The sequence below is a fragment of the Caldimicrobium sp. SLHALR3 genome, assembly GCF_058692735.1.
In genome coordinates this window covers 170532-283816 of the sequence record NZ_CP182484.1, presented here as the reverse complement: position 1 = coordinate 283816, position 113285 = coordinate 170532, and the positions used below count along the sequence as shown (strand labels likewise).

Annotated in this window: 111 protein-coding genes, 3 tRNA genes, 2 pseudogenes and 1 CRISPR repeat array (2 of these 117 cut by a window edge); of the genes and pseudogenes, 65 read left to right on the top strand and 51 right to left on the bottom strand. The window is 33.2% G+C overall.

Features of this window, described 5'->3' with window-relative positions:
- Positions 1 to 279 carry the 3' portion of an IS3 family transposase gene (locus ACLGLP_RS01510; protein ID WP_492113177.1) on the top strand. 180 nt of this gene lie to the left of the window's left edge, so 279 of the gene's 459 nt are visible here — the last part of the coding sequence; its start codon lies off the left edge, out of view; the stop codon is at positions 277 to 279.
- Positions 251 to 484 carry an integrase core domain-containing protein gene (locus tag ACLGLP_RS01505; protein WP_492113176.1) on the top strand — a complete coding sequence of 78 codons (234 nt, stop codon included), beginning with the start codon at positions 251 to 253 and terminating at the stop codon, positions 482 to 484. The genes ACLGLP_RS01510 and ACLGLP_RS01505 overlap by 29 nt, the downstream gene beginning before the upstream one ends.
- 3 nt (positions 485 to 487) lie before the next feature.
- Here the strand turns inward: ACLGLP_RS01505 and ACLGLP_RS01500 are convergent, their stop codons facing one another.
- Entirely contained in the window at positions 488 to 865 is a 378-nt protein-coding gene (locus ACLGLP_RS01500) for a DDE-type integrase/transposase/recombinase (protein WP_492113175.1), read from the bottom strand.
- 642 nt (positions 866 to 1507) lie between these two features.
- Here ACLGLP_RS01500 and ACLGLP_RS01495 point away from each other — a divergent pair.
- Both ACLGLP_RS01495 and ACLGLP_RS01490 read left to right on the top strand, forming a co-directional pair.
- Positions 1508 to 1819, top strand: a complete 312-nt coding sequence (locus tag ACLGLP_RS01495) for a hypothetical protein (RefSeq protein ID WP_492113174.1) — start codon at positions 1508 to 1510, stop codon at positions 1817 to 1819.
- Between the two features lie 20 nt (positions 1820 to 1839).
- On the top strand, positions 1840 to 2880 hold the full coding sequence (locus ACLGLP_RS01490) for a hypothetical protein (protein WP_492113173.1): 1041 nt from the start codon (positions 1840 to 1842) through the stop codon (positions 2878 to 2880).
- 224 nt (positions 2881 to 3104) lie between these two features.
- On the opposite strand, the gene ACLGLP_RS01485 is transcribed toward ACLGLP_RS01490, so the two are convergent.
- The 3 genes from ACLGLP_RS01485 to ACLGLP_RS01475 form a co-directional block, all read right to left on the bottom strand.
- Positions 3105 to 3266 (bottom strand): hypothetical protein, encoded by a 162-nt coding sequence (locus ACLGLP_RS01485; protein ID WP_492113172.1) that lies wholly within the window; start codon positions 3264 to 3266, stop codon positions 3105 to 3107.
- A gap of 215 nt (positions 3267 to 3481) precedes the next feature.
- Complete coding sequence (locus ACLGLP_RS01480) at positions 3482 to 4729, bottom strand: DNA methyltransferase (protein WP_492113171.1); 1248 nt, start codon at positions 4727 to 4729, stop codon at positions 3482 to 3484.
- 117 nt (positions 4730 to 4846) lie between these two features.
- Positions 4847 to 5452 carry an MvaI/BcnI family restriction endonuclease gene (locus ACLGLP_RS01475; RefSeq protein ID WP_492113170.1) on the bottom strand — a complete coding sequence of 202 codons (606 nt, stop codon included), beginning with the start codon at positions 5450 to 5452 and terminating at the stop codon, positions 4847 to 4849.
- Between the two features lie 504 nt (positions 5453 to 5956).
- Here ACLGLP_RS01475 and ACLGLP_RS01470 point away from each other — a divergent pair.
- A pseudogene (locus ACLGLP_RS01470) lies at positions 5957 to 7067 on the top strand (IS3 family transposase).
- A gap of 382 nt (positions 7068 to 7449) precedes the next feature.
- Here the strand turns inward: ACLGLP_RS01470 and ACLGLP_RS01465 are convergent.
- The 5 genes and pseudogenes from ACLGLP_RS01465 to ACLGLP_RS01445 all read right to left on the bottom strand — a co-directional run bounded on the left by ACLGLP_RS01465 (position 7450) and on the right by ACLGLP_RS01445 (position 11041).
- Positions 7450 to 8979 (bottom strand): hypothetical protein, encoded by a 1530-nt coding sequence (locus ACLGLP_RS01465; RefSeq protein WP_492113169.1) that lies wholly within the window; start codon positions 8977 to 8979, stop codon positions 7450 to 7452.
- 92 nt (positions 8980 to 9071) lie between these two features.
- Positions 9072 to 9659, bottom strand: a complete 588-nt coding sequence (locus ACLGLP_RS01460) for a helix-turn-helix domain-containing protein (RefSeq protein ID WP_492113168.1) — start codon at positions 9657 to 9659, stop codon at positions 9072 to 9074.
- Between the two features lie 125 nt (positions 9660 to 9784).
- Positions 9785 to 10588 carry an IS256 family transposase gene (locus tag ACLGLP_RS01455; protein ID WP_492113718.1) on the bottom strand — a complete coding sequence of 268 codons (804 nt, stop codon included), beginning with the start codon at positions 10586 to 10588 and terminating at the stop codon, positions 9785 to 9787.
- Between the two features lie 89 nt (positions 10589 to 10677).
- Positions 10678 to 10860 (bottom strand): annotated as a pseudogene (locus ACLGLP_RS01450) (hypothetical protein); the annotation flags it as partial.
- A 31-nt stretch (positions 10861 to 10891) separates the two neighbouring features.
- On the bottom strand, positions 10892 to 11041 hold the full coding sequence (locus tag ACLGLP_RS01445) for a hypothetical protein (RefSeq protein ID WP_492113167.1): 150 nt from the start codon (positions 11039 to 11041) through the stop codon (positions 10892 to 10894).
- Positions 11042 to 11458: 417 nt separating this feature from the next.
- Between ACLGLP_RS01445 and mtgA the strand changes: the two genes are divergently transcribed.
- Together mtgA and ACLGLP_RS01435 are read left to right on the top strand one after the other, a co-directional pair.
- Positions 11459 to 12307, top strand: a complete 849-nt coding sequence (gene mtgA, locus ACLGLP_RS01440; RefSeq protein ID WP_492113166.1) for a monofunctional biosynthetic peptidoglycan transglycosylase — start codon at positions 11459 to 11461, stop codon at positions 12305 to 12307.
- Positions 12308 to 12362: 55 nt separating this feature from the next.
- Positions 12363 to 12977: a DedA family protein gene (locus ACLGLP_RS01435; protein WP_492113165.1), complete on the top strand. Its 615-nt coding sequence runs from the start codon at positions 12363 to 12365 to the stop codon at positions 12975 to 12977.
- Positions 12978 to 12979: 2 nt separating this feature from the next.
- On the opposite strand, the gene lolA is transcribed toward ACLGLP_RS01435, so the two are convergent.
- Both lolA and ACLGLP_RS01425 read right to left on the bottom strand, forming a co-directional pair.
- A complete protein-coding gene (gene lolA, locus ACLGLP_RS01430) occupies positions 12980 to 13642 on the bottom strand; it encodes an outer membrane lipoprotein periplasmic chaperone LolA (RefSeq protein WP_492113164.1) in 663 nt (220 codons plus the stop codon).
- The gene (locus ACLGLP_RS01425; RefSeq protein ID WP_492113163.1) at positions 13581 to 15611 is read right to left on the bottom strand and encodes a DNA translocase FtsK; all 2031 of its coding nucleotides are present in this window, start codon (positions 15609 to 15611) and stop codon (positions 13581 to 13583) included. Before ACLGLP_RS01425 ends, lolA begins: the two co-directional genes overlap by 62 nt.
- 104 nt (positions 15612 to 15715) lie before the next feature.
- On the opposite strand from ACLGLP_RS01425, the gene gatA reads away from it, so the two are divergent.
- From gatA to ACLGLP_RS01395, 6 genes are all read left to right on the top strand, one after another.
- Positions 15716 to 17185 (top strand): Asp-tRNA(Asn)/Glu-tRNA(Gln) amidotransferase subunit GatA, encoded by a 1470-nt coding sequence (gene gatA / locus ACLGLP_RS01420; RefSeq protein WP_492113162.1) that lies wholly within the window; start codon positions 15716 to 15718, stop codon positions 17183 to 17185.
- Between the two features lies 1 nt (position 17186).
- Positions 17187 to 18041, top strand: a complete 855-nt coding sequence (locus tag ACLGLP_RS01415; RefSeq protein ID WP_492113161.1) for a ParB/RepB/Spo0J family partition protein — start codon at positions 17187 to 17189, stop codon at positions 18039 to 18041.
- 3 nt (positions 18042 to 18044) lie between these two features.
- A complete protein-coding gene (locus ACLGLP_RS01410; protein WP_492113160.1) occupies positions 18045 to 18431 on the top strand; it encodes a HEPN domain-containing protein in 387 nt (128 codons plus the stop codon).
- Positions 18385 to 18738, top strand: a complete 354-nt coding sequence (locus tag ACLGLP_RS01405; RefSeq protein ID WP_492113159.1) for a nucleotidyltransferase domain-containing protein — start codon at positions 18385 to 18387, stop codon at positions 18736 to 18738. Before ACLGLP_RS01410 ends, ACLGLP_RS01405 begins: the two co-directional genes overlap by 47 nt.
- A 97-nt stretch (positions 18739 to 18835) precedes the next feature.
- A complete protein-coding gene (locus tag ACLGLP_RS01400) occupies positions 18836 to 19882 on the top strand; it encodes a glycosyltransferase family 4 protein (RefSeq protein ID WP_492113158.1) in 1047 nt (348 codons plus the stop codon).
- Between the two features lie 2 nt (positions 19883 to 19884).
- Positions 19885 to 21996: an amylo-alpha-1,6-glucosidase gene (locus ACLGLP_RS01395; RefSeq protein ID WP_492113157.1), complete on the top strand. Its 2112-nt coding sequence runs from the start codon at positions 19885 to 19887 to the stop codon at positions 21994 to 21996.
- Positions 21997 to 21998: 2 nt separating this feature from the next.
- Here the strand turns inward: ACLGLP_RS01395 and ACLGLP_RS01390 are convergent, their stop codons facing one another.
- The 10 genes from ACLGLP_RS01390 to ACLGLP_RS01345 form a co-directional block, all read right to left on the bottom strand.
- Positions 21999 to 22343 (bottom strand): DsrE family protein, encoded by a 345-nt coding sequence (locus ACLGLP_RS01390; protein ID WP_492113156.1) that lies wholly within the window; start codon positions 22341 to 22343, stop codon positions 21999 to 22001.
- Between the two features lie 15 nt (positions 22344 to 22358).
- Positions 22359 to 23357, bottom strand: coding sequence for an NAD(P)H-dependent glycerol-3-phosphate dehydrogenase (locus ACLGLP_RS01385; protein WP_492113155.1), 999 nt, complete (start codon positions 23355 to 23357; stop codon positions 22359 to 22361).
- 156 nt (positions 23358 to 23513) lie between these two features.
- Entirely contained in the window at positions 23514 to 25136 is a 1623-nt protein-coding gene (locus ACLGLP_RS01380; protein ID WP_492113154.1) for a peptide-binding protein, read from the bottom strand.
- Positions 25136 to 25627, bottom strand: coding sequence for a phosphate-starvation-inducible PsiE family protein (locus ACLGLP_RS01375; RefSeq protein ID WP_492113153.1), 492 nt, complete (start codon positions 25625 to 25627; stop codon positions 25136 to 25138). Before ACLGLP_RS01375 ends, ACLGLP_RS01380 begins: the two co-directional genes overlap by 1 nt.
- On the bottom strand, positions 25620 to 26204 hold the full coding sequence (gene thpR / locus ACLGLP_RS01370; RefSeq protein ID WP_492113152.1) for an RNA 2',3'-cyclic phosphodiesterase: 585 nt from the start codon (positions 26202 to 26204) through the stop codon (positions 25620 to 25622). The genes ACLGLP_RS01375 and thpR overlap by 8 nt, the downstream gene beginning before the upstream one ends.
- Positions 26146 to 27414, bottom strand: a complete 1269-nt coding sequence (locus ACLGLP_RS01365) for a CinA family nicotinamide mononucleotide deamidase-related protein (RefSeq protein ID WP_492113151.1) — start codon at positions 27412 to 27414, stop codon at positions 26146 to 26148. The genes thpR and ACLGLP_RS01365 overlap by 59 nt, the downstream gene beginning before the upstream one ends.
- Before the next feature lie 20 nt (positions 27415 to 27434).
- The gene (locus tag ACLGLP_RS01360; RefSeq protein WP_492113150.1) at positions 27435 to 27938 is read right to left on the bottom strand and encodes a phosphatidylglycerophosphatase A family protein; all 504 of its coding nucleotides are present in this window, start codon (positions 27936 to 27938) and stop codon (positions 27435 to 27437) included.
- Positions 27901 to 28458 carry a BAR domain-containing protein gene (locus ACLGLP_RS01355; RefSeq protein ID WP_492113149.1) on the bottom strand — a complete coding sequence of 186 codons (558 nt, stop codon included), beginning with the start codon at positions 28456 to 28458 and terminating at the stop codon, positions 27901 to 27903. The genes ACLGLP_RS01360 and ACLGLP_RS01355 overlap by 38 nt, the downstream gene beginning before the upstream one ends.
- The gene (locus tag ACLGLP_RS01350) at positions 28445 to 29338 is read right to left on the bottom strand and encodes a TIGR01777 family oxidoreductase (protein WP_492113717.1); all 894 of its coding nucleotides are present in this window, start codon (positions 29336 to 29338) and stop codon (positions 28445 to 28447) included. Before ACLGLP_RS01350 ends, ACLGLP_RS01355 begins: the two co-directional genes overlap by 14 nt.
- 22 nt (positions 29339 to 29360) lie before the next feature.
- On the bottom strand, positions 29361 to 30374 hold the full coding sequence (locus ACLGLP_RS01345; RefSeq protein WP_492113148.1) for a potassium channel family protein: 1014 nt from the start codon (positions 30372 to 30374) through the stop codon (positions 29361 to 29363).
- 123 nt (positions 30375 to 30497) lie between these two features.
- Between ACLGLP_RS01345 and ACLGLP_RS01340 the strand changes: the two genes are divergently transcribed.
- From ACLGLP_RS01340 to ACLGLP_RS01330, 3 genes are read left to right on the top strand one after another with little or no spacing between them, the layout of a single operon-like run.
- Positions 30498 to 31361 carry a glycosyltransferase family 2 protein gene (locus tag ACLGLP_RS01340; protein WP_492113147.1) on the top strand — a complete coding sequence of 288 codons (864 nt, stop codon included), beginning with the start codon at positions 30498 to 30500 and terminating at the stop codon, positions 31359 to 31361.
- Positions 31355 to 33829 carry an ATP-dependent DNA helicase RecG gene (gene recG / locus ACLGLP_RS01335; RefSeq protein WP_492113146.1) on the top strand — a complete coding sequence of 825 codons (2475 nt, stop codon included), beginning with the start codon at positions 31355 to 31357 and terminating at the stop codon, positions 33827 to 33829. Before ACLGLP_RS01340 ends, recG begins: the two co-directional genes overlap by 7 nt.
- 19 nt (positions 33830 to 33848) lie before the next feature.
- Positions 33849 to 34673 carry a prephenate dehydrogenase/arogenate dehydrogenase family protein gene (locus ACLGLP_RS01330; RefSeq protein WP_492113145.1) on the top strand — a complete coding sequence of 275 codons (825 nt, stop codon included), beginning with the start codon at positions 33849 to 33851 and terminating at the stop codon, positions 34671 to 34673.
- On the opposite strand, the gene lgt is transcribed toward ACLGLP_RS01330, so the two are convergent.
- Genes lgt through alaS form a run of 4 tightly spaced genes read right to left on the bottom strand, consistent with a single transcriptional unit; the run spans position 34632 to position 39377 of the window.
- Positions 34632 to 35429, bottom strand: coding sequence for a prolipoprotein diacylglyceryl transferase (gene lgt, locus ACLGLP_RS01325; RefSeq protein ID WP_492113144.1), 798 nt, complete (start codon positions 35427 to 35429; stop codon positions 34632 to 34634). The genes ACLGLP_RS01330 and lgt overlap by 42 nt on opposite strands.
- Positions 35413 to 36090 carry an endonuclease III gene (gene nth, locus ACLGLP_RS01320; RefSeq protein WP_492113143.1) on the bottom strand — a complete coding sequence of 226 codons (678 nt, stop codon included), beginning with the start codon at positions 36088 to 36090 and terminating at the stop codon, positions 35413 to 35415. The genes lgt and nth overlap by 17 nt, the downstream gene beginning before the upstream one ends.
- Before the next feature lie 16 nt (positions 36091 to 36106).
- Complete coding sequence (locus ACLGLP_RS01315) at positions 36107 to 36769, bottom strand: hypothetical protein (protein ID WP_492113142.1); 663 nt, start codon at positions 36767 to 36769, stop codon at positions 36107 to 36109.
- Position 36770: 1 nt separating this feature from the next.
- The gene (alaS, locus tag ACLGLP_RS01310) at positions 36771 to 39377 is read right to left on the bottom strand and encodes an alanine--tRNA ligase (protein ID WP_492113141.1); all 2607 of its coding nucleotides are present in this window, start codon (positions 39375 to 39377) and stop codon (positions 36771 to 36773) included.
- A 147-nt stretch (positions 39378 to 39524) separates the two neighbouring features.
- On the opposite strand from alaS, the gene metK reads away from it, so the two are divergent.
- Genes metK through ACLGLP_RS01285 form a run of 5 tightly spaced genes read left to right on the top strand, consistent with a single transcriptional unit; the run spans position 39525 to position 44683 of the window.
- On the top strand, positions 39525 to 40688 hold the full coding sequence (gene metK, locus ACLGLP_RS01305; RefSeq protein WP_492113140.1) for a methionine adenosyltransferase: 1164 nt from the start codon (positions 39525 to 39527) through the stop codon (positions 40686 to 40688).
- A 9-nt stretch (positions 40689 to 40697) separates the two neighbouring features.
- Complete coding sequence (ahcY, locus tag ACLGLP_RS01300) at positions 40698 to 41954, top strand: adenosylhomocysteinase (RefSeq protein ID WP_492113139.1); 1257 nt, start codon at positions 40698 to 40700, stop codon at positions 41952 to 41954.
- Between the two features lie 8 nt (positions 41955 to 41962).
- Positions 41963 to 42901 (top strand): DUF1722 domain-containing protein, encoded by a 939-nt coding sequence (locus tag ACLGLP_RS01295; protein ID WP_492113138.1) that lies wholly within the window; start codon positions 41963 to 41965, stop codon positions 42899 to 42901.
- 44 nt (positions 42902 to 42945) lie between these two features.
- Positions 42946 to 43602 (top strand): riboflavin synthase, encoded by a 657-nt coding sequence (locus tag ACLGLP_RS01290; protein WP_492113137.1) that lies wholly within the window; start codon positions 42946 to 42948, stop codon positions 43600 to 43602.
- Entirely contained in the window at positions 43589 to 44683 is a 1095-nt protein-coding gene (locus tag ACLGLP_RS01285; RefSeq protein WP_492113136.1) for a serine hydrolase domain-containing protein, read from the top strand. Before ACLGLP_RS01290 ends, ACLGLP_RS01285 begins: the two co-directional genes overlap by 14 nt.
- Here the strand turns inward: ACLGLP_RS01285 and proC are convergent.
- The 4 genes from proC to ACLGLP_RS01265 are packed head-to-tail and all read right to left on the bottom strand — an operon-like array spanning position 44647 to position 47496.
- Positions 44647 to 45468: a pyrroline-5-carboxylate reductase gene (gene proC / locus ACLGLP_RS01280; protein ID WP_492113135.1), complete on the bottom strand. Its 822-nt coding sequence runs from the start codon at positions 45466 to 45468 to the stop codon at positions 44647 to 44649. The two genes, ACLGLP_RS01285 and proC, sit on opposite strands and share 37 nt — an antisense overlap.
- Positions 45469 to 45501: 33 nt before the next feature.
- Positions 45502 to 46440 (bottom strand): inorganic phosphate transporter, encoded by a 939-nt coding sequence (locus tag ACLGLP_RS01275; RefSeq protein ID WP_492113134.1) that lies wholly within the window; start codon positions 46438 to 46440, stop codon positions 45502 to 45504.
- A 10-nt stretch (positions 46441 to 46450) separates the two neighbouring features.
- On the bottom strand, positions 46451 to 47083 hold the full coding sequence (locus ACLGLP_RS01270; RefSeq protein WP_492113133.1) for a TIGR00153 family protein: 633 nt from the start codon (positions 47081 to 47083) through the stop codon (positions 46451 to 46453).
- Positions 47084 to 47097: 14 nt separating this feature from the next.
- Positions 47098 to 47496 carry a CBS domain-containing protein gene (locus ACLGLP_RS01265; RefSeq protein ID WP_492113132.1) on the bottom strand — a complete coding sequence of 133 codons (399 nt, stop codon included), beginning with the start codon at positions 47494 to 47496 and terminating at the stop codon, positions 47098 to 47100.
- Positions 47497 to 47599: 103 nt separating this feature from the next.
- Between ACLGLP_RS01265 and ACLGLP_RS01260 the strand changes: the two genes are divergently transcribed.
- Together ACLGLP_RS01260 and ACLGLP_RS01255 are read left to right on the top strand one after the other, a co-directional pair.
- Positions 47600 to 48811 (top strand): inositol monophosphatase family protein, encoded by a 1212-nt coding sequence (locus ACLGLP_RS01260; protein ID WP_492113131.1) that lies wholly within the window; start codon positions 47600 to 47602, stop codon positions 48809 to 48811.
- Positions 48798 to 49766 (top strand): diguanylate cyclase, encoded by a 969-nt coding sequence (locus tag ACLGLP_RS01255; protein WP_492113130.1) that lies wholly within the window; start codon positions 48798 to 48800, stop codon positions 49764 to 49766. Before ACLGLP_RS01260 ends, ACLGLP_RS01255 begins: the two co-directional genes overlap by 14 nt.
- Here the strand turns inward: ACLGLP_RS01255 and ACLGLP_RS01250 are convergent.
- The 3 genes from ACLGLP_RS01250 to ACLGLP_RS01240 are packed head-to-tail and all read right to left on the bottom strand — an operon-like array spanning position 49726 to position 53090.
- A complete protein-coding gene (locus tag ACLGLP_RS01250) occupies positions 49726 to 51711 on the bottom strand; it encodes a ribonuclease catalytic domain-containing protein (RefSeq protein WP_492113129.1) in 1986 nt (661 codons plus the stop codon). The genes ACLGLP_RS01255 and ACLGLP_RS01250 overlap by 41 nt on opposite strands.
- The gene (gene hisA / locus ACLGLP_RS01245; RefSeq protein WP_492113128.1) at positions 51701 to 52429 is read right to left on the bottom strand and encodes a 1-(5-phosphoribosyl)-5-[(5-phosphoribosylamino)methylideneamino]imidazole-4-carboxamide isomerase; all 729 of its coding nucleotides are present in this window, start codon (positions 52427 to 52429) and stop codon (positions 51701 to 51703) included. The genes ACLGLP_RS01250 and hisA overlap by 11 nt, the downstream gene beginning before the upstream one ends.
- Positions 52430 to 52433: 4 nt before the next feature.
- Positions 52434 to 53090 carry a hypothetical protein gene (locus ACLGLP_RS01240; RefSeq protein WP_492113127.1) on the bottom strand — a complete coding sequence of 219 codons (657 nt, stop codon included), beginning with the start codon at positions 53088 to 53090 and terminating at the stop codon, positions 52434 to 52436.
- A gap of 92 nt (positions 53091 to 53182) precedes the next feature.
- Here ACLGLP_RS01240 and acs (ACLGLP_RS01235) point away from each other — a divergent pair, with 92 nt between their 5' ends.
- The 6 genes from acs (ACLGLP_RS01235) to ACLGLP_RS01210 all read left to right on the top strand — a co-directional run bounded on the left by acs (ACLGLP_RS01235) (position 53183) and on the right by ACLGLP_RS01210 (position 61541).
- A complete protein-coding gene (gene acs, locus ACLGLP_RS01235; protein WP_492113126.1) occupies positions 53183 to 55282 on the top strand; it encodes an acetate--CoA ligase alpha subunit in 2100 nt (699 codons plus the stop codon).
- Between the two features lie 19 nt (positions 55283 to 55301).
- A complete protein-coding gene (locus ACLGLP_RS01230; protein ID WP_492113125.1) occupies positions 55302 to 56360 on the top strand; it encodes a DRTGG domain-containing protein in 1059 nt (352 codons plus the stop codon).
- 7 nt (positions 56361 to 56367) lie between these two features.
- A complete protein-coding gene (locus ACLGLP_RS01225) occupies positions 56368 to 57672 on the top strand; it encodes an amidohydrolase (protein ID WP_492113124.1) in 1305 nt (434 codons plus the stop codon).
- A 123-nt stretch (positions 57673 to 57795) separates the two neighbouring features.
- The gene (locus tag ACLGLP_RS01220; RefSeq protein WP_492113123.1) at positions 57796 to 58191 is read left to right on the top strand and encodes a CBS domain-containing protein; all 396 of its coding nucleotides are present in this window, start codon (positions 57796 to 57798) and stop codon (positions 58189 to 58191) included.
- Between the two features lie 141 nt (positions 58192 to 58332).
- On the top strand, positions 58333 to 60312 hold the full coding sequence (gene acs / locus ACLGLP_RS01215; protein ID WP_492113122.1) for an acetate--CoA ligase: 1980 nt from the start codon (positions 58333 to 58335) through the stop codon (positions 60310 to 60312).
- Between the two features lie 68 nt (positions 60313 to 60380).
- Entirely contained in the window at positions 60381 to 61541 is a 1161-nt protein-coding gene (locus tag ACLGLP_RS01210; protein WP_492113121.1) for an iron-containing alcohol dehydrogenase, read from the top strand.
- On the opposite strand, the gene ACLGLP_RS01205 is transcribed toward ACLGLP_RS01210, so the two are convergent.
- The 3 genes from ACLGLP_RS01205 to ACLGLP_RS01195 form a co-directional block, all read right to left on the bottom strand.
- Positions 61542 to 62204: a 2,5-diamino-6-(ribosylamino)-4(3H)-pyrimidinone 5'-phosphate reductase gene (locus ACLGLP_RS01205; protein WP_492113716.1), complete on the bottom strand. Its 663-nt coding sequence runs from the start codon at positions 62202 to 62204 to the stop codon at positions 61542 to 61544. It abuts the gene before it with no gap.
- Positions 62197 to 62823, bottom strand: coding sequence for a CDP-alcohol phosphatidyltransferase family protein (locus ACLGLP_RS01200; RefSeq protein ID WP_492113120.1), 627 nt, complete (start codon positions 62821 to 62823; stop codon positions 62197 to 62199). Before ACLGLP_RS01200 ends, ACLGLP_RS01205 begins: the two co-directional genes overlap by 8 nt.
- Positions 62824 to 62921: 98 nt before the next feature.
- Positions 62922 to 63305, bottom strand: a complete 384-nt coding sequence (locus ACLGLP_RS01195) for a hypothetical protein (protein ID WP_492113119.1) — start codon at positions 63303 to 63305, stop codon at positions 62922 to 62924.
- 195 nt (positions 63306 to 63500) lie between these two features.
- Between ACLGLP_RS01195 and ACLGLP_RS01190 the strand changes: the two genes are divergently transcribed.
- The 12 genes from ACLGLP_RS01190 to ACLGLP_RS01135 all read left to right on the top strand — a co-directional run bounded on the left by ACLGLP_RS01190 (position 63501) and on the right by ACLGLP_RS01135 (position 73840).
- A complete protein-coding gene (locus tag ACLGLP_RS01190; protein WP_492113118.1) occupies positions 63501 to 64091 on the top strand; it encodes a TetR/AcrR family transcriptional regulator in 591 nt (196 codons plus the stop codon).
- Positions 64092 to 64101: 10 nt separating this feature from the next.
- Positions 64102 to 65220 (top strand): efflux RND transporter periplasmic adaptor subunit, encoded by a 1119-nt coding sequence (locus ACLGLP_RS01185; protein WP_492113117.1) that lies wholly within the window; start codon positions 64102 to 64104, stop codon positions 65218 to 65220.
- 6 nt (positions 65221 to 65226) lie between these two features.
- Positions 65227 to 66753 carry an efflux RND transporter permease subunit gene (locus tag ACLGLP_RS01180; protein ID WP_492113116.1) on the top strand — a complete coding sequence of 509 codons (1527 nt, stop codon included), beginning with the start codon at positions 65227 to 65229 and terminating at the stop codon, positions 66751 to 66753.
- Positions 66708 to 69734 (top strand): efflux RND transporter permease subunit, encoded by a 3027-nt coding sequence (locus ACLGLP_RS01175; protein WP_492113115.1) that lies wholly within the window; start codon positions 66708 to 66710, stop codon positions 69732 to 69734. Before ACLGLP_RS01180 ends, ACLGLP_RS01175 begins: the two co-directional genes overlap by 46 nt.
- A gap of 435 nt (positions 69735 to 70169) precedes the next feature.
- Positions 70170 to 70244, top strand: a tRNA-Gln gene (locus ACLGLP_RS01170).
- Between the two features lie 18 nt (positions 70245 to 70262).
- Positions 70263 to 70354: transfer RNA gene (locus tag ACLGLP_RS01165), tRNA-Ser, on the top strand.
- A 16-nt stretch (positions 70355 to 70370) separates the two neighbouring features.
- A tRNA-Thr gene (locus ACLGLP_RS01160) sits at positions 70371 to 70443 on the top strand.
- A gap of 142 nt (positions 70444 to 70585) precedes the next feature.
- Complete coding sequence (locus ACLGLP_RS01155; RefSeq protein WP_492113114.1) at positions 70586 to 71050, top strand: tyrosine-type recombinase/integrase; 465 nt, start codon at positions 70586 to 70588, stop codon at positions 71048 to 71050.
- A gap of 57 nt (positions 71051 to 71107) precedes the next feature.
- Positions 71108 to 71656: a tyrosine-type recombinase/integrase gene (locus ACLGLP_RS01150; RefSeq protein ID WP_492113113.1), complete on the top strand. Its 549-nt coding sequence runs from the start codon at positions 71108 to 71110 to the stop codon at positions 71654 to 71656.
- A gap of 422 nt (positions 71657 to 72078) precedes the next feature.
- Positions 72079 to 72714: a SatD family protein gene (locus tag ACLGLP_RS01145; RefSeq protein WP_492113112.1), complete on the top strand. Its 636-nt coding sequence runs from the start codon at positions 72079 to 72081 to the stop codon at positions 72712 to 72714.
- Positions 72707 to 73057, top strand: coding sequence for a hypothetical protein (locus ACLGLP_RS01140; protein WP_492113111.1), 351 nt, complete (start codon positions 72707 to 72709; stop codon positions 73055 to 73057). The genes ACLGLP_RS01145 and ACLGLP_RS01140 overlap by 8 nt, the downstream gene beginning before the upstream one ends.
- Before the next feature lie 480 nt (positions 73058 to 73537).
- Positions 73538 to 73840 carry an IS110 family transposase gene (locus tag ACLGLP_RS01135; RefSeq protein ID WP_492113110.1) on the top strand — a complete coding sequence of 101 codons (303 nt, stop codon included), beginning with the start codon at positions 73538 to 73540 and terminating at the stop codon, positions 73838 to 73840.
- A gap of 52 nt (positions 73841 to 73892) precedes the next feature.
- On the opposite strand, the gene ACLGLP_RS01130 is transcribed toward ACLGLP_RS01135, so the two are convergent.
- On the bottom strand, positions 73893 to 75128 hold the full coding sequence (locus ACLGLP_RS01130) for an ISNCY family transposase (protein ID WP_492113109.1): 1236 nt from the start codon (positions 75126 to 75128) through the stop codon (positions 73893 to 73895).
- A 170-nt stretch (positions 75129 to 75298) separates the two neighbouring features.
- Between ACLGLP_RS01130 and cas6 the strand changes: the two genes are divergently transcribed.
- The 9 genes from cas6 to ACLGLP_RS01085 all read left to right on the top strand — a co-directional run bounded on the left by cas6 (position 75299) and on the right by ACLGLP_RS01085 (position 90883).
- Positions 75299 to 76057 (top strand): CRISPR-associated endoribonuclease Cas6, encoded by a 759-nt coding sequence (cas6, locus tag ACLGLP_RS01125; RefSeq protein WP_492113108.1) that lies wholly within the window; start codon positions 75299 to 75301, stop codon positions 76055 to 76057.
- A 124-nt stretch (positions 76058 to 76181) separates the two neighbouring features.
- Complete coding sequence (gene cmr1 / locus ACLGLP_RS01120; protein ID WP_492113107.1) at positions 76182 to 77312, top strand: type III-B CRISPR module RAMP protein Cmr1; 1131 nt, start codon at positions 76182 to 76184, stop codon at positions 77310 to 77312.
- A complete protein-coding gene (locus tag ACLGLP_RS01115; protein ID WP_492113106.1) occupies positions 77305 to 78423 on the top strand; it encodes an RAMP superfamily CRISPR-associated protein in 1119 nt (372 codons plus the stop codon). The genes cmr1 and ACLGLP_RS01115 overlap by 8 nt, the downstream gene beginning before the upstream one ends.
- A complete protein-coding gene (locus ACLGLP_RS01110) occupies positions 78401 to 81628 on the top strand; it encodes a CRISPR-associated protein Csx11 (RefSeq protein ID WP_492113105.1) in 3228 nt (1075 codons plus the stop codon). The genes ACLGLP_RS01115 and ACLGLP_RS01110 overlap by 23 nt, the downstream gene beginning before the upstream one ends.
- On the top strand, positions 81618 to 82763 hold the full coding sequence (locus ACLGLP_RS01105; protein ID WP_492113104.1) for an RAMP superfamily CRISPR-associated protein: 1146 nt from the start codon (positions 81618 to 81620) through the stop codon (positions 82761 to 82763). The genes ACLGLP_RS01110 and ACLGLP_RS01105 overlap by 11 nt, the downstream gene beginning before the upstream one ends.
- Positions 82744 to 83109, top strand: coding sequence for a hypothetical protein (locus tag ACLGLP_RS01100; RefSeq protein WP_492113103.1), 366 nt, complete (start codon positions 82744 to 82746; stop codon positions 83107 to 83109). The genes ACLGLP_RS01105 and ACLGLP_RS01100 overlap by 20 nt, the downstream gene beginning before the upstream one ends.
- A complete protein-coding gene (locus tag ACLGLP_RS01095; protein ID WP_492113102.1) occupies positions 83096 to 83923 on the top strand; it encodes an RAMP superfamily CRISPR-associated protein in 828 nt (275 codons plus the stop codon). The genes ACLGLP_RS01100 and ACLGLP_RS01095 overlap by 14 nt, the downstream gene beginning before the upstream one ends.
- 216 nt (positions 83924 to 84139) lie before the next feature.
- Positions 84140 to 87570: direct repeats of the CRISPR family, unit length 30 nt; unit sequence GTTGCGAGCCTACCTATAAGGAATTGAAAC.
- Positions 87571 to 87879: 309 nt separating this feature from the next.
- Entirely contained in the window at positions 87880 to 89097 is a 1218-nt protein-coding gene (locus tag ACLGLP_RS01090; RefSeq protein WP_492113101.1) for an ISNCY family transposase, read from the top strand.
- Between the two features lie 148 nt (positions 89098 to 89245).
- Positions 89246 to 90883 (top strand): C40 family peptidase, encoded by a 1638-nt coding sequence (locus ACLGLP_RS01085; RefSeq protein ID WP_492113100.1) that lies wholly within the window; start codon positions 89246 to 89248, stop codon positions 90881 to 90883.
- Between the two features lie 80 nt (positions 90884 to 90963).
- Here the strand turns inward: ACLGLP_RS01085 and ACLGLP_RS01080 are convergent, their stop codons facing one another.
- Entirely contained in the window at positions 90964 to 92088 is a 1125-nt protein-coding gene (locus ACLGLP_RS01080) for a cytochrome-c peroxidase (protein ID WP_492113099.1), read from the bottom strand.
- A 380-nt stretch (positions 92089 to 92468) separates the two neighbouring features.
- Here ACLGLP_RS01080 and ACLGLP_RS01075 point away from each other — a divergent pair, with 380 nt between their 5' ends.
- The 3 genes from ACLGLP_RS01075 to ACLGLP_RS01065 are packed head-to-tail and all read left to right on the top strand — an operon-like array spanning position 92469 to position 94364.
- Positions 92469 to 93065 carry an IS110 family transposase gene (locus ACLGLP_RS01075; RefSeq protein WP_492113098.1) on the top strand — a complete coding sequence of 199 codons (597 nt, stop codon included), beginning with the start codon at positions 92469 to 92471 and terminating at the stop codon, positions 93063 to 93065.
- A 12-nt stretch (positions 93066 to 93077) separates the two neighbouring features.
- Complete coding sequence (locus tag ACLGLP_RS01070; RefSeq protein ID WP_492113097.1) at positions 93078 to 93317, top strand: transposase; 240 nt, start codon at positions 93078 to 93080, stop codon at positions 93315 to 93317.
- Positions 93318 to 93353: 36 nt separating this feature from the next.
- On the top strand, positions 93354 to 94364 hold the full coding sequence (locus ACLGLP_RS01065; RefSeq protein WP_492113096.1) for an ISNCY family transposase: 1011 nt from the start codon (positions 93354 to 93356) through the stop codon (positions 94362 to 94364).
- A gap of 159 nt (positions 94365 to 94523) precedes the next feature.
- On the opposite strand, the gene ACLGLP_RS01060 is transcribed toward ACLGLP_RS01065, so the two are convergent.
- The gene (locus ACLGLP_RS01060; RefSeq protein ID WP_492113715.1) at positions 94524 to 94799 is read right to left on the bottom strand and encodes an IS3 family transposase; all 276 of its coding nucleotides are present in this window, start codon (positions 94797 to 94799) and stop codon (positions 94524 to 94526) included.
- A 244-nt stretch (positions 94800 to 95043) separates the two neighbouring features.
- On the bottom strand, positions 95044 to 95226 hold the full coding sequence (locus ACLGLP_RS01055) for a transposase (RefSeq protein ID WP_492113095.1): 183 nt from the start codon (positions 95224 to 95226) through the stop codon (positions 95044 to 95046).
- Between the two features lie 364 nt (positions 95227 to 95590).
- Between ACLGLP_RS01055 and ACLGLP_RS01050 the strand changes: the two genes are divergently transcribed.
- Together ACLGLP_RS01050 and ACLGLP_RS01045 are read left to right on the top strand one after the other, a co-directional pair.
- Positions 95591 to 95896 (top strand): hypothetical protein, encoded by a 306-nt coding sequence (locus ACLGLP_RS01050; protein WP_492113094.1) that lies wholly within the window; start codon positions 95591 to 95593, stop codon positions 95894 to 95896.
- A gap of 194 nt (positions 95897 to 96090) precedes the next feature.
- Entirely contained in the window at positions 96091 to 96507 is a 417-nt protein-coding gene (locus ACLGLP_RS01045; RefSeq protein ID WP_492113093.1) for a YMGG-like glycine zipper-containing protein, read from the top strand.
- A gap of 2 nt (positions 96508 to 96509) precedes the next feature.
- Here the strand turns inward: ACLGLP_RS01045 and ACLGLP_RS01040 are convergent, their stop codons facing one another.
- From ACLGLP_RS01040 to fbp, 5 genes are read right to left on the bottom strand one after another with little or no spacing between them, the layout of a single operon-like run.
- The gene (locus ACLGLP_RS01040) at positions 96510 to 97709 is read right to left on the bottom strand and encodes a pyridoxal phosphate-dependent aminotransferase (RefSeq protein WP_492113092.1); all 1200 of its coding nucleotides are present in this window, start codon (positions 97707 to 97709) and stop codon (positions 96510 to 96512) included.
- A 17-nt stretch (positions 97710 to 97726) separates the two neighbouring features.
- Positions 97727 to 98464 (bottom strand): TonB C-terminal domain-containing protein, encoded by a 738-nt coding sequence (locus tag ACLGLP_RS01035; protein WP_492113091.1) that lies wholly within the window; start codon positions 98462 to 98464, stop codon positions 97727 to 97729.
- Between the two features lie 4 nt (positions 98465 to 98468).
- Entirely contained in the window at positions 98469 to 98867 is a 399-nt protein-coding gene (locus tag ACLGLP_RS01030) for an ExbD/TolR family protein (protein ID WP_492113090.1), read from the bottom strand.
- 12 nt (positions 98868 to 98879) lie between these two features.
- A complete protein-coding gene (locus ACLGLP_RS01025; RefSeq protein ID WP_492113089.1) occupies positions 98880 to 99611 on the bottom strand; it encodes a YkgJ family cysteine cluster protein in 732 nt (243 codons plus the stop codon).
- Complete coding sequence (fbp, locus tag ACLGLP_RS01020; protein WP_492113088.1) at positions 99608 to 100714, bottom strand: fructose-1,6-bisphosphate aldolase/phosphatase; 1107 nt, start codon at positions 100712 to 100714, stop codon at positions 99608 to 99610. Before fbp ends, ACLGLP_RS01025 begins: the two co-directional genes overlap by 4 nt.
- Positions 100715 to 100822: 108 nt before the next feature.
- On the opposite strand from fbp, the gene ACLGLP_RS01015 reads away from it, so the two are divergent.
- From ACLGLP_RS01015 to ACLGLP_RS00975, 9 genes are all read left to right on the top strand, one after another.
- The gene (locus ACLGLP_RS01015; protein WP_492113087.1) at positions 100823 to 101113 is read left to right on the top strand and encodes an EscU/YscU/HrcU family type III secretion system export apparatus switch protein; all 291 of its coding nucleotides are present in this window, start codon (positions 100823 to 100825) and stop codon (positions 101111 to 101113) included.
- A gap of 61 nt (positions 101114 to 101174) precedes the next feature.
- Positions 101175 to 101609 carry a glycine cleavage system protein H gene (locus ACLGLP_RS01010; RefSeq protein ID WP_492113086.1) on the top strand — a complete coding sequence of 145 codons (435 nt, stop codon included), beginning with the start codon at positions 101175 to 101177 and terminating at the stop codon, positions 101607 to 101609.
- Positions 101606 to 102541 carry an ACP S-malonyltransferase gene (gene fabD / locus ACLGLP_RS01005; RefSeq protein ID WP_492113085.1) on the top strand — a complete coding sequence of 312 codons (936 nt, stop codon included), beginning with the start codon at positions 101606 to 101608 and terminating at the stop codon, positions 102539 to 102541. The genes ACLGLP_RS01010 and fabD overlap by 4 nt, the downstream gene beginning before the upstream one ends.
- 11 nt (positions 102542 to 102552) lie before the next feature.
- Positions 102553 to 102756 carry a 4Fe-4S dicluster domain-containing protein gene (locus tag ACLGLP_RS01000; RefSeq protein WP_492113714.1) on the top strand — a complete coding sequence of 68 codons (204 nt, stop codon included), beginning with the start codon at positions 102553 to 102555 and terminating at the stop codon, positions 102754 to 102756.
- Between the two features lies 1 nt (position 102757).
- Positions 102758 to 103840 (top strand): 3-methyl-2-oxobutanoate dehydrogenase subunit VorB, encoded by a 1083-nt coding sequence (gene vorB, locus ACLGLP_RS00995; RefSeq protein ID WP_492113084.1) that lies wholly within the window; start codon positions 102758 to 102760, stop codon positions 103838 to 103840.
- Entirely contained in the window at positions 103807 to 104571 is a 765-nt protein-coding gene (locus ACLGLP_RS00990) for a thiamine pyrophosphate-dependent enzyme (protein WP_492113083.1), read from the top strand. Before vorB ends, ACLGLP_RS00990 begins: the two co-directional genes overlap by 34 nt.
- Positions 104568 to 105134: a 2-oxoacid:ferredoxin oxidoreductase subunit gamma family protein gene (locus ACLGLP_RS00985; protein ID WP_492113082.1), complete on the top strand. Its 567-nt coding sequence runs from the start codon at positions 104568 to 104570 to the stop codon at positions 105132 to 105134. The genes ACLGLP_RS00990 and ACLGLP_RS00985 overlap by 4 nt, the downstream gene beginning before the upstream one ends.
- Entirely contained in the window at positions 105131 to 105580 is a 450-nt protein-coding gene (gene dtd, locus ACLGLP_RS00980; protein ID WP_492113081.1) for a D-aminoacyl-tRNA deacylase, read from the top strand. The genes ACLGLP_RS00985 and dtd overlap by 4 nt, the downstream gene beginning before the upstream one ends.
- Positions 105581 to 105586: 6 nt before the next feature.
- Positions 105587 to 106558: a hypothetical protein gene (locus ACLGLP_RS00975; protein WP_492113080.1), complete on the top strand. Its 972-nt coding sequence runs from the start codon at positions 105587 to 105589 to the stop codon at positions 106556 to 106558.
- Here ACLGLP_RS00975 and ACLGLP_RS00970 read toward each other — a convergent pair.
- Positions 106474 to 107019 (bottom strand): phosphatase PAP2 family protein, encoded by a 546-nt coding sequence (locus tag ACLGLP_RS00970; protein WP_492113079.1) that lies wholly within the window; start codon positions 107017 to 107019, stop codon positions 106474 to 106476. The genes ACLGLP_RS00975 and ACLGLP_RS00970 overlap by 85 nt on opposite strands.
- A 216-nt stretch (positions 107020 to 107235) precedes the next feature.
- On the opposite strand from ACLGLP_RS00970, the gene ilvC reads away from it, so the two are divergent.
- On the top strand, positions 107236 to 108234 hold the full coding sequence (gene ilvC / locus ACLGLP_RS00965) for a ketol-acid reductoisomerase (protein ID WP_492113078.1): 999 nt from the start codon (positions 107236 to 107238) through the stop codon (positions 108232 to 108234).
- A gap of 35 nt (positions 108235 to 108269) precedes the next feature.
- On the opposite strand, the gene hemL is transcribed toward ilvC, so the two are convergent.
- The 6 genes from hemL to ACLGLP_RS00935 form a co-directional block, all read right to left on the bottom strand.
- Positions 108270 to 109553: a glutamate-1-semialdehyde 2,1-aminomutase gene (gene hemL, locus ACLGLP_RS00960; RefSeq protein ID WP_492113077.1), complete on the bottom strand. Its 1284-nt coding sequence runs from the start codon at positions 109551 to 109553 to the stop codon at positions 108270 to 108272.
- The gene (locus tag ACLGLP_RS00955; protein ID WP_492113076.1) at positions 109550 to 110113 is read right to left on the bottom strand and encodes a class II aldolase/adducin family protein; all 564 of its coding nucleotides are present in this window, start codon (positions 110111 to 110113) and stop codon (positions 109550 to 109552) included. Before ACLGLP_RS00955 ends, hemL begins: the two co-directional genes overlap by 4 nt.
- On the bottom strand, positions 110113 to 111084 hold the full coding sequence (locus ACLGLP_RS00950; protein ID WP_492113075.1) for a GDP-mannose 4,6-dehydratase: 972 nt from the start codon (positions 111082 to 111084) through the stop codon (positions 110113 to 110115). The genes ACLGLP_RS00955 and ACLGLP_RS00950 overlap by 1 nt, the downstream gene beginning before the upstream one ends.
- 3 nt (positions 111085 to 111087) lie before the next feature.
- Positions 111088 to 111609, bottom strand: a complete 522-nt coding sequence (locus ACLGLP_RS00945) for a hypothetical protein (RefSeq protein WP_492113074.1) — start codon at positions 111607 to 111609, stop codon at positions 111088 to 111090.
- On the bottom strand, positions 111602 to 112864 hold the full coding sequence (locus tag ACLGLP_RS00940) for a DUF1015 family protein (RefSeq protein ID WP_492113073.1): 1263 nt from the start codon (positions 112862 to 112864) through the stop codon (positions 111602 to 111604). Before ACLGLP_RS00940 ends, ACLGLP_RS00945 begins: the two co-directional genes overlap by 8 nt.
- 109 nt (positions 112865 to 112973) lie before the next feature.
- Positions 112974 to 113285, bottom strand: the end of a protein-coding gene (locus tag ACLGLP_RS00935) for an MFS transporter (RefSeq protein WP_492113072.1). 1767 nt of this gene lie beyond the right edge of the window; 312 of the gene's 2079 nt are visible here — the last part of the coding sequence; its start codon lies off the right edge, out of view; it ends in the stop codon at positions 112974 to 112976.

Below are 113285 nucleotides of genomic sequence, written 5' to 3'. Positions count from 1 at the left end.
GGATATCGTAGAATTACTGCGATCCTAAAACAAATGGGCTACAAAATAAACCACAAAAGAGTATACAGAATTTATAAAGAACTGAACCTCCAAAAATCTCCTCCCAAAGGCTATAAAAAGAAACAAAAAAGAGCTTCAGCTAAAAACATTCTCCCTTCTAAAGCAAATGAATTGTGGAGCCTTGACATAATTGAAGATACTATCAGCAAAAATGGTTTTATTAAAAAGCTCAGGATTTTTAATTTAATTGATGTTTTTTCAAGATTTGCCTTCTGGTAAGCCTTTTAAGAATGGATATGTGGAAAGTTTTCACAGGAGGATAAGAGAAGAACTTTTAGATGCTGAAGTATTTGAAAGTTTAGAAGAAGCAAGAAAAAAAGTTTTAGACTGGATCAAATGGTATAATACGGAAAGACCTCATTCTGCCTTGGGATACAAACCACCAATTGAAGTGTTTAGGAATGGGGGCTGCTTGACAATGTAAAAATTAAAGTGTAACATTATAATTGTCCAAAATTGGGGGCATATTCACCATCAACTTCCTGTTAAATCCCTCTAAATCATTTCTTAACTCTTCCTCCATAAAATCTATAAAATCATCCTCAAGTGTCCTGTTAAATCTCTCAACATACCCATTTCCCTTCGGATTCCTCGGATAACTAAAATAATGCTCTATACCTTCTTCCCTTAAATACCTCTCAAACTCACCCAAAAACTCACTACCATTGTCTGTTTGTACACCCCTTATCTCAAAAGGTGCTACCATCCTAAATTTCTCCATAAAATCTCTTGCACTCCTGCTTGATAAATTCTTATATCCATAAGCAAATCCAAATCTACTTGCTAAATCAACCCCTACTACCAAATACCTCTTTTATCCCATTCAAAAAATAAACAATACTATCAGAGCTACACTAAATCTCCAGGTCTTAAACCAATTCTTTTACTTTTAATCCGTTTTCTCCTTAGCTTCTTCCTCACCCTCTCATAAAACCTTCCTGTCTTTCCGTAATAACTTAACTTTACACCCCTCTCCCCTCAAAGTAATCCCCTTTCTTTCAAATACTTGATTATCCTCCCTATCGTTGAAACTGATACCTTAGCTAAACCCCTCTCCTCACAAAATTTGTCCACAAATGGTTTAAGTTTCTCTTTCCCTATACCAGGATGCTCCTTTCTAAATCTCAAAATAAAATCAATTACCTCAGGTCTCCAAGTCTTTTGTTTAACCCTTTTTGGTATTCTTGGTTTTGAATTAGAAAATTTGGATTAATTTCTAAGTCTTTTATGAATCTTCCTGCTCGACCAGAACATCATTGTAATGGATTTGGGTTACTGATTTTTAGGAATATTTAAAATTTACTCGATTCTCCTTTAGAATCATTTTATTAAGTCCGGGCTCGGGAGAAGAAAAAGAGGATATTAAAAAGTTTTGAGTATTGACAAAAGTCTTTTGTGGTATATAATTAAATAAGTTTAATTTACTGTAAAATAATGTAATACTATCATGTCTTACGCTGGTACAAAAAGGTTATTAGAAGAAAAACCTGAATGGATTTCTATTCTAAGAGCATGTGTTAAATGTGCTGAAAAATATGGAGAATTTGCTGGTAGTTGGGTCCTTAAAGAAGTGGAAAAAGAGTTAAAAAAGAAAGTATGGGTCCCTGGATTAAGAACTCTTGTAGCTTACGACATTTTAAAGAAGACAGATACAAGCAGAGGAGGTAGAAGGGCTTATTATATAATGCCTGACATAGATGGAACTAAAAAGGCTATTCAAGAATTTGAAAATTATAGAAGAGCTAAACTGGATAAGTGAATTTTATTTGTTGTAACAACATGCATAACGGTCATATTGGAAAAGGAAATAGACCAGTTACCAGAAAAGACTCCAAGTGCTTCCGTCTCGCTTTGGGCTGTCTCATTATTAATGATTATGAAGCTGAACTTATTATACATGCTCAACCCACCAGTTTTTTTTCGTATGGTAAGCAACCAGCAGAAATTTTAAAAAGATTAGGCTTTCAGGAGTATCAAGAAGAATGCAATATATTGGGAGGAAGAGGGTGTTTGTACAGGCCAATTTATAAAATAATGAAAAAAGATTTTTTTGATGCTTCCTTATTAGTCTATAAAAGTATGGAGAGAGAATTCATCATTAATGAATTCAATAAGTTTGCCGATAATATAGACACTATCATAGAACAAATACGAGAAATTGATGAAAAGTTATCAAATTTAGGCTTCGCCTTCCCTTGGATAGCAAATTATGTTGAACCCCCGGTATTAGATCTTTCAGGAGAAGAACCGAGTTGGTTAGATAAATATAAACCTAAAAGATTAATAGAGATTGAAGAACATATAAAGGAGTTAACATTAGAAAAACAGAATCTTAGTGAATACTTATTACTTTTGTATTCAGATGGGGAATTACTAGAAAATGCGGTAAAGAAGACTTTAGAAAGTTTTGGGTTAATTGTAGAAAAGACAGAAAAAGGTTCTCCGGTTGATTTAATTGCTTTTACCAAGGATAAAAGTAAAATTTTTGGAATAGAAGTTACAGGCACTTCACACGGAATTAGAAAAGACAGTCGCAAATTAATTCAAATATTGGAGTTTGACATGAAAAAAGAAAATAAAGAAAAACCAATCTTAATAGCAAACACATATAAAGATTTGGATCCAGAAGAAAGAAGGAACAAAGAACATTTCACTAAACAAGTAGTAGAATATTTAGAACCTCTTGGAATTCTATTAATGACTACTCTCGATTTATATAATTTATGGTTACAAATGTATGAGGATAAATTATCAAAAGAAAAGATCATAGAAATATTATATACTCAAAAGGGAATTTTTCAAGCTGTAAACTGCAACTAGTAATACTTGTTTCGGTTCGTGAGTGTACGTAAACTATATACCTGATACTCCGATCAAGGCCTGCATGTTCCTTCAGGGCTGCTTCAACATAACCATCTCTTTCAAATACTCTCTTAACTTTCTCTAAAAGAGCCATAATCTTTTCCATCTGATAAATTCTAAACCTCTTTTCTAAAAGTGTATTCAGAAACTAACATCGATCTTCTACTTGAAAACTGGTATTTTCAACTATCAGTTAAACCAGTATCCTTTGCATAAACAATGCTAAAGCTGTCTCCCCACCTCAACCCATCAACAACCTTAAACAAAAACTCCCTCACAAGTTCCTTCATATAAGGCAACCTCTCAAGTTCAGGATTTGAAGGATCAAAAATAATTCCACTCACTTTTCCTTCTCTTTTAAACCTTATGAGCTGATCAGGAATCAATCTCTTACAAATTTCATTAGAGACTCAAAAATCAGCTCCTGATAAAGCAGATAAACATAGAGTAACTAATAGAACTCATTTTCTCATCAACTTTCTCTTTGGTCTTTGTCTCTATCAAATTTATTATTCTCGTAATTTTCTTTTTTGCTACTTCTATTAATTTTACTATTATTTCATTCTTTCTTCAATATGACTATATATTCATAGTTTATAGTTGTATCTGTCATTCCTGCAATATTACTAGGACTATTCTTTTTAGGCATTCTCTTGTTTGGAATTTCTCTTATTATGGTTTTTATGTGTTTAAATCCGTTCCTTTCAAAAAATTCTCTCGTTATTTCGTCATTCAATATTTCAAAACCTTTCACTTTTCTGTTACCCACTACATAAGCTACTATACCACCTTTTTTGACTACTTTAGAAATGTTATTTATTGATTTCTCATAGTCTACATAAAAGGATAAAACGTCTAACATCCTATTCTTGTCTACTTCTGCAATCTGTAGTAACACCTTATCAAGGGGATCAAAACCAAAAACCTTAACGTCTTTTTTCCTTTCTCCTCCCATACATCTTCTATCAACTTCATTCAGATCTTCAAAACCTAACCACTGATTACTTAATCGTGAAAATTGCCCGTAAGCTACAGTAGTTCTTGAATCTCCATAAGGAGGAGAAGTTACCACTATGTCCACACTTTCAGGTGGAAGTATACTTTCAGGAATTTTATATACTGTATTAAAATCATAAACTTCAGATTTAGATTCGTTATTTTTTATTCTAATATATTCAACCATTCCATTTCTATTACGTATTAACTTGTTAACCATTACAGACAAAACGTCTGGTGCAAATTTTTCTATCTGCCTTCTTGACATTCTGCATAATTTAAATTCACTTTTCTGCGTTAAAGATACCTCTCTTACAGTCTCACTAAAAGCCACTTTGAAAAAATCACGAACATCGTTATTTTCTATTTTATCAATGTATTCTTTTATCACAGCAAGCCAATATTGAGTTTCCTTTTTAAACCAATAATCTATGTTTTGAAAGTTGGGAATTTTAGGATCAATTTTAACTTTGCCTAGTCGGACTGAAAAGACAAAATCGTTAAAATTTTTAAGATATTGATCTAATACATCTAAAGGAATTACAGTTGTCTTAACCTTTGATATTAATCTTGCTAGTGGATTAATATCAGTTCCTATAGCGTTTATTCCCCTTATGTTTGCTTCTACCAATGAAGTTCCAGTACCACAGTATGGATCAAACAAAAGTTTAGCTTTCCTGCCAAATTCGTCCAAAATTCGTCCTGCAACTTGTGGAATCATCATCGCGGGATAAGAATGAAAGCAATGGGTATATTGTTTAGTGTTTACTCCCTTAAAATCCCATGTTTTGTCTCTGTATTTATTACTCATATTTATTTATGTTCTAGATAAGTTTCTTCGTATCTTCATAAAGTTTTATTAGATTTTCTTCTTTAATGCGAAATGCAGTCCCTCTATTTCTTACTACTTCTCCTTTTTTACCTTTTTTCAAATGCATTCTGATGTCAAACCTATTAATGAATTTTTAATTGCTTCTAAAAATTTGCGAGAGCTTGGTTTGGTTAACAAATAAGCTTCGTTATAATGGAAATACTCGTCACCTTCTATAATTTTTCTCTCTGCAATAACAAGTAATATTTTACTCAATTTCATCATAAATTTCCCAACTATTACGTAAACATCCCACATTGCTATTATCTCATTAGTATTTACATCAATCAGATAAATTACATTTTTATTTTCATCTACATTTATTGATATACCTTGAGAAACTGGTTTTCCGTAAAACACTGTATTCTTAAAAGCATACCTACCTTTATTGTCTATATAACCATATTTCTTTATAAAGTCTTCCTGTTTAACACGCCAAACATCACGATTACAAGTAAAAAGAGTAATTAAAGATTTAGAATCTCTTCTTACAGTTTTTATTTCCACTCTTCCACCAATGTCAGGAATTGGAATATTATTTTCTTTTACCCCGAAATAAACCTCAAAAGTATACCCTATTCCTGTTGTTCCACTTCTTAGCGATTTAATAAAACCTTTATCCTTAATAGCCTGAAGCTTATCTTTTACCTCATCTAAACGCATTTTTTAACCTCCAAATAAAAAACTTTCATTGTCTTTACAATATTTTCCCAAAATTATATCAACAAACTTTTGCATAAATAATACCAAATTTGTTTCTTCACTTTAATTTTAGGTTTTTTAAACTTTACGATTATTTCTGTCCACGATACAGTACTCTTCTTTCCACAAAGTGACCAGAACAACTTTTGGAAACTCAAGCACTGATAGAAAAGTTTTTTGAGACTAAAGAGATACTCTGGATAATATTTTTTAATAAAGTCGTAAACTATCACCCAGTTTTGCCTACTATTTGTTCTGTCTCATCTGTTAATAAATATTATACATAACAGAGTTAAAAAGAAAAGTCTTTATTACTTTTCCTTACAGTTACTGTTCTAAGAATCAATGAAACACATTCCGTTGTTTTCCTCGCTTTTAGTGAAGTTTCCCCCGATTTTTTGGACAGAGGGTTAAGTTTGGTTTCCTTCTGATTTATGGTTAAATATCAGAAAGGGGGGAATAAAGATGAAAGAGACAAAGAGGAAACATGACGGAGCCTTTAAAGCCAGAGTAATTCTTGAAGTAATTCGTGGTCAAAGAACTATTGCTGAAATTGCCTCTGAATATGGAGTTCATCCCAATCAGATTACTGCCTGGAAAAAACAATTTTTAGAAAGGCTTCCTAAAATCTTCACTCATAACTCTGATAAAGGAGAAAAAAGCTGGCAAGAAGAAAGTGCACCTTACTTAAAAATATTGGTGAATTAGAAATAGAAAGAGATTGGCTTCAAAAAAAATTAAACAGTTTTTCTTTAAAGAAAGAAAAGGGTGTATAGGCATGGATAACTCTCTTAGCATATCAAGACAATGTGAGCTTTTGGGAATTGCTCGTTCAAGCTTTTACTACAAGCCAAGACCAGAGTCTGAACTTAATCTTGAACTTATGAGGCTTATAGATGAGATTTACACAGAATGGCCTTTTTATGGTATCCCGAGGATAACAGCTCATTTAAGAAGCAAGGGTTACAATGTAAATCACAAGAGAGTGGAAAGACTTATGAGACTTATGGGATTAAAGGCTATTTATCCCAAAAAGAGGCTTTCTAAAGGTAATAAGCTCCACAGGATCTATCCTTATCTTTTAGAAGGAGTTGATGTAACGGAGCCTGATCAGGTATGGTGTGCGGATATTACATACATACGAATGAAACGAGGATTTGTGTATTTGGTAGCGCTTATGGATTGGTATTCAAGATATGTAGTATTTTGGAAATTATCAACAACCCTTGATGTATGGTTTTGCATAGAGGCTTTAAAAGAAGCCCTAAGGATTAGAAAGCCTGAGATATTTAATACTTATCAAGGTTCGTAGTTTACAAGTTATGAATTTATGGGTATACTCCAATCTGAGGGGGTTCTTATAAGCATGGATGGAAGAGGAAGGGTGTTTGATAATATATTTGTAGAAAGGCTTTGGAGGAGTTTAAAATATGAGGAGGTATATATTAAGGATTATAAGGATGTATGGGAGGCAGAGGAGAATATAAGGAGATATTTTCTTTTTTACAACAAAGAGAGGTTACATAGTGCCTTAAGTTATAGAACTCCGGAGGAAGTATATAACGAAGAAAGATGACTATGGGAAAAATAAAACTAAAAAGAAGGAGACCAAACTTAAATATGGTTAAAATTTGTCCAAACAATGGGGGAAAGTGTATCCTGTGCGATTTTTATCAAGATACCACTTACTCTTGGAATTTGAATTTTTAGTTTTTTTGAATAATTTTTATATTGCTTTGTTAATACCCGGTCCTGTTCTCCTTCTTCAAAAAGAGAGTTAGTAATATCCTCTCGCTCAGGATTTCGGACAATATTTGGCGAGTATCTAAAGTTTGCAGAGCGAAGCGTAACAAATTTGGGCGAAGACGCAAGCCGAAACCAGATACCCGCTTGTTAGCAGATCTGAAGAGCTAGCCTGCGAAAGCAGGTGAAGAGTTCCGCACACCCCGCCAAAAGTATCAAAAATATATCGTAAACACATTTCTACCACCCGCAAATGCTCTCATAGATTTATCCCCGGTTAATAATATTGCATTGTATTCTATACAATTTTCAATGATTCTTTCATCTCTTTCTTCATTGGTTAGGTTATTTGGGATTTCTTCTATTTTTCCTATACTTTCCAATCTTATTCGTCCCATAGAATTAAATTTGGACAGTTCTTCAAACTCTTTTTTACCTCGAGGAGTTCCATCACATTCTTTCCTGACCACCGGCGAAAGGATTATTGTAAAATTTTCAAAAAACATTGAGCTGTTAAGGTCTCGTGATATAACCTTTCCCTTGATGGCACTACTATCTGGTAAAACATATCCACAGTAGTATCTAAGAGTTATTCCTGCATTATCAATAATTCTTCCGCAATCCTTGTTAATACATTTTATTCCACTTATATGCTCACCATTTTTTTTGAAAACAACAAACTCAACACTTTTTAGAATAGTACCACAATATGGGCAAACCAATGAAAGAGATTGAATAGAAAGATTACCTTTATTGAAATCCTCTAAAAATTCGGTGGATAACAATTTCTCATCAATAGGTGGTGAAATTTTTTTCACTTCTTCTGTCCTTCCCTCAATCCTTCTAACATTTCTAAAAGACCTCTTTACGAACCAAGGCCAAGACTTGTGTTTATTCCACCATGCTTTAAGCCAAGCCTCAGTTTTCGGGTCTCCTGCATTTCCAGAACCTACAGACAAACCATTTATCTTAAACTCAGGATTTTCATTGATGGCTTTTATCACTGCTTCCCTCTGCCTTTTTGATATTAGCGAGGCAACCTTCGCCTCAAGATATTTGTCTTCAGAATTTTGAGTAACAATAACTTCTGCTCCTTGTTTCTTCAAGAAGTTTAAAAATCGCCTTAAAGTATCTCCTATTCCATAATCATCCAGAACTATTCTACAGCGAGAAATTTCAACTTTCCGGAAAAAAATGGAGAGTATTTTCTGATAACTCACATCCATTATTTTATTCAGATTGTACATGTCAACATGCCAAGGCGGTATTTTTTCATAGATAAAATCAAAGCCTCTACCTCTTAACTTATCTAATTTCATAAAAATATCATCCCAGTATTCATATCCATGTCTTTTTTTCGTGTCTGCTGAACCTACCAGTAAGTCAATTTCTTTAAAAATTTCTTTTGGGAAAATTACACCTGTTAAAACTGTATGTCCGATCACTTCACCCTTTCCAGTTTCATCTAAACCAATAAGAAAATCTCTGGTTGGAAGAACATAAGCAGAATCTACAATCGAATCTATATATTGCCATGCACTGAATACTGCTGGATCTCTTGCATTTGAATGGGTACTGTAAAGAGTCCCTCTTTTGTAATAAGTAAAGGTTGAGTCAGAAAATCTAACCCGCCATTCTTCATGTGGTGATTTTACCTCTTGTTCTTCTCCTCCATTTTTTAATAGGTAATCCTTAATTTCTCTAGCAGTAGTAGAATCCACATTTTTCCATGTTCTATCGCTCATTTTCTCTTCCTCTTTCTCTTACTCTTTACCGCATATTCAGGATATTTATCATAGATATAGTCAAACAATATTTTACTTTGCCAAATTTTTTGTCAAGTAGATGTATAAGTCCATATGATTTTAGACTGGAGGTTATTTTTTAAAAAATCTTCACAATACCATCTTATTGGTGTTTTATTTTTTAACCCATAATGAGGTCTCTCACCATTATACCAGATTAAATCCCCTCGAAGTAATCCCCTTTCTTTCAAATACTTGATTATCCTCCCTATCGTTGAAACTGATACCTTAGCTAAACCCCTCTCCTCACAAAATTTGTCCACAAATGGTTTAAGTTTCTCTTTCCCTATACCAGGATGCTCCTTTCTAAATCTCAAAATAAAATCAATTACCTCAGGTCTCCAAGTCTTTTGTTTAACCCTTTTTGGTATTCTTGGTTTTGAAATAAGACTCTCAAGCTTTCCTCCACTTTCTCTAAACTTCTTCTTCCATAAATATATAGTTGCCCTTGAAACACCAAAAGCAGATACTGTAGCGGGAGTTCCGTATTTGTCATGAAATTCTATCACCTTAAGCCTAAAAGCTACCTCTTCTCTTTTCTTTTCATCTTTAATAGCTGAAAGCTTCTCTGCAAATCTGAGATCTTTCCAGGGATTAGGGGTGATAAAAAAAGAATACATTGAAACTCCATACTTACCCTTTTTTCTTTTTCATCTCTATCTCCCCTTTTAATTTTTAATTTCAATCTTACTACTTTTTTATTTTCTGAAAAGCTACGGAACTTATGCAGATTATAACCATAGTGTCAAGAAGTTTGTGTATAAATTAATTCTTCTTTTGAAATTGTTCTAAATTCTCTTTCTTTATCTCCGTATCTTGCCCTCCTGAGCTCCATTAACTCATCTATGTATCTTTCAAAATTATGAACTTTTCTTCTCTCATATTTCATATTCATCTCTTCTATTACCAAATAAACCACCTTCTCAAGTGATAACTCTGTATGAAAGACCTCTATAACCAACGCTTGCCTCTTTACTTCCTTTATAAACCTTTCAAGAGCATTTGTAGTATAAATGTATCTCCTAAGACTTACAGGATACTTCAAATATGTCATAAGACTGTCTAAATCCCGCTCCCAGCTCCTTATTACTTCAGGATAAATCCTTCCCCAAATCCTCTTAAATCTCTCAAAGTTCTCCCTCCATAAACCCTCATTATGTGCCTCGTATATCCTCTTTAAATCCTCTGCCACTACCTCTCGGTCTCTTTTTCTTACCTTCTTCAAAGTATTTCGTACCTTGTGTAAAACACAACTCTGAAAATCGGCTCTCGGATACACTAAAGCTACTGCCTTTTCAAGACCTGGTAAATTGTCGGGAGCATTAAGCAATGGCTCTTTTAATCCTCTATCGTAAAGGTCTGTCAAAACTTCTCTCCAGACCAGTGAACTTTCTCCACTTCCTCCTGATAAATAATAAGCTATGACTTCTTTTATTCCCTCTTCTTGCAATCCCATCACTACATAAACAGACTCCTTTTCCACAATTCCGTTTCTTCTCAACTTAATAAAAAAAGCATCTACAAAAAGTATAGGATACCACTTGGTTATAGGTCTTTTTCAAATCTTCCATTTTCTTCTCCACAGCATCCGTTATTCTTGAAAGAGCTTGAGGCGAATATTTAATTCCGTAGAGACTTTCAAGAATTCGTGAGATATCTCTTTAGCGAACCACTTGAATACATAGCAATAATAAGTTCATCCAAAAAGAAAAAACGGTTTTTTTGATAGGGTTCTAAAAGAGAACTTCTGAAGTTATTAAGTCTCGTTCTGACTACCCTTAGGTCTTTAATTTCTCCAAGAGGTGTTTTCAAGTTTCTCTGGTAAAAACCATTCCCTACATCTCCAAAATTTTCACAAAAGACTTTTCTTTTGCTGAATCATAAACTCAAGAAACTCCTTAATTTCTGATAAAATTTTTTCTAAGAGTTCCTGTTTTACCCTTTCTTTTTCTTTTGAGTGGTGTATAATATTTTTGGAGTTTTTGTAATGGTTTTGTTTCATATTTACCCTCCTGAGTGTGGTATTTTCTTTGGGGAGAACTCTCAGGAGGGCAACTTATATCATTCTTTAAAAATTTCAAGCTCTTTAGTTCATTCATTTTTAAAAATCCATTGCATACACAAAATTTATTATACTACCTAATTTCATCTTTTAATTTTATAAAATTAAAGTAAAGACTTAAAAATCGAAAGATTATAAAGGGGAAAGATTATAAAGAGGTTAGAATTAAGTAATTTTTCAATGGGGCTACCGGTAAATCTCACAGCTTGAGCATTCATACTTTTTGTATTTCTGCTTGTTAAAAGAAGTGTGTAAATTTCACAAATAGGGCAGTTGGGGCATAGGTTAACTTTTTATGAAAAAATAAAGCAAATTTTTTAAATTGGTGGTATTTTTATACAAAAATCAGGTTTGGTTATGAGGATTTTAAAGACTTTTTTCTTTTTAGGGCTTTTACTTCTTTTTGGTTATGTTTTTATCTATCCTTGGTTTATTCCTATTGAGCATTTAAAGAGGGAAAATCCCAAGTTAACTGCTATGATGAAATATAGAATAAAACAGTGGGAAAAAGAGGGGAAGAAAATAACTATAAAACAGATTTGGGTGCCTTTAAATAGGATTTCTCCTTATGTGATTAAAGCTGTTCTCATTGCTGAAGATGATAAGTTTTACAAGCATTCTGGATTTGATTTTGAGGCAATAAAAAAAGCTCTGGAGAAAAACTTAGAAGCTGGAAAAATTAAATACGGTGGAAGCACCATTTCTCAACAGACTGCCAAAAATCTTTTTCTTAGTCCTTCTAAAAATCCTATAAGAAAAATTCAGGAAGCTATTTTAACCTATCGTCTTGAGAAAGCTCTTAGCAAGAGAAGAATTCTTGAAATTTATTTAAACATTGCAGAATGGGGACCAGGAATTTTTGGTATAGAAGCAGCTTCAAGGTATTACTTTCACAAACCAGCTTTAGCCCTTTCTCCCTGGGAGGCAGCAAGATTAGCGGCTGTTTTACCCAATCCTCTCAAGTATAATCCTCTTTCGAATTCTTCTTATGTAAATTTTCGTGCTCGTCTTATTTACTTTATCATGAAAAAAAGAGGTGTTATAAAGCCAGAATTTGAAGAAATTGAAAAAGAAGAAGCTAAAGAGAATGCAACTATTTCTAATGAAACTCAACAAGAAAACCTTTCCTCTAATTCAACTTTAGAAACCCTTCCTACTAAGGAGTCCAAAGAAATTGAGAACTCTGATAACCAAACAAAAGATTAATTCTATATAAAAGTCCCGACTTTAAAATTAAACATTTCAGGTTAAATTAGCAAAGATGGAAGTTTTATATCAGATTGTTAATCAAATACTTTTATTTTTTGAAAAAAGTAATTATTTGGGAATATTTTTTTTGATGGCATTAGAATCTACTTTAGTTCCCATTCCAAGTGAAATAATCATTCCTCCGGCTGCTTATTTAGCTTATAAAGGAAAACTCTCCCTTTCTGGAGTTATTATTTCAGGAACTCTTGGGAGTTTGGCGGGTTCACTTTTTAACTACTTTATGGCTTTAAGAATCGGTCGCCCTGTAATTCTTTATTTTATAAAAAAATATGGAAAGTTCTTTCTGCTTACAGAGAAGTCTTTTTATAAAGTAGAAAATTTTTGGAATGATTATGGAAACATAAGCACTTTTGTAGGAAGACTTTTGCCAGGTTTTAGACACATAATTTCTATTCCTGCAGGATTTGCAAGAATGAATTTGTATCTTTTTTGTTTTTTTACCACCCTTGGAGCAAGTTTTTGGTGTGTCTTTCTTGGTTTTTGTGGCTACTTCTTTGGCAAAAATGAAATCTTGCTAAGAGAATATCTTCACAAAGGTTCTTATGCAATTGTAATTTTTTGTATCATTTTAGTAGCTTTTTATGTCAAATTTAAGCTCAAAAAATAAAACTATTCTCCTGGAAAGGCACTGGTAACTTTTGAATCTCTTGGAGGAATGAAACTAAATAAGCTATTTTCTAAATTCACATTATACTTCAAATTTTTAAATACAATTCTTATTTTTTCACCTGCGGTATTTATAAAGTAAAATTCTTTTATTTCTCCTGTATCAAAATTTACCGTTAAAACTAATTTTTCTACATAAGTATCTTTTTTAAGAGGTGAAAAAGAGAGTTTCCATTCTTTTTTATTTACAACTTCAAAACCTTCAAGTTTCAGGTCTTTTTTGATATTTCCTCTTCCACTCATAAATCCCAGTGCAAGTTGAGAAGATATCATTTTTCCTGATGGATAAATTAAAACCTCCTTTTCCTCTGGATAGTATACAAAAATTTTAATTCCGTCAGATATTATCAAAAATTTTTCGGGATTTCGATATTCCCAACGGAATTTTCCGGGTTTTTTGATCCAGACTTTTCCACTTCTTATTTCTTTTTTCCCATTTAAAAAAGTAGTTTCCTGAAAGAAATCAGCTTTTATAGTTTGGATATTTTCGTAAAAATATTGAACTTTGTTTAATACTTCTTCTACATCCTGGGCTGATAAATTTTTAAAACTGCCTGCGAGGACCCAAAACAGGACGAGGGCGAACACCGTCACTCGGACCAACAATTCCTTCCTCCTCCATTTTTTCTACTAATCTTGCAGCTCTATTATAACCTATTCTAAGTTTTCTTTGAAGCATAGATACCGAAATTTTACCATATTGATAAGCTATTTTCAAAGCCTCTTTATAAAGTTCATCATCAAAAGTATCATCCCTATCTGAAATTTCTTCCTCTTCTTCATAACTTTTAAAATCTGCCAAGTATTTTGGTTCACCAAAGGTTTTAAGATATTCTACGATATTCTTTATTTCTTTTTCTGAAATAAAAGGTGCATGAATTCTTTCTAAATGCGAAGATCCTGGAGGCATAAAAAGCATGTCTCCTGCTCCGAGAAGTCTTTCAGCACCCTGTGTATCAAGTATAGTTCTTGAATCAACTTTTGAAGTCACTTGAAAAGAAATACGTGCAGGAAAATTAACCTTTATAGTTCCTGTAATGACATCTACAGAGGGTCTTTGTGTTGCAACCAAAAGGTGAATTCCTGCTGCTCTTGCCATTTGTGCAAGCCTTATTAAAAGGGTCTCAACTTCTCTTAAAGAAACTACCATAAGATCTGCAAGTTCGTCAATTATCAAAACAATGTAAGGCAATTTTTCCTCAAAAGTTTCATTATAAGAATCGAGATTTCTTGCTCCAACTTCTTCAAAAAGGGTATATCTTCTTTCCATCTCATCAACAAGCCATTTTAAGGCCTTGGTTGCGGTTTTAGGATCAAGAACAACAGGATGAAGTAAATAGGGAATTCCTTCATATACGGAAAGTTCAATCCTTTTTGGATCTATCATTAAAAACTTTACTTCTTCTGGAGAACTTTTATAAATAAGACTTAAAATTACGCTGTGTAAAAATATACTTTTTCCAGAGCCTGTGCTTCCTGCAATTAAAAGGTGAGGGAGTTTTTTAAGGTCCGTCACTACAGGATTTCCAGAAATATCTTTCCCAAGAGCAATAGTTAAAGGAGATTTTGAATTTTTGAAAACCGGGCTTTCAAGAATTTCTTTCAGATAAACTAATTCTCTTTTTGGGTTAGATATTTCAATTCCCACTACATCTTTTCCAGGAATAGGTGCAATTATTCTTACACTTTTAGCTGAAAGCCCAAGAGCAAGATCGTCAACCAAACTTAAAATTCTACTAAGTTTTATACCCGGAGCAGGTTTAAATTCAAAAACTGTAATTACAGGACCAGGATTTATTCCCACAACCTCGCCCTCTATTCCAAATTCCCTCAATTTAGCTAAAAGAAGTTCTGCCCTTTCCTTCAGTTCCTCTGGTCTTATACGATGAGACATTTTGGGAATATCATTTAAAAGCTCTAAAGGAGGAGGAAAAACCCCCTTTTCTTTTATTTTTTCCTTTACTTCGTCTTTTGCTTCTTCTTTTATTTCTTTAGAAATTTCTTTGGATTCAACGATTTCAGACTTTTCTAATTCTTCCCTTTTCTTACTTTTTAAAGCACTTTTTGTCTTTTTAAATAAGTTTTTCCCCAAACCAAAACTTAAAAAAAGTATAAGTATTAGAAAAAAAAGAAGAAAAAGGAAAAAACCAGGGAGTCCAATTAAATGTATTATTAAAGAAGAAAGTTCTCCTATTAGCCCTCCAGTCAAAGGATATTTTCCAAACATATAAGAGTCTTTTATACCTATACTTTGGAAAAGATAAGAAAAAATCAAAGAAAACCATATAGAAGAAAGAAGAAAGATCGTTATTATTCTTTTTGGAGAAACACCTACAAAATAGGCTATTATACCAAGAAGACAAAAAAGGGGAATAAAAAGGGAAACAAAGCCAAATAAAAAAAATACTACAGAAGCTAAATATGCACCCAAAAGGCTTCCCCAGTTTTTAACTTCAGAAGCTCCATATACTCCTATTCCCGGGTCATAGGGATTATAAGAATAAATTGAGAGGGTAATAAAGCACAAAAATAACAGTAAAAATGTGTAGCCTATAAACTTTTTAGCTATCACCATCTAAAATTTGTTTGAGAATTTATTTTTCGAGACATTCCCTTTTAAAATTAATTTTATATAATTTAGGTAGATTAGCAAGAATTTTTCTTAGCGTAGGAGGAGAAATGGCAGAAATTGATTTAAAGAAATTGACTATTTGTAAAGCTGTAAAGTTACTTCGAGAAAAGAAAATAAGTAGTAAAGAGCTTGTTCTTGAAACTTTAAATCATATAAAAAAAATAGATCAAAAGGTAAAAGCTTTTCTTTATGTAAATGAAGAAAAAGCTCTTGAAGCTGCAGAAGAGGCAGATAAGGCTATTCAAAAAGGGGAAGAAAAAAAGCTTCTCGGGATTCCTATTTCTATAAAGGATAACATTTGTATTAGAGGACTTCCTACAACTTGTGCATCAAAAATTTTACAGAATTTTATTTCTCCCTATGATGCTACAGTTATAGAAAGATTAAAGAATGAGGGGGCGATTTTTATAGGAAAGACTAATTTAGATGAGTTTGCTATGGGATCTTCTACTGAAAATTCTGCTTTTTTTCCAACCCGTAATCCTTGGGATTTAGAAAGGGTTCCTGGTGGATCATCAGGAGGTTCAGCTGCTGCTGTTGCAAGCAGAATGGGACTTGGTTCTCTTGGTTCAGATACAGGTGGTTCTATTAGACAGCCCGCTTCCTTTTGCGGTGTTGTAGGAATGAAGCCTACTTATGGATTTGTTTCCCGTTTTGGACTTGTTGCCTTTGCCTCTTCCCTTGATCAAATTGGTCCTATTGCTATAAATGTAGAAGATACTGCTTATTTACTACAAATCATAGCAGGACACGATCCTAAAGACTCAACCTCAGCACCCGTTCCCGTTCCAGATTTTTTAAAATCCATTAGAGAAAACGAAAAAGCTTCTTTTAAAATAGGGCTTCCAAAGGAGTATTTTGAAGGAGAGATTGATCAAGAGATGACCAAAAAGATTTTAGAAGTTATAGAAAGACTAAAGAAAAAACACGAAGTAAAGGAAATAAGCCTTCCTCATACGGAATATGCAGTAGCTACATATTACATAATTGCACCAGCTGAAGCTTTTTCTAATCTTGCCCGCTATGACGGAGTAAAGTATGGATTTAGAGCTGAGTCTAAAAACCTTATTGAGATGTATAAAAAAAGTAGAGCCCTTGGTTTTGGAAAAGAAGTAAAAAGAAGAATAATGCTTGGAGCATATGCCCTTTCTGCTGGATACTACGATGCCTTTTACCTCAAAGCTTCAAAAGTAAGAACCTTAATTTTACAGGACTTTTTAAATGCCTTTAAAGAGGTAGATCTCATTTTAACTCCTGTTACTCCAACCCCACCTTTTAAAATCGGAGAAAAGATTTCTGATCCCTTACAAATGTATCTTTCAGATATTTTTACTATTCCTGTAAATTTAGCAGGTCTTCCTGGAATAAGTGTTCCTGTTGGTCTTACTTCAAATAATCTTCCAGTTGGTATACAAGTAATTGGAAAACACTTTAAAGACGACTTGGTATTAAGCCTTGCTTATCAAATAGAAAAAGAAGTAAATATGAAATTTATTCCACCTATTTTAGAAAACTAAAATGAAGAGAAAAGCTTTAGGAAAAGGATTATCCGAACTTATTCCAGAAGTGGAAGAAGAAAGCATAAAATATATTCTTCTGGAAAACATTTTATACTCTCCTTTTCAACCAAGAGTCCAATTTAAAGAAGATGAAGCTTTTGAAGAGCTTGTAAAGTCTATAAAAGAAAAAGGAATTTTACAACCTATTTTGGTGAGAGAAAAGGGTGGAGGAATTTATGAGTGTGTAGCAGGGGAAAGAAGATTAAGGGCTGCTAAAAAAGCAGGGTTAAAAGAGGTTCCTGCTATTGTAAAAAACATTTCTGATGAAGAGGCAATGGTTATCGCACTTATAGAAAATCTTCAAAGAAAAAATTTAAATCCTTTGGAGGAGGCTTTAGGTTATAAAACTCTTATTGAGAAATTTGGATATACTCAGGAAATGATAGCAGAAAAAATAGGAAAAGATAGAACAACTATTGCAAATCTTTTAAGACTTTTAAAACTGCCTCCCCTTATTCAAGAAGATCTCTTAGAAGAAAGGTTAACTGTAGGACATGCAAAGGCACTTCTTTCCCTTGATTCAGAGGAAAAACAACTTTATGTGAGAAATCTCATACTTGAAAAAGGTCTTTCCGTAAGAGAGACAGAAAGGCTTGTAACTCAGCTTCAAGGTGGAAAAATTCAGGAAAAGAAGAAAAAAGAGCCTGATCCAGATCTTATAAATCTTTCTGAAGAATTAAGTAGACTTGTAGGAACTCAAGTTCAGGTAAGAATGAAAAAGAAAAAAACCTATCTTATTTTTGAGTTTGACAAGCTTGAAGGAGTAGAAGAATTTATAGAAAAGCTAAAAAAAACCTTCTTATCTACATTTTAATGAATGGCAGATAGAAGCAAAGATTGGTTTAAACAAGCTTTAAGAGATTTAGAACATGCAAAAATTTCTTTAGAGCATGAAAATTTTGAATGGGCTTGTTTTGCTTCTCATCAATCTGCAGAAAAGGCAGTAAAAGCCTTACACTTACATTTTAAACAGGAAGCTTGGGGACATTCTATTTCTAAACTTTTACAAGAATTACCTATTGAAGTTCCTTCTGAACTTATAGAAATAGCAAAAGTTTTAGATTTGTATTATATTCCAACAAGATATCCTAATGGATTTCCAGATGGTGCTCCTTTTGAACATTTTGGGAAACTACAGGCAGAAGAGGCTATAAATTATGCCAGTAAGATCATTGAATTCGTCAGTTCTAAAATGGGTTACTAAGGAAGAAATTGAAAAAGCTCTAAAAAGCTGGATTGTTAAAATTAAGAAAAATCATCCTGAAGTAAAAAAGATAGGTTTGTTTGGTTCTTATGCGAAAGGTAATTGGGGAGTAGGAAGTGACCTTGATATTTTAATTGTGGTAGAAAAGGAAAAAATGCCTATTTTTAAAAGACCTTTAAAGTTTGATACTTCAGAACTTCCCATTCCTACAGATGTCTTTGTATATACAGAAGAAGAACTTGAAAAGTTAAAAAATACTCGTTTTTTTAAAGAGGTCTTAGAAAACCAAATTATTTGGTTAGATTAAAAAGCCTTACTTGTCTTTTTGTTTAAAATTCTTATTTTTTATTTAACAATCTAAATTCAAATTCCTAATAATTTTTTTCATAAAAAAGGAGGAAAATATGCGTATCGCGCAAGTATCTCCTCTTTACGAAAGTGTGCCACCTAAGTTTTACGGTGGAACAGAAAGAGTAGTTTCTTATTTAACAGAAGAACTTGTTAAAATGGGGCACGAAGTAGTTCTTTTTGCAAGCGGAGATTCTCAAACAAGTGCTCAGCTTATTCCAATATGTCCTCGTTCTTTAAGACTTGATAAAAATTGTAGAGATTCTTTAATATGGCATTTATACATGCTTGAAGAAGTCTTTAAAAGAGCTCAAATTTTTGATATAATTCACTTTCACATAGAATACTTACATCTTCCTTTAGCAACAAGATACAATATTTCTTTTATTACTACCTTACACGGCAGACTTGATTTATCAGAATATGTTCCATTTTTCAAAAAATTTAAGGATGCTCCTTTCGTTTCAATTTCAAATGCCCAAAGAAAACCTCTACCATGGCTTAATTGGCAAGCAACGGTTTATCATGGGCTTCCAGAAAATTTATACAAATTTTATCCTGAAAAAGGGGATTATCTTGCTTTTCTTGGAAGAATTTCCCCCGAAAAAAGACCAGATAGAGCTATTGAAATTGCTGAAAAATTTGGTATGAAACTAAAAATTGCAGCTAAGGTAGATAAAGCAGATGAGGTGTATTTTAAAGAAGTAATAAAACCAATGCTCAAAAGCCCCTGGGTAGAATTTATAGGAGAGATAGGAGAAAAAGAAAAAAATGAATTTTTGGGAAAAGCTTATGCTCTTGTCTTTCCGATAGACTGGCCTGAACCCTTTGGACTTGTTATGATTGAAGCTCTTGCATGCGGAACCCCTGTCGTAGCCTGGAAATGCGGTTCTGTTCCTGAAATAATTGAAGATGGGAAAACCGGTTTTATAGTTGAAAGCATTGATTCTGCAGTTAAAGCACTTGATAAAGTAAAAGATATTGACAGAAGATCCTGTAGAGAAAGCTTTGAAAGACGGTTTACTGCAAAAAGAATGGCTGAAGATTATGTGCGTGTTTATCAGAAAATAACTTCAAGAGAGGCTTTGCTCAAAGCTGTCTAAGAATGAAAGAAAATCCCTTCATAGAAACTTATACATTAAAACACGAAGAAGGATTTGCTATATTTGATGCTTACGGAAATATAGATATAGAAAAAAACCCGGAAGAAGGAATTTATTACGAAGGAACAAGATTTCTTTCTTATTGCAAACTTTACATTTTTGATGAAATTCCAATTCTTTTAAGCTCTGCAGTTAAAGATGACAATTCAATTTTTACTGCTGACCTTACAAATCCTGATATAGTAAAAAATGGAGAAATTTTGATTCCTAAGGGAAATATTCACATTTTGAGGTCAAAATTTATGTACGAAAATTGTTGTTATGAAAAGATATATATTAAAAACTTTTTTACATCTCCTGTAGAACTTGAACTTAATTTCTACTTTAATAATGATTTTGCAGATATATTTGAAGTTAGAGGATTTAAGAGAATTAAAAAGGGAAAGTTTTTGCCTTTAGAAACAGAAAAAAGCCGAATAAGATTTATTTATGAAGGGCTTGACAATGTTAAAAGAGAAACAGATATAATTTTTAATCCACCTCCAGAAGAAATTTTTTCAAATAAAGCTATCTATAAAATTAAGTTGTCTCCTAAAGAAAGCTTTTCTTTTTATTTAACTACTAAGTGCTTAATAGAAAACAAAAATCCCAAAAATTGTACTTATAAAAAAGCTTTACACTACATAAAGTTACGTTTAAAGAATTGGGAGGATAGAAGTTGCAAAATTTACACCTCTAATGAACAATTTAATCAATGGCTTAAGAGATCCTGGGCTGACATAGTAATGCTTACAACCTCTACTCCTTATGGTCCTTATCCTTATGCAGGTGTTCCTTGGTTTAATACTATCTTCGGAAGGGATGGTATTATAACAGCTATGGAATGTTTATGGATAAATCCTTCTATTGCTAAAGGAACTCTTTCTTTTTTAGCTTCACATCAGGCTAAGGAGTTTAATCAAGAGACCGATGCTCAACCTGGCAAAATTGTGCATGAAATAAGAAAAGGGGAAATGGCATCAACTGGAGAAATACCTTTTTCTAAATATTATGGAAGTGTTGATGCAACACCTCTTTTTGTAGTTTTAGCAAGTAAATACTATGAAAGAACAGGAGATTTGGAATTTATTAAGACTATATGGAAAAATATATTAATGGCTATTTCTTGGATAGATGAGTATGGAGACCTTGATAAGGACGGATTTGTGGAATATGTACCCTCTGAGAAAGGACTGATAAATAAAGGCTGGAAGGATTCGGAAGACAGCGTTTTTTATGAAGACGGAAAACTTGCTAAACCTCCTATTGCTCTTGTTGAAGTACAGGGATATATATATAAGGCAAAAAGAGAAGGAGCAAAATTAGCAAGAATTCTTGGTGAAAAAGAATTGGCTTTAAAGTGGGAAAAAGAAGCTGAAAAATTAAAAGAACTTATTGAAGAAAAATTTTGGGATGAAGAACTCAATTTTTTCGTTTTAGCTTTAGATGGAGATAAAAGACCCTGCAGAGTGAGGACAAGTAATGCTGGACATCTTCTTTTTAGTAAGGCAATCAGCAAAGCTAAAGCAAAGAAAATTGCAGAGGTCTTTTTTGAAAAACATTTTTTCTCTGGATGGGGTATAAGAACTCTTTCTTCTTTAGAAACAAGATACAATCCTCTTTCGTATCACAATGGTTCAGTATGGCCTCATGACAATGCTTTAATAGCTTTTGGTATGGCACTCTACGATCTCAAAAATGAAGCATTAAAAATATTAAAAACTCTTTTTGAAGCAAGCACATTTTTTAAGTTACACAGAATTCCAGAACTTTTTTGTGGATTTGAAAGAAGACCTCATGAAGGACCCACCCATTATCCAGTTGCTTGCCATCCACAGGCTTGGTCTGCTGGTTCTGTCTTTTTAATTCTTCAGGGTTGTTTGGGGCTTTCCTTTGAAAAAAACGAAATTTATTTTAAACACCCAGTGCTTCCAAATTTTCTTGAAGAAGTATGGATAAAAGATCTTAAAGTAAAAGGAGGAAAGGTTGATCTCTATCTAAAAAGGTATGGAGACGATGTAGTTATAAATGTAGTTAAAAAAGAAGGAGAAGTAAAAATTTTTGTAGAAAAATAAGTTTAAGCTCTTACATACCTATAACCTTCATTTTGCCACTCAACAAGAGCAACAATTCCAGCAGGAATGGTTTTTCCTCCTTCTGGAACCTTCTCAAAAGGTATGTTAAATCCTTTTAAAGCATTTTCACAAAAATAAACTTCAATACCTAAAGAGATAACCTCCTTAAAAATATTTTCATATGGTTTAAAATCATTCAATACAGTAATTCCCTCAAAATTAACCACTATTCTTACAGAATACTTATCCTTTAAAGCTGTAACAAAATTTTTTGACATTTTTAAAGCTGCTTCAAATCTTTTAGAATCGGGGACATGAATTAGAAGTTTAAATTTAACATCCTCCATACCTTTTCATCCTCCTTATTGCTCAAATTCTTTTTTTAGGCTTCTTGATAAAAGCCTTTTTAAACACTCTTGAGGAGACTCTTTTTTATAAAGAACTTTATAAACCTCCTCACAAATGGGGATTTCCACTTCAAGCTTTTTAGCGAGATTTTTAACTACTTTAGCGGTTTTAACTCCCTCTGCTACCTGCCTTAAATCTGTTAAAATATTTTCAAGTTTTTCACCTTTACCAAGTCTGTAACCTACTTGATAATTTCTTGAAAGAGCTCCTGTGCAGGTTAAAACAAGATCTCCCATTCCTGCAAGTCCGTAAAAAGTTTGTAGGTTTCCTCCAAGTTTTACACCTAAACGAATGATTTCTAAAAGACCTCTTGTTATAAGACTTGCTCTGGCATTGAGACCAAGTCCCAATCCATCACTAATACCAGAAGCAATAGCAATCACATTTTTTAAAGCACCTGCAATTTCTACTCCTATAGGATCATCACTTCTATACACTCTAAAATAAGGCACAGCTAAAAGTTCTTGCATTTTTTTGGTTTCTTCTTCATTTTCTCCTGCTAAAACGACTGCAGTTGGTAATCCCTTTGCTACTTCTTTAGCAAAGGAGGGACCACCCAAAACAAAGATATTAACTTTTGCTGAAAGTTCTTCTTTTAAAATAGTGTAAGGAGTTTTCTCAGTATTAAAATCTATACCTTTTATACCTGAAATGTGATATAAAATTTTATCCACAAATTTTTTATAAGTTTTAACCACTTCTTTTAAAGCAAAAGAAGGAATAGCCCAGAGTAGAATTTCAGAATTTTTAAAGGCTATTTCTGGATCAAGAGTTGCTTTAAGTTTTTTAGGAAGCTTAATACCTGGTAGGTAAAAGGGATTTTCATTTTCTTTGTTAATAGCCTCTACAACTGCTTCTCTTCTGACAAAAAGTAAGACCTCAAATCCCTTTTCAGCTAATATTTTGGCAAGGGCTGTTCCCCAACTACCTCCACCAACAACCGTTATTTTCATATTTTTTCCTTTACAAAGTAATTAAAATAGTTTAAAATTTTTTAAAATAATTTCAATCAAAAACAAACCTTTGAGAAAAAATCCAATTGAAGAAGGATTACGGCAGTAGAACTTGCAGAAGAAATCGTTAATTTCGTAGAAGAAAAAATAAAAAATTTAAGGTATTAGATACTTTTGCATTCTTTTTGGAACCCACCACCTTTCTATATTATAACCTATACCAATGGGTGCTGGCTTAATTCCATGAAATCTTTTGTGTATCGCTTCAAGACTTACAGGAATATATAAAAAAGTGTAAGGCTGATCTTCAGCAAGTATTTCCTGTACTTTGTAATAGATTTTTTTTCTTTTTTCTTTATCTAAGGTATACCTTCCCTCTTCTAAAAGTCTGTCAAGTTCTGGATTTGAGTATCCGACGAAATTAAGCCCTGGAGGTTTTATTTTAGATGAATGGAATATGTCATATAAATCTGGATCAGGACCTGTTGCCCATCCAAGAATTACTGCCTCAAACCTTCTTGTATCAATAAACTGATGTATAAGAGTTGTCCACTCCATAACCCTTATGTTAACTTTAATTCCTAACTTAGAAAGTTCTCTTTGAATGATTTGAGCAGCAAGAAGCCTCGGAAGATTCCCCTGATTTACAAGTAGTGTGAATTCAAAAGGCTTTCCATCTTTTTCAAGAATTCCTTTTTTATTTCTCTTAAATCCCGCTTCTTGCAAAAGTTTAAGAGCCTTTTCAGGATTGTATGGGCAGGATTTTTCTATTTCTTTGTTGTAAAACCATGTATCAGGTTTATACGGTCCATAAGCAGGTATTCCCTGCCCTAAAAGTGCTCCCTTAACTATTTCCTCTTTATTGATAGCATAACACAAAGCTTTTCTAACTCTTTTATCCTTAAAAAAGGGATGCCTAAGATTGTAGCCTATATAAGTGAAAGAAAAGGATGAATATTTGTAAACATTAAATTCGCTTTTTAGTGTGCCTTCTCTTTGAAGTTTTAAATATTGAAGTGGAGTAAGAGAAACCCAGTCTACCCCTCCTGATTTTAATTCCATAAAAAGGGTTGAAGGGTCAGGAATAATTCTATAAATTATATAGTTTAAGTAGGGTCTTCCTTCGTAATAAAGAGGGTTATATTTTAAAATGATTTCCTGCTGGGTTTTCCATCTTTCGAGTTTAAAAGGTCCATTTCCTATAGGTTTTCTTCCAAATATATTTCTGAGATAATCAAGACTTTTTCCTTCTAAAATATGCTTTGGCAAAACAACCAGATTTCCCCAGGAAGAAAGGGCAAGAGCAAAGGGCCTTTTGTAAGTTACTCTAAATGTATAAGGATCAATAATTTTAAACTCCTTTACTTCTGAAAAATCACTTGCATAAGGAGAGGGAACTTGCGGAGAGGTTATGAGTTTAAATCCAAAATAAACATCTTCTGCAGTAACTTCTACTCCGTCTTCCCATTTAACCCCTTTTTTAAGATAAAAGGTAATGGTTTTTTGATCAGGAGAAACTTCAAACCTTTCAGCAAGTTCACCCACTATTTTTAAATCTGGAGCATATTTAACCACGCCGAGAAAGATATGTCCTGCAACGGTATGACTCGTAACATCTGTTGCTATCATGGGAACGAGTATACTTGCATCAGCAACAGAACCTATAACGAGAGCATCCCCGTAATCGGGTTTCTCTTTTGAGGTTCCGTTTTTTTTGAAGGCAAAGGCAATACAAAATCCCAAAAAAAGAAAAAGTATAAAAAGAATTTTTCTTTTCATTAAGTTCCTCTTTTTTCACCTTCTCTTTTTTCTCTGAGTCTAATCATAAACTCGTTTAAATCCTTTAAAGAATCTTTTTCTGGCTTAAAAATAATTGCTACACCTCTTGCAAAAACAAGAAAGAAAATGCCAAGTGACCACCAAAAAACATCCATACCTGAAAATTTTCCTTCAAAAAGAAATATCATAAACTCTCTTATAAGAAAGGCTATTATTGCTTCAATAAGAATCTCTATATGCACCTGATGGTGCTCAAAGTATTCTACAAAGGCTCTTATAAGCTCAAGAATTACTATCAGTGATAAAACATTTATCACTAACTCCTTAATCCCAAGTCTTACTGTCTTTTCAGTAATAGTGTATCCAAGCTCAGAAACCGTCCTGATAATTATTACAGCAGTTACAAAAATAAGAATTATTATTACAAGATTATAGGCGACTCTTATTGTGGATGAGTAAATTTTTAGAAAAAAATCCTGCAAATTAAACATTTTTCACTCCTAAAGGTAGGTATTTTAAAGGTGTATATTTTGGACCAGAAGGATGCAAATCACTTTTATAAAGAACAATTTCTTTAACATAAAACTTTTTACCCTTAAACTTTAAAGCAGACCTTTTCAGTTCTTCGATAAATTTTCTTAAAGTTTTCTCATCTGTCTTTTCTTTTATCCTAAGAAGAGTTATATGGGGATGGAACTCTTCATTCCTGTTTTTAAGTTTAAGAGGTTTTAATGCCTTTTTCAGCGAATCGTAAAGCTTAAAAATGTTATTTGAAAAATCCTTTATTCCAATCCAAACCACTCTGGGAATTCCTTGAGAAGGGAAATAACCAGCTGTATCGAGTTCAAGCTCAAAAGGAAGGATTTCTTCACAAACGGATTTACATTTCTTGTATATATTTTCTACAAGATTTTCTGATACATTTCCAAAAAAGCGAAGAGTCAAATGAAGATTTTCCTCTTCTACCCATTTTAATTTTATGCTTTCTGGGATATCAATTTTACTAAGACTATAAAGTTCTTTCTTTAACTCCTGTGGCAAATCTATAGCTAAAAAAGCCCTCACCATAGAAAAGATACCTCCTCAAAATATCAAGAGCGGTATAGCTTGCCAGAATCTGTATCTGCTTTCTATTTCCTGTAAAATTAAATCTAAAGGCTTTTACTTTATTTTTATAAGAGAAACCTATATATACTGTTCCCACAGGATTTTCAGGAGTTCCACCAGTTGGACCGGCAAAACCTGTAAGACTTAAAGAATAATCAACCTTTGTTTTTTCTCTTACCCCTTCTGCCATCTCCATTGCAACTTCATAACTCACTACATCAAACTTTTCTATGGTGCTCTTTTTTACTCCAAGAAGTTCAACCTTGCTTTCAGGACTGTATGTAACAAACCCTCTGTCAAAGTAAAGAGAACTTCCAGAAACAGAAGTAATAAGAGAGGAAAGAAAACCACCTGTACAAGATTCAGCAACAGCAAGTTTTTCTTTTCTTTCTTTAAGACACTCTCCTATAACTTCAGGTAAACCTTGGTCATTTTCACTGACAAGATACAAAAAAAATCTATCTTTGATTTTTTGGGTAAAATCCCTAATTTCTTCTTCCTTTTTTCCCTGCAAAATCAATTTCAATTCCGGAAAAACCGGATAATATCCTATCTTAATTTTAGATAGAAAATCTTCTGAAAAGCTTTTTATAAACTGATTTAAATCCGTTTCATTTAAATCAAAAAATCTTAAGGTTTTGAAAACTCGTTTTTTGGTTTCGGGACTTAATTTAAGAAGTCGGGGAATAACTTCATTTTCTAAAAGATTTTCAAACTGGTAGGGTACTCCAGGAAGAAAGAAAAGAAACTTGTTTTTTATTTCTAAAGTATATCCTGCAGAAGAAAAATCTTTTGATAAAGGAATAGCTCCCTCTGGAAGTAATGCCATTTTACTTGCCAATTTTTGAGAATCTTTGTATTCTTTTGCAAAAAAGATGGCAGAGAGAAACTCTTTATTTTCTACCAATTTCAAATTAAATGCTTTTGAAACAGCTAAATTAGTTAAGTCATCGTCTGTTGGTCCGAGTCCCCCTGATACTATTAAAAAATCGTATTTCTCAGAAAGTTTTCTCAAGTATTCAGAAATAATTTCTATCTCATCAGGAAGTATAACTATCTCACCTATTTCAAATCCGTAAGAAGTAAGCATTTTGCCTGCAAAAACACTATTAGTATTGTCAATAGCCCCACAAATAAGTTCATCTCCAATAAAAATTAAGGCGCCAATCATTTCTCTAAAAATATCTTATATTATAGAAAAGTATTTGGCAAGTGTAAAAACACTGTTACGAAAAGATTGGTTAAAGCTCCAGCTATTAAATCATCAGCCATTATTCCCCATCCACAAGGAAGTTTTTCACTTTTTTTAAGAGGATAAGGTTTTTTTATATCTATAACTCTAAAAACAATAAAAGCTAAAAGAAATTCCAACAGAGTATGTTTTCCCATAACACCTATCCACATTCCTGCTATTTCATCTATCACTACAATCTCTGGGTCTTTCTCTTTTAAAATCTGAGAAGTAAACCCAGAACTTATTACTCCGAGAAAGATAATAGCCATAATTAAAAGAGCCTGTTTTAATAAGGATAAATCTTTAAAAAACCAGAAAAAAATTAATCCTTCCAAAGAACCAAAAGTTCCTGGACAAGGAGGCAAAAATCCAACCAATGCTCCTGAGGAAATGAAAAGCCAGAAAAAGTTCTTATCAAACTGATTAAAAGGGAGGATTCTGCAATTCCTTTTCAAATTCATTGTAATTTTCCATATCTATAAGGGTTTTAAGCTTCCATAGATAAAGCTTTATTTGAAGCCTTTTTTCTTCGGATTTGGCATTTTTAAGAACCTGCTCTGCTAATTCTTCCATTTTTTTATATTTATTTAGAGCTGAAGTCTTTAAAGTTTCTTTATAGGTTTTTACCTTTTTAAGAAGTTCTTTTGCCATGGAATTGACTTTCTTCAATTCTTTTTCAGCAGATTTATAATATTTACTTTGATAGAGATCCTTAGCTTTTTCCCACAAACTTAAAACCTTTTCGTACTCATCCTTAAATACCTCTTGAGCTTTATAGTATTTAAGTTGATTCATTAAATCTTCGGTTTCAGTATAAAGTTTTTCTGGAGCAGGATAAAGAGTGATATAGTTTTTGATAAAGGGTATATGACTTAAAGATACCTTTATTTTTTCTACTGCCCTTTCTTTGGTTTCACAAGATGTCAACAAAATTAACGCTAAAAATAAAAAAATGAAATTTTTGAGTTTAATTTTTTTCATGTTGGATTATATCTTTTAAAGCCTCTTTTATTTCTTCAAATTTAAATTTAAAACCAAGCTCTAAGAGATTTTTAGGGTAGGCTTTAATACTATAAGTAATCGCATTTGCAAGTTCTCCAAATACAAGTTTTAGAAGAAAAACAGGAACAGTAAAAATTGTTGGTCTTCTAAGGATCTCCCCGAGAGTTTTGGTAAATTCTTTGTTAGTTACAGGTTTAGGAGAGACGAAATTATATATTCCTTCTTTTTCACTTTTTATTAAAAAAAGCATAGCAGAAACAAGGTCTTTTATATGAATCCAGGAAAACCACTGATTACCCTTATCAAGAGTTCCTCCCAATCCCAATTTGAAAATTGGCAAAATTTTGGAAAGCATTCCGCCTTTCCCAAGAACAATCCCAAATCTTGTAATAATTACTTTAACTTCTTTTTTCTCAGCTTTTAAAGCACTTTTTTCCCACTCAATACAGGTTTTTGCTAAAAAGTCATCTCCAGCAGAAGCCTCCTCTGTAACAAGGCTATCTCCCTTATCTCCATAATATCCTATAGCTGAAGCATTTATAAGTAATGCTCCCTCTTTTATCGAGGAAACTACATTTTCTGTTGCCTTTACTCTACTTTCTAAAATCAATTTTTTGTAGCTTTCGTTCCATCTTGAAAATATGTTTTGCCCAGCCAGATTTATTACTATATCAGCTTCTTTCAAATAATTCTGCCAATCTCCTGTTTTTGTTGGATCTCCCAAAATAGGTTTATAAATGGGAAGCAATCTTTTTGCTTTTTCTTCACTTCTTACAAGAACATAAACCTTGTATCCTTCTTTAGAAAGCGCAGGAATAATGTGAGAACCTATAAAACCTGTTCCACCTATAACAAAAATCTTTTTAATAATATACCCTCCCTCAGACTATACTTTCACCTTTTGCAATCTGAGAAAAGGTATAAAGATTTTCAGATTTACCTAAAGCAATGAGGGTATCGCCTGCTTCTATAAAGGTTTCAGCAGACGGATTAAATTCTATCTTTCCATTAGCTCTCTTTATACCTATTATTATAATTCCAAATTCTTTTCCTATTTTAGATTCTTTTAAGGTTTTACCCACAAATTTTGAATTTTCCGAAACCTTTATTTCTTCAATTTGAATCTCTTTATATTCTGAACCAGTAGCAAATTCTAAGAAATCTATAACATTAGGTCTGAGTATAGATTGAGCTATCCTTAAACCACCTATGTAATAAGGACTTATAGCTTTGTCTGCACCAGCTCTTTTTAATTTAATTTTTGCTTCCTCATCTGTAGCACGAGCAACTATGTAAATTTTGGGATTTAAAGCTCTAGCACTTACAACCACATAAAGATTTTCTGCATCAGAAGGAAGAAGAGTAATTATTCCCTTTGCTCTTTCAATACCGGCTTCTTTTAAAGTCTCATCTTTGGTAGCATCTCCTACAATATAAAGTAAGTTTTCAGCATCCTTTAAATTTTTTTCAAACTTTTCAATAACTACAAAATCAACCTGATTTGCTTTAAGTTCTTTACAAAGGATACTTCCCATTCTTCCATAACCGCACACAATGTAATGGTTTTTTAAGGCATCAATTTCTTTTTTCATTTTTCTTTTTTTAAACACCTCCTTTAATTCGCCTTCTATTAAAATTTTTGCCCCTGTTGTCATGGCATAGGCAAAAACACCAAAACCACTAAAAATAAGTATTATAGTAAAAAGTTTTCCTGCTTCACTTAAATCCTTTACCTCTTTAAAACCTACAGTTGCAACAGTAATTACAGTCATATACAAAGCGTTTAAAAAATCTAATTTTTCTATGGTCATATATCCAGTTGTTCCCAAAAATATAACACTTAGAATCAAAGTAAAAATAATTGTAAGCTTTTTCCTAATCTCAAGCTCATCCATATTAGATTTTAATTATACTCTTAAAGGAAATTTAAGAAAGATTTGAAGATTCTAATGAAATCCATTGATTCACTGGTTTGACTTAGTTTAAAACTTTAGATTATGCTATTAAAATATTTATTAATGAAAAAACCTTTAGTAAGTGTTATTATTCCCACTTATAACAGAGCTTACATACTTAGTAAAGCCATAGAAAGTGTTTTTGCTCAAACTTTTAAAGATTGGGAATTAATTGTAGTTGATGACGGCTCAACTGATAAAACCCCTTATTTAGTCAGTAAATATCCCCTTATCTATGTGAGAAAACCTCACAAAGGGGTTTCTCATACAAGAAATATTGGTATTTTAAAGGCAAGGGGAGAGTTTATTGCCTTTCTTGATAGTGATGACTGCTTTGTTCCTGAAAAACTGGAAAAGCAAGTTAAATTTTTTGAAAAAAATCCTTGCTATAAAATTGTTCAAACAGAAGAAATCTGGTATAAGGGTGAAAGAAAAATAAATCCCAAAAAAATCCATCAGAAAGCTGAGGGTTGGTTTTTTGACAGAGCCATAAAACTCTGTGTGGTTTCTATTTCCACTGTTCTTATTAAAAAAGAGGTTTTTGAAGAGGTTGGGCTTTTTGATGAAGAATTTCCAGTATGTGAGGATTACGAGTTTTGGCTCAGAGTTTCTCTAAAAATGCCTATCGGACTTATAAAGGAGCATCTTGTAATTAAAAGCGGGGGAAGACCTGATCAGCTCTCTTCTATGAAGGGGCTTGATTACTACAGAACCCTTGCCCTTATAAAGCTCTTTAAGAACTATCAAAAAGATTTAAAATTAGAACAAAAGCTTATGCTTTATGCTGAGGCTAAAAAAAAGTTTGAAATATTTTACAAAGGTGCCTTAAAACACGGAAATTTAGAAAAGGCTTTTTTACTTGAAAAGCTTTTTAAATCTACCTTTGGAGACTCTTTAGTAAGTCCTTATAAGAACTTGCAATGCTAAAGAAAAACGGATCCGGTTTACAGGATTGGATTTCTAAAATTTTAAGACCCCTTGAATTTGTCTCTAAAAAAAATTTTGTAAATCTTTGTAAAACTAAAGGGCTTGAAAAAACTCTGAGATTCCTTATAGAAAAAGCTCCTGAAGACATTAAAGACGCTAAAGAAAAGCTTTTAAAACTCTGCGAAAATTTTGAAAACATTTCCTTAGAAGAAAAAAAAGAAAGAATAATCAAAATAATAAACTTAGTTAAATCTTTAAACTCTATTAAAAAAGAAAATTTAAATAGCTTTGAAACATCTGAGAAAGAAATTTATAAAGATGATGAAATTAGGGAAGCTGAGATTTCTCTTGATACTTATTTCAGATACAAAGAAATTTTAAAACAACCTGTTCAATCTTTAAAGGGTATAGGACCTCAGATTGCTAAAAAACTTGCCAAAAAAGGTATCCATACTTTGGAAGATTTGCTTTATTTTTTGCCGAGAGATTATGAAGACAGAAGAAAAATTACACCCATAGGAGATTTAAAGGAAGGACAAAGAGCTGTAGTTTTTGGAGAAATTCTTAAAAGCGGAACCTCTCATCTTTATAAAAGAAAAATATTTTATGCCTACTTAACAGACGGAACAGGTTTTTTGACCTTAAAATGGTTTAATTTCAACGAAAGGGTATGGAGAAATCTTCTTGCACCTGGGAAAAGTTTTTATGCTATTGGAGAGGTCTCAAGATTTGGAAGGGATTTAGAAATGATTCATCCAGAACTTATTGAAGAAGGAGATGAAGAAAAGCTTGCTACAGAAATAGGATACATTGTGCCTGTCTATTCTTCTATAGAAGGGGTTTCAGAAAAATACTTCAGGAAAATTATGAAATCCGCGGTTGAAGAATATGGAGATTATTTAGATAATTACATTCCAATGGAAATCTTGAAAAAGAGAAAACTTCTCCCTTTAAGTTCTGCTATTAAAAATCTTCATTTTCCAAAAGTTTCAGAGGATATAAATCTGCTAAAAAGGGAAGAGAGTATTTATCACAAAAGTCTCGCCTTTGACGAATTCTTTTTCTTAGAACTTGCTCTTGGTTTGAGAAAAGGAAAGATTAGAAAGGAAACGGGTATTAGTTTTAATGTAGAAAGCAAACTCGTTTCTGATTTTATCAAAAAATTACCTTTTGAGTTAACTTCTGCTCAAAAAAGAGTTATAGAGGAAATTAAAAGAGATATGGCAAGTGCATATCCTATGAATAGACTTCTTCAGGGAGATGTAGGATGTGGTAAAACTGTAGTTGCTTTTATTGCAGCTCTTATAGCTATAGAAAACGGTTATCAGGTGGCTCTTATGGCTCCCACAGAAATTCTGGCAGAACAGCACTATTACAATTTCAGACAGTACGCTCAAATTATGGGAATTCATACAGCCCTTCTCACAGGAGGGATACCACCTGCCAAAAAAAGGGAAATTTATCACGGACTTTCTACAGGGTTTATAAATTTTGTAATAGGAACTCATGCCCTTTTTCAGGAAAAAGTAGATTTTAAAAAGCTTGGTTTAGTAATTATTGATGAACAGCATCGTTTTGGAGTCTTACAAAGAGCAGCCCTAAGAGAAAAGGCAAAAGGATTGATCCCTGATACCCTTGTTATGACTGCGACTCCTATTCCCAGAACACTTGCCTTAACTATCTACGGAGATCTTGATCTTTCCATTATAGACGAAATGCCCAAGGGAAGAAAACCTGTTATCACAAAGCTTTTTCTTGAATATAACAAACAAAAAGCCTATGAAGAAACAAAAAAAGAACTCAAAAAGGGACACCAGGCTTATGTTATCCTTCCCCTCATTGAAGAATCAGAAAAATTAGATTTAAAAGCAGTAACCACCTATGGAGAATATCTTCAAAAAGAGGTTTTTCCAGAATATAAAGTTGGGATTTTACATGGTAAAATGAGCTCATACGAAAAAGAAAAAATTATGCATGCTTTTAAAAGAAACGAAATTCAGGTTCTTGTTTCTACAACAGTTGTTGAGGTAGGAGTTGATGTGCCCAATGCAACAGTTATGATAATAGAGCATGCAGAGAGATTTGGTCTCTCCCAGCTTCATCAATTAAGAGGAAGAGTTGGAAGAAGTGAGCATCAATCTTATTGTTTTCTCATAGCCTATAAAATTTCCATGGATAGCGATGCTTTTAAAAGACTTCAAGTTCTTTGCCAAACAAATGATGGATTTAAAATTGCAGAAGAAGATCTTAAGTTAAGAGGACCTGGAGAATTTCTTGGAACGAAACAATCAGGATATTTAGAATTTAAAAAGGCTGACATCATAAGGGATTACCAAATACTTCTTTCAGCAAGAGAAGATGCCTTCAAGCTCATAGAAAAAGATCCAGAACTTAAAAATTATCCCATTTTGAAAGAAGAACTAATGCGAAGATGGGAAGAAAGATTAAAACTTTCTGAAATAGCATAAACTATTTAAGGGGGATTAAATGGATGAAAACTTTAGAATTGGAATTATCGGTGGAAAAGGAAAAATGGGAAATCTTTTTAAAAATCTTTTTGAAAAAAAAGGCTATTCTGTCGAGATTTCAGACATAAGTACTTCTCTTACCAATACTGAACTTATCAAAAGAAACAAAATTATTTTAATTTCAGTTCCTATGGAAACCTTTTCAGAAGTTGTTAAGGAAATTTCTCCTTTTGTGAAAGATCATCACTGGATAATTGATATATGTTCCTTAAAAAGAGAGCCTACCAAAATTATGAAAAACTTTTTAAAAAAGGGAGAGATCCTGGCAACTCACCCTCTTTTTGGTCCTTACGAAAAGGATCTTAAAGGAAAAACCATTGCCTTTTATCCTGTGAGAGGAAAAAATGTAGCTAATTGGTTTAAAAAAGTTATGTCAGATGAAGGACTAAGGCTTGTTAAAATTTCTCCTAAAAAACACGATGAAATAATGGCTCTTGTTCAGGTAGTAAACCATTTCTGGCTTATACTTCTGGCAAAGGTTATAAAAGATTCTAAGTTTTCTTTAGAAGATGTGGTATATCTTTCCACCCCAAGTTTTTTAAAACAGCTTCACATTTTAAAAAGGCTTGCTAAACAGGATGCAAATCTTTATGCAAAAATTCAGCTTGAAAATCCTTCAGGAAAAAAGTTTAGGAATCTTTTGTGTAAAAATTGTAAAATCCTTTCCAAGGCTTTCAACTCAAAATCCGCAAAATCCGCCTTTATAAAACATTTTGAAGTGGCAAAGGAAATTGCAGTCAAATTAGAAAACCTTCTTGACAAAATCTTTCCTGAGGAAATATAGAAGAAGGAATCCGGATAATATCATAATTAAGCATAACACCTGAGCCATACTCATCCAACCAAAAATTAAAGGTAAGGTTTGCATTCCTGTATGATCTCTTAAAAATTCAAAAAGAAATCTAAGGATACCATATAAGATTAGAAATAGGGCAAGTTTTGTTCCTGGAAGCCACTCTTTTTTGCGTAATTTCCAGAGAAGCAAAAATAAAAAAAGTCCTGTAACCAGTCCTTCGTATAGCTGGGTGGGGTGTCTCGGAATAGGTCCTCCTTCAGGAAAAACCATTGCCCAGGGAAGGTTACTCGGAGTTCCGTATATTTCTCCATTGATAAAATTACCTATTCTTCCAAAAAAAAGCCCAATTGGAGCTGTAACTACAATAAGATCAGCCCACCACAAAAAGGACTGTCTGTGAAGTTTAATATAAATATATCCAGCTAAAATAGCTCCGATGAGTCCTCCGTGAAAAGACATACCTCCCTTCCATATAGCTATTATTTCCTGTGGATGAGCTATAAAATAATCAGGATAATAAAAAAAACATAATCCTAAACGAGCACCTATTACGAGTCCTAAAAAACTGTAAAAAAGTAAATTTTCAAGAAAAGGATATAACTCTGATTTACCTCTTTCTTTAAGCTGATACTTACAAAGAAATAAAGAGCAGAAAAAACTTATTACATACATCAAACCATACCATCTTACTGAAAAAGGACCTATTTTAAGGATAACGGGATTAATTTTAGGATAGGTAAGCATTGCAGAGATCGTTTAAAATGCATTCTTCACACTTTGGTTTTTTCCCAAGGCAAACTTTTCTTCCGTGTGCCTGAACAAGATAGGGAAATAAAAACCAATCTTTTTTAGGAATTATTTCCATAAGTTCTTTTTCCATTTTTTCAGGTTGTTTTGAACTAACAAGTCCTAAGCGTTGAGAAACTTTTCTTACATGAGTATCTACAGGAATCCCTTCAACAATTCCATAGGCATTGGCAAGCACTATATTTGCGGTTTTTCTTGCAACCCCCGGAAGTTCTAAAAGTTCCTCCATAGTTTTGGGAACTTTCCCCTTATGTTTTTCTACTATTATTTTGCAGGCTTCTTTTATATATTTAGCCTTTTGTCTGTAAAAACCTGTGCTTTTTATGTCTTCAGCAAGCTCATCAAGATCAGCATTTGCAAAGTCTTCAGCAGTTTTATACTTTTTAAAAAGCTCTTTCGTTACTTCATTTACTCTTTCATCTGTGCATTGAGCTGAAAGAATGGTTGCTACAAGAAGCTGAACAGGGTTTTCAAAATTCAGTGCTATTTTAGCATCTGGATAAGCCTTTTTTAGTCTTTTGATTACTTCTCTTGCCTTTTCTTTAAGCTTTTTAGTGTCCTTCTCTTTTTCCTCTTTTTTTTCCTTCTTTTTTCCCATCTTTATACTCACATCTTTATAAATTTGAAAAAATTTTCTTACTGAGAGTTTCCTTTAAAGCCCTTTTAAGTTCTTCTTCAGAATTTAAAGGTATTTCAAAGTCAAATTTTTCAGAATCTTTATAAGCCTTTTCTACAGCATTTTTTGCTCTCTCAACAAGTTCTGAACACTTTGTTTTTTTGATTTTTTCAACGGTATTAAAAAACTTCAAAAGCCTAAAAAACTTCTTTTTATCAAATTTATCAAGAGGCTTTCCTTCCTCAACAATCTCTTCAAGGTCAAGAATGAGTTTTTTCATTTTATCAAGAAGAGGAATTTGAATCTGTTTTCTTAGTTGTTCCTCAAGAAGTAAAAATTCCTGAGCAAGCGTAAAATAGGCGGATTCTGTAAAATCTCTGTAAAGTATATTTTCTCTGAACCAGAAAGCAAAATCTTTTCTTAAAAGATCTACCAAATACATAAAGTCAAATTCCTGATGCTGCAAAATAAATTCCAAATCTTCTAAATTTAAGTCATTCCCCAAAAAGGGAAGCTCTTTTTTGCTATAAATGTGTAAAAGAGCCCAAAGGAAGTATTTTGGTTGAAAACACACTTCTTTATCTTCTATAAAAAAAGCTTTTTCTTCGTTCTGGTAATTTTTGAAGATTTTATCTATCCACTCTACGGTATAAAACTTCATTTTAGGAGCCTGCTATTTCTTGTCGTAACAAGGTTTTTATTTTATCTATGCTAACTTTTTCTTTAAAACTACCCTGAGAAAGTTCTGGTTTACCTCCTCCCTTTAAACCAAAGGATTCGCTTAATTTTTGAAAAATTTTGTTAGCAGAATATCTTCCTAATAAATCCTTAGTTACCATACAAACTGCCAAAGGTGTTTCGCTTTCTCTTTCTCCTATTAGAAAAATTATTCCTGAACCAAGTCTATTTTTAAAATAATCGCCTATTTCTCTCAATTCCGCCATATCTTCAGACTTAAAAGCTGCAACAAGAAGTTTAACTCCGTTGATCTCCTCTACTTCTTTGAGTTTTTCCTCTAAAACTTTTTTCATGTCTGTACTTTTCAGTTTCTTAACTTCTCTTTCAAGTCTTTCAATTTCTTCATAAAGGTGTTTAATTTTCTTTTCTATATCTTTGGGGGTTGTTTTTAAGGTTTCTGCAATCTTTTCCATTCTTTCTTCTAAATTTCTTACCCAATTATAAGCCTTTAGCCCAGCTATTGCAGTGATTCTTCTAATTCCACCAGCTACACTGCTTTCAGAAAGGATTTTTACCAGTCCTATATCTCCTGTCCTTTTAACATGAGTTCCTCCGCAAAGCTCCATGGAAATTTCATCAATCTTAACTACTCTTACAATTTCTCCGTATTTTTCTTCAAAAATTGCTATAGCTCCCATTTTTTCTGCTTCTTCCTTTTTCATCCACAGGGTTTCTACTTCGTAATTTTCCAGAACCCAACTATTTATCAATTCTTCAACTTTTTTAAGTTCATCGCGAGTTACAGCTTGAAAATGAGTAAAATCAAAACGAAGCCTATCCTCTTCAACTAAGGACCCTGATTGTCTTACATGCAATCCAAGAACCTTTCTTAAAGCTGCATGAAGAAGATGAGTAGCTGTGTGATGCCTCTGTATATGAGCTCTTCTATCTTTATCAACTATCATTAAAACCTCTTCATCTTTTTCAATTTTTCCTTCAAGCATTTTAATTTTATGATATATAATTTCTCCAACTTTATAAATTTCTAAAACCTTTGCCTTTCCTTTTGAACCAATAACAAGTCCTGTATCGTAAACCTGACCCCCTCCTTCTGGGTAAAAGGGAGTTAAATTAGTAATAAGGTAATAGAAATCTTTTTCTTTAGCTATTTCTAAAACTTTAGCTTTGGTTTCAAGGGTTTCATATCCAACAAATAAGGTTTGAACATCTCTTTTTATCATCTCTTTAACAAATTCTGGCACCTTTTCCAGAGCACCTTTCCAAGTTTTTCTGCTTTCTTCTCTTGCTTTTTCTCTCAATTTTTCAAAATTTTCCAAATCCAAAGTGAAACCTAAAGGTAAAACATGATCCCTTACTAGATCATAAGGAAAACCATAAGTGTCATAAAGTTTAAATAATACCTCACCTGGAATGACCTTTTTATTTTCTTTTTGAAGTTTTTCTATTTCTTTTTCAAGAATTTCAATTCCAAGCTCTAAAGTTTCAAGAAATCTTTCTTCTTCTAATTTTAAAACCTTTTTAATTATTTCTTCGTTTTTAACGAGCTCTGGATAGACATCTCCAAATTCTTGAATTAAGGGGTCAACAAGTTTATAAAGAAAGGCGGATTTTAATCCTAACAATTTTCCAAATCTTTCAGCTCTTCTTATTATCCTTCTCAGCACATATCCTCTTCCCTCATTTGAGGGCATTATCCCTTCTGCAAGAATAAAAGCACTTGCCCTTAGGTGATCTGCTATAACTCTAAAAGCAATTTCAGTTTCCTTATTTTCCTTAAAAAATCTTCCGGTAATTTCTGAAATTTTCTCTATAATTCCGGAAAAGAGATCAGTTTCATAGTTAGAGGGAACTCCCTGAATTACTGCAGTAATTCTCTCAAGTCCCATTCCAGTATCTATACATCCCTTAGGCAGGGGTTTGAGATTTCCTTTTTCATCTCTCTCATACTGCATAAAAACGAGATTCCATATTTCTAAGAATCTATCACAATCACAGCCAGGAGCACAGTCTGGCTTTTTACAGCCAAATTCTTCTCCCTGATCATAGATTATTTCTGAACAAGGACCACACGGACCAGTATCTCCCATTGCCCAGAAATTGTCCTTTTCTCCAAGTTTTACAATTCTTTCCTCAGAAAAACCAGCTATTTTTTTCCAGAGTTTTTCAGCTTCTTCATCCTTTTCATAAACAGTTATAAAAAGACGCTCTTTGGGTAAATTTAAAACCTTTGTAATGAATTCCCAAGCATAGGCTATAGCTTCTTCTTTGAAGTAATCTCCAAAAGAAAAATTCCCGAGCATTTCAAAAAAAGTATGATGTCTTGCGGTGTATCCTACATTTTCAAGGTCGTTATGCTTTCCACCTGCGCGAACACATTTTTGACAGCTTACAGCTCTTGTGTAAGGTCTTTTTTCTTCTCCCAAAAATACTTTTTTAAATTGAACCATCCCAGCATTCGTAAAAAGTAGTGTGGGGTCATCATATGGAATAAGGGATGAACTTGGAACAACCTCGTGTCCCAAATTTTTAAAATAATTGATAAACAATTCTCTTATTTCTCGCCCTTTCATATTTTATTTATTTTAAGAGATTTTAAAATTTTAGCAAACTCCTAAATTTTACTACTACGAAGTGAAAAAAAATCGTTCTTGTTTTATTTAAATTGTATAGTAAATTTTGAATTGAATTTTTTCAAAATTAAAAGCGGAGGGATAAAAATGCTTACAAAAAACTTTCTTTTTACTTCTGAATCTGTTACTGAAGGACATCCTGATAAAGTAGCAGACCAGATTTCAGATGCTATTTTAGATGCCATCTTGGAAAAAGATCCCTATGCAAGGGTTGCTTGTGAAACATTAGTTAATACAGGAATGATTCTTATTGCTGGAGAAATAACCACCGAAGCACGAATTGATTATGCAACTGTTGCCAGAGGGGTGGTTAAAGAAATAGGATACAATCATTCAGACCTTGGGTTTGACTATCAGACTTGTGCAGTGCTTATAAGTATTGACAGACAAAGTCCTGATATTGCTATAGGAATAGAGAGGGACGGAGAAATTGGAGCAGGGGATCAGGGACTTATGTTTGGTTATGCCTGTGATGAAACACCTGATTATATGCCTATGCCTATTTGGTATGCCCATAAGCTTGCAATGAGACTTGCAGAAGTAAGAAAAAAGGGAATTTTGCCTTTTTTAAGACCTGATGGCAAGACTCAAGTTACTATCAGGTATGAAGACAGACGCCCTGTTGATGTCCATACCATAGTTATTGCTGCTCAACACGATCCCACAGTTACTCAAAAAGAATTAAGAGAAGCAATTATTGAAGAAGTAATAAAAAAAGTTATTGCTCCTGAACACTTAACTCCTCAAACAAGAATTCTTGTTAATACCACAGGAAGATTCGTTATAGGAGGACCCCTTGCAGACTGTGGAATGACAGGAAGAAAAATTATAGTTGATACATACGGTGGAAGAGGACATCATGGAGGAGGAGCTTTTTCAGGAAAAGATCCTACAAAGGTTGACAGAACACCTTCTTATTATGCAAGATATGTAGCTAAAAATCTTGTTGCTGCCGGGGTAGCAAGAGAACTTGAGGTGCAGGTAGCTTATGCTATCGGAATTCCAGAGCCTTTAGCTATAAATGTTAATACCTACGGGACAGAAACCATTCCTGTTGAAAAAATATTAGACATAATTAACAAACTTTTCTGCTTCAAACCCAAACACATGATAGAATACTTAAATCTAAGAAGACCTATTTATAAGAAAACTGCCTGCTACGGACATTTTGGAAGAAACGAACCAGAATTTACCTGGGAAAGACTTGATATGGTTGAGAAAATAAAGGAACTTGCTCACTTTGATAAATAGGGGGCTTAAATGGACTTTCACATTAAGGATATAACCCTTGCAGACGAAGGATTAAAACTCATAGAGTGGGCTGAAATGGATATGCCTGTTTTGAGGCTTATTAGAGAAAGATTTAAAGAAGAAAAGCCTTTAAAAGGTGTCAGAATAGGAGGATGTCTTCATATTACAACTGAAACAGCAAACCTTGCAAGAACTTTAAAAGAAGGTGGAGCTGAAGTTTATTTATGTGCATCAAATCCACTTTCCACTAAAGATGAAGTCGCAGCAGCCTTGGTGAAATATTTTGAAATTCCTGTTTTTGCTATTAGAGGAGAAGATAGAGAAACCTATTATTCTCACATAAAGGCTGTTCTTGATAGAGAACCTCACATAACTATTGATGACGGAGCAGACCTTGTAACTACACTCCACAGAGAAAGACCTGAAAAACTTGATAAAGTATGGGGAGGAACTGAAGAAACAACTACTGGAGTTATAAGATTAAGAGCTATGGCAAGAGACGGTGTTTTAAAATATCCTATTATAGCAGTAAACGATGCACTCACTAAACATCTTTTTGACAATCGTTACGGAACAGGGCAATCAACAATTGATGGAATTTTAAGAGCTACAAACAGACTTCTTGCTGGTTCTTATTTTGTAATAGCTGGATTTGGCTGGTGTGGTAAAGGACTTGCTATGAGAGCAAGAGGAATGGGTGCAAAAGTAATAATTACAGAAGTTGATCCCCTTAAAGCCTTAGAAGCAGTCATGGAAGGATATCTTGTTATGCCAATGGATGAAGCAGCAGAACTGGGAGACTTTTTCTGCACAGTTACGGGAAATAAGGGAGTTATAAGAAAGGAACACTTTCTAAAAATGAAAGATGGAGCAATTGTTGCTAATTCAGGGCACTTTGATGTGGAAATAGACCTTGAAGGTTTAAAAAGCATAACTACAGAAATTAGACAAATAAGAAAAGAAGTTGAGGAATATAAACTCATTAATGGAAAAAGAATTTATGTTCTTTCTAAAGGAAGACTTGTAAATCTTTCTTCTGCTGAAGGTCATCCTTCAGGGGTTATGGATATGAGCTTTGCTAATCAAGCTTTATGTGTAGAATACATAGTTAAAAATAAGGAAAAGCTTGAGAAAAAAGTCTATTCTGTTCCAGAAGAAATTGATAAAGAAGTTGCAAGGCTTAAATTAAAAACTATGGGAATTAAAATTGACACTTTAACTCCTGAACAGGAAAAATACCTCAACTCCTGGGAAGAAGGCACTTAATTTTTTTAATGCTCAAACCCCGCATCGTTTTCAGTGCCTGCCTAAACTTAGAAAGAACAAGATACGATGGAAACCTTATAGAAAATCCTGTAGCTTTAAAGCTTCGCAACTTTTGTGAAGTAATTTCAGTTTGTCCAGAAGTAGGAATTGGTCTTTCTGTGCCAAGAGAAAAAATCATACTTTATAAAGACAATCGCAAAATAAAAGCTGTTGAACTCTTTACAGGAAAGGACTATACCGAAAGCTTAAAAGCCTTTTCTGAAAGTTTTATAAAAAATCTTCCAGAAGTAGAAGGATTTTTCTTAAAAAGCAAATCCCCTTCTTGCGGTGTTTCATATAATACAAAAACCTATAAAGACATTGAAGGAAAAACTTTGTGTGGAAAATCTCAAGGAATATTCGCTAAAAAGGTTTTAAAAGCTTTTTCTTTTTTGCCGGTTGTTGATGAAGAAATTTTAAAAAATAAAGATGAACTTGAAAACTTTTTAATAAGAATTTTTACCTTAAGAAGACTAAGAGACCTAAAAGAAAAAGCAAAAACTAAGGAGGATATACTCTCTTTTCATAAAAAAGCCCATTATTTACTTATGAGTTACGATTCAGAAAGTCTTTACAATATAGAAAATGTCTTGTTTTCCAAAGAAAAAAGTTTTAAAATCCTTTTAAAAACCTACGATAGTTTTTTTAAAAAAATACTTGTCAAACCTTATAGCAGAGAAAAACAGGTTAAAACTATCTGGCACATTTTAGAAAACTTTTTAAAAAATTTTAAAGACGAAGAAAAAAACCAGATTTTATCCCTTCTTGAAAAATACGAAAAAGGAAAAATTCCTTTGATTGAAGTTCTCTTAAAATTAAAATCCTTACTTCAAAAACAAGGGCAGGAAAATGTTTTAGAGTTCTATCTTGAGCCTTATCCTTGTGAGCTTAAAGAGTTATTTTATTAGTCTCAATTTTTGGTATAATTAAAGTAATTGGTATAATTAAAGTAATGTTTACTGGGCTTGTTGAAGGAATTGGTAGAATTGTTTCTTTAAAACCCTTCAGAGGGGGATTACTTGCAGAAATTTCAGCCTCATTTTCTTTAAAAGATACTAATGTTGGAGATAGCATTGCAGTTGATGGAGTATGTTTAACCATTACAGAAATAAGAGGATCTTCTTTTATAACTCAGATTTCTCCAGAAACTCTGGCTAAAACAACTTTTAAATATAAAAATTCTGGAGATTTCGTTAATTTAGAAAGAGCGTTAAAAGTAGGAGAAAGACTGGGGGGACATCTTGTTTCAGGACATGTAGATGGTATAGGTAAAATTCTTTCCATAACCCCTATTGAAGATTTTTGGAAAGTTAAAATGGAGATACCGAAAGAATTAAGTCCTTATTTAGTTAAAAAGGGATCCATCGCTATTGATGGAGTTAGCCTTACTATAAATGACTTTGAGGAAAATATTTTAGAACTTATGTTAATTCCACATACCTTAAAGGTTACCACTCTTTGTCTCAAAAAACCCGGAGACCTGGTAAATATAGAAATAGACATGATTGCGAAAATGGTTTATAAATGGCTTTCTCCCTACATAGAAAGTCTTGAAAGATCAAAAAAAGGGATTACCCTTGAATTTCTCAAAGAACATGGCTTCTCATAAAATTGTTACTTCTTTATCTGAGCTTCTCAAAAATGCAGTAAAAACAGGTGTTTTTCCGGGAGCTGTAGCAGGAATTTCTTTTAATGGAAATAGATATATCATTAAAGCTGGATATAAGGCTATCTGCCCATTTTTAGAACCTTTAGAAGACTCAGATATTTTCGACCTTGCCTCATTAACAAAACCTTTAGCTCTTACCTTTACTCTTATGTATCTTCTTTCAAAAGACCCTAAAATTGATCTTTCAGCGCTAATAGGCAATTATTTAGAATTAAAAAAAGATTTAGCAAAAATTCCTATTTATAGATTTTTAAATCATACCGCTGGTCTTAAAGCCTGGTATCCTTTTTACGAAGATCTCATAAAAGAAAAAGTTTCAGATAAGCTAAATTTCATAATAAAAAAAATAGAAAAACTACCCATGGAATATGAGCCGGGTAGTAAATGTCTTTACTCAGATTTAGGCTTTTTCCTTCTTACTTACCTTTTAGAAAAAGTTTATAAAAAAGATTTTGAAACGCTTTTTGAAGAGGCAAAAAGTATTGTTTCTTTTAGCAAAAGATCTCTTTTGACTTTTAATCCTCTTAAAAAGGGAATTGATCAGGAAGATATTGTTCCAACTTCTATCTGCCCTTTAAGTAAAAAAATTTTAAGAGGGGTTGTAGAAGATGAAAATACAAGGGCTCTTAACGGTGTCTCAGGAGTTGCGGGTCTTTTTGGAAATATTTATGGAGTGTTAGATATGCTTGAATTTCTGTTAAGGGCTTATAAAGAAAGTGAGAGAAGGGTTTTTTCTGAGATAGTAAAAACTTTTTTTGATTTTAGAGAAAAAGATTTTGATTTTTCTCTTGGTTTTATGTTGCAAAGTAAAAATGGCTATTCAGCAACTGGAGGAGTTTTTTCTGAAAAAACGGTAGGACATCTTGGTTTTACAGGATGTTCCTTTTTTATGGATTTAGAAAGAGAGCTTATAGTGGTTCTTCTTACCAACAGGGTTCACCCTGATAGAAACAATTTCAAAATAAAAGAATTCAGACCAGTTTTTCACAAAACCGTGCTCAGCTCTTTACTTCTCAAATAAGCTTTGTAAACTGCAGAGATCACTATTCCTGAAAAGCCTTTTTCGTAAAACTCATGCAAAGCTGATATAGTTGTTCCTCCAGGAGAGCTAACCATAGCCTTTATTTCATAGGGGCTCTTTTGGGCTTTGCTCATAAGCTCTACTGTCCCGAGAACTGTTTGCAAAACTAATTTTTCAGAAACATTTCTCGGAAGACCAACTCTTACCCCGGCATCAATTAAAGCTTCTATAAAAAGAGCCACATAAGCTGGACCACTTCCAGAAAGAGCAGTTACCGCATCCATTAAAGTCTCATCAACTATCACAGTTTCTCCAATGGCTGAAAAGATTTCTTCTGCAGTCTTTAAGTCTTCATCAGTTGCAAATGAGCCTTTACAGAGGGCACTAATGCTTTTATGAACAAGGGCACAGGTGTTGGGCATAATTCTTATAAGTCTTGTTTTTTGAGGAAGTATTTTTTCGTAAAAAGCTACTGGAAGACCAGCTGCTATAGTAAGTATGAGGTGTTTATTTGTCTCTATAAATTCTTTTATTTCTTCAAGCACTTTTTTCATAACCTGAGGTTTTACTGCAAGTAAAATGAGAGTTCTTTCTTCTACAACCTTTTTATTGTTTTCTGTAGTTTTTACTCCATAAGTCTTTTCCAGATAGTTTCTCCTCTCCGCCACAGGTTCTGAAACTAAAATTTTATCAGAAGAAAATATGTTTTTTTCTAAAAAACCTTTTATAAGTGCCTCTGCCATCTGACCTCCACCAATAATCCCTATTGTTTTTAACTTTTCCATAGATGCCCCCTTATAGTTTATTTTTTAATTATATTATGTTTGCAAAAACAATTTAGTAAATACAAAAGAAAGAAAAAATGAGAAAAAGAGGGTTATTAGCCAGTTTATAGCAATTTTTTTTAAAAGTTCAATCTTAACGGTTGCAAGTCCTTTCGTCATTCCCACCCCACTTATTGCACCTATCATACAGTAAGTAGTGGAAATAGGCATTCCAAGTAAAGTAAAAATAAAAATGCAAATCCCTGCTCCTGCCTGAGCAACAAAACCTGAAAGAGGGTCAAGGGGAACTATCCCTTTACCAACAGTTTCTATAACTCTATAAGAAAGGAAAAAAACTCCTAAAAAAACAAGAAGTGAAGATATAAAAAAAAGAAACATGTAATTTATGGAAATTCCTGAATAGATAACAGGACCAATAACTGTAGCAAGCTCGTTAGCTCCGGTATTGTAAGATACTAAAGAAGCGCTTATAAGTAAAAAATACCTTAGTAAAGCTTCAACTTTAAAAAAAGAAACATGAAAAATTATTTTTTCAAAGAGTTTATAAAGAAAAAAGGATATGAAAGTTGCTACAAAAGGGGAAATAATCCAAGATAAAAAAATTGTAAAAAAAGAAAAGAGATTGACAGAAGTTTTTGTAGCCACTGCACAACCTAATAAACTCCCTATAATCACTTGATGAGTAGATAAAGGGAGTTTTTTCCAGTTAGAAATGATAATTAGAATAGCAGCAATAAAAAGAGCTATAGTTAAAGATTGAGGCTCAGTTTTTACAAGACTTTTCCCAACTGTTTCCATGACCTTGCTTCCATTTAATAAAATTCCTGCAAAAACAAGCATCCCAAATAAATAAACTGCCTTTTTAAGTTTGATAACTCCAGCTCCGATAGAAATACTTAAAGCATTAGAGGCATCATTTGAGCCTATGGCAAAGGCTATAAGAAAAGCTGGTATGATAACAGGGTCTATCATGTCTCAGAACTTATTTGAGACTTAGATCAATAATGTATAGATAATCACTTGCATCTTCAATGATGTCACTAATTTTCACTAAAGCCTCAACAAAATCTGAAATATTTTTCCCATCCCAGAAATTAGCAATTTCACACTTTCTTATTTTTTCAGCAATATCAAGTTTTATTTCGTCAACTTTCTTTTCGTAAATTCTAATTGCAAGATTCTTTTCTCTGAGATTGTTTTTCTCTACTAATGATTCAAAGGCTTTTATCAAAATCTCTGCCATTTCAAGATTTATATTTGCTATTCTTAAAATCTCATCCTTGATTTCTTCAAAAAGGTTTTTATTAAGATATCTATATAAAAAAGAACAAGTTTGTAGTGCATCAAAAGCCTTTTCTGTTATTTCAATAAAATTACAAAGATTAGGTCTTATGTAGGGTAAAAAAGCTCCCTCATATATTGTAGCAATTATTTCCCTTCTTAGAGAATCTGCCTCTCTTTCAATATCGTCAACGCAATAAGTTCCTTCAACATTTTCTGTAACAAGAACATTTTTAAAACACTTTATAGCTGATTGTAAAGTTTGTAGATATTTTTTAATATCTTCTAATACTTTTTTTTCTAACTTTCCTCCTCCAAAAAATTTTTCTAACATGGTATTTTCTCCTTTTATTTCTTTGCTCGTTCTATTAAGATGTAATTCATAATATCAAAAAAGGAGACAACTCCTATTATTTTGTTTTCCTCTTTTACGAAAATCCTTGCTATGTTATTTTTTTCCATAATATTAAGAATCTCTTCAACTGGTGTATCCTTTGGCACTGTAATTAATGGTTTAGAACATATTTCACTTATTTTCACCTTGTGGGGATCAATATTTTTAGCAAGCACTTTAAAAATTATATTTCTTACGGTAACAACCCCCGGTTCATCTTTTTCGTCTTTTGGTAAGACAAGTAAAGAACGGATTCTTTTGTCAATTAGTTTCTCTATAGCTTCATAAACTGTTGCGTCAGCAGAAATAGTTTCTAACTTGGTATTCATAATTTCGTAAACCTTTTTTCCCATCTCCCCCTCCAAATCTCAAAAGTTTTATAAAAATCATTATACTATATCGTATGCGGAAGGAAATGGTTGTAATTTTTTAATTTTTAATTTATCTTTTTTGCTTATGGATTTGGAAAAAATTTTTGAGGAATTAAAAAGACTAATAAAAATTGCAGGAGCCTTTTTAAAAAATGCGTATTTATCTTATTATACTATTTATCACAAAGGAACTATAGACCTTGTAACCTCAGCAGATATAAAGGCTGAAGAACTTCTCAAAGATGGGCTAAACAAAATAACCCCGAATTTACCCATTATTGCAGAGGAAAGTTTTTCAGAAAATAAAATACATAGTTATGAGTATTATTGGCTTGTTGATCCTTTAGATGGAACCACTAACTTTGCCCATAAACTTCCTTGGTTTGCCGTTTCAGTAGCTTTAATGAAAGGAAAAGAACCAGTTATCGGAATAGTTTATAATCCAATTACAGAAGAACTTTTTTATGCTTTAAAGCAGAAGGGAGCCTATTTGAACGGTAAACCTATAAAAGTTTCAAATACAGGAAAACTTATAGATTCTCTTCTTTGCACGGGATTTCCTGTTTCCAAAATTTTAGAAAATCCAGATCTTTTCATTCCTCTTTTTAAAGAGTTCATGACAAAGTGTCAAGGAGTTAGAAGATTTGGATCTGCAGCTCTTGATCTTGCTTATGTAGCCTGTGGCAGATACGAAGGCTTCTGGGAACCATACTTAAAACCTTGGGACACAGCAGCTGGAACCCTTCTTGTAAAAGAAGCAGGGGGAGAAGTCACCGATTACTTTGGCAATCCCTATAATCCCTTTTTAAACACTGTAGTTGCTTCAAATGGCAAAATCCATTCTCAAATGATAGAAATTACCTCTAAATATCATCCCGACTTTTTTAAACCTTACAGAAATCCTTTCCCAACTGTTGACATAATCATAGAGGTAGAAGACAAAATTGTATTAATTTATAGAAAAAATCCACCTTATGGTTGGGCAATTCCTGGAGGATTTGTAGATTACGGAGAAACCTTAGAGGAGGCTGCCATAAGAGAAGCAAAAGAGGAAACCAATTTAGATATAGAGATTCTTTATCTTCTTGGATGCTACTCAGATCCCAAAAGAGATCCCCGCTTCCATACAATAACCACTGTATTTGTAGCAAAAGGTAAAGGGGAACTTAAACCAAAAGACGATGCCAAACTTGCCAAACTTTTTAAAATAGAAGAAATACCATGGGATGAGCTTGCCTTTGATCATGCTAAAATTTTAAAAGACTACCTTAAAAGAAAAGAAAATGGATTATACTAACTGGCTTGAACTAATTGAAAAAGAAACCGGTGAAAAATTAAAAATAATCATTTTTGAAAAAGATGAAAAAACAAAAATCCTTTTAGATGAATTTTTTAAAAAAACTGGCTTAGAAATTGATTTCGTTATAAAATTTGAAAATTTAATTAATACAATTTTAAAAGACCCCCTTTATCAAATAGTAATTCTCTCCTTTTCTGAAGAAGAAAAGGAACTTTCATCTTTTATAGAAAAAATAAAAGAAATAAATCCTAATATCAAAATATTTATCATTCTTGATTATTTCAAAGAAATAGACTTGGGAAAGTATTTTGAAAAAGGGGTTGACGAAATCATATTAAAGCCTTTTACTTTAAATGAATTTAAAGCACGATTTTCTAAACTAATGAAAGAACATTATTTAGACATAAAACTGCAGAAATTCATAGTAGAAGATCCCTTAACAAGAGTTTACAATAGAAGATATTTTGAAGAAATAATAAGAGAAGAAATCTACAAAGCTTTAAGGCAAAGGTATCCTTTGAGTTTAATGATGATAGATATTGACAATTTTAAATGGTACAACGATACCTTTGGGCACCAAGAAGGAGATAAGCTTCTTCAGATCTTTGGAAAATTTTTGTGGAAAAATGTCCGAGATAAAGTAGATAAAGTCTGTAGATATGGAGGAGATGAATTTATTATTATTTCTCCTTATACCTCCTGGAAAAATGCAGCCTTAATAGCTGAAAGAATTTGTAAAAACTGGGAAGAAAGAAATTTTAGCTCCGTTACTTTATCCATAGGGATTTCCCAATTAATTGAGAGAAAAACCTTGGAAGAGTCGGTATCAGATCTTATAAAAAGGGCAGACAAAGCAATGTATGAGGCAAAAAAAGTTAAAAAAAATGCATGGGTAATTGACGAAGAGAGTTTTAAGCAGGTTTTAAGCGCAGAATTTCAAGATGGGGATTAACTTTTTCAATTTTAACTATAATCTCCTCCCCAGGATTTAAGTTACCTCTGAACCCTGAGATATCTCCCGTAATGTTATAATCTATCAAATACACCTTTGCTTTTTTATTTTGCACATCAAGCACAAGCCCTCTTAAAGGTTCGTCTTTTAAATAAACCTGAAAATACTTCAATAAAAAGTATTTTGTTCTTTTATTTTGTATCTGCGTTGCTCTTTGCAAATTTTCGTTTAACTCTGGAAGTATTTTAAGAAGTGTTTCCTGCGAAAGGGGCTCCTTTCTTAATAAATAAGTTTTAAGCTGGTATTGCATTAAAAGATCTAAAAATCTTCTTATAGGAGAAGTTAAGGTAGTATAAAAATCTAAACCTAAACCTGAATGGTATGCAGGCTGAAGAGAAAGCTCTGATTTTGACAGATATTTTAGTTGTAAAAGCTTTAAATACAAGCTTTCTTCCCTATTTTCTATAATTTCTAATGGTTTTGGCTGAGACCGATAAATAGCTGGGATCTGATTTTTATACAAAAATTCTGCAGAAAGTTTATTTGTAAGAATCATTGCTTCAGCAATAAGAAGCCTTGCAGGGGTCATTTCTATCTTTTTGACACTTATTTCTCCATCTGCCCCTACTTTAACTTGAATCTCCGGTAAAAAAACTGCAAAAACCCCTTTTTCCTCTCTCTTTTTCTTAAAGTGCATCAAAATTTCATATAGCTTTTGCCAAAAAAGATTTGTAGATAAGAGTTCGTCTACTTTTTCATAGGTAAATCTTTCTTTAACTTTTATAAAAGAAAGTTGAGGCTCAAAAGAAAGAAGGTTGTAAGACTTATCCAAAGTAATTTTAAAAGTTAAAGAAGGCTTTAGCTCTCCCTTTTTTAGACTAAATTTTTCGTGAGAAAGCGAAAAAGGTAACATTGGATAAATAGTATCCGGGAGATAAAGGGTGCAAGCCCTTTCTAAAGCTCCTTCCCAGAGAGCTAAACCTGGTTTTAAAAACTCAGCAACTTCTGCTATGTGAATGTAAAGAATGTATTTATCTTCTTTTTCTTCAAAACTTAGAGCATCATCAAAATCCTGGGTTTCTTCTGCGTCAACTGTAAAGGTATAAAGATGCGTATAATTTATTCTTTTTTCTTCTGGAATTTCAGCGTTAGCTATTATTTCAGCCTCTTTCAATTCTTTTTCAGAAAAGTGGACAGGATAATTTAATCTTAATAATTCTAAATTTTCATCTTCTTTAAACATCCCAACCTCAACAAGTAATTTAAAAATTTTATACCAGGGAGTTATATTTAGTCTTTTAAGCACCTCATAGGCTAATTTTCCTGAGGGTGTTTTATCTCCCCAAAGAACAAATTCCTTTAATGCAGAAAGCCAGAAATTTTTGACCTCTTCAGGAAAGTTTTCTATGTTTTTTGAAGTCAAGGCTTTTAAAAATTCTTCCCCTTCACTTATTTTTTTAAGCTTTTCAAGTTCTTTTTTTCTTTGATTTAAAATTTTATCTACTTCTTCCTTAGAAACAATCTGTAAAAAATTTGGTTCTTTTAATTTGAAATAAGTCTTTTCTTCCAGAGCCTTTCTCAAAAAACCTGCTACTTCATCTTCCGAGGGTGCTTTTCCAAGAAGTAATTCTACCGCTTCTTTTGCTGAAATAGTTTCTATTTCTTCCACAAGGATTTCCCAAATTTCTTTTAAATCGAAAGTTTCCTTAAGGGTTTCCCTTTTTTCATTTTTTTCCTTTAAAAGAGTTATTATTTGATTTAGATCATTTAAAGACTGAGTTTTTTCTTCAAAATAAACAAGGGCTGAATAATTTATAAGTTCTTCTTTTCCTGAAGGTAAAACAAGATGAAGTCTTTTTTCTTTAACATCCTTTATGTAGACTGTAGTAATTTTTTCTTTATAAAATATTTCTGCAAATCTATTTTTGAGAAATTCAAGGTTCATCAGCGATTTTTAAAGCTTCTTCAAGGTCCAAAGTTCCTTCATAAAGGGCTCTTCCTGTAATTGCACCAAGAAGACCCTTTTTTTCAAAAGATTTTAATTTTTTAACATCCTCTATAGTTGAAATCCCCCCTGCCACTATTAAGGGGTGAGAAGTAACCTCTAATGCTTTTTCTAATCTTTCAAGCTCAATACCACTTTGGGTGCCATCCCTTTCTATTAGCGTAAGAATTACAGCAAAAAGTTTGAGGTTATTAAGTTCTTTCAGAAATTCTAAATAATTTATTTCTGAAACCCTTAACCATCCTAAAACTGCCACCTTTTCTCCCTTAACATCTACACTAACTATTATTCTGTAGGGATACTTTTCTGTTATATCTCTTAGCCATTCAAAGGATTCTAAAGCTTTTGTCCCAAGAATCACCTGAGACACCCCATTTTGTAAGTAAAAATTTATAGTTTTCTCATCCCTTATACCACCTCCTACTTGAATGGGTATATTTATACTTTTTGCAATCTCAATTATAACTTCTTTATGAACTGCCCTTCCTTCTTTTGCTCCGTCGAGATCAACAATGTGAAGCCTTTTAGCTCCTTTTTTTTCAAAGAAAATAGCATACTCCTTAGGATTTTCTCCGTACACCTTTGTTTGATCATAATTCCCTTGAAATAATCTTACTACCTTGTTATTTCTCAAATCTATAGCTGGTATAATAAGCATCTTTCTATTTAACAGGAAAGGTGCTAAATATCTTCATCAATCCTCTTTCTGCAAGCTCCTCAGCTGTAAGCCATTTAAGTTTACCATACAGTTTAATATTAAAAACATTTTCACTGAGCGGTTTTTGTGTTTCATCAAATTCTTCCATCCAGAGAATTCCTCCCTTATTGCCATCGTATAAAACGATAGCAAAAGCAACACTTGCTGGTTCAACAACAGAAAAGGAACTGCCCTTTCTTTCTCTAAATCTATAAATTCTACCATATAAAACCGCTTGGGTATTAGTTTTTTTACTGAGTTCTTTCACGATTTCTACTGGATCGTTCGTTTCTTCAAGAATTTGGGAAATGAGATTCTCAAACTCATTTTGAGAAAGAAATACAAAATTATAATAGGAAGAATAATTTGATAAAATTTTCTTTAATAGATTATTCATGGTTTCTCTTGCAGAAGGCTCAACATAACCTGAAATAACTTCTTTAACAGGACAATAAAAGAAATTTCTGCCATTCTCAGAACATACCTCAAAAGGTAAAACAAGGATAGAATTTATGTTTTTACCAACTCCGTAAGGCAAATGGGTTCTCTTAGGTTGAGTACAACTATCTAAAATTAGGAGAAAGCCTATTAAAATAACGGCAAGTTTTGAGAAACGATTCATGTAATACCCCTCTTTTAAGATTTAAAATACTATTATAGCATTTAATTAAAAATTTGAAAAATTAAGATTTTTATTTAAAATTATCTTTTAATATGCTTGATTTTATTTTTAAGCCTTCTTCGATAGCAGTAATTGGAGCTTCAGAAGATGAAAAGAAAATAGGACATGTTGTTTTTAAAAATCTCGTAGAAAAGGGATTTAAAGGAAAGGTCTTTCCTGTAAACCCAAAAAGAAAGGAAATCCTTGGCATAAAATGTTACTCTTCAGTAAAAGAAATCCCTGAAAAAGTAGATTTAGCCATAATTGTAATTCCCGCAAAAGGTGTTCCTTCAGTAGTGAAAGATTGTGCTGAACACGGAGTAAAAGGTCTTATCGTAATAACAGCAGGATTTAGAGAAATCGGAGAAGAAGGAATTAAACTTGAGGAAGAAGTTGTAAGGCTTGTTAAAGAAGCAAAATTAAGGATGGTTGGGCCAAATTGTTTAGGAGTAATCAATACCTTTAATAACATGAATGCCACATTTGCAAGCGATCTCCCTCCACCAGGAAGGGTTTCTTTTTTTTCTCAATCAGGAGCTTTAGGAGTTGCTTTAATAGATTGGGCTATAGAAAACGACTTTGGTTTTGGAAAATTTGTAAGTCTTGGGAATAAAGCTGATCTCAACGAAACAGATTTTCTGGAATACTTCGGAAGTGATCCAGAAACTGATGTAATTTTAGGCTATATTGAAGACATAAAAGATGGGAGAAGATTTCTTGAAGTTGCATCAAAGGTTTCTAAAATAAAACCAGTTATTATTATAAAAGCTGGAACAACTGAGGCAGGAGCAAGAGCAGCTTCGTCTCATACAGGAGCTTTGGCAGGATTTGATAGAGCTTTTACAGAAGCCTTTAAAAAAGCAGGTATTATAAGGGTAAATACAATACAAGAACTCTTTGAAACTGCAGAAATATTTAAACTTAAAAAGTTGCCTACAGGAAACAGACTTCTCGTAATCACTAATGCAGGTGGACCCGGGATAATAGCTGCAGATACTGCTGAAAAATTTGGAATAAAACTTGATCCAATGAGTAAGGAATCAATTGAAGCAATTGTTGATAAACTTCCTCCTACTGCCTCACTCTATAATCCTGTAGATATTATAGGAGATGCTACTTCTGAAAGATATAAAATAGTTTTAGAACAAGCTATAAAAGATCCTTTTGTTGAGGGAATATGCGTCATTCTTACGCCTCAAGCTGTTACAGATGTAGAAAATGTAGCAAAAGAAGTTGTTAATATAAGTAAAGTTTCGGAAAAGCCTGTATTTACCTGTTTTATAGGTGGAAAAAAGGTAAAAGAAGCTTCTAAATTTCTCAAATCTCAGCAAATTCCCTGCTATTCAGATCCCTCTATCGCTATTGCTTCTTATAAAAAACTCATTGAGTATAGCATAATAAAGAGAAAAAAAGAACCTGAGGTTCCGAAAATAGAAATTTCACAAGAAAATAAAGAGCGAGTTGGATTTATTTTAAGCGTTTTAGAAAAAGCAGGGGTAACTTCTGTAGGGGAAGAGGTTGCTACAGAAATTCTTTCTCTTTACGGATTTGATTTTCCAAAGAGTGGATTAGCAAGAACTCCAGAGGAAGCAGTAGAAATAGCAGAAAAAATAGGGTATCCTGTAGTTTTAAAGGTTTCATCTCCAAATATTTTGCATAAAACCGATGTAGGAGGAGTTAAACTCAATCTCAGAAATGGGCAAGAGGTTTATAATGCATTTATAGATATTACTATAAATGTTAAAAGATTTATGCCTAATGCTTACATAAAGGGAGTTATGGTCTATGAAATGGTAACAGGAGGAAAGGAGGTAATCTTAGGGGTTTCCTATGATACCACCTTTGGACACATGATTATGTTTGGTCTTGGCGGTATCTATGTAGAAGTTTTAAAGGATGTTGCTTTTAGAATTGTGCCTGTTAGTATTGAAGAAGCCCGTGAGATGATAGAGGAAATAAAAGGGAGTAAAATATTAGAAGGAGTGAGGGGAGAACCCCCTTATGATAAAGAAAGTATTGTTGATAAAATTTTGAGACTATCTCAGCTTGTTATGGATTTTCCTTTAATTAAAGAAATTGATATTAATCCCTATGTGGTTAAGCAAAAAGGTGGAGTTGCACTTGATGCAAGAATAATATTAGGAGTATTATAATTAAAAGGAGGAAAATAAAATGTTACCTGTGTTTTTTGCTTCCAATAAACCTTTTACTGGAAAAAACTTGATAGCTCTTGGTTTAGCTCTAAACTTGAAAGAAAGGGGGTACAAAGTTTCTTACATGAAAACCATAGGAAAATTTCCTTATAAAAGGGATGATAAGATCGTAGATGAAGAAGCCTCTTTTATTCATCACATGCTGGAATCTCAAGAGCCTGTAGAATATTCTTCACCATTTGTTTTTACCTATCAGGTTCAGTATAAACTTTTTGAAGGAGAACCCTTAGATGCAGAAAAAAAGATCTTAGAAGTGATTAATAGCCAGAAGGATAAGGATATACTTTTTATAATTGGAGGAGATACCTACTTTGAAGGTTATAGCTTAGGAATTGACTCTATAAGTCTAATTAAAAAAGTAAATGCAAAAACTCTTGTTATTCAAACTTGGGAAGGAGAAACCTCAATTGACGACATTTTCGGTATGAAAGATTTAATTAAAGAAAACTTTTTAGGTGCAGTATTAAATAAGGTTCCTCCTGAACAATACTTATATTTAAAAGAAACTGTTGCTCCCTATTTAACAAATAAAGGAGTAAAAATTTTTGGAATATTGAAAAAAGATAAGTTTTTGGAATCCGTTACAGTTAGAAGATTGTTAGAAATTGTTAACGGCGGAATTGTCTGTGGAGAAGATAAACTTGATGAGTTTGTAGAAAATTATTTGGTTGGTGCTATGGATCCCGGACAAGCCCTTTCCTATTTTTTGAAAGTTTCAAATAAGGCAGTTATTACAGGAGTTCATAGAACTGATATCCAGATTTTAGCAATGGAAACCTCAACCAAGTGTTTAATTCTAACAGGTGGTCTTTACGCAGACGAAAACATAATAAACATAGCAAAAAGCAAAGGAATTCCCGTTATTGTTACTTCTCTTGATACTTACTCTGCCGTTGATAGAATCCAAAATATAATGGGGAAAGCCATACTAAAAGAAAGGGACAAAGCTCTTAAGGCAAAAGAAATAATAGAAAGAGAATTTGATTTAGACGGGTTTTTAAAAGTTTTAAACATATAAAGTTATAATGATAAAAATACTTTCTGCTAAATGGATTTTACCTTCTGCTGAAGAAAAACCTATTAAAAACGGGTGTATTGTTATAAAGAAAGACAAGATAATTGATCTGGGAGAAAAAAGAGAAATCACTTCTAAATATCAAAATTCAGAAATAATTGATCTGGGAAATAAAATAATTTTTCCCGGTTTAGTTAATGCTCATACCCATGTGGCTATGAGTGTATTTAGAGGAATTGCTGAAGATTTACCCCTTATGGTCTGGCTTAAAGAATATATATTTCCTATAGAAGCAAAGCTTAGAAAAGACTGGGTTTACTGGGGAACCAAACTTTCTCTTGTTGAAATGATAAAATCAGGGATTACCGCTTTTTGCGATATGTATCTCTTTGAGAAAGAAGTTATAAAGGCTGTAGAAGAATCTGGTTTAAAAGCCTTGGTAGGAGAAGGACTTTTTGATTTTCCCTCCCCTTCTTACGGACCTTTGGAGAAAGGTTTTGAACTTACAGAAGAACTTCTCAAAAATTTTGAAAATCATCCCTGTATAAAAATTGCCGTTTCTCCTCACACTCTTTATACCTGCTCCCCAGAGACTGTTAAAAGATGTATATCACTTTCAGAAAAGTATAATGCTAAACTGCATATTCATTTATGCGAAACAAAAGAAGAAATTGAAGAAGTTAAAAAGAAATATAATAAAAGACCTGTAGAATTATTAAAAGAATTGGGAGGAATTAACGAAAACTTGATAGCTGTTCACTGTGTAAAACTTGATTTAAAAGAAATTGAACTTATGGCAAAATCTTCTGCAGGGATTGTTCACTGTCCTGAAAGCAATCTTAAACTTGGCTCAGGAATAGCTCCTCTTACTGAGATGTTAAATGCTGGAGCAAAGGTAGGATTGGGAACTGATGGCCCTGCAAGCAATAACGACCTTGATATGTTTTCAGAAATGAGAACAGCCTGTTTGGTGCAAAAGGGAGTTAAGGAAGATCCCTCAGTTATTAGGGCAAATGATGTTTTTAAAATGGCAACCTATTGGGGAGCAGAAATTTTAGGTTTTTCTGATACAGGAAAACTTTTACCGGGTTATAAAGCAGACCTTGCAGTTATTGATCTGTCTCACTATTCTTTACAACCAGATTATAACCCTCTTGCTCTCCTTGTTTATAGTGCAAAAAGTGGATTCGTTTCTGATCTTATGATAAACGGAAACTGGATAATGAGAAATTATAAAATTCTTTCTATAGATGAAGAAGAAGTAATAGAAAAAGTAAAAAGAATCAAAAAAGAAATTTTAGCTTTCCTTTCTTAGATGAATTCCAAAACTTTTAGAAATTTTTCACTTAAGAAGTTTTTTTGCTTGAATAAAAATAATTTTAGGATAAGTTAAAAATTTCAAAAATTATTTTTAAAAAACCTCAAGGGAGGTGGGGTGATGATAGAAATAGAAAAGATTAGAGTAAGAGATGTAATGACTTCTCCTGTAGTTACAATTGATGGAAATGCAACAGTAAAAGAGGCTGCCCAGATTATGATGAAAACTGGCTACAGAGGATTAGTAGTTGAAAAAGTAGACGAAGAAGATGCTTATGGAATAGTAACTGTAAAGGATATTGTATATAAAGTTATAGCAAAGGGATTGCCTCTTGAAAAGGTTAAAGTTCTTGAAATTATGACAAAGCCTTGTATAGTTGTTCCCGATTACTATGATATAAAGTATGCAGCAAGACTTATGGCAATGGCTAATATAGTAAGATTGCCTGTTGTTTCAGCAGAAAATAAACTTGTTGGAATGGTTACCTTGAGAGATATTATTAAACCTTTTGCATAAAATCAAAAAATCAAAAGTTAAATTGATAAGTTTTAAATTTTAATTTTAAAGAGGTTTTGTGAAATTTTTCTTTAATATTTGACCAATTAAAAAAATTATGCAAAGTTGGATTAAATAAACATTTAAAAGGAGGTGAAAAAAATGACAGAAATAAAGTCAGTATTGAAAGAGACGAGAATTTTTTATCCACCTCAGGAAGGAAAAGATAGAGCTTACATTTCATCACGTTATCAATATAAGCAGATCTATCAATATTCTCTGGATGATCCAGATGAATTTTGGGCAGAAAGAGCAAAAGAACTAATAACTTGGTTTAAATATTGGAATAGAACTTGTTATTGGGATTTTTATAAACCTGAGATTAAGTTTTTTGAGGGTGGAAAGTTAAATGCCTGTTATAATTGTGTTGACAGGCATTTAGAAAATCCTGCTATTAAAAACAAGGCAGCTATTATTTGGCAGGGTGAGCCAGACAGAGATGTAAAGGTTTATACCTATGAGATGCTTCACAGTGAGGTTTGTAAGTTTGCTAAAATTTTAAAAAATTTAGGTGTGAAAAAGGGAGACAGAGTAACCATTTATCTTCCTACCATGCCAGAAGCTATTGCTGCTATGTTTGCTTGTGCTCGCATAGGAGCTATTCATAGTGTGGTGTTTGGCGGATTTTCTGCTGAAGCTTTAAAAAATCGTATTTTGGATGCCCAAGCAAAAGTATTAATTACCTGTGACGGAACTTATAGAGCTGGAAGAAAAATTAACTTACTTGAAAGAGCAGAAGAGGCTGTAGCAGATTGCGATTGTATAGAGCATTACATAGTTCTAAATAGATTTGGTGATCCCATAAAATTAAGTGATGAAAGAGGCGTCTTATACGACGATCTTAAAAAAGAACTTGCAGTGTATGAATATTGTGAATATGAAGAAATGGATGCAGAAGATATTTTATTTATTCTTTACACTTCTGGAACAACTGGTAGACCTAAAGGAATATTTCACACTACAGGTGGATACATGGTATATGCTGCTCACACTACACAATGGGTTTTTGATCTAAAGCCTGAAGATGTTTTCTGGTGTACAGCAGACATTGGTTGGATTACAGGACACACCTATGTAGTATATGGACCTCTTGCCCTTGGAGCAACGGTCTTTATTTACGAAGGTATTCCTACTTATCCAGATCCAGGAAGGTGGTGGGAACTGATTGATCGTTACAGAGTAACTATTTTTTATACTGCTCCTACAGCTATAAGAGCTCTTATGCGTGAAGGAGAAAAGTGGCCTCAAAAATATAGTCTTGCTACTCTTAGACTTCTTGGAACAGTAGGAGAACCTATTAATCCTGAGGCATGGTATTGGTGTTACAAATATGTGGGGCGTGAAAAATGTCCAATTGTTGATACCTGGTGGCAAACAGAAACAGGTGGACACTTAATTTCTCCGTTACCCTATGCTATTCCTCAAAAACCTGGTTCTGTAACTTATCCTCTTCCTGGTATTGAACCTGTAATTTTAAGATCTGACGGAACCGAGGCAGATATAAATGAAGGAGGGCATCTGTGTATAAAAAGAGCTTGGCCTGGTATGGCAAGAGGAGTATGGGGTGATCCCAAAAGATTTAAAGAGGTATATTTCAGCAGATTCCCCGGATATTATTACACTGGAGATGGTGCAAGAAAAGATGAGGATGGATATTTCTGGATTATGGGAAGACTTGATGATGTTTTAAATGTTTCAGGGCATCGTCTTGGAACTGCTGAACTTGAGTCTGCTTTTATTGAACATCCTGCAGTTGCTGAAGCTGCAGTTGTAGGGTATCCTCATGAAATTAAAGGAGAAGGTATCTATGCATATATTATTCTTAAAGATGGATATGAACCCTCTGAGGAATTGAAAAAAGAGCTGATTCAACACATAAGAAAAGTTATAGGTCCTGTTGCAACACCAGATGTTATTCACTTCACTCCAGGTCTTCCCAAAACAAGATCAGGTAAAATTATGAGAAGAATTCTGAGAAAAATAGCTGCTGGTCAGTTTGAAGATTTGGGAGATGTTACAACCCTTGCAGAACCTGAAATTGTTGAAAAACTGATTGAAAGCAGAAAAAATATGCAGATATAATTACTACTTAAAAGTCCCCCTTTAAAGGGGGCTTCTTTTTATTAAATAAGTTTTTATAATATAAAATTGTGAAAGATTTTGAATTATACCTTCCTACTAAAGTTATTTTTGGCAAAAAAGCTCTTAAACAAATCCCAAAAGAACTTCCAGCCTTAGGTAAAAAAGCACTGTGGATTTACGGAAGATCTTCTATTAAAAAAACAGGGCTTTATGAGAAGTTAAAAGAACTTTTAATAAAGGCTAACATAGAATTTATAGAACTTGGTGGGGTTAAGTCAAATCCTCTTTTATCTAAAGTTTTTGAAGGAATAGAATTAGCAAAAAAATATAAGCCGGATTTTATTTTAGCAGTCGGAGGAGGAAGTGTTATTGATACTGCAAAGGCTATTTCCTGTGGATATTATTACGAAGGAGATGTGTGGGATTTTTTTGAAAAAAAAGCCTATCCCGAAAAAGCACTTCCTATAGCAGTTGTTCTAACTATTTCTGGAACAGGTTCTGAACTTAACGAAGTAAGCGTAATTACTCATGATGCTAAAAAAGTTAAAAGATCTATGAGAAGTCCTGTCCTTTTTCCTAAGGTCTCTTTTTTAGATCCAACTATAACTTTTACCGTTTCTCCAGAATATACAGCCTACGGAGCAATCGATTCGTTTTCTCATGTTTTTGAATTTTTTGTAAATAGAGAAGATAAAAAGGAAAGTGTAGTAGAGGATTTTATGATTATTCTTATGAAAAACATTATAAAGTGGTCTAAAGTTGCTTTTAATGAACCTACTAATTATGAAGCAAGAGCTAATTTAATGTGGACAAGTTCTTTAGCTTTATCGGATCTAATCAAAGCTGGGATTGGAAATTATAGGTTTCCTATACATGCTATTGAACACACTATAAGTGGGGGATACGATACTCCGCACGGGCTTGGGCTTGCTATTTTAATGCGTGCTTGGATAAAACTCTATAAAGAAACACCTATTATAAAAAGGTTCTTTGAAAAAGTATTTGACTTAAATAAAGAAGAAAAATCCCTTTCTGAAAAAGGCTTAAATGCATTCGAAAAATGGCTAAAAGATTTAAGAATACCTTTAACTTTAAAAGATTTAGGAATACCGGAAAAAGAAATAGATGTTATAGTTGAAAAAGCTTACGAAATTTTTTGCCTTTATAAAGCTGAAGAAGAATATCCTAAAGAAAGAATTAGAAAAATTTTAGAAATGGCTTATTGCTAACTACTTCTTAACCCTCCATTCACTAATGAGAAATTTATCTATTACGAAATGATTCATTATTTCAAGATTTAAGACCTTTTTGAGGCTTTTAAATCCTTCTCCACCCACTAAAGTGGGAACATTTTCTCCGCCCACAATAACAGGAAGATGAATTATTCTTATCTCATCAACATATCCTTTTCTTGCTAATTCCCAGTTTATTGAGGCTCCTCCTTCTACCATGAGTTTTTTAATACCCCTTTCATAGAGCATAGGAAGGAGAATATCAAAATCTACCAAGTCTTCACCTGCTAAGATTACTTCAGCACCAAGTTCTTTTATCTTTTCAATTCTTTCCTGGGGAGCTCTTTTGGTAGTAGCTATAATAGTTGGAGCATCTTTAGAAAATATATTAGCATTTAAAGGAACATTGGCAGTAGAGCAGGGAATTATTCTAATCGGATTTTTTCCTTCTACATATCTTACTGTTAAACTTGGATCATCTGTTCTTACTGTTTCACATCCAACCATTATTCCATCAACTTGAGCCCTTATACTGTGTAGGTATTTATAAACTTCTTTAGTCATAATGCTCATAAGCTCTTTACTTGAAGCCCCTCTATAAAGAGTAAGTTTTCCATCAACAGTAACCTCAGAAACTATAATAATGTAAGGTTTATTCATCATAGGAAGCTCCAAAGTTTTTATAAAGGTAAATTATTCTATGTAAAAGTGAAAATAAAGTAAGAAGGGTTATTATTTTTATTCCGTATTCAAGTCCTACAGGTGCATTTAATTTTTCAAGCACCGTAAAAAGAACAAGAAAAAGATGAGTCTCTGGTCTTCCAAAAAAACCTACATTTTCTAAGGGATCTTTTATTTTGCCTTTTATTTTCACAGCATATCCTATTTCTGCGTAAACTACTGGTTTTATAAAAGAATGAAGCATGGAGGAGGTAACTGCCAGAATTGCCCAAAAAATATCAGCGTAAAGATAACCAACTATACCGAGAACCAATCCATCTACCCATTTATCAGAAATCCAGTCAAATACTGCTCCAAATTTAGTAGGTTTTCCAGAGAGTCTTGCTACTACCCCATCAGAAAGATCAAGAAGTCCGGAAATTATTAAAAAACACATGGCACTGATCAAATTACCATTGTAGTAAGCAAGGGCTGAAGCAGAACCCATAATGAGTGATAAAAAAGTAATAAAGTTAGCGGGGAGATGAAGTTTGTATAAAACGGCTCCTACAGGAGTATATATTTTTTCAAAATATTCCTTTTTGCTCGTTAGATTCATATCTAAAGTTTTTAAAGGTTATATTGGTTAATTCTACAAAGAGAAAAATAAAAGTCAATGGAAAATAAAAAAATTAAGCTAAGAACAAAAATATTTTTTTAAACTTCTACTCCCCTTTTTCTAAGCTCTTCTAATTTTCTCTCTCTGCAGGTTTTACATCTGAACTCTGGTTGTGGATCATTAAGTTTGTCGTAATTTTTTGTTTTTACCAGTCTATAACCCTCGCATATTTGACCGCAATCAGCACATACTACATTTTCTTTAATTTGCCAGAGAGGGAAAAAGGCAGGTATTTTAAAATGTGATTTAAAAATTGCCTTATCCACAAACCAGAACACATTGGCAAGTATAAACTGATTAAGTAAAAAAGCTGGAACGGTGTGGATTCTCAAATAATCACTCAACAAAAACTGTAATAGAGCTCCAGCAATTCCTGAAAGAAAAATCCAGCGACCAAAAACATATATAAACCAAGTTTTCATTATTTTAACCCCCCTAATAATTTAAGATTTTAATTTCAAATTATATCAAAAAATAACCACCTATAAACTCCTTTAAAAATTTTAACAAAGCACTCTAAGCAAACATATTGCTCTATCTCAAATTACAAAGCTTAGAATAAAAGCTTGACAAAAAAATTTGATGAAGTAAAATATTTAAGTAAGTACTTACAAACAATGTCTGAAAAAACGAGAAAAAAAATTTTAGAAACTGCACTCAAACTTTTTTCTCAAAAAGGATATCTCGGGGCAACGACCAAAGAAATTGCTAAAGAAGCTGGAATAGCTGAGGTCACCCTTTTCAGGTATTTCCCTTCAAAAGAGCTCCTTTTTGGTGAGGTTATAAATACCTATTCTTTTTTACCTACATTAAAAGAACTTCTTAAAAATTTTGAAAAAGAACCTTATGAAAAGGCTTTAAAGAGAATTGCTTATGAATTTATTAAAGTTTTAGAAACTAAAAAGGAACTTATAAAAATAATGCATTCAGAAATGCAAAGATATCCAGAGGAAATAAAAAAGATTCATGAAAACATAGTAGAAAAAACCATTGACTTACTTTCTGAGTATCTCAAAAATTTGCAAAAAAAGGGGGTTTTGCGGGAGGTTGATAGTGTTTTTGCTGCAAGAGCATTTTTTGGAATGTTTTTTTCTTATTTTTATGCAAAAGAAATCAAGGAATATTTGAACCTTAAAAAAGAAGACGCAGAAAAAGTAATAGATGTCTATGTAGATATATTTCTAAGAGGTATATTAAAATCCCATTAAGGATAAAAATATGGCTAAAAAAGTTTATTTGTTAATTTTATCGTTTTTTTTAATTATTCTATTTTCTTGTTCAAAAAAGAAAGATCAAATCAATCCCCAAGCTCAGGCAATACCTGTTTCAGTTTACAAAGTTCCTGAACCAAAAGATGTAGAAGTAAGATTGGAATACCCTGGAAAAACAAAAAGTGTTTCTTCTGTTACTGTGGTTGCAAGGATAACAGGTATTTTAGAAAAGATGTATTTTAAAGAGGGACAGTTTGTTAGAAAAGGGGATCTTTTATTTTTAATAGAGGAAGAGCCTTATAGGGCTGAATATGAAAGTGCAAAAGCAAATTTAGAAAAAGCTTTTGCAGAATTTAAAAAAGCTGAAAGAGACTGGCAAAGAGTGAAAAGCGCTTATGAAGACAGGGTAATAAGTGAAGAAGAAAGAGATAAAGCCCTTTATGCATATGAAAACGCAAAAGCAAATGTGGAATATGCAAAAGCAGAACTGGAAAAAGCAAAAATAAACCTAAGTTATACAAGGGTTATTGCTCCAGAAAGTGGAATAATAGGTGAGCGTATGGTTGATGTAGGAAATCTGGTAACCCCAGGAACATCTCTTGTTAAAATTACTCAAGTTGATCCCATTTATGTAGACTTTTCTTTTCCTGAGAACGATTTAATCAAAGTAGGATTAAAAATCTCTAAAAAGGGGATTTTAAAATTAAAAGGTCTTCCTGTTGAAGCTTCAGTAGAAGATTTACCATATAGTTTTAAAGGATATATTGACTTTGTTGATACAGTAGTTGATGAAAAAACAGCTTCAGTTAAAGCAAGAGCCATCCTGAAAAATCCTGAGAAAAAGCTTCTTCCTGGCCAATTTTTAAGGATTGCTATAAAAGGACTTAAAAGAAAAGATGTAATTTTAGTTCCTCAACAGGCAGTTATTCAAACTCCAAGTGGACCCACAGTTTGGGTTGTAGTTAATGGAAAGGCAGAAATGAGATTTATAAGCTTGGGAGAGTTATCTAGAGAATATTTTGTTGTAGAAAAGGGATTAAAACCTGGAGAAGATGTAATTTTAAACAATCTAATGAAATTAAGACCAGGCTCTCCGGTTATAATAGACAGAATTCAAAAAAATTAAAATCTTATGATTTCCAAATTTTTTATTGAAAGACCAAGATTATCTGCTGTTATATCAATTATTTTAATAATTCTTGGTGTTCTTGCGATACAGGTGCTTCCTGTTAATCAATATCCAGCTCTCACCCCTCCTCAAATTGTGGTTAGTGCCTATTATCCAGGTGCAGATGCTGAAACAGTTATAAAAACAGTTATTACTCCTCTTGAAGAGGCAATAAACGGTTCACCTAATATGATTTATATGACAAGTTCTGCTGATTCAAGTGGAAGAGCAAGCATTAATGTTTATTTTGAGGTAGGAACCGATGTAAATTCTGCAAAAATGGATGTTAACAACAGAGTTCAGTCAGTTCTTAATAAATTACCTGAAGAAGTAAAAAGACAAGGTATTGTTGTAAGAGAACGTTCTCCAGATATTGCTATTGTTATAGCTTTTTATTCTGAAGGGGCTAAACATACAGTGGTAGATCTTTCAAATTATATACTAATTAATGTAATAGAAGATCTAAAAAGAATTCCTGGAGTTGGGGATGTTATTATATTTGATGATAAAAGTTATTCTATCAGGGTCTGGATAGAACCAGATAAGCTTGCTAAATATGGACTTACTCCTCTTGACATTTTTAATGTAATAAACAGCCAGAATCAGCAATTCTCTGCAGGAGGAATAGCACAGGAACCAATAAGCAAATTTACATACTTTTCTTATATTGTAAAAGGTGAGCCAAGACTTGAGACTATCTCTCAATTTGAAAATATATTAATTCGTTCCAATCCTGATGGTTCAGCCCTTAAATTAAAGGATGTAGCAAAAATTGAACTTTCCTCTGAAAATTTTGACAGAAATTCTTTCTATAAAGGGCAACTTGCTATCCCTGTAGGAGTTTTTTTATCTCCTGGAGCTAATCTTTTGGAAGTAGTTTCAAAAGTAAAGGAAACCTTAGATGAAATTTCTAAAAACTTTCCTCCTGATATAAAATATGCTTATCCTTATGATCCATCTATTTTCGTAAAAGAATCAATAAAAGAGGTTATAATTACTTTTGTAATCGCAATTTTCCTTGTCGTTTTTGTAATTTATATATTTTTAGGTAATTTAAGGGGCACTATTATTCCTGTTCTTGCTATTCCTGTTTCAATCATAGGAACTTTTTTATTCCTTTTTATTTTTAAATTTTCCATAAACCTTCTGACTCTTTTTGGTTTGATTTTAGCTATTGGACTTGTTGTTGATGATGCAATTATTGTTATCGAAAATGCTGAAAGGATAATGAGAACTTACAATCTTTCTCCTAAAATAGCAACTATCAAAGCTATGGAAGAAATTACCTCTCCAATTATAGCCATTGTTCTTGTTCTTTCAGCTGTTTTTATTCCAGCTGGTTTTACTGGAGGTTTTACTGGTGTTTTTTACCAACAATTTGCCATTACCATCGCTTTTTCCATGATTCTTTCAGGGATTGTTGCCTTAACCTTAACTCCTGCCCTTTGTGCAATATTTTTAGAAGAGAAAGAAAGGCTATCTTACCTATAAAGGTTTTTCAAAACTTTTTCTTAAAAACAAGAGAAGGCTTTGTCAAAATTGCAAATTTGGTAATAAAGACTGCGCCTTTAGGAATTCTAATATTTTTGCTAATCATTGTGTTTAGTGTAATTTTGATAAGAAAACTACCTACTTCCCTTGTTCCAATGGAAGATCAAGGAAGCTTAATGATTTTTTCTAATCTTCCTCCTGGTGCATCTCTTAAAAGAACTTCAGAATATGTAAATAACAAGATAGAAGAAAGACTTTTTAAATTGCCAGAGGTAAGAGATTGGATTGCTATAGCAGGACTTGATTTACAAAGTTTTGGATATAAGACGGATTCAGCATCTGTGTTTGTTATGCTAAAGGATTGGAAAGAAAGAAAGGGTAAGAAGAGTTCAGCATTTGGCTTAGTTTCAAAGCTTAATCAGGATTTTTATAAAGATAGAGAAGCTTTTACCTTTGTAGTTAATCCTCCTCCAGTAAGAGGAATGAGTATTGCGGGAGGGTTTGAGTTTTATATTCAAGATAGAACAGGAGGTTCTGTTTATGACTTATATAGATATGTTCAGGAATTAATAAATGAGGCAAATCAAAGACCTGAGCTTATGGCAGTAAGAACTACTTTTATTCCAAATGTTCCAACTTATAAAGTTATAGTAGATAGAGAAAAGGCAAAAGCTTACAATGTAGAAATAGACGATGTCTATAAAACCTTGGCTATGGTTTTCGGAAAATACTATGTAAACGATTTTAATCTTTACGGAAGAGTTTTTCATGTAAATATGGGAGCTGAGGAAAAGTTTAGAGATGAGCTTGAAGATTACAGATTTGTTTATGTACGTTCAAAAACAGGAAATCTTATCCCTGTGAGCAGTCTTATAAGAATTGAAAGAATTTCTGATCCTTCAATTATGGAAAAGTTTAATATGTTTCCCTCTGCTAAGATTCTCGGACAACCTAAACCTGGATATTCTTCTGGAGATGCTATAAAGGCAATTTCTGAAGTTGCTAAAAAAGTTTTACCGCCTGGATACACTATTGCCTGGTCTGGAACTTCTTATCAGGAAGTAAAAGTAAAGGGGAAAACAGGAAAAGTTTTATTTTATGCCATTATTTTTGTTTATCTTATTCTTGTTGCTCTTTACGAAAGCTGGAGTGCTCCCCTTGCTATCATACTTTCTATTCCCTTTGCTATTTTTGGAGCAGTCTTTGGAATATATCTTTTTCGTCTTGAAAACAATATTTATTTTCAGGCAGGTCTTTTAGTTCTTATAGGGCTTTCTGCCAAAAATGCAATACTAATTGTTGAATTTGCAGAGGAAAGATTAAAAAAAGGAATGCCCCCAATTTCTGCAACCTTAGAAGCAGCAAAACTTAGATACCGACCCATTATAATGACTTCCTTTGCTTTTATAGCAGGAGCGTTACCTTTAATGTTTAGTAAAGGTGCAGGAACAAGTAGCAGAGAAGTAATAGGAACAACGGTGGTTATTGGAATGCTTTTTGCCACTATTTTTGGAATATTTTTCATACCACTTTTTTACTATATTGTTGTTAAAATAAGGGAAAAAATAAAACCTTCAAATCTGTCTAAGATTTTAAGCTTTATTCCAGTTCTTTTAATATTTTATGGTTGTAGCCTTGCTCCTGAATATAAAAGACCAGAAGTTCCCCTCCCTGAAACCCTAAAAATTGAAGAAAAATCTTTTAACAATACAAAAGTAAATTCAATACATACTAAATGGTGGGAAGATTTTAAAGATACTTTTTTAAATAATTTGATTGAGGAGGCATTAAAAAACAATGATGATCTTAAGATATATACCTCGAGAGCGGAGCAGGCTCTTGCAAATCTCAAGTTTTATAGATCAGAACTTTATCCTGAGTTTGTCTATTCAGCCTCTGCTAAAAGAGAAAGACAATCAGAACAGATGTATGAATTTATGGCTGGAACAGAAAACATTTTTAGTATTTCTGCAACAGTTTCTTATGAACTTGATTTATGGAAAAAACTGAGAAATACAGAAAAAGCTTCCTATTCCCGTTTTTTGGCAACGCAGGCTGAAAAGGATGCCTTTCAGATTAGTCTTATTTCAAATGTTATTACTCTTTACTTTGATCTTATTTCTGCTGAAAAAAAACTTGAAACTGCTGAAAAATTTTTTAAGGTTCAAAAAGAAATATATGAATTTAGAAAAAAACAGTATAAAAATGGACTTATTGATGAGCTTGTAGTGGAACAGGCTAAAGCAGAATGTGAAGCAACTAAATTGAAAGTTGAAGAACTAAAAAATCTTAAAGAAAATTTAAAAACTTCACTTGCTTTGCTTATCGGTAAAAATCCTAAAGAACTTTTTGAAAAAGAAGTGGTTATTGCAAATGATTTACCTGAACCTTTACCAATTCCTTCTGCTTTACCTTCAACTATTTTACAGAAAAGACCAGATATAGTAGCTGCTGAGGAAAGACTTAAAGCTTCAAATTTTGAAATTGGAGTTGCAAGAGCATACTATTTTCCTTCTATCAGCTTAACAGGAGCTTATGGATTTGAAAGTATGGAATTGTCAAATCTTATAAAGCATTCAGCCTCTGTCTGGAATTTGGGTGCCCTTGTTACAGGAACTCTTTTTGATTTTGGAAGAACAAAAAGTATAGTTGAACTGAAAGAGGCTGAGAAAAAAGAAGCACTTTACAATTATGTTAAAACTGTAAAAACTGCTTTTAAAGAGATTTATGATGCGCTCACCAATATCTCATCAACTTACCAAAAACTTTCTGCTCAGCAAGCTCAAGTTAATACCCTAAAAAATTTACTCAGTCTTTCGGAAAAGAAGTTTGAAAAGGGTCTTGTTGATTATTTAACAGTACTTTCTGCTCAAAGAGATTATCTTAATTCTCAGCTTAATTTAATTTCTTTAAAGGCAGAACTTCTTAAAAATTATGTTTATTTTTATAAGGCTCTTGGTGGAGGCTGGCAGGGGTTTTAAATTTATAAAAGCTCGAAATAATCATCAGGATATAAAAAAGAAAGACCTTACAAGGAAAGGTTAGCTTAACTACTTAGTTAAAAGATAGACAAAGAGAAATGTCAAAAAATCATAAAAAGGAGAATACCTAATAGTGCTTTTAATATCAGAGACAGATAACTATTAGGGCAAGAGTTTCCAAAAATTTGCAAAAAGATAAAGCTAATTCAAAGCTAAGTAAAGAATTCTGAAGGTATTCTTATTTTTGAAGAAAACAGTTCAAAAATGTAAGCAACGAGAAAAAATAGAGCAAAGAATTATTATGGGAAGGGTCATTTAATACAGTTTTTTTACTTTTTTTGGCATAGATATTATTATTACTTAGTAAATTAAGTCAATAGGGAAAATCTTTACAAAAAAGAAAGAGATGTTATATTTTTTATGAAGTTGAAGAGTTCCGGGGTCGTCTAACTGGCAGGACATGGGACTTTGGCTCCCAGAATCGTGGTTCGAATCCACGCCCCGGAACCAAATTTTAAAAAATTAAGTGGAGGAGTGGCCGAGAGGTCGAAGGCGCTCGCCTGCTAAGCGAGTGCACGGGCGAAAAGCTCGTGCCGCGGGTTCGAATCCCGCCTCCTCCGTTTTTATATTAAATTTGCCGGCGTAGCTCAATCGGCAGAGCGTGGGATTTGTAATCCCAAGGTTGAGGGTTCAAGTCCCTCCGCCGGCTTGATAATTCTTCCTTTCAAAGCTTATTCTTCTAAGAATCAGTCAATGTGCCCAAATGTGCCATTTAAAAATTGTCCCAGGGTTGAAATATTTGTCCTTTTTTGCCTTTGACCTTTGGGACTTTGTTTACCAATATTATAGGTATGGGACTATTCTGGAGATGCTCTTGTGGGGCAACCATTCAGGAGCTGGAAAAGAGGTGTTCCCGTTGTGGTTCTCCTCAGTCCAGGGCTCAGGGTTGGTATATCAGAATCAGCATAGAAGGGGTTGTAATTCGGAAATTTTTCAAGGACTATCGGTTAGCTGAGCAGGTTTATTACGAGCTTAAAAAGAAACAGGAATTATTAAAGCTTTCAAAGAAACTTAAAGGAATTGATGATAATCTTTCAAGCCTCCTGGGAATAGATGAGAGTGAAAAGGGTAAATTTGTAAAATTAAAAGTATTTTGGAGCAAATATTACAGCTGGTTAATTAATCACAAAAAGCACTCCACAGTCACAGAACGGGTTTCAAAATGGAAAAAACTTAAAGAATTCTTTGGTGAAAAGACACTTTCTGAAATTACTCCTCGTGAGGTTGCAAAGTTCCAGCAGGAAATGAAAGCTTAGGGATACAGCAACGGTGCAATAAATAGATATGTAGCTTTTTTGCGTCACATGATTACAATGGCTGTAAAGTGGGGGTATCTGAAAGAGCATAGTTTAAAAGGTAAAATTGATATGCTTCGTGAGCCCAAAGATAAATGGACCTTTCTCACAAGAGAGGAGTTTGAAAGACTTTTTGAAAACCTTTCAGAAACCTATCATGATTTGTGTTATTTTCTTGTTATGACGGGTGCAAGACTTGGTGAGGCCCTCTCCTTGAAATGGGAAAACATCATCTGGGAAGCCGAGATTGCATATCTTCCAGATTCAAAGGCAAATAGAGAAAGAGTTCTGGTGCTTTCAGATTCAGTTCTTGAAATGCTTGAAAAAAGACTTAAAAGATTTAATCCGGATAAGACCGATAGAGTTTCCCCTCATTCTGATTCTGAATTCAGGCGTGCGTTCAAGCGTGCCCTTGAGAAGGCAGGACTTCCCAGAACTATCCGGATTCACGATCTCAGACATACCTTTGCAAGCTGGCTTGCCATGAAAGGAGTTCCACTTCAGCAGATTAAAGATCTTCTCGGGCATTCTCAGATTTCAACCACTCTTCGTTACAGCCATCTCTGACCTGATACTCTGAGAAAGGCTGTATCTATTCTTGACAGAGAAACTAAAACGAAAGAAAATTCAGATAAGTTTACGTAAAGTTGTCAGTTTTGAAACCTATTTACAAAAGAAAAGATCCTAAAAGAAGTCTCAAATAATAAAAGCTCCTTGAAAAGGCATAAACTCAATTCCAAGTAAGCCCAAAAAATCAATAAAAGTGCCCAATTTTTTACTCGAGTAAAAAATTGGGCACTTTTTCAAAAAACGCCATATTTGTGAATCCTTCGCAAAAGATACCTCTTACACCAAGACCTATACTTCCTCCTTTAACAAGTAAAAATACAAAAAGGTAAAGTATCAAAGCTGTAAAGTTTTACTGGTGAAAGCCTTAGTCAACCTATAAGGGTTGACATTTAAAAAGTAAACCTTATAATGTTTATGCTATGAATCTTTATACGGTTATTATTGGTGATATAATCAAATCAAGAGAGCTTAATGAAAGAGGAGAAGTGCAGGAAAAACTTAAAAAGACCTTAAAAGTGATAAATGAAAGCTTTAAAGATTTCATTATGGTAAATTTTTCTATCGTTCTTGGAGACGAATTTCAAGGGCTTTTAAAAAATCCAGAAAAAAGCTATGAAATAATTAAAAAAATCCAGAAAGAAATGTATCCTGTAAAGTTCCGCTTCGGAATAGGTATAGGAGGAATTAGCACCCCCATTTATGAACAAATTGGAGAAATGGACGGAGAGTGTTTTGTTAGAGCAAGAGAAGCTATAGAAAGGGCTAAACGTAGTAATCAATCAATAATCTATCTTACACCCTGCGAAAGTTTAAATAGTTGTTTAAACACTATTTTGATGTTGATAGATACCCTTAAATCTTTTTGGAAAGATAAACATTACAGAAGAGTATTTCTTTATGAAGAACTTAAAAGTTATGAAAGGGTTGCTAAAATTGAAAAAATATCAAAACAAATGATTTACAAAACTTTCAAAAAAATCAAATATGAAAAAATTAAGGCAGCTGAAGAAAAGTTAAACGAATTATTAAGTTCTTTAAAAGATTGGTATGTATAAATTTGTCGTTATACTTTTAGGTTATGTAATTGGAATTTTGGGAGGATATTGGTTTGTAGTTTTAATTTTAAAAAAGTTTAATAATTTAATATTTAAAGAATCTGGGATACAAAAAGCAGGCACGATTATAGGTTTTCTAGAAAGAGCTATCATATTAACTTTTGTATTGCTTGGAGAGTATACAGCAATAGGTATAGTTTTAACAGCTAAATCTATCGCCAGATTTGAAGAATTAAAAAACAGAGAATTTGCGGAATATTATTTAATTGGAACCTTAGCAAGCTTTTTATTCAGCATCTTCACAGGCATTGTCACAAAATTTTTCTTAACTCTCACTCCATAATGCGTATAAAGCTACAAAATCTTTTTCTTTTTTAAAGGAAAAAAATTTTAGAGGCGTCCAGATGTTCTCAAAAAAAGCTGTTTCGGTTCTTGAAGAACCTGAAACCTTAAAAAGAGACCTCAGAGACAAATTCAAGAAAAAATTCAAGAAAAAGAAAGGGTAATTAAATTTAAAAATTTTTTTGAAAAGAAGGATTTTTCAAGTACAAAACTTCAGCAGGAATCAAATATTTTTTCCCAAGTCTGATAGCAGGAATCTCCTGCAATAAATTAGTTTATAATATAACTATGGTTAAGTTTCAAAGTTCTAAAAAAAGGAGGGACAAGAACTCCATTTTTTCTGGGCTTTGAAGCCCGTAAAGGAGTCTGTCCCCTTGTCCCTCCACTCCGAATAAGTTGGTTGGGCTCTAAAGCCCTTGCCACACGGGAGGATGGGGTGAGGGACTATTTCACTAAAACTCCCATAACAAGGAGGTAGCCTATGTATTATGTCGGTATTGATGTATCCAAAAACTCCTTTACTTTCTGCATTATCAATGAAAAAGCTCAGATTCTCAGCCAAAGAACCTTCCCATACTCCCCTGAAGGCTTCCGAGATTTTCTCTCCATCCTTCACACCCTTAACCCCGTAACTATCGTTATGGAATCCTCCAACAGATACCACATTCCACTAAGAGTAATTTTTGCAATGTTGAGAAAAGGAGAAACTTTCAAACCTGAATTGGTTGCTCCTTCTACAAGAGGAATAAAGCATATTTCGGTGGAAGGTGTTTGCCATGTTTAACATTTTTCTACCCTATTTTCCGATAGTGTTATTACAGAGCAAAAATGTCACCCTAATTGCAAGGGCAAAATGTCACCCTCTTTTTAATCTTCCTTTTTATCCTAATTTTCTTCTTTTGACAAGTCTTCTCATTCCTTCCCAACTCTTCATAAGGAATTACTTCCCCACTCGGATGATAAATCCTATAACTCCCATCAAAAAATTCCCTCACTTCTACCTTCACCCCAGAAAGTCTCAAACTCATCTTCATAGGCTTAAGCTGTAATACCTTCCCCTCAACCGAAATAGTAAAATCCTTATTCACCTTCCTCTCCATCCTCCGACTCAAAATCTCTTTAAGATTCTTTGGAGCTCCCCTCCATCCCTTCTCCTTACCTACTGCCTCAACTCCAAAATTCTTGTTATACCGTGGAAGAAAAATCTCATTAAAATATTTAGTAGCACTATCTGCGTCTTCTATCCCTTGTAATTCAAGCTCCTTTACTAAACGATCTTGCAAAGTCTTGAAAGTCCTCTCTATCCTACCTTTAGCCTCTGGACTATGAGCATAAATAAGGCCTATACCTAATTCAGCCATGGCTACCTGAAAAGCAGTTGGATTCTTAGCTGATTGTTTAACATGAACACCTTCATGTCTTGTGGTAATAAAAACTGAGTGACGGTCTAAATAAAATTTTTGAGGGAGTCCACATCTGGAAAAGACTTCATAGCAAAGACGAAAATATGCTTGAAGACTTTCTCTGGGAACAAAAAGGCCATAAAGCATCTTCCCAGTGGCATCATCCAGAGCAAGAACTAAAGTGCTTTCCTGATTGTTGAACCAGGGATGTAGAGAACCATCCAGGAATACGATTTGTCCTTCTTTTTCAGAACGAGGGCGTCGTTTTCTTCTTTTGTATTTGGTGCGGTTAGGTTTAGTTAATCCAGCTTTAATAAGCCAAGATCTTACAGTTTCTCGGGAAAGATTTATGTTGTGTTCTTCTTTAAGAAGATCGGTGAAGTGGGAGATATTTAGGTTATGGTATTTGGATTTAAAGAGATGAAGGACTTGGTTTTGAATTTCTTTTGGGTAAGCATTAGGTGGAGTGCGTCCACAATTTTTGTGTATGAGAGCCTTTGGACCTAATTCTTTGAGTTTTTTCTTAAGGCGTTTAAGGTGTCTAAGGGAGATGTTTAGGATTTGAGCAGCTTCCTTAGAGGGGATTAAGTCCTCTATAGTTTGTTGAATGATGTGATAGCGCTGAGCGTATTTCATAAGCCATTCCTCCTTTTTGGATGAAATTCTCATAGGCAATCCTCCTTAATAAGGACTTAGCCTATGAGTTTACCAGAGGGGTGACATTTTAGCTTTGCAATTAAGAGGTGACAAAGTCCCCTGCATTAACAAACACATTTAATTCTTCTTGACAAAAATTTTTAAATGTTTTTAATAAAGTAAAAAGCCCTGGAGCTTTATCCTTGAGGCTCAAGATTACCTTTAAGGCTGATAAAGATTCTCCAGTAATCCTTCCTATCAATTACAACGAACTTATTCAGGGTTTTATTTATCGCTATCTTGATGAATATCTTGCTACCCAACTTCACGAAGAGGGACTTAAAGACCCTGGGTCAAGAAGAAAATTTAAGTTCTTTACTTTTTCAAGATTAATTCCTATTGAAAAGCCAAGAATAGAAAAAGGTCAGATTTTCTTTTCAAGCCCGATTATATTAATAATAGGATCACCTTTAAAGGAGTTTATTCAGAATATGGCAAATCACCTAATAAAGGCAGAAATCATAAAGCTTGGGGATGAGCCCTTTTTAATAGAATCTATTGCAGTTGAGGCGTCCCCTTCTTACAGGGAAAAGGTTTTGGTAAGCGCCCTTTCTCCTATAACAGTTTACAGCACTCTTAGTGCCCCAAATGGTAAGAAGAAGACCTATTATTACAGCCCCTTTGAAGAGGAATTTGAAACTCTGATTATTGAAAATCTCAATAAAAAGTATAGAGCTTTAACAGGAGAGGAGGCCTCTTTTTCAGGAAGTGTTAAGCCTTTTAAGGTAAGCTCTCGCAATCAAAGGATTGTGATATATAAAGGGACGGTGATTAAGGGCTGGGATGGAGTGTATGAGCTTTCATTACCCCCTCAACTTTTTCCCCTTGCCTTTGAAGCAGGACTTGGCGCAAAGAACTCCCAGGGGGTTGGCTGTATTGAGGTGTGGGAGGGAAGAAAATGAGTAAGGTGTTTGAAAGAGTTGCAAGTCTACCTATAAGGAATTGAAACTTGAATTTTAAAAAATTCTCATAGTATTGACTTTTTTAAAAAAAACATTATGGCTTAGTTAAAATTGGAGGTTTACAATGCTCAAAAAAGAAATTTCAGTGACATTTAGAACAATTACTCCTTTATGGACAGGTGATGCTTGGCAAGATAATAAAGAAATCAGACCTTCTTCTTTAATTGGAAGCTTGAGGTTTTGGTTTGAAGTTTTAATGTATTTCGGTGGAGTTTTGAAGATAGAAAAAGAGAATAATAAAATAGTTAATTTTAAAGAAGGAAGATTTGAAAAGGAAGTAAATAGAAAAGAATTAAAAAATTTCATCCAGAAAAGTGGAAACAATATAGAAGAAATTATCAAGCATCTTTTAGAAAAACAAAAAATTCCTATTTCATCCATAATTTTTGGAACAACAAATTGGAAAAGTTTAATAGAGATAAAAGAGATAGAACCCATAGAAGATTATTGTTTTGGTAATAAATTAAATTTGCCTAACAGAATATGTATAAATAAAGAAACTTCTAAAATAAAAGAAAATGATGATTGTCCTAAAAGAAGAAATAATGATTGGTCAGTTTTCTTTTTCAAAAAACCTTATTTTTACGGTAAATTTCAAGTCAAGTTTTTAGTTGAAGAAAATATCTTAGATAGTATATTTTATCTTCTCCTTACATTTATGGATAAATATGGCTATTGGGGTGGTAGGTGGAATATAGGATATGGAAGGTTGAGAGTTGAAGAGGTGAAAACAAATACCTTGACTAACATAAAAGTAAATGAAATTATTGATATTGATTTAAACAATTTTATTGAAAAGAGTTCTTATGAAAATTTTGTAGATTACGAAACATTAAAATTTTTTTTGGATGTTGAGTCTTTTTATTGCAAGAATGAAAGAGAATTTGAAGTCAAAACTAAAAATATACCACTAAAAATAAAAGTTTGTATATTTGAAAATTTAGCTGGCGATTATACTACACTAATAAAAAATCTTCTCCAATATAAAGCACAATTAAGAAACTGCTTAAGACCTAATTCAAATCAAAATAATAGAGGAGTATGGGATAACTTCAGGCATAAATTTTGTGGGGAACTTAGTGAAGGTTCAAAAATATTACCTTTTATTGATGAAGAAAATGGAAATTTAAAAGGTGGGTTTTTATCAATTGCAGGATTACTAAATCTTGAAAAAGAAGGTAGAAATAATGGCTAAGTTTGATTTTTTCGCCGAAAAAATAAATATAAACAATGCCAATTTAGTTTTTGAAGAAAAATTTTTAAACCTGAAATATGGAAATCTTAATAAAAAAAGTGAGATATTAAATAAATTTAAGGGTTGGTTAAAAAATAATGGATATGTATATAAAAGTTTTATATCAAACAGCTCTAAAGATGATTTTAAAGCTATAAAACAAATTTCAGGTATTTATGAAAATCCGGCAGAGCTTCAAGAATATATAAAAAAATTGCCTAAATATTCTTTTGCAATATGGTTTGAATTTGAACTAAAAATGCCTTACTTTTCAAAAGATGATGATGAGTTTTATATTATACAGAATCCGGTATTGAAAGAGAAAAATTTTAAAGTGCCGATGATTAGGGGGTCATCCTGGAAGGGAGCTTTAGCTCATGCATTTAGGGAACTTTTTATGGATAATTTGAACAATAATAGAAAGAAAATAGAAAGTTTTCTTAGAATATTCGGTGCCGGTTCAGAAAATATAAAAGTAATTGAAAGTTATATTTTTGACAAAAGCAAAAAGTTAGAAGATGCTAAAGAAAAGTTGTTAAATTTTATGCTTTTTGAGTTGGGACTAAAAATTAATAGAGATGATATAAAATATATAAATAGCATACAAACAAAAGAAGAACTTATTGATATTTTAAAGAAAAAATTATCTAAAAAGATTGAAAGCTTAACTTCACTTCCACCGGAATTTCAAACTCATAAAGGAAGAGCAATTTTTTATCCCACATATTTTGATAGCTTATCACTTGAAATAATAAACCCACACGATAGAAGAAAAAGAGCCGGCAAAAGGCCAATTCATTATGAAGTAGTCCCTAAAGAAACAAAAGGCAAATTTCAGCTTATTTATATACCTTTTGATGGAATATTAAAAAATGATGAAGATTTAAAAAAAGAGGCTGAGGAAGATTTAAAGAATTTAGTAGAAGCTTTAGAAAATCTTAAAGATAAGGGAATTGGTGCTAAAACTAAATTAGGTTGGGGAACTTTTAAAATAGAAGATAAAAAGGTGTATACAAATTCTGTTTTAGAAATTCCGGAAGGATGGAAAGATGAGAGTAATAGAAATTCTTAAACAATATAGAGATGAAATTCTAAAAGCAGAAATAGGAGTCTTATTATTTAATTTAGGAAAAACTCATATAGGATTTTGGAAAGAAAAAAATGGTGAAATTTATTTTTCAGTGGATGATAATGCCTTTAAAAGTATGTATGGTTATCAACCTTTTACAGGTTATAAAAAGTACTATGAGTTAGATCAGACATTGGGAAAATCACCTTTTGAATATGAGTTGGAACAATTTGGATTAAAAGATTATGTTTTTAATGAAAAAGTTAAATTTCCTTTTAATGTTGAAGGAAAAAATGAAATAAAATGGGTAAATTTCTTTAAAGGAGATGCTTTAGAAGATATTGAAGAAGGAAAAGATTTTATAAAAAAAATATTTTTCAGAGGTTGTGAGAACATAAACTCTGGTATAGATAAAGGTTCTCCAACTGAGCAATTAAAATCAAGCCTTTGGCTTGCCAATGCCTTTGGAAGTTTTAAAGAAAAAATAAATGAATTTAATTTTGATAAAAGAAGACAATGCTTTTTTATGAATTTATCAAGATTTTTATATAACAATAACTATTACGCAAATCCTAATTGGAAAGAAATAAGAAATTTTATAATTAAAGAGCTTAAAGATTGGTATTCTCACCTTTTGAGTGATAGTCGATTCCCAGTCAATGATGTAACTCTTTTTGACCAGGCTTATATGACTGCTTCAATGTTTAAAGCAGTTTTAGCACAGCTTATTATTGATAATAGCAAACTATCAGGATATCTAAATAATCCATCTTCAATTAAATGGCGTATTTTGGGAATTCAATATGATAAAATGGGATTAGCAGAAAAAGGATTTAAGCTTGCCTCTATCAGATGGTATAGAGAAATATCAGAAGAAATAGATAATGAAATAAAAAAAATTTTAGAAATAGATTATCCAATAGGAAATGAAATATACAGAGATGAAACGGGTATTTATTTTATAGTGGGTGAAGATATAGGAGAGGATATAGCTGATAGCAATTTAGCTAAATTGAAAGGAGAATTAAAAGAACTAAAAGACGAAATTCTTAAAATATTTAAAAATAAAGCTGATGATGAATTTTATCCGGCTATTTTTTTAACCAAAGCTTCAAGAGGTTTAATGAACTTATCAACTCTTTTAGAAAAAGCAAAAGAAAACTTTTTAAAAGCAGATTTCAGCAAGAAAGATTTAGATTTATGTTTAGAAAAATCAGATAGTGGAAAAGCTATAGGTATATGCCCTATTTGTCAAATAAGACTAATTTATGAAAAAGATAAAGAAAAAAGAAACTCTCCAACAATTTGTGAGATTTGCGATGATAGAATACATCATAAACAGATTTCAAAATGGTTAGCAGATATAAAAGGTGAAACAATATGGACTACTGAAATAAAAGATAACAATGATAGGCTTGCTTATGTTTCTCTTAAATTTGAACTTAATGACTGGTTAAGTGGTGATTTATTGAATAGTTCATTCATTAATAAACTCAACTGGAATATAACCTTGAATGATTTGGTAAATGACTTAAAAACAAATAACGGAAGACAAAAAAAATTAAAAGATACAATTTTAAAAAAATATGTCGACAAAGCTCTAATAAAAAATTTAAATCTTCAAGATTTTGTTTTAAATATCATTTTACAACGCTCTATTGGACACAAATGGGAAGAGTTTATAAAAAAGAAGTTATCTAACCCTAATCTTATTGATTTTAATAATAGAACAATAAATTGGAACTCATTAAATGATGATGATATAAAATTTTTATCAGAATTAATTCTCCAATTCCTTTTAAGAAAGAATCCATCACCGGCAAGGCTTAGAAGAATTTGGGAAACTACACAAGAATTTTTTGAAGAGATACATAAAAATTTAGATGCTATTTTACAAATACCGGAATGGAGAAAAAAGAGATTGGTTTGGGAAGTTGATTATAATAGCAATATCAAACCCACAGGTGAAGAATTAGAGGGTAATGGTTTATTATTCTGGGCTCAGCCCAATGAAGATAGAACTAAAATTAGAGTTTATTTAATATCTTCAATTAGGGATTTTTTAAAAAAATTTGGAAATAATGCCGTTAAAAATGCAATTAAAAAAGAAGAAGATGAAGAAAGTATTAAGTTTTTAAATGAGATTTTATCAAATAAAGATGAGTTAATGAAATACTTAAATGATAATACTTTAGAGCTAAAACAATATTTTGAAGATAAGCAATCAAAAGAAGATGAAATTGTTAAAATAAATTTAGATATAAAGAATATTTCAGAAATCCATTCCTATAAACCTTATACTCTAATAACAGATATATCACCTGTAAATTATCAAGTAATTATACCAGCATGTTATCTATCAACTCTTATAGATAATGTATTAGAACTTTATAATAAAGAATTTAAATATGTTTATGGAAAGTTATCACTTCATATTGGAGTTGTAATATCAGATTATAAAAAACCAGTATATATAAACTTAAAAGCTTTAAGAAAAATTAGGAGAGATGTAAGAGATACAAATAAATTATGGATTAATGAAGATACAGGTAAGTTCTGTCAACTTCAAAAAGAAAAATTAAGCTGTGTCAAAACTGAGGAAAAGATAAATAATACAGAGAGTTATTACTCACTTTATTTTAATAACTTAGATGACAAAGAGTATAGCTTTTATATCAAACCTGATAAAAATTGGAAATACTGGATAAGCACAATAGACAAATTCTCTCTTTCTTCAAAAGTTAAGATTATACCCAATACTTTTGATTTTGAGTTTATTGATACAAATACAAGAAGAAATGATATTTATTATGATGAAGATAAAAATTATAGAAGAGCATTAGATTTTAAATCTAATAGACCCTACGAGCTTGAAATATACTGGAAAAAATTTAAAAAGTTTAGAGAACTATTTAAAAAAATATTAAATCCTTCTAAACTGCACAAAGTTATTCAAGTTTTTTATGATAAACTCCAAAATTATGAAAGAGATTTTAATCCAATTTTGGCTTCTGTTTTAATTAATGTATTAGAGCTTAACAAAAATAATGAAGCTAAAAGATATTTACAGGACATTTATGATTTAGACCATACTAAAGACATTTATCAAGAACTCGTTGAAAAAATAAATCCTGAAAAGATAAAACTTTTTATTGATATGTTTGAATTCTGGTATAAAGCATTAAAGGAGGGAAGATATGAGCAATAGTAATGATTTAGTTAAAACAATAAGAATTTACGCTCTTGCAACAGACCCAATTTATATAGGCACCGGTGGATATACAATAGGAAGAGTTGATAATACAATCGTAAGAGACCCTATAACAAATATTCCTAAAATTCCGGGAAGCAGTTTGGCAGGAACTTGGAGATATTATGTTGTGCTGGAGGCATTGAAAGATATAAAAAATAAGCAACCGAGTTGGGATGAAATAAAAGAAAGTGAAGGAAATACTATTAGTGAAAAATTAGAAAAAGTTAATTGGAAAAATAATCCACCTAATGATTGGAAAGGTTTTATTGGGAATCAAGTTATGAAAATAACCTGTGCTGGTCAGGACAATGTGCCAAATGAAAAGTTGGAGAATTCTGTTTTTGCAACCAACAAAGAAGGAAAAACCGGTCATTGCGGGTATTGTATTGTATGTAAGGGATTCGGATTTTCTAAAAAAGATATAAGTTGGCAAGGTATGTTGTTTTTTAGTGATTTGCAAATATTATTTTTCCCGGTTTTTACCATTAAAGGAACAAAATGGATAACGACAGTTTCAAAATTAAAAGAGACGGGTTTAGGTAATGAACTTGAACCAAATCAAAATAAAATAAAAACAAAAAACGGTGATGAGGGGTATTTAAATTTAGGTTGGTTATATTTACAAGTTGAAGGAAGTCATAGTATTTCTGATTTAAGTTATTTCAAATTTGGAAATTTCCAACTAAAACCAGAAGATATTATAATAGTTTCAGAATATTTATTTTCTCAAATAATAAATTCAAATCTTGAGGTTAGAACTTCTGTATCTATTGACCCAATCACCGGTGCAGCCAAAGAAGGAGCTTTATTTACATCAGAAGCAATCCCAAGAGGAACTATCTTTTACGGAGATATTAGAATTTTTGATAAAAAAACTTTTTCTGAGATAGAGAAAAAATTAGAACCATTACCAACTTGTCAGGAATTGTTTTCTGCATTATTAAAAAGTAAACATTACTATGAAACACTTGGGATTGGTGGTATGACTACAAGAGGATTTGGAAGATTAAAAATAGAATTTGAAAATACAGATTTATGTAAAAATAAAGACAACCAAGAAGGAGGCTCTGATGAGCAACCAAATCAATAACTTAGAAGCAGTTATTAGTAGAATTTCTTTTGAAATAGTAAATGAAAAGATTTTAGATAGAAATAAGATAGATAAACTTCTTGGTGTATTGGCAAATGATGGGGTTTATGCAATGTGGGTTTGGGCAAAATCACAAAAAGACATAGATGAAGGCAATTTATTTAATAAATTGTTAAGTGTAATGAAATTTGTAAAAGAAAAATCAGAAGAAGATTTTGAAAAATATTTTCAAAATATATCTCATGATTTACACAAGCTCCTCTTTCTTAAACATCTGTTAGAAAAAACGCTCATATATGCAAGGTATCATGCAAGAGCTATGGAGACTAATGATGAGTTGGTATAAGCTTATTTTCAAACAGAATCAGCCGATACATGTTGGCTTTTCAAAATGGGGAGTTGTTAAAGAAACGGATATTTTTATATCTGGCCAAACGATGTGGGGTGCTTTAACAAATATGTATGCTCAGAAATATAATAAAAATCCTAACGATATAAAAACATATTTTGAGCAAATATCAAACTTTTTTCCAAGTTTTGATGGAAAAAATATTTTAAAGCCACAGTATAAAGATGGTGAATTTTATCTTGGAGATTATTCTGAAGAAAAATTTAGATATTATTTCGTGGATACAAGCGTTCACACTGCTATTATACCTCTAAATAGAAGCGCAAAGGACGAAAGCTTACATGAACTTGATTTTATTTTACCTAAACCTAAACAAAAAATAGAGAACTTTACCTCAGGAAATCTGTACTGGATAGGCATAATAAATGTTGAACCTACCATATCTAATTTTGAGGAATTTTTTCATAAGTTGAAAATTTATCTGGGAGCAGATTGTAGATATGGCTATGGAGAACTTGAATTTGTAGATAAAATTTCTATTGATAACACTTTAGATGAATTTTTTTTAGAAGATTGTGAAATAAAAATAAAAGAAAATAAATCATTGCCATATTTTGTTGACCTACAATCGTTGAATAGTAAAAGATATGATGGTGAGATTCGTCTAATTGCTGAATTTGATTTTTTAAAGAATTTACCTGAATGTAAAATTTCTCGGTTTTGTCTTAGTGTTGGGTCAAAAATTTTAGATAATGTTGAGGGCTTGACTTTGAGGCTCTATAAGGGAATTTTAATTAAAAATGATAAATAATTTTTTTAACCTCATAAAAGAAATTTGGCATTAATTTTATCCAAAATCATTTAATTAGTTTCGTCGATGTGGAATAAGGTAAAAAGTGCTGGGGTTAGACGAAGGCAATTTTTCTTGACGAATCAATGAGTTTTGGGTAAAATAACCGGTAAGATTGAAGGTCTTTGAAAATTTGGTAAAGAACTTTATAATTAGATTTGACGAACCTTTTAACGGGTTGCGAGCCTACCTATAAGGAATTGAAACAATGTTATCCTCTTCTTTTTTCAAGTCCACAGATCGTGTTGCGAGCCTACCTATAAGGAATTGAAACTCATCTTCTTTATCAAATCTCCTAAAATCTCACTGTGTTGCGAGCCTACCTATAAGGAATTGAAACTCCCATCTCTTAAATATGCCTCAAATTGCAATCCCGGTTGCGAGCCTACCTATAAGGAATTGAAACTTTTTCATCTACAAAAATACTTTGACGCAGATATGAGAGTTGCGAGCCTACCTATAAGGAATTGAAACCCATCTCCTGCCTGCCACGGGTCAAGGCTACGTAAAAGTTGCGAGCCTACCTATAAGGAATTGAAACTAGATTTTTTTAATAAATTCTATAGGTTTTTTCAATGTTGCGAGCCTACCTATAAGGAATTGAAACTCACGAAGAGCTTCAAAAACTTGAAGAGGAGGTGCAGTTGCGAGCCTACCTATAAGGAATTGAAACTTATCTTTTGTGGAATGACTTAAAGAGAGAATTTGCAGTTGCGAGCCTACCTATAAGGAATTGAAACAGTCCTTACTTGATATAGAATAGGTTTTTACTGTGGGTTGCGAGCCTACCTATAAGGAATTGAAACTATTTGACACAAGCATAGATAGATGGGAAGAAGAACTGGTTGCGAGCCTACCTATAAGGAATTGAAACCTGGAGCTATGTAGAAAATGTTGAAAACAGAATTTATGCGTTGCGAGCCTACCTATAAGGAATTGAAACATTTTTTCTTCTTCCCATTCAAAAACTTTTTTCTTCGTTGCGAGCCTACCTATAAGGAATTGAAACCCCTTATTGCACGCCACTCAAGACCCTGAATTGCAGGTTGCGAGCCTACCTATAAGGAATTGAAACTCGTAGTTTCAGAAAGTCCAGCGATCTTTAAAGCAGTTGCGAGCCTACCTATAAGGAATTGAAACAGTGCATTCTCCCACTTGCCACCGTCAATAGCCTGGTTGCGAGCCTACCTATAAGGAATTGAAACAATCAACATATTTGACCAGAAGAGGGCTATTCAGCCGTGTTGCGAGCCTACCTATAAGGAATTGAAACCGGGATTATCAGTTTTCCTGTGGTAAGCTGTGAGAAAGTTGCGAGCCTACCTATAAGGAATTGAAACTAAGCACTCGTTCCATCAGAAAAATATACGGTAATTCGTTGCGAGCCTACCTATAAGGAATTGAAACTCGTTCCTCGCATTGCGGTTGATTCGCATCAATCCTGGTTGCGAGCCTACCTATAAGGAATTGAAACTCTTCAAAAAGATCAAATTCTCCCAGAATAATAAAGGTTGCGAGCCTACCTATAAGGAATTGAAACCTTTAAAGTCGTAAATAATGTTGTCTTCAAAAAGAGTTGCGAGCCTACCTATAAGGAATTGAAACAAAAATTTTTTGAAATTTTTTAAAAAGTAAAAACAAGTTGCGAGCCTACCTATAAGGAATTGAAACTCTTCAAAAAGATCAAATTCTCCCAGAATAATAAAGGTTGCGAGCCTACCTATAAGGAATTGAAACATATCTTATCCTTATTATCTCTGCGACCTTGATTGTGTTGCGAGCCTACCTATAAGGAATTGAAACCATTCATAAGGCTTGGTTTTTATTCAAGTTTCCTTCGTTGCGAGCCTACCTATAAGGAATTGAAACCCCATCATTGATGTAGCCGATGAGTTCAGCGTCCGTGTTGCGAGCCTACCTATAAGGAATTGAAACTGCAGTGTAAAGAAGTTGCACCTCTTCGGGGGGAGGGGTTGCGAGCCTACCTATAAGGAATTGAAACAAAAACAACCTCTCCAGTTTCAGGGTCTCTAATCCTGTTGCGAGCCTACCTATAAGGAATTGAAACAGAGGACGATGGTATTTTGGGGGCTTGATCAGGTTGAGTTGCGAGCCTACCTATAAGGAATTGAAACGACAAAAGACAAATTCTTTTTGGCAATACGCCGTCGGTTGCGAGCCTACCTATAAGGAATTGAAACAACTTTTGAGCAAGAGGATATAAAGGATCAGTAACTAGTTGCGAGCCTACCTATAAGGAATTGAAACTCACAAAGCACGCATTTAATCATCTTTCATCTCCTGTTGCGAGCCTACCTATAAGGAATTGAAACCTCAACCCACGCCTTACTTACTTTTCTACTGCACTGTGTTGCGAGCCTACCTATAAGGAATTGAAACTAGATTTTCTTAAGGCTCTTTTTGACATAGATTAGGCGTTGCGAGCCTACCTATAAGGAATTGAAACACAGATACTTTTACGACAATTATCCAGACTTAGCAGAGTTGCGAGCCTACCTATAAGGAATTGAAACGTGGAAGAATAGATGGAAGTATATGAAAGGTATTCAGTTGCGAGCCTACCTATAAGGAATTGAAACTAGATTTTCTTAAGGCTCTTTTTGACATAGATTAGGCGTTGCGAGCCTACCTATAAGGAATTGAAACACAGATACTTTTACGACAATTATCCAGACTTAGCAGAGTTGCGAGCTTACCTATAAGGAATTGAAACCTCAACCCACGCCTTACTTACTTTTCTACTGCACTGTGTTGCGAGCCTACCTATAAGGAATTGAAACTTTTTCCCGTATCTCTACAAGATAGGAGAATACAAAGGGTTGCGAGCCTACCTATAAGGAATTGAAACTTCACGAACTCCAAGACCAGAACGAACAATCGCCGAAGTTGCGAGCCTACCTATAAGGAATTGAAACTCAAGTAAAATGTTCTGGATGTTCGGTTTGGCGAGGTGTTGCGAGCCTACCTATAAGGAATTGAAACTAGATTTTCTTAAGGCTCTTTTTGACATAGATTAGGCGTTGCGAGCCTACCTATAAGGAATTGAAACACAGATACTTTTACGACAATTATCCAGACTTAGCAGAGTTGCGAGCCTACCTATAAGGAATTGAAACGTGGAAGAATAGATGGAAGTATATGAAAGGTATTCAGTTGCGAGCCTACCTATAAGGAATTGAAACTTCAATAGAGTGAAACCAGAGTGAAATCGTTTTCACTGTTGCGAGCCTACCTATAAGGAATTGAAACATATCCAAATCTTTTATGGTCTTGTCGTTTTTTTGCAAGTTGCGAGCCTACCTATAAGGAATTGAAACTTGGTTTCTTTTTCAACATATTTCTGTAAGCTTTCTTTGTTGCGAGCCTACCTATAAGGAATTGAAACGCTGGCACATCTACACCAAAAGGAAATTGAGGAAATTGTTGCGAGCCTACCTATAAGGAATTGAAACTATATATAGTCTATAAGGTCATTTTTCCAGTTTTTGCGTTGCGAGCCTACCTATAAGGAATTGAAACTGGGACAAGTGGGTAAGGCAAAAAGGTAGGGGTAAAGTGTTGCGAGCCTACCTATAAGGAATTGAAACAATCCTCTTCCGTTCTTTTTTAAAAAATAAAATTAATTTTTATATCCAGAGGTATAATAAAGGTTTTTAAGATCTGATAAAGAAAGGAATTTATGAAAAAGAAAGGAAAGGTTAAGGGGCATATTGGTATAAAAATCCCTGTAAATCAATTAAGCCCTCTTCTCCAAGCTCTTCCCTTACAATTTTTTCAAGTTTTTTAAGGTCATAACTGTTATTGCAAAGCGATTTTTGTCACCTCTTAATTGCAAAGCTAAAATGTCACCCCTCTGGTAAACTCATAGGCTAAGTCCTTATTAAGGAGGATTGCCTATGAGAATTTCATCCAAAAAGGAGGAATGGCTTATGAAATACGCTCAGCGCTATCACATCATTCAACAAACTATAGAGGACTTAATCCCCTCTAAGGAAGCTGCTCAAATCCTAAACATCTCCCTTAGACACCTTAAACGCCTTAAGAAAAAAGTCAAAGAATTAGGTCCAAAGGCTCTCATACACAAAAATTGTGGACGCACTCCACCTAATGCTTACCCAAAAGAAATTCAAAACCAAGTCCTTCATCTCTTTAAATCCAAATACCATAACCTAAATATCTCCCACTTCACCGATCTTCTTAAAGAAGAACACAACATAAATCTTTCCCGAGAAACTGTAAGATCTTGGCTTATTAAAGCTGGATTAACTAAACCTAACCGCACCAAATACAAAAGAAGAAAACGACGCCCTCGTTCTGAAAAAGAAGGACAAATCGTATTCCTGGATGGTTCTCTACATCCCTGGTTTAACAATCAGGAAAGTACCTTGGTTCTTGCTCTGGATGATGCCACAGAAAAAATGCTTTATGGCCTTTTTGTCCCCAGAGAAAGTGTTCAGGCTTATTTTCAGCTTTGCTATGAAGTCTTTTCCAGATATGGAGTTCCTCAAAAATTTTATTTAGACCGTCACTCAATTTTTATTACCATAAGACATGAAGGTGTTCATGTTAAGCAATTTGCTAAAAATCCAACTGCTTTTCAGTTAGCCATGGCTGAATTAGGTATAGGCCTTATTTATGCTCATAGGGGAGAGGCTAAAGGTAGGATAGAGAGGACTTTCAAGACTTTGCAAGATCGTTTAGTAAAGGAGCTTGAATTACAAGGGATAGAAGACGCAGATAGTGCTACTAAATATTTTAATGAGATTTTTCTTCCACGGTATAACAAGAATTTTGGAGTTGAGGCAGTAGGTAAGGAGAAGGGATGGAGGGGAGCTCCAAAGAATCTTAAAGAGATTTTGAGTCGGAGGATGGAGAGGAAGGTGAATAAGGATTTTACTATTTCGGTTGAGGGGAAGATATTACAGCTTAAGCCTATGAAGATGAGTTTGAGACTTTCTGGGGTGAAGGTAGAAGTGAGGGAATTTTTTGATGGGAGTTATAGGATTTATCATCCGAGTGGGGAAGTAATTCCTTATGAGGAGTTGGGAAAGAATGAGAAGACTTGTCAAAAGAAGAAAATTAGGATAAAAAGGAAGATTAAAAAAAGAGGGTGACATTTTGCCCTTGCAATTAGGGTGACATTTTCGCTCTGCAATAACAAAATGCTTTTTCCCTCTTGACTTTTTGAAATTTTTCCGTTATATAGTTCAATAAAAAAAGAAAATTTTTTGTAAAAATGCAGAAAAAACCTTTTAAAAATATATGGTTTATTTATTTGCCCATTTTCTTTTTTTTCTCTTCCTTTTTACGAAAAATGGATTGTCCGCAACCAAAAAAGGTTCAAAAAAAGTTAAAAATCAACCCAGGGCTCATACCCTAAAGAGCTCAAAAAAAACTAAAGCTCAAGGGTCTCAGCCCCTTAGCAAGAAAAAAGAAAAGACCTTTTCTAAAACCCCTACAACTTCTTCACCTGAAGAGGCTCGCTATATCATTTATGAAGTCAAGAAAGGGGATACCCCAAAAGAAATTGCTAAAAAATATGGTATAGATGTGAAAGAGCTTCTTTCAGTAAATCCTATTAATCCAAGGGCTTTAAAACTAGGGATGATGATTAAAGTCCCAGTAAAAGGTAAGATAAAAGAAAAGGAGCCTAAAGGAGAAATAGCTTCGAACAAAGAAATCTTAGAAAAAAACAAGGGAGATCTTTCTGGTGAAGGCGAAGTCTTTCATGAGGTAAAGAAAGGGGGGACCCCTTTTAGGATTGCCAAAAAGTATGGAATAAAGGTTGAGGAGCTCCTTGCGTATAATCATCTTGATCCCAAAGCTTTAAAACCAGGAATGAAATTAAGGATTCCTAAGCCTCAAACTTTATCCTTGGAAGCTGGACTACTAAGGGAAGAAAGGAGCGAGAAAAAACAGGAGATTTATTACACCGTTAAAAAAGGGGGCACTCTTTTTAGTATTGCCAGAAAATATGGAATGTCTGTTGAAGAGTTAAAGACTCTCAATCACCTAAAAAGAAATTCTCTTAAAATAGGGCAAAAACTTCTTGTAAAGGTTGAAAGTACCCAAGGGTTTATTGAGGAGAACTTTTCAGAAGAGAAAGAAGTAGAGAATTTTAGTGAAGAAATCTCCACTCAGGGCTATAAGTTTCACGCGGTAAAAGAGGGAGAAACCCTCTATCGCATTTCTTTAATGTATGGAGTTCCCCTTGAAGAATTAAAGAGAATTAATAACCTTCAGAGTGATATCCTTTTTGTAGGACAAAAATTAAAGATCCCACAGGTAGCCAAGTTAGAAGAAACTCCTTTTGTCCTTGAAAAACCTAAAGGCCTTGAAAAAGAAAAAGAGGAAAGCCTTTCAGAAAAGTTTGAAAAGAGTCTTTTAAAGAAAAGAGATTATCTTACCCCTGCTATGCTTACAAAAGAGGAAGAAAAGGCCCTTATGCAGAAATTTATTGAGATTTCTTCAAACTTTGCAGATAACAGATACCGCCTTGGGGGAAATGGAAGAGGTTATTTGGATTGTTCTGCCTTTGTAAAGCTTGTTTATGAAGAGCTTGGAATTAAACTTCCCAGAAGTTCTGTTGAACAGTTTCAGGTAGGAATCCCTGTCGAAAAAGAGGAACTTCTTCCAGGAGATCTCGTCTTCTTCAAAACAAGAGGTAACCGGATTTCTCATGTAGGAATCTATCTTGGAGACAATAGATTCATTCACATTTCTTCTTCAAGAAAAAGAATCTCCATTGACTCTCTGGATGACCCCTATTACAAAAAGCGCTATGCTGGGGCCAAAAGAGTTTTAAACGGAGAGGTTCTTGAATACTTTCAGGATTATCTAAGAAGTAATAGGGAAAAGGGCAAAAACCAGGAAAAAGCTTCACAAGATACCTTATTTTAAGACTACTTAGAAGACTAATGAAATTTGAATAACTAAGAAGTAGGAGAGGGGGACGAACCCCTCTCCTGTCTATATAAGCTCTACTTTTTCTTTAAAGATTTCTTTTCAGTAGTTCCCTTTTTAGCAGGTTGAGCAGTAATTATGGGTTTGGGGGTTTTATCAGTGCTTGGGGGTAAAAGGGGAATTTCAATTTTTGGCCTTTCTCCAGTTAAGGTTCTCAAGAAGGCTGTAATCTTTTTGATCTCATCATCAGAAAGTTTTACTCCATACTGAAGAGTGCCCATAACTGCCACTGCATCTTCAAGGTTCCAAACTTTACCAGAATGGAAATAGGGATAAGTAAGCTCTACATTTCTTAAAGAGGGTACTTTAAAAACATAGTCGTCACTTGGGCTTTTGGTTACCTTATATCTTCCTCTATCTCCTGCAAGGAGGTCAGGGGTTGGTTTTTGAGCAAGACCAAAGGGTGCATAGCTTAGGCCTCCGAGGGTAATTCCATTGTGGCAGGAAGCACAGCCTTTGCTCATAAAAAGCTCTAAGCCCTTCTTTTCCTCTTCAGTAAGGGCCTTGGTGTCCCCTTTAAGAAATTTGTCAAATCTTGAATTAGGAGTAATAAGGGTTGATTCAAAGGCTTCAATAGCCTTGGCTACATTGTCAAAGGTAATTGGATCCTTTTCTCCTGGGAAGGCCTTTTTAAACATCTCTACATATTGAGGAATGCTCTTTAGGGTTGCAATGACCCTCTCAGGGGTATTATTCATTTCTACTGAGGCCTGAATAGGACCTTTGGCCTGTTCCATAAGGTCCTTGGCCCTGCCATCCCAAAATTGAGCAGTATGAAAGACAGCATTAAAAACCGTAGGAGCATTTCTTGGACCCTTTTGCCAACCATGCCCTATAGAGGTCTCCACATTATCTGTTCCACCAAGCATCACATTATGGCAGGTATTACAGCTGATAAGATGAGAGGCAGATAAACGAGGGTCAAAATAGAGGTATTTTCCAAGCTCTACTAACTCAGGAGTGAGCTTTACTCCCTTGTAAGGAATTTCTTCAAGCTTTTCAGGTATGGGCTTAAAAAGTTGCCGAGCCTGCTCAAGCAGGGCATTATCACTATCAGCGGTTACGGCTAACTTATAACTCATACCAGCAACACCTAAGCCAACCAAAGCAACCCCTAACGCCCTTTTCCATCCCTTCATCATACCTCACCCCCCTTTATAAATTTTTAAAAAAATTTTAACCTAAGAAATTTTTTAAAAAAATTTTAACCTAAGACTTCTAAAATGTCAAGACCTTTTTGTTATTGCTGTTATTGCAAAGGGATTTTGTCGTATATTACCCCCAAAGGGTATATCGCATATTACCTATAAAATGGGTATATCTTTACAAGAGGGTTAAAAAGGAAGGACAGAAAGGGCGTCATTTTGTTGGTCATAGAAGACCGTGGGTGATGTTGCCCTCTGTCCTTCCATTTCCTGAACCTGGACTGGAACATTAGGCTTTTAAGCCTGCATTTTGTCCACGATGATAGGTTACAGGAAATGCCCTCAATTGTCAATACTAACTATCTGGGAGGTGTAAAATGAATCATTACGAGGTCTATGTAGGAGTTGATGTATCAAAAAAATCCTTTACTACAACCCTGCTCTTTGCTGACAAAAAGCTTACCTTCACCGTGCCCTCAAAACCTGAAGAGTTTGAAAAGAACCTCCTCCATCACACCAAGGGTGTGGACAGAGAAAAGATGCTAATTCTGATGGAACACACTGGGGTGTATCATCTTGCTCTGGCAGAGTATCTCTATGAGAAGGGCTACCCTGTGGCGGTAGTGAATCCTTATTCCATAAAGAAATTTATACAAGCGAAGATGAGCAGGGCTAAAACTGACAGGGTTGATTCTCAGATGATAGCCGAGTATGGGAGGCAGTTTTTTGATGGCAGGCTTTTTAAGCCTAAGACAGAAATACAGAAGCAAATAGAGACAAGACTCAGCATGCTTGAGGATTTTCAGAAACAGCTCAATATGCTTAAGAATCAGAGAGAGGCTTTAAGCCGTGTTCCTATGAAGAACCCTGAGGAAATTTTAAGACGTTATGAGGAAGTAATAATGTTAATTAGGAGGCAGATAAGGGAGTTAGAGAAAGAGATAGAGAGGCTTTGCAAGGAGAACTATCCTTAGGAGTATGAGCTTTTGAGGAGTATCCCTGGGATAAGGAACAGGGCGATAAGCATGATTTTGTCCATATTGAGGGGATTTGAGGGGTTTGATAGTGCGAAGAAGGTGGGAAGCTATCTTGGAATATGTCCGAGTCCATGTGAGAGTGGGACATCGGTGAAGGGGCACGGAGGGATAGGAAAACAAGGTAGGGCCTATGGTCGTAAGGTGACATCACCTCTTAATTGCAAAGCTAAAATGTCACCCCTCTGGTAAACTCATAGGCTAAGTCCTTATTAAGGAGGAAGGCCTATGAGAATTTCATCCAAAAAGAAGGAATGGCTTATGAAATACGCTCAGCGCTATCACATCATTCAACAATCTATAGAGGGCTTAATCCCCTCTAAAGCCACTGCTCAAATCCTCAACCTCTCACTTAGACACCTTAAACGCCTTAAGAAAAAAGTCAAAGAATTAGGTCCAAAGGCTCTCATACACAAAAATTGTGGACGCACACCCCTAATTTCTACCCAAAAAAAAATCCAAAACCAAGTTCTTCATCTCTCCCACTTCACCGATTTTCTTAAAGAAGAACACAACATAAATCTTTCCCGAAAAACTGTAAGATCTTGGCTTATTAAAGCTGGATTGATTAAACCTAACCGCACTAAATACAAAAGAAGAAAACGACGCCCTCGTTCTGAAAAAGAAGGACAAATCGTGTTCCTGGATGGTTCTCTACATCCCTGGTTTAACAATCAGGAAAGTACCTTGGTTCTTGCTCTGGATGATGCCACAGAAAAAATGCTTTATGGCCTTTTTGTCCCCAGAGAAAGTGTTCAGGCTTATTTTCAGCTTTGCTATGAAGTCTTTTCCAGATATGGACTTCCTCAAAAATTTTATTTAGACCGTCACTCAATTTTTATTACCATAAGACATGAAGGTGTTCATGTTAAACAATCTGCTAAGAATCCAACTGCTTTTCAGTTAGCCATGGCTGAATTAGGTATAGGCCTTATTTATGCTCATAGGGGAGAGGCTAAAGGTAGGATAGAACGGGCTTTTCAGACTTTGCAAGATCGTTTAGTAAAAGAGCTTGAATTACAAGGGATAAAATATGCAGACAGAGCTACTAAATATTTTAATGAGATTTTTCTTTCTCGGTATAATAAGAAATTTGGAGTTGAGGCAGTAGGTAAGGAGAAGGGATGGAGGGGAGCTCCAGAAAATCTTAAAGAGATTTTGAGTCGGGGGATGGAGAGGAAAGTGAATAAGATTTTACTATTTCGGTTGATGGGAGGATATTACAGCTTAAGCCTATGAAGATGAGTTTGAGACTTTCTGGGGTGAAGATTGAGGTGAGGGAGTTTTTTGATGGAAGTTATAGGATTTATCATCCGAGTGGGGAGGTAATTCCTTATGAAGAGTTGGGAAAGAATGAGAAGACTTGTCAAAAGAAGAAATTTAGGATAAAAAGGAAAATTAAAAAAGAGGGTGACATTTTGCCCTTGCAATTAGGGTGACATTTTTGCTCTGCAACAACAGGCTCCACAATTTATTTGCTTTAGAAGGGAGAATGTTTTTAGCTGAAACTCTTTTTTGTTTCTTTTTATAGCCTTTGGGAGGAGATTTTTGGAGGTTCAGTTCTTTATAAATTCTGTATACTCTTTTGTGGTTTATTTTGTAGCCCATTTGTTTTAGGATCGCAGTAATTCTACGATATCCGAAGGAAGGGAAAGAGAAAGCAAGATTTTGAATTAAAATTGCAAGTTTAGAGTTGAGTTTAGAGTTTTTGCGGGTAATGTGTTTTAAGTAGAAGTAGAAGGAAACGAGGGATATAGAGAAGCTTGCAGGTAGAAGTTAACAGACATACCTGCTTTGATTAGATTTTGAGCAAGGGACATAAGTTGCTCCTTTGTTAGATGCTTTTTTTAAAGCTTCAGTAAGTATTTGAATTTGTAGTTCTTTTTCAGCAAGTAGTTTTTTGAGTTTAAGATTTTCTTTACAGGACTTTAAGGCGTTTAGCTTCGGAGGAAGAAAGACCTTTATATTTAGCTCTCCAGCGGTAGATGGTATTTAGGGAGATATTATATTTTCTGGCAACTTGTTGGACAGAGGAGTTAGGAAGATCAGCCTCAGCAAGGATTTTGATAATTTGGTCAACAGTAAATTTAGTTTGTCTCATAACAATTAACCTCCTGCAATAAATTAGTTTAATTTTTTTCCAAATTTGTATTATACTGTCCAATATATTGGGGCAAGTCCAAAAAATAAATTATCTTAAATAAAGTGAGTGGCAAGGTGCAGACAAGAGGTGTCTGAAAATATAGGGCACTTTCAGCTCACTGAGGGGATTTTAAAAGGAGTTCAAGAGAATAATAATGCCAGTTTGTTTTTTATTCCTGAAAACGGAAAATTTTCCTAATTAAGGAAAACAATAAAGCTACCATTATGTAAAATCTTAAAAACAACAGAATAAATTTTTATAATTTTGGGCATAAAAATTGAAATATAAAAATAAAAAATAAAAAGAGGAGGGGGGATGAGAGATGATTAGAAAAGTTTTAGCTACAGTTGCAGGTTTGGTGTTTGTTTTTACAGCAACGACAAGTTTTGCTCAAAAGGGGACGAGTCAAAAAACTTATAAGGGAGCAGGAATTGGACCTCAGGTAAGTCAAGAAGCTAAAGTTCTTAAAGAAAGCGGAAATAAAACCGGTTTTGGAAAAGAAGTAAAGTCTATGGCAGAAAATAAGACAAGAATAGAAACACATAAAGAAGAACAAAAAACTAAAAAAACTTTAAAAAAATCAACGGATAAAAACAAAAATGTGAAAAAACCTTCTGTCAATAAGTAACTGGATTAATTAATTTTTTAAATAATTAATATTTTAAAATAGAAAAATTTGAGGAAGAAATTAAGGCCGTGAAGCTCAAGAGAATAGAATTTTTGTAAGTTTTTAAAGTTATCGTTTCAGATAAAAAACTTGGATTTTTAAATTTTTAAGATAAAATTTCATAAGGTTGAAATTAAGATTGTAGGAGGAAAGGTATGAGAAGATTTATGAATAAGGTAGTTGGAATAATTTTGATAATTCTTTTTTCTTTTGCTTGTTTTACAGGGTGTGTGCCGGAAACAGGAGAAAAAACAAAAGAAGGAGCAACAATTGGGGCAGTAGCAGGGGCAGCTCTTGGAGCTCTTATTGATAAAAACAATCGCTGGAAAGGAGCTGTAATTGGGGGAATTGCTGGTGCTTTAATAGGAGGAACAGCAGGATATATTATGGATAAAGCTGCAAAAGAAGCTGCCACTACTAAAAAACCAGTTACCTATATTAGTGAAGATGGAATTCAAAAGGTTTACGCAAAACCTGTAAAGTCTGAAGGTAGCTGTGAGTGGGTGACAGTTCAATATTACGAATACGGAAAACTTGTTAAAGAAGAGAAAAAACTTGTTTGTCCAAATTAAATTTATTTAAGCTTTTTTAAGGCTTCTTTAATACTTGAAACAGCCTTTTTTAAGTTTTCTTCTGAATTTGCAAAAGAAATTCTTATAAATTCGTCATTTCCAAAAGCAACCCCAGGAACTACTGCAACTCTTGCGTAATCAAGAAGATATTCTGAGAAATCTATAGAATTTTTTATTTCTTTTTCTTCCGGGGTTTTTTTACCAAAATAGGCTGAAACCTTAGCAAATAAATAAAAAGCTCCCTGAGGAGGTATAAACTCAATTTCAGGGATATCTTCTAAAAGTTTACATAAAAGTTTTGCTCTTTCAGCAAAAATTTTACACATTTTTTCAACTTCTTCCTGAGAAGATGTGAGCGCAACTTCTGCTCCTTTCTGAGCAAAGCTTGTAGCATGGGAAGTGCTCTGCCCTTGAATGTTTGAACAAACTTTTATAATTTCCCTTGGACCTATAAGCCATCCTATTCTCCAACCAGTCATGGCATAAGCTTTTGATACTCCGTTTACCATAACCACTCTGTCCCTTAAATCAGGAGCCACAGATAAAATGTTTCTCGGAGGTTTAAAATCAAATCTCAATTTATCGTAAATATCATCACTTAAAACCCAGAGATCGTATTTTCTAACAAGTTCTGCAATTCCATTTAAAAATTCGTCTGAATAAATAAGCCCTGTAGGATTTGAAGGGCTGTTTAGTATTATCCCTACAGTTTTTGGAGTAATGTTTTTTTCTATTTCCGAAATCTCTGGTTCAAAATTTTTCTCCATAGATGAAGGAACTATTTTAGGAATTCCTTCAGCAATTTCAACCATAGGAGGATAAGATACCCAGTAAGGGGATAAAATTAAAACCTCGTCTCCTTTATTTACTGTTGATAAGAGAAAGTTAAAAATTGCCTGCTTTGCTCCAGTGGTTACAAGCACTTCCTCTGGTGTGTAATTAAAACCATAATCTATTTTAAGTCTTTCACAAATGGCTTTTCTTAAACTTAAAATTCCCGGAGTTGCTACATATTTAGTAAATCCAGCCTCAAGAGCATTTTTAGCAGCTTCTTTTATATAACTTGGGGTATCAAAATCTGGCTCTCCTGCAGAAAGATTTATAACATCTACTCCTTTTTCTTTAAGTTCTTTAGCTTTGCTATCAACTGCAAGGGTAGCCGAAGGTTTAATATTTTTTACTCTTTCTGCTAATTTAAACATCCATTTCCCTCCAATTTTCATTTTATTTTTCCTACACCCTCTGCTTTAAATTCAACTATTATTTTAACATTTCTATTTACTGGTAAGGGCGAAGAAATTTTTAAGCACCTCTCTACAGCTTTATTAAATTCTTCTCTTTCTGATTTTTTTAAAAATTGATACTGTAAAATTTTACCATCAGAGGACAACTCTATACTAACGATTGCATAAAGGTCTTTTTGGCTTCTTAAATAAATGGGGACTTCAAAATTATTCTGAAGTTTTCTTTTTATCAACAGCAAATACTCAGTTCCTAAGGATTCTCTTCCCCGGGCTTCACCTGAAGAAGCTCCCAAATTTTTACCTTTTTGAAAAGCTAACATTTTACTTTCAAGCTTTTTCAATTCTTCTTGAGAAAGGTTATAGTCATTTTCAGAGTCTTTTGAGGTTACTCTACTTTTTATCTTAGAAAGCCTTTCTTTTAAAAGAACATCTTCAGAAACTTCAGAGACTTTGCTTTTACTGATACTGATTTCTTCTTTTTTAAAAGGGACAACCCTTTCTCTTACTGGTTTTTCCTCTTTGAAATTTCCAGCTTCTAATGAACTTTTTGTCGAAATAGAAGGGGAAGGGAGATTCATTTGAGAAATAAGTTTAACCTTTACTTCTTTTTCTTTAGAAAGTTTAAAATTAAAGGTAGAAAAGAAAAGTAATAAAAAGAAAAAGTTAATTAAAATTGACAAAAAGTAAGAAAAAACATCGTATTTAGAAAACATAAAGCTAACTTTCAGGTTGAGTTAGCAATCCCAATTCTTCAATACCAGCTTTTTTAAGTTCTGAAAGGACTTTAGCTACAATTCCATAAGGACAATTTTTGTCTGCTTCAATTTGAACTTCTTTTATTAAATTATTCTTTTTTGCTTCAGAAATCCACATAACCAAGCTTTCAAGACCCATTTCTTCTCCATAAACCTTTATTTTTCCTTCTTTTGTAATAGTTATTCTTAAAGGTTGCTCTTCTTTTTGCGAAAGAGGAGTATCTTTAGTTTTAGGAAGCTCGACCTCAATCCCTGAAGTTAAAAGAGGAGCAGTAATCATAAAAATAATAAGGATAACAAGAACTATATCTACCAGAGGAATAATGTTAATTTCCCCCTGTAAATCTCTTCCAATTTTCATAATTTTTAAAAATTACCAAGAAAGATTTTCTTCTGTCAACACTTTATCTCTTATGTATACAAGTGCCTTCTCTAAAAGGTCTTCATCTGAAAGTTTGGAAAATTCTTTGGGAAATCCTTCTATATCTTCTTCCTCTATGAGTTTTCTTAATTCTGGCAGATTATAAGCAAATAAAAAAATGGTATCAAGACAATCTTCAGACAATGGAGTATCAGCAAATTTTTGTCTTTTTATTACTATTTCTCCCCAGAGGTCATTAAAATATAAATAAGGTTCTAATTCTTGTTCTTTTAAGTAATCTTTTATTTTAATGGGGCGGTTTTCGTAATGTCCTTTGCAGTGCGTTTCTCTTATTATTTTAAATACCTCCTCCTTTTCTCCTTTTTCGTTTTTAATAAGATAACGGGCAAGAGGATAAAGACGACAAGAAGCAGGTCTATCTTTGTAAACTTTACATCCTTCTTTCTCATCTAAAAAAGGACAGGCAAAAGAAAAAGGATCCATATTAACAGAGATAATAGGAAGTTGGGTTACTTCTCCAAGATAAAATTCGCCGTATTTTTCAATAAATTCTTCTACCCCAAGATTAAGAGCTTTTCTTAATCTTAAAAATTCGTAAGGAGAAAGAACGAGTTTAACATCGTAACAACATCTATTAAAACAAACAATTCCTTTATAGCAGTGAAACTTGATTTCATCTAATAAGCCATACTCTTTGTGATCAAAAGCATAGGGTTGAATCATTTTTTGGTTTCTACCAATTTAAATCTGTCTTTTAATTTTTCCAAAACCTTAGGAAGAGTTGTATATTCCATTTCCTCAGGTGGTAATCTGTGTGGTTCAAAAATGCCCTGTCTTCTTAAGATATCAGCCATATTATTACATTGTCTGCGAGCTTCGTCAAAAGCTGGATCATCAAAAAGGTCGGATGGTCCAATAAGGTATCCGTCTGTTATTTGATAACCTGCAGCTATAACACGAGGAGGTCCGTCAAATCTTGTAGGTTTAGCATTTTTAAATGATACAGGCATAAGAGGTCCGGTGTGAGAACCCCTCATCCAACCCTCTACCAACCAAGGACGAGCAAAGGGTTCTAAAATCTCTCCTATTGCAGGAAATCCACTTTGGGCTCTTATTATAAGAACAGGGTCATCTTTTCCTACATATCTTCCTGCCATAAGAGAAAGTCTCTGAGTTGAAGCACAGGCAGCAATTTCCCCATCTGATTTTCTGTAAACTGCTCTTACTACATATCTACTTGTTGCTCCAATAAACACAAGCAAATCATAAAGTTCTTCAGGAGCTTTGAGCATAATTCCCATTCCTGTGTAAACATCCATTACATCAAAAATAAAGCCATCATGCATAGAAGGGTCTATGACAAGTCCGGCTGTATTCATGGGATCAGCAAATATTTCATACAGAGGAAGATTCCAGGCACTGGGAGCTGTTTTATCAGCAAAAAATACCACCACAGGTTCGCTTTTTCTTTCTACAAACTCCATTTCAGCAACCCCTGGCCCCATACCTCTAACATTGCCAGAAAAGGCATCTGCTAAAAGATCTTGCCCTGCTCCATACATTTTAAGTTTTTTAGCTACCTCTGTTCCCTCTTTAAATGCATTCCAAGCAAGCTCGTGAACCTCTGAAGAATCAACCCCTTTAGTATGGGTCATTACTAAAGCAATATCATCTCCACATACAAGAACTGACACATCTCTAATAATTCCCTTATCTTTCCCATCTTCTGCTACTTCTCTTACTTTATCAACAACATCTTTATGAACTGAAGAGTGCCCTACAAAACCTCCTATATCTGCCTTTATAACAGACAGTGTAAGTTTCATAAAACACCTCCTTCACAACTTTCAATTTTTGCCGAAAATTATTATTATAAATAAAAATAATTTTTTAAGATTATAGCACACTCTTACAAAAAAGTAAACCAAAAAGAGATGGAAAAGAAAGAAAAACTTGCAGTTGCGTTAAAATACAATCCGAAGGAAGAGGCTCCCAAAGTTGTTGCTAAAGGTAAAGGATATCTTGCTGAGCTTATTCTTAAGATAGCCAAAGCTCACAACATACCTATAAAAAGGGATTCAAAATTAGTAAAAGAGCTTTATAAATTAGAGCTTGATAAACCAATTCCACCGGAACTATATAAAGCTGTAGCTGTCGTTTTAGCTTGGGCTTATAATCTAAATCAAAAGTTCAGGGAAAAAATTTTGAAAAATTTTTCCTCTTAACTCTTGCCATTTTTAAAAAAGTAGCTATAAAACATTAAAATATTTTTTTGGAGGACTTTAAATGTTTAAATTGCCTGAAGATAGGCTCTATTCTGAAAACCACCTTTGGGTAAAGAAAAAGAAAAAAAAGTTAGTAAGAATTGGACTTACAGATTACTTTAGCTTAAAAAACTGGGAAATTGTAGGGATTGATTTACCTGAGGAAGAGGAAACCTTTGAAAAGGATGAGATTTTTGGAAGTATTGAAACAGTTGAAGAAGTTTTTGATCTTGTTATGCCTGTTTCTGGGAAAATTGTATCAGTAAATGAAAAGGTATTAGACGATGTAGATATTTTAAATGAAGATCCTTATGATGATGGCTGGCTTGTTGATGTAGAGCTTTTTGATCCTGAAGAACTTGAAGAGCTTCTTCCTCCTGAGGATTACGAAATGAAATTTTTGGAAGAAATAGAAGAAATACCAGAAGAAAAACTTATAGAGGAAGAAGAAGAATGATAGCCATTGTTTTTCCGGGGCAAGGTTCACAATATGTAGGAATGGCAAAAGAATTTTTTGACAGTTTCGATTTTGTAAGAGATTTTTTTGAAAAAGGAGAAAAAATAACCAATATTCCTTTAAAAAAGCTCTGTTTCGAAGGACCTTTTGAAGAACTAACAAAGACTGTAAATCTTCAAGTTTGTCTCACTATAGTGAATATCTCCTGTTACGAGGTTTTAAAATCTGAACTTCAGAAAAGAAACATAAAGCCTGTCTTTGTAGCTGGGCATAGTTTGGGAGAGTACAGTGCACTCTATGCCGCTAAGGTTCTTTCCTTAGAAGATGTTTTAATTGCAGTTAAAGAAAGAGGAAAGCTCATGGAAGAAGAGGGTCAAAAAAGTGCTTCTGCTATGTATGCCATAATAGATTTTCCCTTAAATGAGCTTGAAAAAATTATAAAAGAGGCAGAAGATACAGTGGTAATTTCTAACTATAATTCTCCAAAACAATTTGTTATAAGTGGAAGTTTGCCAGCTATTGAAAAAATAGCAGAAAAAGTAAAAAATGCAGGGGCTAAAAAGGTTATAAAATTAAAAGTGAGTGCAGGATTTCACAGTCCTTTAATGAAAGAAGCAGAAACTAAATTTGGTCGAGTTTTAGATTCTCTTTCCTGGAAAAATCCTCAAATTCCTTTTGTAAGCAATGTCACAGGAAAAGAAGAAATTTCAGGAGATTCCATTAAAAACCTTATGAAAAAACAAATAACCTCCTCTGTGCGCTGGATTGATTGTGTGGAATATATGTATAAGAATGGAGCTAATGTTTTCGTAGAAGTGGGACCTAAAAAGGTTCTCTCTGGTCTTATTTCTCAAATTTTAGAAGGAAAAAGCTTTCAATGCTATAATATAGAAAATTTTGCAACCTTAGAAAACTTTCTTAAGAATTTGTAAAGGAGGCGAATATTTTTAAAATAAAAATTTTTGAAGAAAGGTGTAAAGCCTGCGGTCTTTGTGTTTACTTTTGTCCGAAAAAGGTTCTTGACCTATCTACAAAGAGGAATTCTCAAGGTTATAGGGTAGTTTATGCAAAAAACCCAGAAAAATGTAATTTGTGTGGGATATGTTATCTTATGTGTCCTGATGTTGTTTTTGTAAAAGAGGAATGATATGGGGATAAAAAAGATATTAGCAAAAGGGGTTGAGGCTATTGCCTTGGGAGCTTTAGAAGCTGGTTGTAAATGTTATTTTGGTTATCCTATTACTCCTCAAAGCGAAATTCCAGAACTTATGGCAAGAGAGCTTCCTAAGAGAGGTGGGGTATTTTTGCAGGCAGAGAGTGAACTTGCAGCTATTAATATGGTCCTTGGGGCTTGTGCTACAGGGACAAGGGCTATGACAAGTTCTTCAAGTCCCGGGATTTCTCTCATGTGTGAAGCTTTTTCTTACATAGCTGCCTTAGAATTACCTGCAGTTGTGGTAAATGTAATGAGAGGAGGACCAGGACTTGGTGGAATAGAGGCTTCACAAGGAGATTACTTTCAAGCTGTAAAAGGTTCTGGTCATGGAGATTTTCACTTTATGGTTCTTGCTCCTTACAATGCTCAAGAAGCTTATGAGCTTACTGCAAAAGCCTTTGAATTTGCAGAAAAATATAGAAATCCTGTAATGATTCTTTCAGATGCTATCTTAGGTCAAATGAAAGAGCCTCTAATACTTAAAAAACTCAGAATAAAAGAATATCCAAAAGAAAACTGGGCTCTTACCGGTGCAAAAGGAAGACCAGCAAGAATGATAAGAAGTTTATTTTTAAGCTCTCAGGAATTAAAAGAAAGGAATTTAAAACTTGCAGAAAAGTATAAAAAAATGGAAAAGGATGTCATTTTTGAAAGTTTGGCAAACGAAACTGATGAAGCAATTGTTGTTTCTTTCGGTTCAATGGCACGAATAGCAAAAGAAGCTGTTTTTAATCTTAGAAAAAAAGGTTATAAAGTAGGGCTTTTTAGACCGATTACCCTTTTTCCTTTTCCTGCCAAACCTATTAAAGAATTGATTAAAAAGGCAAAAAAGCCTTTAAAATTCATTGTTGCAGAACTTAATTGTGGGCAAATGGTGGAAGATGTTAAACTTGCTGTTGAAGGAAAAGCTACGGTTTTTTCTTTACCTTATCCACCAAGTGTTATTCCCTTCCCAGAAGAATTAGAAAAGGAGATTAAAAGGTGCCTGAAGTCTTCAAATTCCCGAAAAGCTTAAAAAAAACCCCTTTTCATTACTGCCCAGGCTGTCATCACAGTATAGTTCATAGATTGCTTTGTGAAGTTATAGATGAACTCGGAATACAGGAAAAAAGTATAGGAATTGCTTCTGTTGGATGTTCTTGCTTTTTATACTTTTACATAGATGTGGATATTCTTGAAGCTCCCCATGGAAGAGCCTGTGCTGTAGCAACAGGAATAAAAAGGGCAAAACCTGAGCTAATTGTTTTTACTTATCAGGGGGATGGAGATTTTGCTGCTATAGGATTTAATGAAAGTTTTCACTCAGCTTTAAGAGGTGAGAAAATAACTGCTATAATGATAAATAACACAGTTTATGGTATGACAGGAGGACAACTTTCTCCAACCACCCTTCCTGGACAAAAAACCACAACTACCCCAGAAGGGAGAGACCCAAGTACTTACGGTTATCCTCCCAAAATTGCAGAAATCTTTGCAGAACTTGAAGGAGTTGCCTTTTCAGGAAGGTTTGCAGTAAATACTCCAAGAAGGGTTCTTGAGACAAAAAAAGCACTTAAAAAAGCCTTCCTTGCACAGATTTATAATTTAGGATTTGGATACATAGAAGTTCTTTCAAGCTGTCCTGTTAACTGGAAACTTGATCCAGTAAGTGCAAACAAAGCTGTGGATAAATTAACTGAGTTTTTCCCTCTTGGGACTTTTAAAGATAAAGTTAAAGAATTATCAAAAGAGGAGGAAAAGTCTTGAGAATAGATTTAATAATATCTGGATTTGGGGGACAGGGGGTTCTGTTTGCTGGAAATCTCATTGCACTTTCTGCTATGAAAGAAGGTTATAATGTCACTTATTTACCCACCTATGGACCTGAAATGAGAGGGGGGACCTGCAATTGCACTGTTATTATTTCCAAAAGTGAAATTGCCTCTCCTTTAGTTTTAAATCCTTCGTTTTTAATAATCATGAATTATCCTTCCTTTGTGAAATTTATCCCAAAACTTAAAAATAGCGGTTCAGCTATTATTAATTCAGATCTCATTAATCCCAAAGAGATTAAAAATTTAGAGGAATTAAAGAAAAAATATCAACTTTATTTTGTGCCTGTAACATCCTTAGCTGAAAGCCTTAATACACCGCTTCTTTCTAATCTCTGTGCTGTAGGAGCTTTTTATCAAATAACCAAAATTTTCAAAAAAAACTGCTTTAAAATAGCTTTAAAAGAAATGCTTGGAGAGGGCAAAATTCATCTTTTTGAACCCAACTTAAAAGCCTTTGAACTTGGAGCAGAATATATTAAAAATAATTACAAATGAAGCTCGTTATTCAAAGAGTTAAAAAAGCCTCTGTAATGGTTAATTCTCAAATAATTTCAGAAATTAATCAAGGACTTCTTGTTTTTGTCTGTGCTGAAAAAGGAGATAATGAAAAGGTTCTCGAATGGGTAGCTGAAAAACTAGTAAATTTGAGAATTTTCAGTGATAAAGAAGGAAAATTTAACCTCAGTGTAAAAGATGTTGGAGGGGAAATACTTATTGTTTCAAATTTTACTGTTTGTGGTTTTCTCAAAAAAGGAACGAGACCAACTTTTCATTTAGCAGAATTTCCAGAAACTGCTAAAGAGCTCCTAAAAAATCTTTCTAATAAAATAAGGGAAAAAGGTGTCGTCGTAAAAGAAGGGGTTTTTGGAGCCTATATGGAAGTAAAACTTATTAATGATGGTCCGGTTACGCTTTATTTAGAATATCCTCGCAACCCTTAAACTTTTATGGAAAAATTAATTACCATTGGTTTTTCTCCTCACAGAATTGAAACCCTTCCTTTCGCTGAAAAACTTATGAAAGAACACGACTACATTGTTCTTGAAGAACCCTATAATGAAATGTTCTTTTCCTTTCTCAAGGATAAAATTTCTTTAGATGAATATCTCGAAAATAACGATTTTTGGTTTCCCAATTTTATCAAAAAAGCTTCCTTAATTTTAAAAAGACTTTATCAAGAGGGAAAAAAGATTTTTCAAATAGAACCTTATCTTGAAAAGGTGATCTTAATTCAGAAAAAGCTTGCCGAAAATGAAGATTTAGAAGAACTTCTAAAAGATCAAGAAATAAGGAAAATTTATGAAGTAGAACATGAAGCTATAGGAAGATTACTTGAATATTATGAAACCTCCCTTGGAGAGAACTTTTCTAAAATTGTTGAGGCAGTAAAAACATTTTCAAAAGCTGATGCAGAAAGATTCCGCTTAAGAGACAAACTTAGAGCTACTGCTATTTTAAAAATATTGCCAGAAAGAGGAAAAGTTTACATAGAAGCAGGAACCATACATATATACTTTAAAAAGCTTTTACATCTTTATCTTGGAAAAAACTGGGAAATTCGCCATAAATTTCTTTTGGAAGACTATTTAAAGCCTCTTACTGGTAAAGCCTGGGTTTTTCCTCCAGGAGAAATTTTGACTTTAAGATATATTTTAAAAAGAAAAGAGAAGGAAGAAGTAGAAAATTTACTTGCTGCAAGGTCTTTAATCTACATAAAAATTATACCTAAGGAAGAACTCTTTCCTTCTGAAGAGGAACCCTTTCCTCATGTTAAAAGGGAACTTAAAGCTATAGAAATGGTAAATAAACTTTCTTTTGAAGATTGCGAAAAACTTTACAAAAAAATCTTTTTTATAAAAAATCCTGAATCAGCTCTAAAAATAGTAGAAGACTTTTTAAAGATAAAATCACTTACATAAAGTCCCAGAAAGGCTCCAGCTATTATATCCGAAGGAAAATGCGCAAAAGTTAATAATCTTTCTAATGCAACAATAAATGCAAAAATATAAAACAAAAACTTATACTTAGGATAGAGGTGAGATAAAGCCTTAGCAGAGGCAAAGATAAAAAAAGTATGACCCGAAGGAAAAGAAGCATAGGCATATTTTGTTGATGGCCCGTTAAAAACAGTTTCAAAAGTTATTTTAGGTCTTGCCCTGCCTATTAAATATTTTATTCGAGACAGAATGCCAACAGCCGCCGTTATAACTAATATCTTTATTCCTTTCTCTCTTTCAGCTTTAGAAAAGGATTTGTAAACTCCTAAAATAACAAAAAAAGCTACAAAGATTTTATAGAACAATTCTACAAACTTACTCAAGTATTTTAAATATCCGTATTCTAAAGAGTGATTCAGTTTAAGATTTTCGATAAAAAGCATAGTTTTTTTATCTAAGTAAAGGAAAAATACTAAAAGAATTAGAAAAAAGAAAATCCAACTTTTGTATTTAAGAAAATACTTTGCCAATTTTTTCATGACTGAACAAATATAACACCAAAAAACTTTTTGTAAAGCAATTTTAAAGGTTGAAAGGTTTTGAATAAAATGCTATAATTCAAGAAATTAGTTAAATTAAGGTATAGTAGGAGGTGTAATATGAAGATTTATAAAGATGAAGATGCTGATCTTTCGATTTTAAAGGATAAGGTGATTGCAGTTTTGGGTTATGGAAGTCAGGGGCATGCTCATGCTTTGAATTTAAGAGATTCTGGCTTAAATGTAATAGTTGGATTAAGAGCAGGTGGTAGAAGTTATGAGAAGGCAAGGGAACATGGTTTTGAACCTTTGTCTGTTCGTGAGGCATGTGAAAAGGCAGATCTTATAATGATTCTTCTTCCTGATCAAACTCAGCCAGAGGTTTATAAAAATGAAATTGCACCAGCTTTAAAGCCTGGAAAAATGCTTCTTTTTGCTCACGGTTTTAATATACATTACAATCAAATCGTTCCTCCAAAGGATGTTGATGTTGCTATGGTTGCTCCAAAAGGTCCTGGGCATTTAGTAAGAAGGGAGTTTGAAAAAGGGGCAGGAGTCCCCTGTTTAGTAGCTGTTTATCAGGATGCAACAGGCACAGCCTTTCAAAAAGCCCTTGCTTATGCTAAAGGAATTGGTGGAACAAGGGCAGGAGTTATTGAGACCACCTTTAAAGAAGAAACAGAAACAGACCTTTTCGGAGAACAGGTCGTTCTTTGCGGAGGAGTCTCAGCACTTATAAAAGCTGCCTTTGAAACCCTTGTAGAAGCTGGTTATCAGCCAGAAGTAGCCTATTTTGAATGTCTTCACGAATTGAAACTGATCGTTGATTTAATCTATGAAGGCGGACTTTCTTTTATGAGATACTCCATAAGCGATACTGCTGAATATGGGGATCTAACAAGAGGTCCAAGAATAATAAATGACCAGGTAAGAGCTGAAATGAAAAAAATTCTTAAAGAAATACAAAGCGGAGAATTTGCAAGAGAATGGATCTTAGAAAACCAGGCTGGAAGACCCGTTCTTAATGCCTTAAGAAAAAAAGAAGCAGAACATCTTATAGAAAAGATAGGAGAAAAATTAAGAGCTTTAATGCCCTGGATTAAAAAGCCAGAAAAATAAAAAATAAAAAAAAGGCTTCTGAAGCCCCTTTTTGTTTAGTGTATTTCTCTTAAAGCTTCGTAAATTTTTTCAACAGTAAATTCAATCTCTTTTTCTCCGTGAGCAAGAGAAACAAACCAGGCTTCAAATTGAGATGGAGGAAGATAAACACCCTTTTCAAGCATTTTTTGCCAGAAGAGAGCAAATTTTTCCACATCAGAGGTTAAGGCACTTTCAAAATCTACTACTTCTTTATCTGTAAAGAAAAGGGTTAGCATAGAACCTGCTCTATTAACCTTATAAGAAAGACCAAGTTTTTTTAGCACATCTTTTATTCCTTCTTCAAGCTTTTGAGAGATATTTTCCAATTTTTCGTAAGTTCCGGGTTTCATTAATTCTTTTAAGGTTGCAAGACCTGCTGAAACAGCAATAGGATTACCGGAAAGGGTTCCTGCTTGATAAACAGGTCCTTCTGGAGATATTAAATCCATAATTTCTCTCTTTCCTCCATAGGCTCCTACAGGAAGTCCTCCTCCTATAATTTTTCCAAGACAGGTTAAATCAGGAGTTATTCCGTATTTACCCTGTGCACCAGAAAGTCCTATTCTGAAACCAGTTATTACTTCGTCAAAAATAAGAAGTGTTCCGTATTTATTTGTTATTTCTCTCAAAAATTCAAGAAAACCTTCTTTTGGCAAAACTACTCCCATATTTCCTGCAATTGGTTCAACTATTACTGCTGCAATTTCTTCTCCGTATTTTTCAAAAGCTTTTTTTACTTCTTCAAAATTATTAAAAGGAAGATTAAGGGTGTGAGCTGTTAGTTCTTCTGGAATTCCTGGACTTGCAGGAATTCCAAAAGTAGCAAGTCCTGATCCAGCTTTAACCAGCAAGGAATCTACATGTCCATGATAACAGCCCTCAAATTTGATAATTTTTTTTCTTTTGGTATAAGCTCTGGCAAGTCTTATAGCACTCATAGTAGCTTCTGTTCCAGAATTAACCAAACGGATCTTTTCTATGGAAGGTATGCAGCTTTTGATAAGTTCAGCCAATTCCACTTCTTGCCAAGTTGGTGCACCAAAACTTGTGCCTCTTTTTGAAGCAAAATATATACTTGCTATAACCTCTGGATGGGCATGTCCAAGAATAAGAGGTCCCCAAGAACAAACATAATCAATGTATTTATTTCCATCTACATCTATAAGGTAAGCCCCTTCTCCTCTTTCAAAAAAAACAGGTTCAGATTTTACGGCTTTACATGCTCTTACTGGACTATTCACCCCACCTGGTATAGCATTTAAAGCCCTCTCGTAAAAAAGCTTTGATCTTATTCTCATAGGTTTCCCTCCCACTTTAATTTTAAATATTCTATTTTACACAACTTTTCAAGAATTAAAGTAAGATTGACAGCTTCTTCTAAACTTTCTCCCCAGGTTAAAATCCCGTGTTTACTCAGAATTACAATTTTGGAATTTACTGCAGATTCAGAAACTTTTTCCCAAAGCTCAACTGATCCAGGTTTGAAATAAGGAACTACTTTTAAATTCCTTAAAAAAAATTCACCCTCAAAATGAGAAAAAGACTTAAAATCAAAGCCAAGAAAATTAAGGGTAAGAACAAAAGGAGGATGGGTATGCACGATTGCTTTAGCTAAAGAATTCTTAAGATATATCTTATAATGCATTCCCCATTCTGAAGAAGGCTTGCCGATAATAAAGTCTCCCTTCCAATTTATAAAACATAAATCATTTGGATTTAAAAGTTCTTTTATTTTTCCAGAAGGAGTAATCCAGAATCCATCTTTTTCTCTAATAGAAAGATTGCCTTCCGAACCAGAAATTAAGCCTTTTTCAGAAAGATACTTGGCAAAAAAACAGAGCTTTTCTTTATTTTTCATTATACTTTAATATTTTTTACAAGATCCAAATTTTCTAAAGTCCAATTAACGGTTCTTTTTAAACCTTCTTCTATGTCAATTTCTGGCTCCCAGCCAAGGAGTTCTTTTGCCTTTTTAATTTCAGCCCAGGTAACCTTTACATCCGCCTTGTGAAAATTTAAATATTCCCTTTTTGCCTTTTTTCCTATGAGTTTTTCTAAAATTTCAATTATCTGATTTATAGAAATGGGATTCTTTCCTCCACCCAAATTAATAATTTCGTAGCCAAGAGGCTTTAGGGCAAGAATAGTTCCTTTAGCAATGTCATCAATATAAGTAAAGTCTCTTGCTTGAGTTCCGTCTCCGTAAATTTTTATGGGAGAATCTTCGTAGATCCACTTTATAAATCTAAAAATGCTCATATCAGGTCTTCCAGCCGGACCGTAGACCGTAAAATATCTGACAACAGAAATATCAAGTCCGTAAAGATGATAATAAGTATAAGATAAAAGTTCAGCTCCTCTTTTAGTTGCAGCATAAGGAGAAAGAGGGGTATCTACCTTTAAATCCTCGTGAAAAGGAGGTCTTTGACCAGCATATACAGAAGAAGTTGAAGCAAGAACCATTTTTTTAATGTTAAAATTTTTCATAAGTTCAAGAAGATTAAGGGTTGCTGTAATATTGGAATCTACGTAAACCCAGGGATTTTCTAAACTCGCTCTAACTCCAGCTCTTGCTGCAAGATGAATTATAGCTAAGATTGAATGGTTTTTGAAAAGTGTTTCTGTCTTTTTAAAGTCGGCTAAGTCAATCTGATAAAACTTAAAATTTTCAAAATTTTTAAGTTGTTTGAGTCTCCAATCTTTAAGTCTTACATCATAGGCATCATTTAAATTATCAACTCCTAAAACAGCTTTACCATCTTTTAACAAAAATTCAGCAACCTTCCATCCTATAAACCCTGCAACACCTGTAACAAGATAATATTCCATTTTTTACCTCACCATATTTGAATAGGGTATTAAGTATTTTTTACTTATGTAATCTGAAAGCTCAAAACTTTCCCTTGCTTCATCTTCCATAGTTTGTTGTATTTGAATAAGCTTTTGATGACCAAGAAATGAGGAAAGTTTATCACAAAAGAAATTTCTACAAAAAAGAGGAGTAAGTATAAGAGTACAGCCGTTTTTTCCCAAAAAGAGACAATCCTCAGCTCTTTCTAAATTAAATTCTATATTTGTCTTTTTTTCCTCAGCAAGTAAGAGATTTATAAAAAATTCAGCTTTACTAAGTTTCCACTCTAAACCGGCTTGACAACATTTTTCTCCAGATTTAGCACAATTAGCACAAAATTCAAAAGAACCTGTGTTTGTAAAAATTTCTCTGGTTTTTTCTATTGCCTTTAAAAGAGTTTTAAGCTTTTCTTTTATAAAGGTGTCTTTTTTCAGTTTTTCTCTAAAAAAATCTTTATAAAGCTTTTCTAAGTTTTTAAAATACTGGATGCTTTCATTAGTCATTATAAAAACTCGTATCCAAATCTTTTCCGCTTAATTCGTTTAATACCAAACCTGTTAAAATTTTTGGATAAAAGTAAGTGCACTTATGGGGCATAAGTTTTTTAGCTTGAGAAACTTTTTTTAAAATTTCCGTAGAAATAAGGGGAAAAATAACTCCCATTGCCCCTTTTTGGGTTTCCTCTATTAATTTTTTTGGCTCTGAGATAAACTTTACTTTATCCTTTCCCTTTAATTCTTCTTCCCTAATTTTTAATACATCTTCCAGAATTTGTAAAAAGTTATATAAAGGTATTTCAGAAAATAAAGAATTCCTTTTTTTCAAATTTTCAAATACTTCATCTTTTAAACGAAATACCTTTATTTGGTTACCAAGAACAATTGCCCATTCTTTTTGAGAATTTTCAAAAAGATGGTTAAAGTTTAAGTCTTTTTCTATTTTAAAACTCAATTTTTCCTCTGCAAAATCCAAGATTTTTTTAATTACCTCTTCTGGATCATCAAAATAATAGCTTCTATATGTCGGAAGCATAAGTAGATTTTCATCTTCTAAAGGAGAGATATACATAGCTACGAAATTGTAGTCTTTTTGAGGATCTTTTCCATAGATGTTTTCCATATATTCTTTAAACTTAAGAGCTGTAGTGTAGCGATGGTGTCCATCAGCAATGTAAAAGGTTTTATTTCTTAGAAAGTTTAAAATATTCTTTATAATTTCTTTTTTGCTTATTTTATAAAGTCTATGTGTTTCGTTATTAAAATCTATTGTATATAAAAGTTCTTTATTCGTATTTACCTCTTTAAAAGTTTCAAAAAAGGGGTCTTCGTATAAGGCAAAAATTTGACTAAACTGAAATTGAGTAATTTTTAATAATTCAAATCTATCTTCAGTAACTTTAGGATAGGTTCTTTCATGGGGTAAAATTTTACCCTCCTCAAAAGGACAAAGTCTTACAAGAAGTATAAAACCCCTTCTTAAGAAGGTCTTTTCTTGATAAGTAAATTCAAGTTCGTAAAAATAAATTCCAGGGGTTTTATTTTTAATGAGAATTTGAGAATATATCCAATTTTTTAAAAGTTCTTTAGCTTTTTTATAGTTTTCTGGAAGTTCTAAATGAAAAATATTATATGGGCTTTTAGCTTTAAAATATTTTACTTCCTCTTCTGAAACAATATCATATGGAGGGGCTACTACTTCTTCTATTTTGACTTTTTCTGGATTATATCTCCAGGCACAAAAAGGTAAACATTCAGGCATAAAATCATCTTTATAAAATTTTCCATAAAGATACCAAAAAAATTTAAATTCTCAAGAAAAATTTAAAAAGTTAAAAAAGGGAGACCGAAGGGTCTCCCTTTGTTCATTTTTAAATGAGTTTCAAAACATCTTTAATAGAAACTACCCCAATAACTCTACCATCTCTAACAACGGGAAGATGTCTGATCTTATGGTGAATAAACTTTTCCAAAACCTCTTTTAAGGTGCTTTCAGGTGAAACGGTAATAACATCTTTGATGATAAACTCTTTTATAGGCTTGTCTTTATTGGATATGTCACAGCAGAGAACACTCATCAAATCTTTTTCCGAAATAACTCCCACAAGTTTTCCTGTTTCAGCACTTACGACAGGTAAAAATCCTATGTCTTTCTCACTTATAAGTTTGGCAACCTCAATAAC

What these genes read in the sequence shown, in the direction of transcription:
- ACLGLP_RS01495 (WP_492113174.1), top strand. Translation starts at nt 1,508, where the DNA reads ATGTCTTACGCTGGTACAAAAAGGTTATTAGAAGAAAAACCTGAATGG.
- ACLGLP_RS01270 (WP_492113133.1), bottom strand. Translation starts at nt 47,083, where the DNA reads ATGTTAGAAAAATTTTTTGGAGGAGGAAAGTTAGAAAAAAAAGTATTA.
- acs (WP_492113122.1), top strand. Translation starts at nt 58,333, where the DNA reads ATGACAGAAATAAAGTCAGTATTGAAAGAGACGAGAATTTTTTATCCA.
- dtd (WP_492113081.1), top strand. Translation starts at nt 105,131, where the DNA reads ATGAAGCTCGTTATTCAAAGAGTTAAAAAAGCCTCTGTAATGGTTAAT.
- ACLGLP_RS01225 (WP_492113124.1), top strand. Translation starts at nt 56,368, where the DNA reads ATGATAAAAATACTTTCTGCTAAATGGATTTTACCTTCTGCTGAAGAA.
- ACLGLP_RS01285 (WP_492113136.1), top strand. Translation starts at nt 43,589, where the DNA reads ATGGCTTCTCATAAAATTGTTACTTCTTTATCTGAGCTTCTCAAAAAT.
- ACLGLP_RS01025 (WP_492113089.1), bottom strand. Translation starts at nt 99,611, where the DNA reads ATGATTCAACCCTATGCTTTTGATCACAAAGAGTATGGCTTATTAGAT.
- nth (WP_492113143.1), bottom strand. Translation starts at nt 36,090, where the DNA reads ATGGGAAAAAAGAAGGAAAAAAAAGAGGAAAAAGAGAAGGACACTAAA.
- ACLGLP_RS01490 (WP_492113173.1), top strand. Translation starts at nt 1,840, where the DNA reads ATGCATAACGGTCATATTGGAAAAGGAAATAGACCAGTTACCAGAAAA.
- ACLGLP_RS01115 (WP_492113106.1), top strand. Translation starts at nt 77,305, where the DNA reads ATGGCTAAGTTTGATTTTTTCGCCGAAAAAATAAATATAAACAATGCC.
- ACLGLP_RS01015 (WP_492113087.1), top strand. Translation starts at nt 100,823, where the DNA reads ATGGAAAAGAAAGAAAAACTTGCAGTTGCGTTAAAATACAATCCGAAG.
- ACLGLP_RS01240 (WP_492113127.1), bottom strand. Translation starts at nt 53,090, where the DNA reads ATGAATCGTTTCTCAAAACTTGCCGTTATTTTAATAGGCTTTCTCCTA.
- ACLGLP_RS00970 (WP_492113079.1), bottom strand. Translation starts at nt 107,019, where the DNA reads ATGCTTTTTATCGAAAATCTTAAACTGAATCACTCTTTAGAATACGGA.
- ACLGLP_RS01315 (WP_492113142.1), bottom strand. Translation starts at nt 36,769, where the DNA reads ATGAAGTTTTATACCGTAGAGTGGATAGATAAAATCTTCAAAAATTAC.
- ACLGLP_RS01190 (WP_492113118.1), top strand. Translation starts at nt 63,501, where the DNA reads ATGTCTGAAAAAACGAGAAAAAAAATTTTAGAAACTGCACTCAAACTT.
- vorB (WP_492113084.1), top strand. Translation starts at nt 102,758, where the DNA reads ATGGGGATAAAAAAGATATTAGCAAAAGGGGTTGAGGCTATTGCCTTG.
- ACLGLP_RS01185 (WP_492113117.1), top strand. Translation starts at nt 64,102, where the DNA reads ATGGCTAAAAAAGTTTATTTGTTAATTTTATCGTTTTTTTTAATTATT.
- ACLGLP_RS01265 (WP_492113132.1), bottom strand. Translation starts at nt 47,496, where the DNA reads ATGGGAAAAAAGGTTTACGAAATTATGAATACCAAGTTAGAAACTATT.
- ACLGLP_RS01130 (WP_492113109.1), bottom strand. Translation starts at nt 75,128, where the DNA reads ATGAGAATTTCATCCAAAAAGGAGGAATGGCTTATGAAATACGCTCAG.
- ACLGLP_RS01400 (WP_492113158.1), top strand. Translation starts at nt 18,836, where the DNA reads ATGCGTATCGCGCAAGTATCTCCTCTTTACGAAAGTGTGCCACCTAAG.
- ACLGLP_RS01145 (WP_492113112.1), top strand. Translation starts at nt 72,079, where the DNA reads ATGAATCTTTATACGGTTATTATTGGTGATATAATCAAATCAAGAGAG.
- ACLGLP_RS01030 (WP_492113090.1), bottom strand. Translation starts at nt 98,867, where the DNA reads ATGAAAATTGGAAGAGATTTACAGGGGGAAATTAACATTATTCCTCTG.
- ACLGLP_RS01085 (WP_492113100.1), top strand. Translation starts at nt 89,246, where the DNA reads ATGGTTTATTTATTTGCCCATTTTCTTTTTTTTCTCTTCCTTTTTACG.
- proC (WP_492113135.1), bottom strand. Translation starts at nt 45,468, where the DNA reads ATGGAAAAGTTAAAAACAATAGGGATTATTGGTGGAGGTCAGATGGCA.
- ACLGLP_RS00940 (WP_492113073.1), bottom strand. Translation starts at nt 112,864, where the DNA reads ATGCCTGAATGTTTACCTTTTTGTGCCTGGAGATATAATCCAGAAAAA.
- ACLGLP_RS01360 (WP_492113150.1), bottom strand. Translation starts at nt 27,938, where the DNA reads ATGAATTTGAAAAGGAATTGCAGAATCCTCCCTTTTAATCAGTTTGAT.
- ACLGLP_RS01195 (WP_492113119.1), bottom strand. Translation starts at nt 63,305, where the DNA reads ATGAAAACTTGGTTTATATATGTTTTTGGTCGCTGGATTTTTCTTTCA.
- ACLGLP_RS00955 (WP_492113076.1), bottom strand. Translation starts at nt 110,113, where the DNA reads ATGAAAAATAAAGAAAAGCTCTGTTTTTTTGCCAAGTATCTTTCTGAA.
- ACLGLP_RS01090 (WP_492113101.1), top strand. Translation starts at nt 87,880, where the DNA reads ATGAGAATTTCATCCAAAAAGGAGGAATGGCTTATGAAATACGCTCAG.
- ACLGLP_RS01460 (WP_492113168.1), bottom strand. Translation starts at nt 9,659, where the DNA reads ATGTATTCTTTTTTTATCACCCCTAATCCCTGGAAAGATCTCAGATTT.
- ACLGLP_RS01380 (WP_492113154.1), bottom strand. Translation starts at nt 25,136, where the DNA reads ATGAAAAGAAAAATTCTTTTTATACTTTTTCTTTTTTTGGGATTTTGT.
- ACLGLP_RS01290 (WP_492113137.1), top strand. Translation starts at nt 42,946, where the DNA reads ATGTTTACTGGGCTTGTTGAAGGAATTGGTAGAATTGTTTCTTTAAAA.
- ACLGLP_RS01055 (WP_492113095.1), bottom strand. Translation starts at nt 95,226, where the DNA reads ATGAGACAAACTAAATTTACTGTTGACCAAATTATCAAAATCCTTGCT.
- ACLGLP_RS01110 (WP_492113105.1), top strand. Translation starts at nt 78,401, where the DNA reads ATGAGAGTAATAGAAATTCTTAAACAATATAGAGATGAAATTCTAAAA.
- gatA (WP_492113162.1), top strand. Translation starts at nt 15,716, where the DNA reads ATGGCAGAAATTGATTTAAAGAAATTGACTATTTGTAAAGCTGTAAAG.
- ACLGLP_RS01255 (WP_492113130.1), top strand. Translation starts at nt 48,798, where the DNA reads ATGGATTATACTAACTGGCTTGAACTAATTGAAAAAGAAACCGGTGAA.
- ACLGLP_RS01040 (WP_492113092.1), bottom strand. Translation starts at nt 97,709, where the DNA reads ATGTTTAAATTAGCAGAAAGAGTAAAAAATATTAAACCTTCGGCTACC.
- ACLGLP_RS01390 (WP_492113156.1), bottom strand. Translation starts at nt 22,343, where the DNA reads ATGGAGGATGTTAAATTTAAACTTCTAATTCATGTCCCCGATTCTAAA.
- ACLGLP_RS01140 (WP_492113111.1), top strand. Translation starts at nt 72,707, where the DNA reads ATGTATAAATTTGTCGTTATACTTTTAGGTTATGTAATTGGAATTTTG.
- ACLGLP_RS01180 (WP_492113116.1), top strand. Translation starts at nt 65,227, where the DNA reads ATGATTTCCAAATTTTTTATTGAAAGACCAAGATTATCTGCTGTTATA.
- ACLGLP_RS01340 (WP_492113147.1), top strand. Translation starts at nt 30,498, where the DNA reads ATGAAAAAACCTTTAGTAAGTGTTATTATTCCCACTTATAACAGAGCT.
- metK (WP_492113140.1), top strand. Translation starts at nt 39,525, where the DNA reads ATGCTTACAAAAAACTTTCTTTTTACTTCTGAATCTGTTACTGAAGGA.
- ACLGLP_RS01365 (WP_492113151.1), bottom strand. Translation starts at nt 27,414, where the DNA reads ATGATTGGCGCCTTAATTTTTATTGGAGATGAACTTATTTGTGGGGCT.
- ACLGLP_RS01375 (WP_492113153.1), bottom strand. Translation starts at nt 25,627, where the DNA reads ATGTTTAATTTGCAGGATTTTTTTCTAAAAATTTACTCATCCACAATA.
- ACLGLP_RS01355 (WP_492113149.1), bottom strand. Translation starts at nt 28,458, where the DNA reads ATGAAAAAAATTAAACTCAAAAATTTCATTTTTTTATTTTTAGCGTTA.
- fabD (WP_492113085.1), top strand. Translation starts at nt 101,606, where the DNA reads ATGATAGCCATTGTTTTTCCGGGGCAAGGTTCACAATATGTAGGAATG.
- fbp (WP_492113088.1), bottom strand. Translation starts at nt 100,714, where the DNA reads ATGAAACTTACACTGTCTGTTATAAAGGCAGATATAGGAGGTTTTGTA.
- alaS (WP_492113141.1), bottom strand. Translation starts at nt 39,377, where the DNA reads ATGAAAGGGCGAGAAATAAGAGAATTGTTTATCAATTATTTTAAAAAT.
- ACLGLP_RS01155 (WP_492113114.1), top strand. Translation starts at nt 70,586, where the DNA reads ATGGGACTATTCTGGAGATGCTCTTGTGGGGCAACCATTCAGGAGCTG.
- ACLGLP_RS01200 (WP_492113120.1), bottom strand. Translation starts at nt 62,823, where the DNA reads ATGAATCTAACGAGCAAAAAGGAATATTTTGAAAAAATATATACTCCT.
- ACLGLP_RS01295 (WP_492113138.1), top strand. Translation starts at nt 41,963, where the DNA reads ATGCTCAAACCCCGCATCGTTTTCAGTGCCTGCCTAAACTTAGAAAGA.
- ACLGLP_RS01230 (WP_492113125.1), top strand. Translation starts at nt 55,302, where the DNA reads ATGTTACCTGTGTTTTTTGCTTCCAATAAACCTTTTACTGGAAAAAAC.
- ACLGLP_RS01045 (WP_492113093.1), top strand. Translation starts at nt 96,091, where the DNA reads ATGAGAAGATTTATGAATAAGGTAGTTGGAATAATTTTGATAATTCTT.
- ACLGLP_RS01395 (WP_492113157.1), top strand. Translation starts at nt 19,885, where the DNA reads ATGAAAGAAAATCCCTTCATAGAAACTTATACATTAAAACACGAAGAA.
- ACLGLP_RS01405 (WP_492113159.1), top strand. Translation starts at nt 18,385, where the DNA reads ATGCCAGTAAGATCATTGAATTCGTCAGTTCTAAAATGGGTTACTAAG.
- ACLGLP_RS01385 (WP_492113155.1), bottom strand. Translation starts at nt 23,357, where the DNA reads ATGAAAATAACGGTTGTTGGTGGAGGTAGTTGGGGAACAGCCCTTGCC.
- ACLGLP_RS01260 (WP_492113131.1), top strand. Translation starts at nt 47,600, where the DNA reads ATGGATTTGGAAAAAATTTTTGAGGAATTAAAAAGACTAATAAAAATT.
- ACLGLP_RS00945 (WP_492113074.1), bottom strand. Translation starts at nt 111,609, where the DNA reads ATGACTAATGAAAGCATCCAGTATTTTAAAAACTTAGAAAAGCTTTAT.
- ACLGLP_RS00950 (WP_492113075.1), bottom strand. Translation starts at nt 111,084, where the DNA reads ATGGAATATTATCTTGTTACAGGTGTTGCAGGGTTTATAGGATGGAAG.
- ACLGLP_RS01415 (WP_492113161.1), top strand. Translation starts at nt 17,187, where the DNA reads ATGAAGAGAAAAGCTTTAGGAAAAGGATTATCCGAACTTATTCCAGAA.
- ACLGLP_RS01345 (WP_492113148.1), bottom strand. Translation starts at nt 30,374, where the DNA reads ATGGATGAGCTTGAGATTAGGAAAAAGCTTACAATTATTTTTACTTTG.
- ACLGLP_RS01150 (WP_492113113.1), top strand. Translation starts at nt 71,108, where the DNA reads ATGGCTGTAAAGTGGGGGTATCTGAAAGAGCATAGTTTAAAAGGTAAA.
- lgt (WP_492113144.1), bottom strand. Translation starts at nt 35,429, where the DNA reads ATGCTTACCTATCCTAAAATTAATCCCGTTATCCTTAAAATAGGTCCT.
- ACLGLP_RS00975 (WP_492113080.1), top strand. Translation starts at nt 105,587, where the DNA reads ATGGAAAAATTAATTACCATTGGTTTTTCTCCTCACAGAATTGAAACC.
- acs (WP_492113126.1), top strand. Translation starts at nt 53,183, where the DNA reads ATGCTTGATTTTATTTTTAAGCCTTCTTCGATAGCAGTAATTGGAGCT.
- ACLGLP_RS01100 (WP_492113103.1), top strand. Translation starts at nt 82,744, where the DNA reads ATGAGCAACCAAATCAATAACTTAGAAGCAGTTATTAGTAGAATTTCT.
- ACLGLP_RS01065 (WP_492113096.1), top strand. Translation starts at nt 93,354, where the DNA reads ATGAGAATTTCATCCAAAAAGAAGGAATGGCTTATGAAATACGCTCAG.
- ACLGLP_RS01465 (WP_492113169.1), bottom strand. Translation starts at nt 8,979, where the DNA reads ATGAGCGATAGAACATGGAAAAATGTGGATTCTACTACTGCTAGAGAA.
- ACLGLP_RS01480 (WP_492113171.1), bottom strand. Translation starts at nt 4,729, where the DNA reads ATGAGTAATAAATACAGAGACAAAACATGGGATTTTAAGGGAGTAAAC.
- ACLGLP_RS01425 (WP_492113163.1), bottom strand. Translation starts at nt 15,611, where the DNA reads ATGGTGATAGCTAAAAAGTTTATAGGCTACACATTTTTACTGTTATTT.
- ACLGLP_RS01250 (WP_492113129.1), bottom strand. Translation starts at nt 51,711, where the DNA reads ATGAACCTTGAATTTCTCAAAAATAGATTTGCAGAAATATTTTATAAA.
- ACLGLP_RS01075 (WP_492113098.1), top strand. Translation starts at nt 92,469, where the DNA reads ATGAATCATTACGAGGTCTATGTAGGAGTTGATGTATCAAAAAAATCC.
- ACLGLP_RS01410 (WP_492113160.1), top strand. Translation starts at nt 18,045, where the DNA reads ATGGCAGATAGAAGCAAAGATTGGTTTAAACAAGCTTTAAGAGATTTA.
- ACLGLP_RS01105 (WP_492113104.1), top strand. Translation starts at nt 81,618, where the DNA reads ATGAGCAATAGTAATGATTTAGTTAAAACAATAAGAATTTACGCTCTT.
- hemL (WP_492113077.1), bottom strand. Translation starts at nt 109,553, where the DNA reads ATGAGAATAAGATCAAAGCTTTTTTACGAGAGGGCTTTAAATGCTATA.
- thpR (WP_492113152.1), bottom strand. Translation starts at nt 26,204, where the DNA reads ATGGTGAGGGCTTTTTTAGCTATAGATTTGCCACAGGAGTTAAAGAAA.
- ACLGLP_RS01330 (WP_492113145.1), top strand. Translation starts at nt 33,849, where the DNA reads ATGGATGAAAACTTTAGAATTGGAATTATCGGTGGAAAAGGAAAAATG.
- ACLGLP_RS01475 (WP_492113170.1), bottom strand. Translation starts at nt 5,452, where the DNA reads ATGCGTTTAGATGAGGTAAAAGATAAGCTTCAGGCTATTAAGGATAAA.
- ACLGLP_RS01135 (WP_492113110.1), top strand. Translation starts at nt 73,538, where the DNA reads ATGTATTATGTCGGTATTGATGTATCCAAAAACTCCTTTACTTTCTGC.
- ACLGLP_RS01505 (WP_492113176.1), top strand. Translation starts at nt 251, where the DNA reads ATGTTTTTTCAAGATTTGCCTTCTGGTAAGCCTTTTAAGAATGGATAT.
- ahcY (WP_492113139.1), top strand. Translation starts at nt 40,698, where the DNA reads ATGGACTTTCACATTAAGGATATAACCCTTGCAGACGAAGGATTAAAA.
- ACLGLP_RS01095 (WP_492113102.1), top strand. Translation starts at nt 83,096, where the DNA reads ATGAGTTGGTATAAGCTTATTTTCAAACAGAATCAGCCGATACATGTT.
- hisA (WP_492113128.1), bottom strand. Translation starts at nt 52,429, where the DNA reads ATGCTTATTATACCAGCTATAGATTTGAGAAATAACAAGGTAGTAAGA.
- cmr1 (WP_492113107.1), top strand. Translation starts at nt 76,182, where the DNA reads ATGCTCAAAAAAGAAATTTCAGTGACATTTAGAACAATTACTCCTTTA.
- ACLGLP_RS01205 (WP_492113716.1), bottom strand. Translation starts at nt 62,204, where the DNA reads ATGAATAAACCTTACATTATTATAGTTTCTGAGGTTACTGTTGATGGA.
- ACLGLP_RS01035 (WP_492113091.1), bottom strand. Translation starts at nt 98,464, where the DNA reads ATGTTTTCTAAATACGATGTTTTTTCTTACTTTTTGTCAATTTTAATT.
- ACLGLP_RS01275 (WP_492113134.1), bottom strand. Translation starts at nt 46,440, where the DNA reads ATGATAGACCCTGTTATCATACCAGCTTTTCTTATAGCCTTTGCCATA.
- ACLGLP_RS01050 (WP_492113094.1), top strand. Translation starts at nt 95,591, where the DNA reads ATGATTAGAAAAGTTTTAGCTACAGTTGCAGGTTTGGTGTTTGTTTTT.
- ACLGLP_RS01080 (WP_492113099.1), bottom strand. Translation starts at nt 92,088, where the DNA reads ATGATGAAGGGATGGAAAAGGGCGTTAGGGGTTGCTTTGGTTGGCTTA.
- recG (WP_492113146.1), top strand. Translation starts at nt 31,355, where the DNA reads ATGCTAAAGAAAAACGGATCCGGTTTACAGGATTGGATTTCTAAAATT.
- mtgA (WP_492113166.1), top strand. Translation starts at nt 11,459, where the DNA reads ATGAGGATTTTAAAGACTTTTTTCTTTTTAGGGCTTTTACTTCTTTTT.
- ilvC (WP_492113078.1), top strand. Translation starts at nt 107,236, where the DNA reads ATGAAGATTTATAAAGATGAAGATGCTGATCTTTCGATTTTAAAGGAT.
- ACLGLP_RS01010 (WP_492113086.1), top strand. Translation starts at nt 101,175, where the DNA reads ATGTTTAAATTGCCTGAAGATAGGCTCTATTCTGAAAACCACCTTTGG.
- ACLGLP_RS01435 (WP_492113165.1), top strand. Translation starts at nt 12,363, where the DNA reads ATGGAAGTTTTATATCAGATTGTTAATCAAATACTTTTATTTTTTGAA.
- ACLGLP_RS01445 (WP_492113167.1), bottom strand. Translation starts at nt 11,041, where the DNA reads ATGAAACAAAACCATTACAAAAACTCCAAAAATATTATACACCACTCA.
- ACLGLP_RS01220 (WP_492113123.1), top strand. Translation starts at nt 57,796, where the DNA reads ATGATAGAAATAGAAAAGATTAGAGTAAGAGATGTAATGACTTCTCCT.